This is a genomic window from Streptococcus atopicus, from assembly GCF_049166725.1.
Lineage (GTDB): Bacteria > Bacillota > Bacilli > Lactobacillales > Streptococcaceae > Streptococcus > Streptococcus hominis.
The window spans coordinates 57672-173014 of sequence record NZ_JBMHFC010000003.1 but is presented as its reverse complement, the minus strand read 5'-3'; the positions used below and the strand labels follow the sequence as shown (position 1 = coordinate 173014).

The following is a 115343-nucleotide window of genomic DNA, read 5'->3' as shown; positions in this document are numbered from 1 at the left end:
CTGCTCCAGAGAAACTAACGACAATTTTGAGATATAGTGTTCAGTAACTAAAAAGTCACTCCCTAGACTTCTAAGGAGTGACTTTCATGTTTAATTAGCATTGTTATCTGCTGGTGTTTGGATTTCTTTGCCGGCTTCGTTTTCAGCTGATTTGATGACAATCTTGCCGTTGCTTGTCATGACAGCCTTGAGTTCTTTTTCACTTGGGTGTTCAAGGTAGTAATCAGTAATGGCGTCTTCGATGTGATCTTGGATTGTCCGACGGAGTGGACGAGCTCCCATTTTCGGATCGTAACCCAAATTAACTAATTTTTCTTTGACTTTGTCTGTCACGTCGAGGTGAATGTCATTTGTTGCAAGCCGTTCATTGACATCTTCAAGCATCAAGTCTACGATTTTTAGGAGATTTTTCTTATCAAGGGACTTGAATTCGATAATACCGTCAAAGCGGTTCATAAATTCTGGACTGAAGAAGTTGCCTAATTCACCGAGAACAGAGTTAGTCCGTCCTTCACGCGCTGCTCCAAAGCCAACATTTGCTTCGACTTTGCCAGTACCGGCGTTTGAAGTCATAATGATAATCGTATCTTTAAAGCTAACTGTGCGCCCTTGCCCGTCTGTCAGACGTCCGTCGTCAAGAACTTGCAGGAACATATGCATGACATCTGGGTGCGCTTTTTCTACTTCGTCAAGTAAAATGAGAGAGTAAGGATTGCGGCGTACGCGCTCTGTCAATTGTCCGGCTTCTTCGTAGCCAACATAGCCTGGAGGTGCTCCAACGAGTTTGGCTACGCTGTGTTTTTCCATATATTCACTCATATCAAAGCGAATCATGCTGTCAGCTGAACCAAAGAGCTCAATCGCTAATTGTTTAGAAAGTTCTGTTTTACCGACACCGGTTGGTCCGACAAAGAGGAAGGAACCAATTGGTCGATTAGGAGAGCCAAGCCCGACACGATTACGGCGAATGGCTTTGGCAATTTTATCAACGGCATCATCTTGACCGATGACATGAGCTTTCAAATCATCAGCTAGACTAATCAGTTGCGATTGTTCCTTTTCTTTTAGATCACCAACTGGGATATTTGTTTTTTGCTCAATGATATGCTCAATGGTTTTTTCACTGATAATAGGTGTATCTTGGTCTGCCATTTTATTTTGCTGCATTTCTTTGTATTTGGCAATTTGGTCACGGAAATAGGCAGCTTTTTCAAAATCTTCATCACGAGTAGCTTGTGCCTTGAGATTTTCAGCTTCTACCAAGCGTTGATCAATAACTTTGGGATCAACAAAATTAAGTGTCAGATTCATTTTAGAACCTGCTTCGTCTAGCAAGTCAATAGCCTTATCTGGCAAGAAACGATCTTGGATATAACGATTGGATAAGACAGCTGCCGCTTCAATGGCATCATCTGTATATTTAACGTGATGATAGTCTTCGTATTTTTTTTGAATGCCCTTTAAAATAGTAATGGTTTCTTCAACCGTTGGTTCATCCACTTTTACTGGCTGCATCCGGCGTTCCAGTGCTGCATCTTTTTCGATAATGCGATACTCATTGAGAGTTGTGGCACCAACTAATTGAAGCTCACCGCGAGCAAGAGCAGGTTTTAAGATGTTACCGGCATCCATATTCCCATCTCCAGCTGCACCAGCTCCAACGATTTCATGGATTTCATCAATGAATAAAATCACATCCTGACGAGAACGGATTTCCTCCATGAGTTTTTGCATTCGTTCTTCAAATTGACCGCGGATACCAGTTCCTTGCACTAGGCTGACTACATCTAAACGGATGACTTCTTTTCCTTGAAGTTTATGTGGAACATCACCGTCCACAATCTTCTGGGCCAAGCCTTCTACAACAGCTGTTTTACCGACACCGGGTTCTCCTATGAGGACTGGATTGTTCTTTGTTCGACGGTTGAGAATTTCAATGACGCGGACGATTTCCTCATCACGACCGATGACAGGGTCAATTTCACCGCGCCGAGCAAATTCGGTTACATTGATACCAAATTCTTCTAGGAGGCCTTTAGGCTGTTGCGGAGTTTGCTGGCGTGCACCCCCACCTTGATTGGAACCGTAACCTCCATTGCCGTAACTACCTCCAGATTGAGTCGGAGGGGTTTGTGGTTCTTGATGATTTTGGAAATTTCCAAGATTATTAAAGAAATCATCAAACGGGTCTAAGTTGTTTTGATTATTCATATTGGTCATGCCACGAAATAAGGCATTATTTGGATCTGTTTTCATGATTTGATAACAATTTTGACAGAGGTCAACTTGGTGTTGTTTTCCATTCACATTCGTGTAAAGGTGAATGGTTGATTCATTTATTTTACAATTTTGACAAAGCATGTGCTACCTCTTTCTTTTAAAATTTGTTTGACTAATACCAATTGGTCAATAATAGTCAAACTTCTTAGTTTTATTATATCAGTATTCTAAAACATTGCAAGAATAAAGTGTTAAAAGACAGATTTTTGTACTGAAGCGTTTCATTTTGTGTTAAATTTATCAAAAACAGGGCTTTTACTGGTATTTCATCTTTCATTTGTGGTAAAATAGTAACGTATAAATGAATAGGAGAAGGAAAATGGAATCACATTTAGTAAGAATTATCAATCGTTTAGATGCTATGACAAAAGATGGCGGAAATTTGAAACGTAATTTTGAACGTGACGGGGTTGTTGTAGCAGAAGTAGCTTATAGCTATGATGAAGAAAATGGCTCAGTATTCACTCTTCGCGATGTTGCAGCGCGTGAAACCTATACTTTTGATAGCATTGATTTGATTGCTATGGAAATTTATGAATTGTTGTATTAATTTGCTAGTCTCTAATAAGATATCCTCTAAGCACCTGCTTAGGGGTATTTATTTTGCAATAATTTTTGCCTATCTACCTTAGAATTGTCAGAAATTCTTAGAAAAAAAGTGGTATACTAATGGTGATAGTAAGCATATTTCTTGACAAACAGAAAAGGAGATAGTATGGATTTATCTCGGATAACATTATTAACAGAATATGAAATTGTCGGAATCGATCTGGAGGAAGCGAGCGTCCGTCATTTAGCAGATTTAGGGATTAAGATAGGCAGTTTTATTCAAATCATTTCAAAAACAAATGATACAGCCATTCTCTTAGTTCGAGCTGCTAGGATTGCTTTGGACAAATCTATTTTGGAAAAGTTGGACGTTGTTCTGAAAGATAGCAATCGCTCAGCTCTTCCTTTATCTGAGTTAGCTGTTGGAGATGTGGCGTATATAGAAGCAATTCATGCAGAGGGTGCTTTAAAACGGAGGCTGATGGACATGGGATTGACGAAAAATACAAAAGTTCAGTTGCAGAAGGTTGCACCATTAGGTGATCCACTAGAAATTAAGTTGAGAGGCTACGATTTGACATTGAGAAAGTCAGAAGCGAGTCTGGTTAGTGTTGTGAAAGGTGAAAAGGAAGCAAAAGGATGAAAGAATTAGCGCTTGCGGGAAATCCGAATAGTGGAAAGACTAGTTTATTTAACATTCTAACCGGTAGTAGCCAGCATGTGGGAAATTGGCCTGGGGTAACGGTTGAAAAGAAAAGTGGGTTATTTCGCAAAAATAAAGAAATCATTATCCAAGACCTACCGGGAATTTACTCCTTGTCTCCTTATACATCAGAGGAAATGGTTAGTAGAAATTATCTGTTAAGTGGCAATGCGGATGCTATTTTGGATGTGGTTGACGCGACCAACTTGGAACGGAATCTGTACTTGAGCTTGCAATTGATTGAGACGGGGATTCCGGTTGTGCTGGCTTTAAATATGAGCGATGTCGTTGAAAAACAAGGAAAATGGATTGATACAGAAAAATTAAGCTACCAACTGGGTGTGCCGGTCGTAGCGACCAGTGCTTTGAAAAAGACAGGGATTGACCAAGTCATGCAGCAGGCCATGCGAGTGATGAACCAGGCAAAGGAGGAGGTTTATCCAGCTTACGACAATCATTTTGAAGCGGCTTTGTCAGAAATTATCCGCATTTTAGGGAATGCAGTACCTCAAAAACAAGCTCGTTTTTATGCCATTAAGCTTTTTGAACGCGATAAAGAATTATCTGAACAGCTGGCATTGTCTGATTTTCAAAAAACAGAGATTGAAGATGCGATTCGGATTACGGAAGAAATCTACACAGAAGACGCAGAGAGTATTGTTGTCAATGCGCGGTATGAGTTTATTGAGGTAGCCGTTAAAATGGCTCTGCAAGCCGATGTTACTAAATTAAGTTTGTCAGACAAGATTGACCGTATTGTGACCAATCGTTATTTAGCTTTACCAATCTTTGCGCTTGTTATGTGGTTGGTGTATTTCCTCTCTATTCAAACGATTGGAACGATGGGAACGGATTGGACAAACGATGTTCTCTTTGGAGAATGGATTCCAAATGGTGTTAAATCATTGCTAGAGCAATTAGCTGTAGATGACTGGCTTCAATCTTTAATCATTGATGGGATTATCGCAGGCTGCGGAGCTGTGCTAGGCTTTGTGCCTCAGATTTTTGTCTTGTTTATCTGCTTGGGCTTCTTGGAAGACATCGGCTATATGAGCCGGATTGCTTTTGTGATGGATCGAATCTTTCGTCGGTTTGGTTTATCTGGAAAATCCTTTATCCCCATGTTGATTTCGACGGGGTGTGGCGTTCCTGGTGTCATGGCGAGTAGAACCATTGAAAATGAGCGTGATCGTAGAATCACTATTATGACAACAACCTTTATGCCTTGTTCTGCCAAGTTGCCAATTATTTCCTTGATTGCGGGAGCTTTCTTTCCCGGCAATCCTTGGATTGCACCAAGTGCTTATTTTGTTGGAATGGGAGCCATTGTCTTATCAGGGATTGCTTTGAAAAAGACAGCGAGTCTCGGTGGAGCAGTAGCGCCCTTTATCATGGAGTTGCCGAGTTACCACCTGCCACAAGTCAAGACGGTTTTGCGCTATGCTGGTCAAAAGGCTTTGAGCTTCATTAAGCGTGCTGGAACAATTATCTTTGTGACCAATATTTTCATTTGGTTTGCTAGTTCCTATAACTTTGGCTTGCAGGCGGTTGAAACAGAAGATAGTATCCTAGCGGCATTAGGAAAAGGGCTGGCTTGGATCTTTAGCCCTCTTGGCTTTGGCAATTGGCGAGCAACGGTTGCGGCTATTACGGGCTTATTGGCTAAGGAAACGGTAATTTCTACTTTTGGAATCTTGTATAAAGTGACAGACGCGACAGAGACCACAAAAGAGTTGTGGACCAATCTTCAACAGCATTATACGGCACTTTCCGCCTACTCATTCCTTGTCTTTAATCTGCTCTGCGCTCCTTGTTTTGCAGCGATTGGTGCTATTCATCGGGAAATGGGCAATGCTAAATGGACGTGGATTGCTATTTCCTTCCAAACCCTACTGGCTTATAATGTCAGTCTTGTGATTTACCAATTCGGGCAAGTCTTGCTGTATGGAAAAGGAATTTCAGTTTTGACTATTTTTGCACTTATCGTTATGGTAGCTAGTCTGTACTTCATCTTTAGAAAATCGCGCAAAGAAAAAGTAGAGGTTATCACTTTAGATAGTCTGGCACATCAAACAGTATAGGAGAAATCATGTCCACGATTATTGTATTTGTTATTATTTTATTTTTAGCAGGTGCAGCGATGCACCATATCATTAAGGGAAAAGGAAGTTGTGGCAATTGCGACTGCCAATGTGAAATCAAAGAAAAAATGAGACATAAATAATATACCTGAGTGATTGGGTAAGTTAAATCAATATAGTTTCATCTCATTCGCCGAGCTGATGGATTAAACTAGAAGTCGTTCACCTCGTCCTCCGAGCTGACGAAACAAACCAAAACTCATTCATCCTTTCGACTAGGTTGACAGAGTAACTTATTAAGCAAAACAGTCCGTCAATAGAGCAAACGGACTGTTTTTATCTGAATAGATTTGATTATTCTACTTGCTATTATCTCCCATTAGTAAGTCTTTTGGTTGCTTACTAAGGAGCGTGATTGAAGCAATGAGGACGGAAACGATGATAATGGCAAGTCCAAAGATGACCACCTTGGTCATATCATCAGGAGATACATGTATATTGAGGCTAGTGAGGGTCTTGTTAAAGCCATCCACTTCAGCCCCGCCTCCAAGATTGGCGCTCTTACCTTCTCGAGCTAGTTTTTCAGCAATACCACTGGTAACTTGTTTTAAAATGCTATTTCCCATCACCTTGCTGACAGCACTACCTGCAAAGTAAGCACCAATGAAGCTAAATATACTTACAAAGAGAACTTCTGTGATAAATTGGAAGAAAATCTTTGTTTTACTAATTCCCATTGAAAGCATGATTCCCATTTCTTTTCTACGACCATTGATCCATAAGAACAAGACTAGGGTAAGAACAATCGCTCCAAAGATTAGAGTTCCGATTAAGAGATTTCCAGTAACGCCATAAATACCGTTAATAGAAGATTGAAGTGCTGGGAAGTTGCTTGTACTCTTAACAAGGGTGTAGGCTTCCCAATCAATAGATGATATTTCTTTTACTTTCGCCATCACTTTATCAATGTCTTGGCTACCATTTACAAAGAAAGTAGCATCTTGATAAATAGCGTTTTTATCTGTTGAACCTTGTAAAGTTTTAGTCGTTTCTAAGTCTGTGATAAAGGTATTTTCATACAATTCTTGAGGACTAGAAACGCCTCCTTTATTTTTCCCGTCAAAAATTCCGATAACTGTCACTTTAGTAGTTTTATTAGCTTTGCGAACATTATCATAGTCATAAGTATTCGATTTTATATTAATCGTATCGCCGACTTTAAGTTTGTTCTTTTCTGCAAAATCTTTATGAATTAAAGCAACATTTTTATCATTTTTGTTGATGTGTCTACCTTCAACTAGTTTGAAGGTTTCTGCAGTAAATTTATCATCTTTAGATGAATCGTTGATACCTGTTGCCATAATGGCACGGCCGAATTTTTGTTTTCTATCTTCGCTTTCAAAGTCGGTTTCTCCAGATTCAACCAATTGGTGATCAATTAAGTCAGCGACAACATTCATTCGTTTGATGTAGCCAGAGATACCTTTAACTTTTTCCACAGCTTCGATATCTTCGCCTTTAAGATTTCCTGCTCCGCGAGGGGTACCTTGGTTCACTTCGCGGTTAATCTGCATTGAGAAACTGCTAGTGATATTTTTGAAAGTTTCTTTTGAAGCAGCGTCTGTTGCATTTTTAACAGCAATACTGCCAAGTGTTAAAGTAGAGATGGCTAACAGGATTAAAAAGATAATCAGTGTTTTTATTTTTTTGCGCCATACATAGGCAAGAGCGTTCTTTATCGTTAACATATAATTTCTTCTCCTTGGAGGTCTTATTTATAATTCTTAGTGACTTCGACTAAGTTCTTATTGCTTAACTCTAAGACGACGTCTGCTTTATTAGCTAACTCTTTGCTGTGTGTCACCACAATCACACATTTATTTTTTTGTTTAGCTGATTTAATTAGGACTTCAATGATGTCCATGGCAGTACCTTCATCTAAGTTCCCAGTTGGTTCATCTGCTAAGATAATTGGTGCTGTAGATGCAAGAGCGCGTGCAATAGCAACCCGTTGCTGCTGACCGCCTGATAATCGTAATACGTTACGATGGATTTCTTTTTCGTTGAGTCCAAGTTGTAGTAAGCTATCTTTATTTGCTTGAGAATTTACGAGTCGAACATTCTCCATCGGAGTTAAGTAATCGATTAAATTATAATTTTGGAAAACCAGGGAGATTTGTTTCCGTCTGTGATGGTTATAGCCTTTTTGAGCGATGTCTTGATCTTCAAAGAGGATTTTTCCTTTTGTAGGAGTATCAAGTCCTGCAAGAAGGGAAAGCAAGGTTGATTTTCCTGCACCAGATTTCCCTATAATAGCATAAAATTTTCCTTCTTCAAATGAAGCTGTGATTTGATTCAATACATTTTCTTGTAGGCTATTGTATTGGTAACTAACTGAATCCATTTTTAAAATTGTCATATTTTGTCTCCTTAACTTATATCGGTTAAAATATCTTTTGGTTTTTTATGTAGGATAATAGAAGATGAACCTACTACTGCAAGTAAAATAATGATGAGCAGTATTCCATAAGTCATCAGAATAGTAGAGGTATGTAACTGCGGAACGATATTTTTAAAAATAGCGGATGAGCTATCTTGTTGTTGACCGCCTTTTATAAACCCTTTGAATACCATAGTGGAAATATAAGAGCCACTAATAGAAGCTAGTGCCATACTAAATACTGATATGATAACCAGTTCCAGTATGAATTGAGAGATAATCATCGCTTTTGAAATACCGAGAGATAATAGTACTCCGATTTCATAAATTCTTTCTCTCAACCAGAACATGAGAATCAAGGAAAGAACGATGATACTTCCAATAATGATACTGAAAGTTAAAACATTAATAATCTGTTTGAAACTGGTAACAGAAGAAGAAACTGCTTCAAAAGCCTTAGAATTTTTAACAAGATCCGTTTGCTTCCAATCAATTTTTGACTTTTTGACTGTATTGATGACTTTATCAATTTGATTTGGATTTGATACGAAATAAACGGCTGCAGATAATTTATAATCAGCTGGTTTGTAGTCCTGTAAGTATTGGCTCGATTCATAGTCCATATAGACAGTATTTTCTGTCGCATCTGAGCTTAAACCTGTTTGTTTCTCTTCTTTTTTTCCAGAGAAGATACCAGCAATTTCAAACTCTACTTCATGGAGTTGTTTAGCATCCTCATCCTTTAAGGAAGCTCCCTTTAGTTTTAGTTTATCTCCAACCTTTAAATGATTCTTTTTAGCTAATTTTTCATGGATGAGAATCTTGGATTTATCGCCTTTACGAATTGGCTTTCCTTGTTCAAGTTTGAAAACACCACTTGCAAAGGTTGTTTCTAGAGTAGAATCACTTGTTCCTAATGCAGCAACCAGATTGTTGAGGACAGGGTTTTGATTGTCTCTTGTGACACCTTGTTTTTTCTTGACAACAGTTTTATCTGTCAAACTTGCTAAAGCATCGTATTTGAAGTTGAATTTTGAAATTTCTTTATTCTCAAGTAATTTTTCTGCTGTTTTTAGTGAAAGTGGTCGTTCAAGTGTTTTGCTAGTTATTGTAAAGCCAGTATTTGAAGCATCATAAATCCTTTTTTCGATATTGTCCGTCGTTTTCATAATCGAAAAACTACTGGATAAAGCAGTAGAAATAAATGTCAGTATCAGAAAAATCAGAACCGTTTTAACTCTTTTTCTACTGATGTAATTCAAAGCCTGTTTGGCTATTTGCATAATCTTCTTCCCTTCTATATATTTTTAAACTAAATCGGTACCGTGTTCTATGTTAAAGCAGTTACCTTAAAATAGTTTTAAGTTTTAAGGTAATTTTAAGTTTTTTGGCTCCTTTTTTTCTGTTTTTTGTGTAAATTTTCATAAAATGGTAGAAAAAGGGGAAAAGACAAGGTTGGTTTCGCTCTATAACTTTCTATAAAAAAAGTCTATAGGGCAAATGAATGAATTTCTGCTATAATAGAATGAGAAAATAGAAATGAGAGTTATATGGCAAAAATAATTGACGGAAAAGCTTTGGCAGAAAAATTACAAGCACAATTAGCGGAGAAAGTTCGTAAACTAAAAGACCAAACAGGCTTGGTACCTGGACTTGTAGTGATTTTAGTGGGCAATAACCCAGCTAGTCAAATCTATGTGAGAAATAAAGAGCGGTCAGCTTTGGCTGCAGGACTGCGAAGTGAAGTGGTGCGTCTGCCAGAAACAACAACTCAAGAAGAGCTGCTGATTTTGATTGAAAAGTACAATCAAGATCCAGATTGGCATGGGATTTTAGTTCAATTGCCGCTGCCAAAGCATATTGATGAAGAGGCGGTACTGTTAGCAATTGACCCTGATAAAGATGTGGATGGCTTTCACCCAATGAATATGGGACGCCTTTGGAGTGGTCATCCTGTCATGATTCCCTCCACACCTGCTGGCATTATGGAAATGTTTCATGAGTACGGTGTAGAATTAGAAGGTAAACGTGCTGTTGTCATTGGACGGAGTAACATTGTCGGAAAGCCCATGGCACAGCTTTTACTTGCTAAAAATGCAACAGTAACTCTGACACATTCACGGACACATCACTTGTCAGAGATTACAAAAGAAGCTGATATTTTAGTTGTCGCTATCGGCCGTGGGCATTTTGTGACTAAAGATTTTGTCAAAGAAGGCGCGGTCGTGATTGATGTTGGCATGAACCGTGATGAAAATGGTAAATTGATTGGTGATGTGAAATTTGATGAAGTATCTGAAATCGCGAGTCTCATCACTCCTGTACCAAGAGGGGTTGGTCCGATGACCATTACTATGCTCATGGAGCAAACCTATCGAGCGTGCAAGCGGAGTTTGAAGAAATAGAATGCGACACGTCTATTTCTTTTATGGTAAAACAAAGGTAAACAAGGGTGTCACTTCTCTACTGGCATAGGTGAAGGGAGCAAACATGGAAGTAGTAGACTATACATTATTGAAAAAGATTATTCAGCCACGTTCGCTCAATAGTCACAAGGGGGATTACGGTCGTTTGTTGTTGATTGGCGGGACGTATCCTTTTGGTGGAGCGATTATCATGGCAGCTTTAGCGGCAGTTCATAGCGGAGCTGGTCTAGTGACGGTTGCGACGGATAGGGAAAATATCGCAGCTCTCCATGCTCATTTACCAGAAGCAATGGCTTTTGATGTACAAGATAAAAAGCTATTGACCGAGCAAGTCCAAAAAGCAGATGTAGTATTGATTGGACCAGGTTTAGCTGAAAGTAAACTTGAAAAATCCGTTTTGCAGCTAGTAGTGGAACTTGTCAGTGAACATCAAGTCTTCATCATGGACGGTGGGGCTATTTCTCTCTTTAGCCAAGAAGCTCTGCCATTTCCAAAAGCACAGACGATTTTTACCCCGCATCAAAAAGAGTGGGAGCGGTTGAGCGGACTAAAGATAGCTGAGCAAACGGTTGAAAAAAGCCAAGAAGCTGTTAATTCCTTTCCTGTTAGAACTATCGTTGTTCAAAAGAAGCACGGAACGACTATTTTCCAAAGTGGAAATGGGAACCATTTTCAACTGACTATTGGTGGTCCTTATCAAGCAACGGGCGGCATGGGAGATACGCTGGCAGGGATGATTGCAGGCTTTTCAGGGCAGTTCAAGACTAGTTCTTTACTGGAACGTGTAACTGCCGCAGTCTATCTGCATTCAGCCATTGCTGAGGAGTTAAGTAAAGAAAACTATGTAGTCTTGCCAACAGAAATCAGCAAAGAAATCCCTAAGTGGATGAAGAAGTTAGCTAAAAATGAAAATATGTTATAATGAAAAAGTCTGCAGAAGCATTCAAAAATTAGAAAATTTAGCTTTTCTTAACTGTTTATTGGAGTAATAAATTTGATATTTAGCTCATGAGGTTCAGCTATAAGTTGAAAGGGAGAATAATCTTTTCCATATCTACTATCTTATGAGAAAACATTGTATTTAATGAGGTTGAGATGTTTTATCTTGACCTTATTTTTTCTGTCTTACAAAAATGTCACTTTTCTTTCTGAAAATGTAAGTTTATGTAATGGAAAGAATGGGAAATTTTCGATAAGATAATGCTTGTTGAAAAAAATGAAATAGAGATTTTATGATGTTACAATCTTTAAAGAAAGTATCAAATGCAACGAACTTGAAATTTTTAGCTATTTTTCTTATGTTTTTAGATCATATCCACGAAATGTTTGGTGCTTTTGGCGCCCCGATGTGGTTAACAATGCTAGGACGCATAGTTTTTCCTCTTTTTATGTTTCTGGCAGCTGATAGTTTTTATTATACGCATAATCGAAAAGCTTATTTGAAACGGTTGCTCTTTATGACATGGTTTATGATTATTGGAAACATGATTGTCAGTTACTTTTTTACCAATGGTCAAGTTGGGCTGGCGAATAATGCTTTTGGCGCCTTTTTCTTAGCGGGCGTATCTATCTGTGCTTGAGATTTGATGGTTGAAGGGGTGAAGGAAAAGAAAGTTTGTTCATTTTGGAAAGGGCTAGGGCTTTTTCTTTTGCCGATTCTTATGGCTCTGCCGACTTTGTTTCTATCAGGTTATCTAGCTAGTGAAAATATATCGCCTCTTATGGTTCAAATTATTGCCTTTTTTATCATGGCTATTCCGAACATTCTCGTGGTTGAAGGAGGGTATATCATGGTTTACCTTGGTCTTCTCTTTTATATTTTCCGCAGACACCGCATAGCACAAATGGTGATATTAGCACTAGTCTCTTTATTTGTGTATCTGACAGATCCAATGTCTGTACAATGGATGATGGTTTTTGCGATTATTCCAATGTATTTTTACAATGGTGAAAAGGGGCGTGGTATGAAGTTGTTTTTCTACATTTTCTATCCTGTGCATATCTATCTTTTGTATATTTTGGCAAGTTTGTTGGGCTAGGCTCTGCTTAAGATATGGGAAACTAGTCTTTCCTTTTTCGTTGAGGGCTGGAAATGATTTTTTATAGATTGTTTGGTATAATAAAAATTATGAATAAAGAAGCATTACAGGAAATGAAAGGAGAGGAATGTCTGAGTATTTATCCGTGTCAACCTTGACCAAATACTTAAAATTAAAGTTTGATAAAGATCCTTATTTAGAACGAGTTTATCTGACGGGGCAAGTTTCTAATTTTCGTAGGCGACCTAATCACCAATATTTCTCTCTCAAAGATGAAAAAGCAGTCATTCAGGCAACAATTTGGGGTGGTGTTTATAAGAAGTTAGGTTTTGACTTGGAAGAGGGTATGAAGATTAATGTCATCGGTCGTGTTCAACTCTATGAACCAAGTGGATCTTATTCTATTATCATTGAAAAAGCGGAGCCAGACGGTATCGGAGCTTTGGCAATTCAGTTTGAGCAGCTCAAGAAAAAGCTAGGCGAGGAAGGGCTTTTTGAGGAGCGCTTTAAGCAAGCTTTACCGCAATTTCCAAAGAAAATTGGAGTAGTGACCAGTCCTAGTGGTGCAGTGATTCGCGATATTATAACGACTGTCAGCCGTCGTTTTTCGGGAGTTGAGATAATTCTTTATCCGACGAAGGTGCAAGGCGAAGGAGCGTCTGCTGAAGTAGCTGAAAATATTCGTCGTGCTAATGAGCGAAATGATTTAGATGTCCTTATTATCGGTCGAGGTGGTGGCTCAATTGAAGATCTCTGGGCATTTAATGAGGAAGTGGTTGTCCGTGCAATTTTTGAATCGCACATTCCGATTATTTCGAGTGTAGGGCATGAAACGGATACGACCTTGGCAGATTTTGTTGCGGATAGACGGGCTGCAACGCCGACAGCGGCTGCGGAATTAGCAACACCTGTAACAAAGTTGGATCTCCTAGCACACTTGCAGCAGCAACAAAATCGGTTAGCAGCCGCCATGTCTAATCGTCTTACTTACAATCGTGAGCGATTGGCTAAGCTGAGTCAGTCTGTCATTTTTCGACAACCAGAACGACTATATGATAGCTACCTGCAAAAATTAGATCAACTAAATTTACGGCTCAAGCAAAAAATTCGCGAATATTATAACGAGGAAGTGCAGCGAGCAAGGCTTTTACAACATCGTTTGGAGGCTCTAGCTCCTTTAAAGCAGGTTCAGATTTATCAAGAGCGTGTAGCTCAGTTGGAACGGCTTCTGCGTAGCAATATGGCAGTTGTTTATGACCATAAAGTGGCTGAAGTCAAGCGTCTGTCTGACGCTTTGCTCATGCTGGATACTAGCCGAATTGTGGCTCGGGGTTATGCTATTGTCAAAAAAGATGAACAGGTGTTAGAATCTGTTGAGAAAGTCAATAAAAAAGATCAATTAACCATTTTGATGCGAGATGGTCAGATAGAAGTTGAGGTAAAAGATGTCGAAAGAAAAGAAATTTGAAGAAAATTTAGCAGATTTAGAAGTTATTGTACAGAAGTTAGAAAACGGAGATGTGGCTTTGGAAGAAGCGATTTCTGAGTTTCAAAAGGGGATGCAGCTTTCAAAAGAATTGCAAAAAACACTAGATCAGGCAGAAAAAACGCTGGTAAAAGTTATGCAGGCTGATGGCACAGAAACGGAAATGGAATGAAACAAGACGAAAAATTAGCTAGAATTGGGCAAGCTATTGAGACTTTTTATGCTCAAAAAGCAGTATCTGCTGATTTGATAGAAGCAATCCTCTATTCTGTTAATGCAGGCGGTAAGCGAATTCGTCCTCTTTTACTTTTAGAATTGCTAGAAGGTCTAGGACTGGAACTGACAGAAGCACATTTCCAAGTGGCAGCAGCGCTTGAAATGATTCATACAGGTAGCTTGATTCATGATGATTTGCCGGCTATGGACGATGATGATTATCGTCGTGGTCGCTTGACCAGCCACAAGAAATTTGGCGAAGCAATGGCTATTTTAGCAGGAGATTCTCTCTTTTTAGATTCTTATGCCTTGATAGCAGAAGCGGCACTACCTAGTCAAATCAAGGTAAACTTAATCGCAGAATTGTCGTTAGCGGCTGGAACTTTTGGTATGGTCGGGGGTCAAGTCCTTGATATGCAGGGCGAAGGAAAGGACATCAGTTTAGCAGAGCTGCAGACCATTCATGCCAATAAGACTGGCAAACTCCTGACCTATCCTTTTATTGCTGCGGGTTTGATTGCGGAAGTGGCACAGCCACAGCAGGAAAAATTGAAAGTAATAGGTCAGCTGCTGGGACTAGCTTTTCAGGTGCGAGATGATATTTTAGATATCACAGCGAACTTTGAAGAGTTGGGGAAGACACCGCAGAAAGATGTGGCAGCAGAGAAAGCCACCTATCCAGCTATTTTGGGCTTGAATGGAGCAAAGCGATTCTTTGAAGAACAACTAGAGGAAACAGAGCATTTATTGGCAGAAGTAGAAGCAGAGCTTGCTTTTTCAGGCGCGGCTATCAGAAAGATAATAGAAAGTTTAAAACTCAATGACGAAAGAAAGAGTAGATGTTCTAGCTTATAAGCAAGGGCTTTTTGAAACAAGAGAACAGGCCAAGCGCGGTGTGATGGCGGGCTTAGTCGTTGCTGTTGTGAATGGTGAGCGTTTCGATAAACCTGGCGAGAAAGTTGATGAGACTATTGAGTTGAAGCTCAAAGGCGAAAAGCTCAAATATGTTAGCCGTGGTGGCTTAAAATTAGAAAAGGCTTTGCAGGTTTTTGAGATTTCAGTTGAAAATCAGATTACGTTGGACATTGGAGCATCAACGGGTGGGTTTACGGACGTCATGCTGCAAAATGGTGCAAGGAAAGTCTACGCAGTAGATGTCGGCACCAATCAACTGGCTTGGAAACTCCGGCAAGATGAACGCGTCATCAGCATGGAGCAGTTTAATTTTCGTTATGCCAAAGTAACTGATTTTGAGGAGACACCTAGCTTTGCTTCCATTGATGTCAGTTTTATCTCGCTTGGTCTCATTTTGCCAGCTCTGTATAAGATTTTGGCTGAAAATGGAAAAGTTGTGGCTCTCATCAAACCTCAGTTTGAAGCAGGAAGAGAGCAGATTGGCAAAAATGGGATTGTGAAAGATAAAAAAGTGCATCAAGCAGTTTTAGAAAAAGTAACGGACTTTATGGTTGAAGCCGGATTTTCTGTCCAAGGTCTGGATTTCTCCCCTATTCAAGGTGGGCATGGGAATGTGGAATTTTTAGCCTATTTAGAAAAAAGTTCTCACCCAGAAAATCTAGTGAAAACAATGATTACAACGGTCGTAGAGACAGCACATAAGGAATTTAAAGATGAATAAAAAGGAAAGATTAGAAAAAATTAGACATTTTGTGTCGGACTATGAAGTTGGAACACAAGAAGCAATTGTAGAATATTTGAAGAAATCAGGAATTACAGCAACACAGGCAACTGTTTCGCGTGATATTAAAGAATTGGGCATTGTCAAAATTCCGCTGAAAAATAACACTTATATTTATGAACTACCGAAATCAGCTAGTACGAGTTTGAAGTTAGCAGACAATAATATCTTAAAGTTTGAGCTATTGGGAAGTATGATCAATCTCAATCTTGTCCCTGGAAGCACAGCTTTTGTGAAGCGACAAATTGTAGAAGATTTCTCTAATGACATTTTTAGTATTTTAGCCGATGATGACACGATTCTCCTTATTTTCCGTAGTGAAGAAATGGCTCATCAGGTATTGGAACAAATCAGGAATTGGTAGATAGCCTATGTTACTTGAAATTTCCATTAAAAATTTTGCAATTATTGAAGAGATTTCCCTCAATTTTGAGCAAGGCATGACTGTTTTGACAGGTGAAACAGGGGCCGGAAAGTCTATTATCATTGATGCTATGAACATGATGCTAGGAAGCCGCGCGACAACAGATGTGATTCGTCACGGTGCATCAAAAGCAGAGATTGAAGGGCTTTTTGCAATTGAGCAGAGTAAGGCTTTGGTTGAAATTTTTGAGCAGCAAGGACTTGATATGACAGAGGAGCTGATTATTCGGCGGGAAATTTTTCAAAATGGACGTAGTGTCAGTCGTATTAATGGTCAAATGGTTAATTTGTCTGTCTTGCGAGCTGTTGGACAGCATTTGGTGGATATTCACGGTCAGCACGACCAAGAAGAACTCATGCGACCGCAGCTGCATATTGCCATGTTGGACGAGTTTGGAGCTGACGCATTTTTCAAGCTCAAAGCGGATTATCAACAGACTTTTGACCAGTATCGTCAGTTGCGCAAGCAGGTCTTGACGATTCAAAAGAATCAAGAAGAAAATAAAGCGCGGATTGACATGCTGGAATATCAAATTGCAGAGATTGAAGCAGCTAATTTAAAAGCAGGTGAAGATTTAGCTTTAAATCAAGAACGTGATAAGTTGCTCAATCATAAGCAGATTGCGGACACTTTGACCAATGCTTATGCCATGCTAGATGATGAAGAATTGTCTAGTTTAGCAAATGTTCGATCTGCCATGAATGACATGGAAGCTATTGAAGACTACGACGCCACTTACAAAGAAATTGCGACCAACCTTTCTGAATCTTACTATGTGTTGGAAGATGTGACAAAGCGTTTGGAGGATATTCTAGAAGACTTGGATTTTGATGGTGGCCGTCTCTTAGAAGTAGAAAATCGCCTAGATTTAATCTATAGTATTACTCGCAAATACGGCGGTCAAGTAGATGATGTCCTAGCTTATTTTGAGCAGATTTCTAAAGAATATGCTCTACTTACTGGGAAAAATCTTTCATCAGATGATTTGGACAAAGAGCTGAAAAAGCTGGAAAAAGACTTGGTTTCTCTAGCAAGCAGTCTTAGTCAGGCTCGGCACGAATTAGCCCAGCAGTTAGAAGCAGAGATTCAGCAAGAACTGCAAGACCTCTATATGGAAAAGGCGAATTTTCGAGTTCAATTTACCAAAGGGAAATTTAGTCGTGAAGGAAATGAACACGTTGAATTTTATATTTCGACTAATCCCGGTGAAGATTACAAACCACTCGTTAAGGTTGCTTCAGGAGGTGAATTGTCTCGTTTGATGTTGGCAATCAAATCTGCTTTTTCTCGTAAGGAAGGCAAGACTAGCATTGTCTTTGATGAAGTGGACACAGGCGTATCGGGACGTGTTGCACAAGCTATTGCTCAAAAGATTCATAAAATTGGCTCAAACGGACAAGTCCTCGCAATTTCGCACTTGCCACAAGTGATTGCCATTGCGGATTATCAATTTTTCATTGAGAAATTATCTGATGAACATTCGACTGTTTCAACTGTTCGTTTGTTATCAGATGAGGAGCGTGTCGAAGAAATTGCCAAAATGTTGGCGGGTGAAAATGTGACCCAAGCAGCCCTCACGCAGGCTAGAGAGCTCTTGAAAAAATGAAACACCTTTTGGCTTGTGCTAAATGAGTTGTTATCAGGAGGTAATCATGACAAATTATTTTGTAATTGGTGACGTACATGGAAAAGCAAAAATGCTAAAAGAATTACTCAAAAAATGGGATGGAAAAAGCCAACTCATCTTTTTAGGGGATTTGATTGACCGTGGGGAAGATAGCCGCGCTGTTTTGGAGTGTGTGAAAGAACTTGTTGAAAAGCAAGGAGCGATTTGTATTTCTGGAAATCACGAATACATGTTTTTAACTTGGTTGGACAATCCTGAGAGTGGCTATGCTCATTATCGTCGCAATGGTGGAGATACAACAATCAATTCCATTTTGGGGCGACCTTTAGATACTCCTGTTGATGGAGTTGAAGACGCAAAGCGCGTGTCGGAAGAGGCGCCAGACCTCGTGTCTTTTATTCGTCAGATGCCTTTCTTTGTTGAAACAGATAACTATATTTTTGTACACGCTGGAGTTGACTTAACTTTAAAAGATTGGCATGAAACAAGCGATTATCAAAAAGTTTGGATACGTGAGCCCTTTCATCAAGGTCTCAATCAAACAGGGAAAATAATTGTATTTGGGCATACTCCGACTTTTTATCTTTTTTCTGAGATGCCTGGGACAAGTCGCCTTTGGCAAACGCAGGATCAAAAAATTGGTATGGATGGCGGAGCTGTCTATGGCGGTGTTCTCCACGGAGTTTTATTTGGAAATGAGGGAATTTTAGAACATCATTTCATCACAAATGATGGTTTCGCGGTAGAAGATGATTAGAAGTTGGGGACGATAAAAGAGCTGAAGGAAATCCATTTAAGGTTTTCTTCAGCTCTTTTATATTATTTCCCAGCTACATTTTTTACATCTTCAATCATCAATTTTGTTGATTCGAGTCCGCCTCCGCTGAGGTACCAAAGGTCAGATGTCAAGTTTACAATAGTTTTATTTTTAGCTGCATTTGTTTCTTGGATCAGTGAGTTATTCAGTAAGTCTTTATTGGCTGAATTGTCCCCACCGATAGCAAGAGTGCGGTTCAGAACAAAGATAATGTCTGGATTGATTTGTTTGATACTTTCAAAGCTGACTTCTTGTCCATGTCTTGATTCCTTAATTTTAGCATCTGTTGGTTTGAACTTCAAAGTGCTGTAAAGAAAAGAAAAACGTGATTTAGCTCCGAAAGCAGACATTGCACCTTCATTTAACATCATCGTCAGAGCCTTTTTATTTGATTTTTCATTGGCAGCAGCAACAGTTTGAATTTCTTTGTCTAATTTAGCTAATTCACTTTTAGCTTTTTTGGTTCCGTATTCCTCAAAGATACTTGCTAAAGAAAGGATGTTTTTCTTGGTAGAACCCCAGTAGTCTTTGTTGTCTGTTTGGAATAATACAGTAGGGGCAATCTCCTTGAGTTTCTTGACATATTGAGCTGTACGACCAGAAGCAATAATCAAGTCTGGTTTTAAAGCTGCGATAGCTTCCATATCCGGTTCTTTCATGTTACCTACATTTTTAATGCTACTTGGTAAATTTTTTAAGTAAGTAGGAAGAGTTTTCTTTGGCATACCGACAATGCTGCTTTCTTTACCTAAAGCACGAATGGTATCAGCTGAACCTAAATCTAGTGTTACAATTTTTTTAGGGTTGGTAGGGACTTTCACATCTCCATTTGCTGTTTTGACAGTGACTTCACTAGAAGCAGATGAAGAATTTGTCGTTTTTGAATTGGCCTGTTTATTGGCTCCGCAAGCAGCGAGTAGCACAACTGCAATAGCTGTGAAGAGAGATAGAAGTAGTGTTTTTGTATTCTTTTTCATTAGATAAATTGCAAGAATAAGTGCAACATTTACTCTAACTCATCCACTAGAGCTTCACAAGCCGTTCTGTAAGCTAAACATTTTCGTGGTCGGTGATTGATATCATATAAGGCCTTGTTCAAAGCCTCATCAGAGATAGCGGCTAAATCTGTTTTCTTTGGGAAATATTCTCTTAGTAAGCCATTTGCGTTTTCATTGCTTCCTCTCTGCCAGGATGAATAGGCATCCGCAAAGAAAAAGGAAATTCCTAAATTCTCTACCAGAGGATAGCAGGCAAACTCTTTTCCCCTGTCTGAAGTGAAGGTTTTAAGAGCCTCTTTTGGAAATAGCCTACAAAGTTTTTCGATGGCTGAAAACATGGCTTTGGCTGTTCTATCTGGTATCTTGAAAGCTAAGTAAAAGCGCGTTTTTCGCTCTAGAAAAGTAGCTAAACAGCCCTTGCTTTTGCCTCTGGAAGACACCACAGTATCAAGCTCCCAGTGACCAAAAGTTTTACGATTCCTGACCTCTTTAGGACGTTTGGCAATCGACGTGCCAATCCTAAATGTCCCACGTGTTTCTTTAGGTTGTCGAGTTTTTCCTTTACGACGAAGGACACTCAAATCCAAATCAATCAAACCAGCATAGAGCCAGTTATAGATGGTTTTAAAAGCTACCATTGGCTTTTGTTCAAGCTGATAGCGGCCACAAATCTGTTCAGGCGACCAGGAGGATTTTAAACCGTTCTCAATTTCCTTTTTCAACTTTGGTGTCAAACAAGACTTCCGACCTTTTTGCTTAGCCCTGTGATCGTACTGTTCCTGTGCTGAGGTTGCGGAATAACCATTTTGGCATCGTCTTAACTCTCTTGAAATGGTAGACTTATGGACGCCAAGTTTACTTGCAATTTGGCAAGGTTTCAAACCTAATTCCAAGTAGGTTTCTATCTTTATTCGGTCAGTTATGGTAAGATGGGAGTAGCTCATAGTTTTTCCTCGGGTTCTGTTTGTGTGGTTACTTACAGTTTACACCAATGAAACACTATGAGTTTTTTTGTTGCACTATATTTTACAATTTATCATTAGAAATCCTCCAAAATTAATATTATAGATAAATACAAACTTTTTTACCATTGATTTCACCAAGGGTAATGTCCATTTCATACAATGGATCTAAAATTTCTTTTCTCATGACCTGATTGGTTGTGCCTTGGTAAAAGACTTTTCCGTCTTTAAAGGCGACAATTTCATCAACATATTGACTGGCAATATTGATGTCATGAATGACAATGATAATCGTTTTTCCTAAGTCATCAACGAGAGAACGCAAGATTTTCATCATAGAAATACTTTGCTTAATATCTAGATTGTTTAGTGGCTCGTCCAAAAGGATAAAATCAGTGTCTTGAGTGAGCACCATAGCGATAAAAACGCGTTGCAATTGACCTCCGGAGAGTGTATCAATAAAACGGTCTCTTAAATCAAGAATGTCCAGATATTCAAGTGCTTGCTCTACTTTTTTGAAATCTTCTTTTGTCAAACGATCCTGACTATAAGGAAAGCGACCGAAAGAAACCAATTCTTCAACAGTTAATTTAGATTGGTAATTGATTTTTTGTTTTAAAATGGTTAATTCTTTGGCGAGCTCTTTTGAGTTCCACGCTTCAATTTCTTTTCCCTTGATACTGAGAAACCCCTGATCTTTCTTGAGCAAACGGCTCATAATAGAAAGTAGCGTTGATTTTCCAGCACCATTTGGTCCAATAAAGGCGGTGAATTTGCTCGGTGAAATATTCAGTTGAATATCTTCTAAAATTGCTTGATTTCCAAATGATTTGCCAACATTTTTTAATTGCATTCTAGCGTTTTGTCTCCTTAGCTAAAAGATAAAAGAAGAATAGCCCTCCGACAAGCTCAATGACCATGCTGACATTGATTTGGAGCTGAAAGACGCGCTCTACCAGCATTTGCCCAGTGGTCAGAGAAAGAAAACTGAGTAAAATTGCTACTGAGAACAACCATTTGTGTTGGTATTCTTTGATTAACAGATAGGCTAAATTGGACATCATAAAGCCGAAGAACATCATAGGTCCAACGAGAGCAGTTGTCGTTGAAGTCAGCAAAACAATTGCCCATAGTATCTTTTTTTGCTCTTTTTCAACTTCTACACCTAAAATCGTCGCTGTCTTTTTATCCAAATGAAAAACATCCAAAATAGCGTTCTTCTTTAACAAATACAAACCTGCTAGTCCAATGATGATTGTAGCGACAGATAGAATATCCATATTCATTCGTTGAAAGGAAGGAAAAAGTTTTGTCTGCAGTTTATCATATTCGTTAGGATCCATTAGCACTTGCAAGAATGTACTAGCGCTTCTAAATAGCGTCCCTAGTGCCATACAAATCAATAAAATAAATAGAAATCCTTGCTGGAGTAGCTTTTTTAATGCAGGTTGCAGGCAGAAAAAGAAGCCGCACTGTATGAGTAAGACTAAGATAAACTCAAGCAAAGGGTGACTGGTATTGCCGATGAATTTGCTAGCAAAGAAAAGATAAATCGTCTGCATAAAGACATAGAGAGATTCCATTCCAAGAATGCTTGGTGTTAAAAAACGATTCTCTGTGATTGTTTGAAAGCTGATTGTAGCAAGACCTCCAGTTATGGCGACTAAGAGATAGGCTAGTAACTTTTGCGAGCGCAATTTCATAATAAAACCTGGTAAAGGATAGTCCATTGGCATGAGATATAACAAGCCACTCAAGCTAGCTACCAAAAGCAATAAAAGTAAGCGATTTTTGTTTGACTCTTCATTTTATTCATGAGCAGCACCTCGCCATAAAAGATATACGAAAGCCAAACTACCTAAAATTCCTAAAATCAAGCTGACGGAAACTTCGTAAGGGCGAATGACTAGACGCGCTACAATATCACAGACCAAGATGAGACAGGCACCAGTTAATGCGGTCAGTCCCTTAATGCGCGTGATATGGTCACCATAAAATTTCCGAATGATGTTTGGAACAATGACTCCGATAAATGGAAGAGAGCCGACTGTAATCATCGTCACACTTGTTGTCAATGCAATGAGAAACAACGTCATTCCCTCCATTTGGTAAAAGGAAATGCCTAGATTATGACTGGCGTCTTCCCCTAGATTCATAATGGTAAACGTGGCTGATAGTTTCCATACCGCAATCAAGATGATTAAACTTAAAAACAACCATTCATATTGATGTTTCTGAATCATGGAAAAAGAGCCTTGTGTCCATGAAGTCATGCTTTGGACAAGATCAAAACGATAAGCAATGATTTCTCCAGCTGCGCTAATCACCCCACTATAAATAATTCCGACAAGCGGTAACAACCATTTTTCTTTAAATGAGAATTTTCTGATAAATCTAATAAAAATAATTGTAAAAAAAATAGCAGATACAAAAGCAAATAGCATTTTTTGCGCTAATGTGGCTGACGGAAAGAAAAATAAACTGAGCAACATACCAAATTTCGCAGCCTCGACCGTTCCAACTGTACTAGGAGCAGCAAAATGATTTTGTGTAACAGTCTGCATAAGAAGCCCGGCAATGCTCATACTAGAGCCTGCTAGGAGAATACTAATTGTCCTTGGCAAGCGTGACTCCCAAAATAGCAGCCCGGTCTGCTTATTTCCATATAGCAGTTGCCACCACGAAAAGTGGCTAGAACCAACTGTAATTGAAATCATAACCAGAGCAAGACAAAGAATTCCTAAAAATTTTGTCTGTTTCATTTATCAACCCTTTCTTAAAAGCAATTGCTTCAGCAAGATACATCACTAGGCTAACAAAAAAATAAAAGACTGTCAATTATTTTCTGAAAATTTAATAATTATGCCTATTTAGAAAAGTAAGAGGTTCTTACACATCTTTTACATATTTTATCCAGAAAAATTATTCCACAAAAAGTTATTTTTTTGATATAATAAATTAAATAGATAAAATTTATAAAAGTAGGAAAACCATGACAAAAATCAAAATTGTAACGGATTCATCTATTACGATTGAACCGCAAGTTGTAGAGGATTTAGAGATTACAATCGTCCCTTTGTCTGTAATGGTAGACGGTGTTGTTTATTCAGACGCTGACTTAAAAGAAGGAGAATTTCTTCATTTGATGCAGTCAAGTAAAAATCTACCGAAGACCAGTCAACCACCAGTTGGTGTTTTTGCAGAAATCTTTGAAACACTCGGAGAAACTGCCGATAAAATCATATCTATTCATATGTCGCATGCTTTATCTGGAACGGTCGAAGCTGCACGTCAAGGTGCAACCTTGGCAAATGTGGATGTAACAGTGATTGATAGCTCCTTTACGGATCAAGCATTGAAGTTTCAAGTGGTTGAAGCTGCAAAACTAGCAAAAGAAGGTGCAGACTTTGATGCTATTTTAGCAAAAATCGAAGAAGTGCGCGAAAAAACAGAATTGTATATTGGTGTTTCAACGCTTGAAAATCTTGTAAAAGGCGGTCGTATTAGTCGTGTGACTGGTCTTCTCAGTTCGCTGCTTAATATTCGAGTGGTTATGCAAATGAAAAACCACGAATTACAACCGATTGTTAAGGGGCGTGGTGTAAAAACCTTTAAAAAATGGGTCAATGATTTAGCTGAAGGCTTAAAAGATAAAAAAGTGGCTGAGATTGGAATCTCGTATGCAGGGACTGCTGAGTTGGCAAATGAGATGAAACAGGTGTTGCAACAATTTGTGACAGCTCCGATTCCTGTTTTAGAAACGGGTTCTATTATCCAAACACATACTGGGGAAAATGCTTGGGCAGTTCTTGTTCGCTATGAATAAGTTGGATATTTTCGGAAAGATAGAAAAAAGTTCGTTTTGTGCTTGACCTAATAGTAATTTTTAGATATGATAATACTTGTTAGAGTTAGTAACTGCTAACTCATAAAATTTTTTGGAGGATTTGTTAAATGGCTAACAAACAAGATTTGATTGCAAAAGTAGCAGAAGCTACAGAATTGACTAAGAAAGATTCAGCAGCAGCAGTTGACGCTGTATTTGCAGCAGTAACTGAATACCTTGCAGCTGGTGAAAAAGTTCAATTGATTGGTTTTGGTAACTTTGAAGTTCGTGAACGTGCAGCTCGTAAAGGTCGCAACCCACAAACTGGTGCAGAAATCACAATTGCAGCTTCTAAAGTACCAGCATTTAAAGCAGGTAAAGCTCTTAAAGATGCTGTTAAATAATGCAATTTTAAAAAACCTATTGTTTCAACGTTTTGGCGTTGAGCAATAGGTTTTTTTCTTGTAAAAGGGCAGACAAGGAGACTGACTTTATCATTTGCATTTATTTGCAATCATTCTAAATACGCATTTTCCTATTTTCGTGATATAATAAAGGAAAAAATCATGAGCAGGTAGGAAATGAAGTCACATCCTTATTTAGAACTCACGGATCAAGGTGATTATGAAAACGTTATTCAACGATTGAAAACAAAGGGAGTCCGTATTACAGAGACTAGAAAGGCAGTCATTGCCTATATGATCCGGACACATGAACACCCAAGTGCGGAAGCAATTTATCATGATTTACTTCCTGACTTTCCTAATATGAGTTTAGCAACAGTTTATAATAATCTCAAAGTTTTGGTGGAAGAGGGCTTTGTAGAAGAAATTAAGATTAGCCATGATAAAACGACTTATTTTGATTTTATGGGGCACGAACATCTGAATGTTGTCTGTGAAAAATGTGGTCGAATTGCAGACTTTGAAGATGTAGATATACCTGATTTGAAGCGCGAAGCTGAAGAACAAACAGGTTATAAAATTACAAAGACACAAGTCTTGATGTACGGAATTTGTCCTGAGTGCTCGAAAAATAGTTAAGGAATTGATGTATACGCTTGAATAAAGTAAATTATCAAAAATCAAATATTCTCCCATTGATACTGGATTTTTTTGAAAAAATTTTGTAAAATATAGTAGTGACTGTGAGACAGTTTTCAAAAATCAAAGGAGAATTTCTAATGGTAAAATTAGTTTTTGCTCGCCACGGTGAGTCTGAATGGAACAAAGCAAACCTCTTTACAGGTTGGGCTGATGTTGATTTGTCTGAAAAGGGAACGCAACAAGCTATTGATGCTGGTAAATTGATTAAAGAAGCTGGTATTGAGTTTGACCAAGCATACACATCTGTTTTGACACGTGCTATTAAAACAACAAATCTTGCTCTTGAAGCGGCAGATCAACTTTGGGTACCAGTTGAAAAATCATGGCGCTTGAATGAACGTCATTATGGTGGTTTGACAGGTCAAAATAAAGCTGAAGCAGCAGAAAAATGGGGTGACGAACAAGTTCATATTTGGCGTCGTTCTTATGATGTATTGCCACCAGCTATGGCAAAAGATGATCAATATTCAGCACATACTGACCGTCGCTATGCAAACCTTGATGACTCTGTTATTCCAGATGCAGAAAACTTGAAAGTAACCTTGGAACGCGCTCTTCCATTCTGGGAAGATAAAATCGCTCCAGCTTTGAAAGACGGTAAAAATGTATTCGTAGGTGCACATGGTAATTCTATCCGTGCCCTTGTAAAACATATCAAACAATTATCAGATGATGAAATCATGAATGTGGAAATTCCTAATTTCCCACCGCTTGTATTTGAATTTGATGATAAATTGAATCTTGTAAACGAATACTATCTTGGGAAATAAGCCCAATAAAATATTGTAAGCTCTGCGCAAGCAGGGCTTTTTAAAGTGTTGCGAGTTTTTTCTTTCTAGTTTGTGTTTTTTCTCAGTGTTTTCCATTTTCCACGACTTCATTTAGGTGGATTTATGGTACAATAAAAGATAGCATTTTGACTAGAATGAGAGATACCATGTCTAAGAAAAAAAGAACATTTAATAGCCATTCCATTCCACGACGTTTGAATTTATTATTTGGAATTGTGATTTTACTGTTTATGAGTTTGATTGTGCGTTTGGGCTATATGCAGGTTATCCATAGGAGTTTTTATACAAAAAAATTAGCGACAGCTAGCAAGACTAAAGTGACAACCAGTTCGGTTCGGGGTCAGATTTATGATGCGAGTGGGAAACCGTTGGTTGAGAATACAACCAAGCAAGTCGTCTCTTTCACACGTAGCAACAAAATGACGGCTGCAGAGATTAAAGAAATTGCTCAAAAATTGCTTCCATTGGTTTCTATTTCCAACGCAGATGTTACTGAGCGTCAACAAGTAGATTATTATTTGGCAGACAGCGAGGTTTATAAGAAGGTCGTTAATCAGCTGCCTAAAAATAAAAAATATGGTACAGATGGAAATCGTTTGGCAGAGTCTAAGATTTATAATAATGCCGTTAAGAGTGTTGATGTAGCAAAGTTAAACTACTCAGATGAAGATAAAAAAGCTATTTATTTGTTCAGTCAGATGAATGCTATTTCTAATTTTGAAACGGGAAATATTCGTACGGATAATTTATCAGCTGATCAGATTGCGACAATCGCCTCTAGCTCGAAAGAACTATCTGGTATCAGTATTACCACCAGCTGGGACAGGAAAGTGTTGGATACTTCTTTGGCTTCTATCATCGGAAGTGTTTCAAGTGAAAAGGCAGGGCTACCCGCAGAAGAAGTGGATACTTATTTGAAAAAAGGATATTCCCTTAATGATCGTGTTGGGACGAGTTATTTGGAAAAACAATATGAGTCTACACTTCAAGGAAAACGCGCAGTCAAAGAAATCAATCTTGATAAAAATGGAAATATGGAAAGCGTGAAAAATATTTCCAATGGTAGTAAGGGAAATAATTTAAAATTAACAACAGATTTAGCTTTTCAGAACGGTGTAGAAGACATTTTGAGAAAGTATTTTAGTGCGGAATTAGCGAGCGGAAATGCGACATATTCTGAAGGCGTATATGCTGTTGCGATGAATCCTAAAACAGGTGCTATTTTAGCCATGGTTGGTCTGAAGCACGATACCAATACAGGAGAACTAACAACAGACTCTCTTGGAACGATTATGAACAACTTTGTCCCGGGTTCTGTGGTGAAAGGAGCTACTTTAACAGCTGGCTGGGAATCTGGAGCTATCACAGGAAATCAAGTTATGACGGATCAACCAATTTCTTTTGGAGGCTCCTCTGCCATCACTTCTTGGTTCACACAATATGGGGCTCGTCAAATTACGGCTTTAGAGGCACTAGAATATTCATCCAATACTTATATGGTTCAACTAGCTTTAAATATGATGGGAACGCCTTATACGCCCAATATGGCGATTGATTTGACGAATTTGGATTCCTCTATGGACAAATTGCGTAAAGCTTTTGCTCAATATGGTTTGGGAGCATCTACAGGAATTGATTTACCAAGTGAATCAGAAGGTTACACACCTAAGAAATATACGTTTGCGAACTACTTAACCAATGCTTTTGGGCAGTTTGATAACTATACTCCAATGCAGTTGGCGCAATATGCTGCAACGGTGGCTAATGGCGGTACTCGTATTGCACCACACTTAGTAGAAGGAATTTATGACAATAATGAGACGGGCGGGCTTGGAAAGTTGATTGAATCCAAGTCAACCAAAGAGCTGAATAAAGTTGATATTTCAAAAGAGAATATGGATTTGATTCGACAAGGTTTTTATCAAGTAGTTCATGGTACAAGCGGATTTACTACAGGGCGTACTTTGTCACAAGGTGAAGCAGTGCCGATTAGCGCCAAAACAGGGACAGCAGAAACCTTTGCGGGTGGAAAGGAAGCCATTAATACGAATGTAGTGGCTTATGCGCCAAGTAACAACCCGCAGATTGCAGTAGCAGTTGTGTTCCCGCACAATACAAACTTATCGTCAACCGTTAGCCATAGTATAACTCGTGATATTATTAACTTGTATCAACAACAACATCCAATGAATTAGAAAGGATACTATGCTTTATCCAACACCGATTGCAAAATTGATTGATAGCTTTTCTAAATTACCAGGAATTGGTATAAAAACAGCAACGCGTTTGGCGTTTTATACGATTGGTATGAGTGATGATGATGTCAATGAATTTGCTAAAAATTTGCTTGCAGCAAAACGTGAGCTGACCTATTGTTCTATTTGTGGGAATCTAACAGATGATGATCCTTGTGCTATCTGCACCGATGAGACACGGGATCAATCGACTATTTTGGTTGTAGAAGATAGCCGAGATGTTTCTGCTATGGAAAATATTCAAGAATACCATGGCTTGTACCATGTTTTGCAGGGATTGATTTCTCCTATGAATGGTGTTGGGCCTGATGACATCAATCTGAAAAGTCTCATTACACGGTTGATGGATAGTGAGGTAACAGAGGTAATTGTGGCAACCAATGCAACAGCAGATGGTGAAGCGACTTCCATGTATATCTCGCGGGTGTTAAAACCAGCTGGTATCAAGGTAACGCGCCTGGCTCGTGGATTAGCAGTTGGTTCTGATATTGAATATGCAGACGAAGTGACGCTGCTTCGGGCTATTGAGAATCGCACAGAATTGTAAAAAAGAAAATAGAGCTTTCCTTTAAAAGAAAATGGAAGCTCTTTTTCTATTCAAAAACAATCTAAAATATGATATACTAAAAGGCGATTAAATTTGTAGATTTCTTTTAAGATAAGAAGGTTAGGTATAAAAATGGCAAAACAACAAATTATTCTCCTTTACGGTGGTCGCAGTGCGGAAAGAAAGGTCTCTGTCTTATCAGCGGAGAGTGTCATGCGTGCGATTGACTATGATAAATTTTTTGTGAAGACTTATTTCATCACACAAGCAGGTGATTTCATCAAGACGCAAGAATTTTCAAGCAAACCTACCGACGATGAAAAATTAATGACCAACGATACTGTTGTTGCAAGTCAAAAGATTAAACCAAGCGATATTTACGAAGAAGGGGCAGTTGTGTTCCCGGTTCTGCATGGTCCAATGGGAGAGGACGGGTCTATCCAAGGATTTCTTGAAGTGTTGAAAATGCCTTATGTGGGTTGTAATATCCTTTCTTCTAGTGTGGCTATGGATAAAATCACGACTAAACGTGTATTAGCTTCTGCCGGCATTCCACAAGTTCCCTATGTAGCAGTGATTGAAGGGGAAAATATAGACGAAAAGATTGCAGCAGTAGAAGCCAATCTAACTTATCCAGTTTTTACCAAACCGTCTAATATGGGTTCTAGTGTCGGCATTTCTAAGTCTGAAAATCAAGATGAATTGCGCTCTGCTCTTGAGCTGGCTTTCAAATATGATAGCCGTGTCTTAATTGAGCAAGGTGTCAATGCGCGTGAAATTGAAGTCGGTTTGCTTGGAAATAAAGGAGTCAAAAGCAGTTTGCCAGGTGAGGTAGTGAAAGATGTTGCTTTTTATGACTATGAAGCCAAGTACATTGACAACAAAATCACCATGGATATTCCTGCAAAACTATCAGAAGATGTCATTGCCACTATGCGTCAATATGCTGAAAAAGCATTTCATGCTATCGGCGGCGTTGGTTTAGCTCGCTGTGATTTCTTTTATACTGATAAGGGCGAGATTCTCCTTAATGAGCTAAATACGATGCCAGGTTTCACTCAATGGTCGATGTATCCGCTGCTTTGGGAAAATATGGGCATTTCTTATACGGATTTGATTGAGAAATTAGTCCTTTTAGCCCAAGAAACGTTTACAAAACATGAAAAACATTTGTTGTGAGACAAGATTGAAAGAACCGAAAGGTTCTTTTTTCTATTGTTTTAGTATGTCTTTAGCGAGTATGTGTAAAAGTAGGTTATTCTGTGGTATAATGAGAGAGTTAGAGAAATTTAAGACATACAGGTGAGAAAAATGCAATTAACATTCTATGAAGTGGCTTCTGTTTTGAAAGCCAAAAATGATGTTCATCTATTTCCAGATTGTACATTTAGAAAGGCAGAATTTGACAGCCGATTGATTGGAGAGGGAGATTTATTTCTGCCTCTTAAGGGTGCGCGTGATGGGCATGACTTTATTGCGACAGCATTTGAAAATGGTGCTGTGGCAACCTTGTCAGAAAAAGAATTGGACGACTATCCTTATATTTTAGTTGATGATGTATTGGCAGCGTTGCAGCGTTTGGCACAGTATTATCTGGGAAAAATGAAGGTAGATGTCTTTGCGGTCACAGGTTCTAACGGTAAGACGACGACCAAAGATATGCTGGCTCACCTCTTGTCAACAACTTACAAGACTTATAAAACGCAAGGAAACTACAATAATGAAATTGGTCTTCCTTATACGGTTTTACACATGCCAGATGACACCGAAAAATTGGTTTTGGAAATGGGACAAGATCACATGGGGGATATTCACCTTCTGTCCACAATTGCTCAGCCAAAAGTAGGTATTGTGACACTGATTGGCGAAGCGCATTTAGAATTCTTTAAAAGTCGTCATGAAATTGCAAAAGGAAAAATGCAAATTGCCAACGGCATGAAAGAGGGGGGGCTTTTAATCGTTCCAGCGGACAAGATTATCAATGATTTTCTACCGAGCCAGCAAAATGTAGTCCGTTTTGGTCCAGACGAAGATATTTTCCTAACGAAATTAGAAGAACGAAAAGATAGTTTGACTTTTGAAACCAATTTCTTAGATAACGCCATTGACCTTCCAGTAACTGGGAAATACAATGCAACAAATGCCATGATTGCATCTTATGTGGCGTTGAAAGAAGGAGTAACACAAGATAAGATCCAAAAAGCATTTGCCACGCTTGAATTAACACGAAATCGAACCGAATGGAAGAAAGCTAAAAATGGTGCAGATATCCTTTCAGATGTTTACAATGCCAATCCAACCGCTATGCGCTTGATTTTGGAGACATTTTCAACGATTCCGTTTAATGAAAAAGGTCGGAAACTGGCAGTTTTAGCTGATATGAAAGAATTGGGGGCTGATTCTAAACAAATGCACGGTGCCATGATAACCAGCCTAAATCCAGAAATTCTCTCAGAAATTTTCCTTTATGGAGAGGACATGGCTGCTCTATTTGCCTATGCTAAGGAAATTTTCCCGCCTGGAAAAGCCCATTATTTTGTAAAAAATGCTGAAAAAGATCAATTTTCTGACTTAGTCAAGGCTGTTAAAGAAGCACTCAAACCAACGGACCAATTGCTGATAAAAGGAAGTAACTCTATGAATTTAGCCAGTCTAGTGGAGAAATTGGAGAATGAAGAGTAACCGTCAAGTACAGTATCTTGCCCTCCTTCGTGGCGTGATGCCAACAGGACCAAATCGGATCCCTAAGATGAGTGATTTGGTTCAAATGTTGGAACAATCTGGTTTAGATAATGTTTCAAGTTATATTCAATCAGGCAATGTGATTTGCGAAACAAGCCTACCAGCTGAAGAATTAGCCCAACACATGCATCAGGTGATATTGGAAAACATTGGTGCAAATTTATCCATTATCGTAAAAGAAAAGTCCGATTTAGAAAATGCTATTTTAGGAAATCCCTTTTCTGAGGAGTTGGATTCGTCACGGATTCATCTCGTTTTTACAAACAATCACATTCCAACGGAGCAATTGGCAGAACTACAAGCAATGAACTTTACAGACGAAATATTTGCAGTTGGAACTACTTGCCTTTATATGTATTTACCAAGAGCTGCCAGAAAAAAGAAGTTAAATAATAATTTTCTTGAAAAGAAGTTAGGTATTGTCGCCACAACAAGAAAGCTGAGTGTTATTAAAGAATTAAGTAATAGGATGGATGAGTAGGAGATGAATCTACAAGAATTTTTTACAAGTCATAAAACGGAGGCCCCTCAATTAACTCCATTTTGGTATGGAATGATGTTTTTAGGAATCATTTATGTCATGTATAGTGCTGTAAAATATCATAAAAACAGGCGCTATCAGAACTTTTTGAAAGCTGTACAAGGTTTACAAATTTTAGTGCTTTATGGCTGGTATATTGTGACCTTGTCACCAATTTCTGAATCACTTCCCTTTTATCATTGCAGATTGGCGATGTTTGCTATTTTGTTTCTGCCTGATTCTTCAACCTATAAACAGTATTTTGCGCTTTTAGGAGTGTTTGGACCTATTTGTGCATTGGTCTATCCTTTATTTGACCCATTTGCTTTTCCTCACATCACTTTAGCCTCCTATTTAATTGGTCACTATGCTCTTTTGGGAAATTCTCTCACATATTTGCTGAATCATTATGATAGTGAGCAGTTGAATTTACGGCGAATTGTAGAGATTAGCTTTAGTATGAATCTTTTATTGATATTTGTAAATCTGGTGAGTGGCGGAAATTATGGTTTTTTGAAAGTACCACCTTTAGTTGGAAGTCATGGAATGATTGCTAATTATATTTTTGTTTCATTGACCTTGATTTTAGCAATTTTCGTGGTTTCTTTGATTTTTAAACAAATTAGACAAGAACAAGAAGAAACAGTAAGACAGGAAAATTAAGCTGTGCTGAATGATTTTTTCACAACTCAAAAGACAGCACCACCTCCCATTTCTGCTATGAGCTATGTGACGATGATAGGAATTCTCTTGTTCCTCATTTACATTTCAGTTCGCTATGCGCCAAACCCACTGTATCAGAAAACTTTTAAATATTTACAAGCTTTTCAATTAGTTATACTTTATTCTTGGTATTTTGGTTTCCATATTTCATTTGCAAATAATCTGCCTTTTTATCATTGCCGCTTAGCCATGTTTGCCATGTTGCTGCTGCCAGATAAATGTCGAAGCAAGCAGTATTTTGCTCTTTTAGGTGTCAGCGGGGCGATTTTTGCAATTGGTTACCCAGTTTTTGACCCCTATGATTTTCCGCATATCACCAGCTTTTCATTTCTTCTGGGGCATTACTGCCTGCTGGTTAATTCGCTGGTTTATCTTATCAACCACCATGACAAGCAGCTGTTGAAGAAGTATGAGATTGTGGGCTACACATTTGCTTTGGATTTGTTTTTAGTTGGTGTCAATGCCGTAACTGGTGGAAATTATGGATTGATGACTCATCCCCCGCTTATAAAAGGAGACCGAATCTGGGTGAATTACGTACTTGTCTCACTGGTTCTGGCCACCGCTTTGCTCCTTTTTGATGAATATTTTAAAAGGCGATGGAAAAAGCAATCAAAATTAGTTTAAAACTTTAAGCATTACATCCTCTGTCAAATTTATTTGGCAGGATTTTTTCTAAATGTAAAAAATTTTGCTAGATTTTATAAACGAAAATAGTAAAATAAAGGTAGAAAGATAGGAGAGGGATAATGGAAATTGGGAAAAAATTAAAAGAAGCACGTCAGATGAGTGGTTTGACACAAGAAAATGTCGCAGAAAAATTAAATGTATCTAGACAAACCATCTCAAATTGGGAAACAGAAAAATTTTATCCGGATATTTTATATGTTTTACAATTAAGTGATTTGTACCAGGTTAGTTTGGATGAATTGCTGAAAGGAGATGAGCGCATGATTCAGCACTTAGAAGATTCGACAAATGTTGTAAAGAGCAACCAAAAGATTTTATTGGCCTTTATATGTAATATTTGTCTTTTGTTCCTTTTCTTTATTTTTATCATTCCAATTTCTAAGAGTTATCTGCTGACCTTGATTGGTTTACTCGTCGTAACAAATGGGCTGTTTGTGTATCAATTGTTTAAACTAGTTGAATTAGACGCTGCGGTTCGCGTGGGATGAAGCATCCTAATTTCTGGGGAGTTTTGGCAGCTGGCGGTCAACGGGGAGAAGGCTTGATTTTGTACTTATTAAACCGAAACAAGGCTGTTTTTTCCATGACGACAGAAGAAAAAGAAGAACTTCAAATGAGGAAACAACGGATTATCTATTTACTGGTTTTAATCGTTATATTGGTAATTTTTCTCTTTGCTAGTGTGATTGTGAGATTCTAAAATGTAGTCTCTTATATCAAGAAACAGAGCGATTTTTTATATGTTCTAAGCAATTGAAAAAATCCTTTAAATCCGCTATAATAGGTAGGTTGAAAGAGTTAAGGACAGACCAATGTAGTAAGAGTTTGTGATATAGAGATAAAAAATACTAATCAAAAAGAAAAAGAGGACAAAATGACGATTCAAGACGAAATTAAAAAACGCCGAACTTTTGCAATTATCTCTCACCCAGATGCCGGTAAAACAACTATCACAGAGCAATTGCTCTATTTTGGGGGTGAGATTCGTGAAGCAGGTACGGTCAAGGGTAAGAAGACCGGGAACTTTGCAAAATCTGACTGGATGGATATTGAGAAGCAGCGGGGGATTTCAGTGACCTCTTCTGTCATGCAGTTTGACTATGCCGGAAAACGGGTCAATATTCTTGATACACCTGGGCACGAAGATTTTTCAGAAGATACCTACCGCACCCTCATGGCCGTGGATGCCGCAGTCATGGTGGTGGACTCTGCCAAAGGGATTGAGGCTCAGACTAAAAAACTCTTTGAAGTCGTCAAACACCGCAATATCCCAGTCTTTACGTTTATCAATAAACTGGACCGCGACGGGCGTGAACCCCTTGATTTGCTGGAAGAATTAGAAGAAGTACTTGGCATTGCCAGCTATCCGATGAATTGGCCGATTGGGATGGGGAAATCCTTTGAAGGTCTCTATGATTTGCACAATCAGCGACTGGAGCTCTGTAAAGGTGATGAGCGCTTTGCCAGCATCGAAGAAGGAGAAAAAATATTTGGCAACAATCCATTTTATGCTCAGGTTTTAGAGGATATTGAACTCCTACAGGAAGCGGGAAATGAATTTTCACAGGAAGCTATTTTTAATGGGGAATTAACCCCTGTCTTCTTTGGTTCAGCCCTAACTAACTTTGGAGTGCAGACTTTTCTTGACACTTTCTTGGAGTTTGCACCAGAGCCTCATGGACACAAAACCACAGATAATCAGGAAATCAGCCCGCTGGATAAGGATTTTTCAGGATTTGTCTTTAAAATCCAAGCCAATATGGATCCAAGACACCGTGATCGCATTGCTTTTGTCCGCATCGTATCGGGCGAATTTGAGCGCGGTATGAGTGTAAATCTGACCCGTATCAAAAAAACTGTCAAACTCTCAAATGTCACCCAGTTTATGGCAGAATCACGTGAAAATGTAGAAAATGCGGTGGCCGGTGATATCATTGGGGTTTACGATACAGGGACTTATCAAGTTGGTGATACTTTGACAGTTGGTAAAAATAAGTTTGAGTTTGAACCCCTGCCAACTTTTACTCCAGAAATTTTCATGAAGGTTGCGGCTAAAAATGTCATGAAGCAAAAATCCTTCCACAAGGGAATTGAGCAATTGGTCCAAGAAGGAGCCATTCAGCTCTACACCAACTACCAGACCGGTGAATACATGCTGGGGGCTGTCGGTCAGCTTCAGTTTGAAGTCTTCAAGCACCGCATGGAAAATGAATACAATGCCGAAGTAGTCATGACACCCATGGGCAAAAAGACTGTCCGCTGGATTTCACCAGATGATCTGGACGAGCGTATGTCCTCCAGCCGCAATATTTTAGCCAAGGATCGCTTTGACCAGCCTGTCTTTCTCTTTGAAAATGACTTTGCCTTGCGCTGGTTTGCCGATAAATATCCAGATGTCAAGTTGGAAGAGAAGATGTGAGAGCGTTAAAAATCCGATAGAAAATTAGGAAATCTGACGAAGAAGCGATTGCTTCTAGGAGGATTTATCTATTTTCCGAGGATTTAGCTCGAACTCAGTTAAAGAAAATGTGAGACTTGCCACTGCATATTAGCAGAGTAATTCACTCAAAAACTATGCTATTGTTGGAGTTTTATCATAATGATTTTTGAAACAGAACTGGGTTAAGTGAGTTCGTTTGTTAGCATATCAAGCATTAGATAAAGAAGTACAATAACGATTGATGAAGGATTGAGCGTTTTTCTCAATCCTTTAGATTATTTAAAGTCAAGAAAGGAGAAAAGGGTGTTTATTGAAAAAGAGTTGAAAAATGGAATGTCTTGGATAAACTTAGATGCAGATATTTTAAGTCAACATCCAGATTCTTATAAGGAATACAATATTGATGAAGAAACGATTGAGTACGCGTTAGATAAAAATGAACGAGCGCACATGGATTACAATCGTGAAACAGGAACAGTCGTTTTTATTTTCAACGTATTAAACTTAAAAAGGGATAAGGACTATTATGAAACTATTCCTATGACCTTTATTGTACAGAAAGATAAACTCTTGACAGTCAGCAATCGAGCAAATACTTATGTTGTAGACATGATGAAAAACTATATTGAATATCATGAACCTGTGACGGTGTACAAATTTCTATTTGCTAGTTTAGAATTAGTGTGCAATTCTTATTATCCTGTTATCGAAAAAATGGATGAGACAAAGGATCATATCAATCAGTTATTGCACAAAACGACCACCAAGAAAAATCTCTTTGCTTTAGCAGACTTAGAAACTTCCATAGTCTATTTGGTAGCAGCTGCAAAGCAAAATCGTATGCTGTTAGAGCACATTAAAGGACATGCAATTTATCGCCATTTAGATGAGATTGAAAAAGAGCAGTTTGACGATGTCATGATTGAAGCTCGCCAATTAGTAGCAATGACAGACTTGATTTCTCAAGTTCTCAGTCAACTATCTGGTTCCTACAATAACATTTTGAACAATAATCTAAATGATAATTTAACCGTTTTAACAATCATTTCAGTCCTTTTAGCAGTCCTTGCAGTTATTACGGGATTCTTTGGCATGAATGTGCCACTTCCATTGTCTAATGATAAAAATGCTTGGATTTATATTGTTGTTATTAGTCTCGTTCTGTGGGTTGTATTGACCAAAGCTTTAAAATGGCTGGCCAATAAAAAGTAAAACACGCCAAGCGCATGAAGAAATTATCGTTTTCAATTAGCGTGTTTTCACGATAAATATCACTTTTTAAGTATAATTTATGCTATAATTCATTCAAAATGAATGTATTTAGTTTTAATTGGTAAATCTGTTTGAAAATTTTTTGAAAAATGTATGTATTCCGGAAAAAGGGTTACATGCATTTTCTTCATGCGTACGGCGTGGAAGTAAAAAATAAATCCTATCTTTTTATCATTCTTTGTGTTATACTAGATAAGTTACAAAATAGTCAGCTTTCTCAGTTGCTTTTGGCAAGTAATTAAGATAAAGTCTTTTCTATTGGAATACTGGTATCAAATTTACTGAATGAGAAAGTAAAATATGTTTTATAAGGTAGCTTCGCACTACCTTTTTAGAAAGAAGAAAAAATTGAAATTTAATGAATTACATTTGTCTGCTGAATTGTTAGCAGAAATTGAAAAAGCAGGCTTTGTTGAAGCCAGTCCAATCCAAGAACAAACAATCCCGCTTGCTATGGCAGGAAAAGATGTGATTGGACAAGCGCAGACTGGTACAGGAAAGACAGCTGCTTTTGGTTTTCCAACTCTCGAAAAAATTAACACAGAAAATCCTGTTGTTCAGGCTTTAGTCATTGCACCAACTCGTGAATTGGCTGTTCAAAGTCAAGAGGAACTCTTCCGCTTTGGTCGAAACAAAGGAGTAAAAGTTCGCTCGGTTTATGGTGGATCTAGCATTGAAAAGCAAATCAAGGCTCTCCGTTCAGGCGCGCACATTGTCGTTGGAACTCCAGGACGTTTATTAGACCTCATTAAGCGCAAAGCACTGAAACTCAATCATGTAGAAACGCTCATTTTAGACGAAGCGGATGAAATGCTCAATATGGGTTTCTTAGAAGACATTGAAGCAATCATCTCACGCGTGCCGGAAGAGCGTCAGACCCTTCTCTTTTCAGCTACTATGCCAGATGCTATCAAGCGGATTGGCGTGAAGTTTATGAAAGAGCCAACACATGTCAAAATTGCAGCAAAAGAATTGACAACAGAACTGGTGGATCAATATTATATCCGTGTAAAAGAAAATGAAAAATTTGATACCATGACACGTCTCATGGATGTGGAACAACCAGAACTTTCTATCGTTTTTGGGCGTACCAAACGCCGAGTTGATGAATTGACTCGTGGACTTAAAATCCGTGGTTTCCGCACAGAGGGGATTCATGGCGATTTAGACCAAGGAAAACGTCTCCGTGTTCTTCGTGACTTCAAAAATGGTAATTTAGATATTCTTGTTGCAACGGACGTCGCAGCACGTGGATTGGACATTTCTGGTGTCACGCATGTTTACAATTACGATATTCCACAAGATCCTGAAAGTTATGTGCATCGTATCGGACGGACAGGTCGTGCTGGGAAATCTGGTCAATCCATTACATTTGTCGCACCAAATGAAATGGGGTATCTTCAAGTCATTGAAAGCTTAACTAAAAAACGGATGAAAGGTATGAAGCCAGCAACGGCAGAAGAAGCCTTTCAAGCTAAGAAAAAAGTTGCACTCAAAAAGATTGAGCGAGATTTTGCAGATGAAAGTATTCGCAACCAATTTGAAAAGTTTGGCAAAGACGCTCGCAAGCTGGCAGCTGAATTTACACCGGAGGAATTGGCTTTATATATATTGACCTTAACCGTACAAGATCCAGACACTCTACCAGAAGTAGAAATTGCTCGTGAAAAGCCATTACCATTTAAATATGTTCCGGGAGCTAATAAAGGTAATCGTAACAGCAAAAATGGGCGTCGTAGTAATGATCGTCGTGACCGTACTAATGGGCGTGACAATTACAAAAAGGGTGGTCGCCACGATCGCTTTGACAAAGAAAAGCGTTACCGCAAAGACCACAAAAAACCTCGTAATACTTCAAGTGAGAAGAAAACAGGATTTGTCATCCGTAATAAAGGTGATAAGTAATTATACAATAATAAAAAGGCGAATAGAAGTTCGTCTTTTTATGTTTTTATAAGGAGATACAAAGTTATTTAAATACAATAGGCGTAGCAGTCTCTTGGAGAACTGCATCTAATTCAACGATATTTTGTTTACCTATTGTTTCAAGCCATTTAATTGTAGCAGCTTCGCCACCTTCTTGATAGGCTTTGGTAGCACCAGCCCAAGTTGCACGACCGCAAAGGACACCGTTGAAAGTTGAGCCGGATTCCTTAGCAAAGCGAAGTGTATCTTGGAAAAGCTGTGCGGATACTCCAGCAGATAAGAAAATAAATGGAAGAGAAGTGGCATCACTTTGTTCTTTGTAGAAGGCAGCGGCTTCTTCTTTGGTGTAAAGAACTTCATTTTCTGCGAATCCTTCAACATATTTCATATTGACTGGAACTTCAACTTTGAGAACATCTACACCAAATCGTTCTTGTGAGTAAAGCTTCATTGCTTCAATGACTTTGCGAGGTTTGAGTTTAGCATATTCTTTTTCATCCATCACCTTGGCATCGTAAGAAACTAACTCAAGGAAAAAAGGTATGTCTTCTGCTTTGCATTCAGAAGCTATTCGCTCAATAAAGGCTTCTTTGACGTCATTGACTGCTCTATCTTCGTCAATATCTATATAGAGTAAGACTTTCACAGCATCAGCACCGTTTGCTTTGAGACGTTGGACGGAGACATTTTCTACGAGGTCAGGATAGCGACCGGGAACAGTTTTGTCATAACCTGTTTTTTCATAGGCAACTAATAATCCAGCGTTTTTATCACGAGCTTCCGCTGCTTTCCAACCTAACTCTGGATCAAGAAGGATAGAAGAAGCGTATTTTGTTAAGTATTTCGAAACTAGCACTTTAAAGGTTTCCAATTGCTCAACTGGAGTGTCTTCACCAAGCATACGACGCAAAGCCCCTCGTTGGTCAATAGCCAAAGCGCCGATAATTCCGTTTTTATCACATAAACGTTTTAATTTTTCTTGTTTTGTTGTCATCTTTAGACTCCTTTTGTTTTGTATAGTTTAATTATAGAACACAAATAAAACAAAGTCAAACAATATTTTACAAAAATCAAAAAAATATTGTTTTTAATTTTTCAAAATGAATAAATTGTTGTATAATATATTTGAGGAATAAAATTATATAAAACTAGAAAGGAGACAAAATGAAAGAAGGACGGCATAGAGTGATTCTCCAAGAATTGGATCAGCAAGGAGTGGTTTCTGTCAAGAAATTAAAAGAGTTACTAGATGTAACAGATATGACGATACGTCGTGATTTGATTGACTTGGAAAAGCAAGGTTTGTTGACTCGTGTTCATGGAGGAGCTCACAAAAAAGTAAAAAATGGCTTGAATGAAGCCTCCCATACTGAAAAAACGATGTTAAATATTGAAGAAAAACGAACAATTGCTCAAAAATGTGCCAATTTGATTTTTTCTGGTGATACAGTTTTTATCGGTTCGGGAACAACGACGGATTTTATCGGAGATTATTTGGCTGATAAAAGTGTGAGTATTGTGACAAATTCGCTTCCTATTTTTGAAAAATTAAAAGATAATCCCAATTGTGATATTATCCTGATTGGCGGTCGTTATCGGGTGAAGACACAAACGTTTGTCGGACAATTTGCTAATAAATTATTGAAAGAAATCAAAGTTTCTAAAGCATTTATTGGTGTCAATGGAATTGACGGTCATAATGTCACAACTGCCAATGAAGAAGAAGGAAATGGCAATGCCATTATCTTGAACAATGCGATTGAAAAGTACATTGTGGCAGATAATAGCAAATTTGACAGCTATTCTTTCTATTGTTTCTATCAGTTGGATGATTTGGATGCAGTAATCACGGATGATCATATCTCACCAAAGGTCAAGGAAAAGTATAAATCATATACAAATGTTTTATAGTTAATATTTTAATCACCTGTTCATAGAGGAGCAGGTGATTTTTGTTTTGTATCTTTCTTGCGGTATTGACACATCCTATTAAAAAACAGGCCATGTCCATATTAGACTGAGCCTGATTTTCTGAGTATTGAGTTTTTAGTCGTGGTATTCACCGCGAGCCCATTTAGCATTTTCTTCATCGAAAATATGGTCATTTTTAGCGATTTCAGGGCTAACTTCAATGCTATTATCGATTTTTTCAATCAATTGTTTGTTGGCTTCTGTTGGTTCGTACTCTGTTTCAAGAAAGACATCAACGATATTATGAATAAGATTTTGACCAAGAATACGTCCACCAAAAGCGATGATATTTGCATTGAGTTCTTTCTTTGCATAGCGTGCGGTTAGAACGTCACCAACAAGAGCTACACGAGTACCGGGAACTTTGTCAGCAGAAGCAGAAATACCGACTCCTGTACCGCAAAGGGCAATTCCAAGATCAGCTTTTCCTGAAACAACATTTTCTGCAATCAGACGACCAAAGATTGGGTAATGAGTCCGATGAAAGTCATAGGTTCCGACATCAATGACTTCATGACCGAGGTCTTTTAAATGTTCAGAAATTTTCATTTTTGTATCTGTTACGATATGGTCACAGCCGAGAGCGATTTTCATAATTTTTCCTCCTACCCTTTAACATAATTTATTAAGCATATCAATGCGAACTTGGTGACGCCCAGCATCATAGTCAGCTTTTAAATAAGCTTCTGCACAGGCATTTGCCAATTCTTCACCGAGAATAGCTGTACCGAGAGTGATAATGCGTGTAGAATTGTGGCGAATGGTCATCATGGCAGAATGCTCATCTGAAACAGCAGCACAAATGATCCCACGGTGTTTATTCGCAACCATATAAGAACCAACTGCAAAACGGTCAAACAAAATACCACGGGCAGTATCATCTTTTCGTAATTCTTCAACAAGAGCGTCTGTCGAGTCGACAAAATCAGCAGCACCTTCTTGTTCGTTGAGATCTTTAATGTCATAACCAAGTTGGAGTAAATGAGTTTTTACTTTATTTTTTAACTCAAAACCATCACGGTCTGTACCTAGTATAACTTTCATTGTTATACCTCCTTTTTTTATTTCACAACAACATCATAACATCTCACACAAATATTGTCAAACAAAAAATAACATAAAAAAACAAAATAAACTATTGACACCGTTTACATATAATGATATACTTTGTTTATAAACAAAATAAAACAAAATAGAAGGGGGAATATGATGGAACTTTATCAGTTATTTGATAAAGATTTAGTCTTTTGTCTGCAAGCCGACAGTCAGGAAGACCTTTTTAATCAAGTTGCTGACCTTCTTGAAGATAGACACATTGTAACGTCTTCTTATAAGAATGCCTTAATTGAACGAGAGAAGTCCTTTCCTACGGGGCTGGACATGGAATTTTTAGGGAAAGATTTGCCGAATGTAGCAATTCCGCATACGGATATTGTTCATAATTTAGCAGAAAAAGTGGTTGTAGTCCGCTTGGATCAGCCGGTGACTTTTCATAATATGATTGTTCCGTCAAATGAAGTACAAGTATCGCTTTTGTTCTTCATTATCAATAATTCTAATGCCAGTCAAACGAATATCTTGGCTCAATTGATGGACTTCTTTACTGCTGACGGCAACCTAGAGTCCTTATCCAAGTTGGATGAGGAAGATAAACTATTTCATTATATATCGGAAACAATAAATCATTAAAAATAAAAATGGAGGATTTTACAATGATTAAAATTTTAGCAGCCTGTGGAGCAGGGGTAAACTCAAGCCACCAAATCAAAAATGCTCTTGAAGAAGAACTTTCAAATCGCGGCTATGATGTCCAATGCGATGCGGTAATGGTCAAAGATGTGAATGAAGACTTGATAAAAGGTTATGATATTTTCACCCCAATAGCAGCAACGGATTTGGGATTTGAACCGGGGATTCCTGTTATTGAAGCAGGACCAATTTTATTCCGTATTCCAGCCATGAGTGCACCAGTATATGACAATATTGAAGCAGCTATTAAGGAACATGGACTTAGTTAAAGTAATTCATTAGAAAAAATGAAAAATTGAAACGCTAGATAAAAACAATTTTTATCTACTGAAATAGTTATTTCACTTTTCGTTCACTATCTTTCAAAAAATAAAATCGGGAGGATTTTTTATGAATGTCATTATTGACTTAGCCAATCGCTTCTTTAAACCCATTTTAGATATGGGGGCACCAATTATCATGTTGATAGTCTTAACGGTGCTTGCTTTATGCTTTGGAGTGAAGTTTTCCAAAGCTTTAGAAGGCGGTATTAAACTTGCCATAGCTCTTACGGGGATTGGTGCTATTATCGGTATGTTAAATGGCGCTTTCTCGGCTTCACTTGCGAAATTCGTTGAAAACACAGGAATTCAACTTAATATTACAGACGTTGGTTGGGCACCATTGGCGACGATTACATGGGGTTCTGCTTGGACGCTTTACTTCTTACTCATTATGCTCATCGTTAATGTCGTGATGTTAATTACGAAAAAAACGGATACCTTAGATGTTGATATTTTTGATATTTGGCATTTATCAATTACAGGTCTATTGATTAAGTGGTATGCGGATAATAATGGTGTTAGCCAAGGTGTGTCGCTCTTTGTAGCAACGCTTGCAGTCGTACTTGTCGGAGTAATGAAAATTATTAACTCTGACTTAATGAAACCAACATTTGATGACTTGCTTAATGCGCCTAGCTCCTCGCCAATGACCTCTACTCACATGAACTACATGATGAATCCAGTTATCATGGTTTTGGATAAGATTTTTGATAAATTCTTCCCTTGGTTGGATAAATATGACTTTGACGCTGCAAAATTGAATAAGAAAATTGGTTTCTGGGGCTCTAAATTCTTTATTGGATTTATCCTTGGGATTGTGATAGGGATTATGGGAACGCCACATCCAGTATCTGGCATTGCCGAAGCAGCAAAATGGTCACTTGTTATCAAAGGTTGGTTGTCTCTTGGTTTGACAGCTGGTGTCTGCTTGGAATTGTTCTCACTTATTGGTTCTTGGTTCATCGCGGCAGTAGAACCTCTTTCACAAGGAATTACAAATGTTGCAACAAAACGTCTTCAAGGACGTAAATTCAATATTGGACTTGACTGGCCATTTATCGCAGGTCGTGCAGAAATCTGGGCATGTGCCAATGTTTTAGCACCAATTATGCTAGTAGAAGCTGTCCTTCTTTCTAAAGTCGGAAATGGTATTTTGCCACTTGCTGGGATTATTGCAATGGGGGTTACTCCAGCGCTTCTGGTTGTTACACGTGGTAAACTCATTCGGATGATTGTATTTGGAACTCTATTGCTTCCGCTCTTCCTTCTATCTGGAACCCTTATTGCGCCATTTGTTACGGACTTAGCGAAAGGCGTAGATGCATTTCCTAAAGGGGTAGCTAGCACACAATTGATTACCCACTCTACTCTTGAAGGTCCAATTGAAAAATTACTTGGTTGGACAATCGGAAATGCTACAACAGGCGATATCAAGGCTATCTTTGGTGTTATTGTCTTTCTAGTGTTCTATGTTGGTATCTTTGCTTGGTATAGAAAACAAATGATTAAGCGAAATGAAGAATACGCTGCAAATGCAAAATAGAAGAATAAGATAACAATAAGCTGGGCTATTCCTTTTGAAATAGTCTGGCTTTTGATTGAAAAAAAGAAAGGAAGAAACATGATTCATTTAGTTTGTCCAAATCCAGCTTTGGATCGGACAGTTTTACTTAGTCATTTTAAAGAAGATGTGGTCAACAGACCAAATCAAGTGCATGAGAATGCTGGCGGAAAGAGTTTTAATGTTGCTTATGTCTTAAACCGCGAGAAAGGTGAAGAGCAAGGAAATTTTTGCATTCATACAATGTTAGGTGGCAAAATGGGCGAATATATTCAGCAATTAAATGAAGAAGATGGTATTCCGCTTGTTGTGACAGAGGTTGATAAAAATACGCGTACTTGTACAATTATGATTGATACAGAATTAGGAAAGACCTATCTTGTGTATGAAGCTGGATTTGAGCTGAATAAGGATTTATTAGAACAATTCACCACAAATCTTATAAAGCACATTCAACCTAGCGATAGCGTTGTGTTTTCTGGCTCTTTGATGAAAGGGATGCCAGATGATTATATTGCACAAATTGGTTGTCTTTTGCCAGAAGATGTGAATTTAGTAGTAGACACAAGCGGTGCCGCACTAAAAGCAGCTTTTTCAGCGCAGCCTGATATTGTAAAAATTAATGATGAAGAATTGGCAGAATTAACAGGATGTCCAGTTGAAACCGCAGAAGAAGTAGCGAAACTTCTCAAAGAATATGATGAAATCCCCTATTTCATTGTGACAATGGGAGGAAAAGGAGTCGTAGCACGCCTGCAGGATGATATTTTCCAACTGACGTTTCCAGCAATTCATGTCAAAAATCCTATTGCATCAGGCGACTTTTTCCTTGGAAGTCTCTGCCATGCTTTAGAAAGTAGGGGGAGAGTTGATAGAGAAACTGTCATTCGTGCCTGTGCTTATGCAACAGCTAACTGCCTGCAATGGACTCCAAAAGTAGACCTAGCCGATGTAAAACGAATTGTAGACGAAATTAAACTAACGACTTTGTAATTTCTTTCTACAGTTTATATGATATTTTTTGAATGTATTGACTTAGAAAATCCCCTCTTTATATAATAAAATAGATTATTTTATTATAAGGAGGTCGTATGACTTTATCAGGACTTATTGTTTTAGCGGTATTTGTATTTCGGTTGGTATTTCTAAAAATATCGATGAAGAATGAGAAAGCGATATTGGCAAATGGTGGGCGCGAATATGGCGTGCAAAATACCAAGTATATCACTATTCTTCACATTTTATTTTACCTTTCTTGCTTTGCTGAAGCTACGATACGTCAGGTTCGGTTTGACGCGCTTAGTGCTATAGGATTTGGACTGTTGCTATTTTCAATGTTTATGCTCTATGTTGTGACACAGCTCTTAGGTGAAATTTGGACTGTAAAATTAATGCTGGTTAAGAATCATAAATTTGTTGATCACTGGCTTTTCCGCTATGTGAAACATCCCAATTATTTCTTGAACATCGTTCCAGAGTTGATTGGTTTAGCATTACTTTGTCATGCACTAATTTCATTTTGTATTCTATTTCCTCTATATGCGGTAGTTTTGTATAATCGCATCAAGGAAGAAGAGAAATTACTCAAAGAAGTCATTATCCCAAATGGTATTGCACAGAAGTAAGCTATTTTTTAAAGTATAGAATGAAAGATTTTAAATTTATACAAATTATCCATTTTATATAAATTTTTAAAAAATAAAGTAAGAAAGGGTTTACAAAAGTTTGAAAATGTGTTAAACTCTATTCATAAAGTTAAATAAAACATGGATTGTAACTAAGAAATTAGGCGAGACCATAAATGACCCAAGTAAAAAATCTTGGTTTGTTTATGGTTTTTTTATGTTTTACAAAAAGATTGTTAGAAAGGAGGACACAAATGTTTCGAATTGTCCAGCCACTAAATAATAATGTTGCGGTGGTCAAAAATGAAAGTGGTGAACAGGCTGTTGTCATGGGGCTCGGTATCATTTTTAAAAAGAAAAAAGGGGATTTGTTGGCAGAAGAACGAGTAGAAAAAGTCTTTCAACTGAAAAGTGAAGAATCGCGCGAAAACTTTTCTGCTTTGTTAAAAGATGTTCCCTTGGACTTTATCACGACTAGTTATGAAATTATTGATTATGGTATTCAACAGTTCCAATTTCCAGTTCAAGAGTACATCTATGTAACTTTGACAGATCATATTTATTGTAGTTATCAAGCGCTGCAAAGAAATACTTATAAAAGTAATCACTTGCCGGATATGTCGGAGCAATATCCGACGGAGTACAAAATTGCTGAGCATGCTTTGGTGATTTTAAAAGAAAAAACGGACATGGTTATGGCGCTGGAAATAGCGATATAGAAAAGGCGATTGAGATTGGAAAACGAGCTACAGCACATGGTATGCGGCTACTAGTGGACTTTCATTATTCAGATTTTTGGGTTGATCCAGGACGTCAAGTTCCACCAAAAGATTGGACAAATATGAATGTGTCTGAAAAATCAGAGGCTTTATATCAATACACCAAAGCTAGCCTTGAAAAAATAAAAGCAGCTGGTGTAAATGTAGGAATGGTTCAAGTTGGTAATGAAACAACGAGTAGTGGGATAGCAGGTGAAGCAGGAGAGGAACGCTATCAGTTGTTTGCAGCAGGCGCCAAAGCAGTGCGAGAAGTGGATGCAACTATATTGATTGCTTTTCATTTTACCAATCCAGATAAAACGGAAACGATACTGAATTACGCAAAAGGTTTATCAGATCACCATATTGATTATGATGTGTTTGCTACTAGTTATTATAGTTTTTGGCATGGTAATTTAGATAATCTGACTTCAGTTTTAAAGACAGTGACCGAAAAGTATGGGAAAAAGACACTTGTAGCAGAGACTTCTTATGCCTATACATTAGAAGATGGAGATGGTCAACAAAATGTTATCCGAACACAAAATCAAATGCTGGTAGGTGGCTATCCTGCCTCTATTCAAGGGCAATCGCATGCCTTACGAGATGTCATTGATGCAGCCAATAAAGCAAGTGCATTAGGCATCTTTTATTGGGAACCAGCTTGGACACCGGTTAGTTCCAAAGGAAAAGAAGTAAATACACCTATTTGGGAAAAATACGGTTCGGGCTGGGCTTCTAGTGCCGTCATTGGGTATGATCCAAATGTTAATCAGGAAAATTACGGTGGCTCTGAATGGGATAATCAAGCATTGTTTGATTTTACAGGAAAAGCTTTGCCATCACTTGCGACATTTAAATATGTTTATACTGGGTTGAATACAAATCTAAAATATGATAAGAATGAAGAAGCAGAGCTGCAAGAGAGTTTGTTATCAAATTCTAGCTTTGAGGAAGAAGATCTTTCAGATTATACTTTTAACGATTTTATCAAGCGTAGACAAGACACGCCTAAAACAGGCAAGTATGCCATGAATTTCTACAATGGCACAAGCGATTATACAACTGGCGTTGAAAGAAAGATAACACTTCCAGCAGGAACTTATCAATTTTCTGCCCAAATTCAAGGTGGTGATACGAATGGCTCTGAAGATATTTATGCTTTTGCTCGTGCTGAGGCAGTAAATGTTCAAAGTGAAAAAATCAAACTAGCTGGTTGGTCAAATTGGCAGACAGCGAAATTGAGCTTTACATTAACAAAAGAGACCGAGGTGACACTGGGAGTATTTGTGAAAGCAAATAAAGGTTCATGGGGAACAATTGACGATTTGCTTTTAACCAAAGAAGGAGTAGATAAGACAAAGTTGGGAACCACTCTTTCTTCGGCAAAAGAAAAATTAGCGGAAACTATGCATTATACAAAGGATTCACTTGCGAACTTAAAAGAACAAGTAGAAGAAGCACAAGCTATTTTACAAAAAGATGATGCGACACAAGAAGAGATTGATGCAGAATGTGAAGCATTACAGACTGCTATTCAAGCCCTTGTACCACTAGAAAATCAATCTTCATCTAATGTTCAGCATGAAGATAGCAAAAAAACAAAGGAAAATTCTAATAGCAAAGAACAAAAAGGAGAAAACTCCCATGCTGGGTTGACAGATTCTGATTCGTCTAATAAAAATGGGAAGTTTTCTCAAACGAATAGGAACAAGGAAACTTTGCCTACTACAAGTGACAAAAAATTAACTAAAACCAAAGAATTATTACCAAGTACAGGGACTAGCATGTCATATTTAGCTGGTATCGGTGTTGTTTTTCTGAGTGTCTTTATTGCTGTCATTTCTAAGAAAAATAACCAATAAATCATTGAAAAAAGTAGAAAGACCTCCCGCTTTCTACTTTTTCTTGTCTGCAATATATTCTAATTTTTGTTGTCGTGTTTTTCTTTTAAAGAGGGCTTCGGCTGACATGGCAGAAGGTTTGTCGGGAAATTCTTCTTGATACAAAAGAGTAACGGGTAATCGTGTACGCGTGTATTTGGCGCCTTTTCCAGTATTATGCGTATAAAGTCGTTTTTTAACATCAGTCGTGTACCCTGTGTAGAGAGAGCCGTCGGCACATTCCAGAACATACATATAGGCTTTAGTTTCCATAGTAAATCTCATGAATTTCTGGAGTGTAGCTGCCATCTTCATTATGAATGAAAAGCGGTGGCAGGATTTTTAGCCCGTCACGGGAACCATCTTTGATAGCTTCAATGAGGAGCATATTGGCTTTTCGATTTGTCTTTGGGTAAACAAATTGAATGCGTTTTGGTGCTAAATTGTGAGCAGTCATAGTGTCAACAATATCAAGGAATCGTTCGGGACGATGAACTATTGCTAAGCGTCCGTTGGATTTCAAGACCCGTTGGGAAATTTGACAGATTTCTTCCAGATTGGTCGCAATTTCATGCCGTGCAAGTAGATAATGTCGGCTTGCATTGAGATTAGAATGTTCATCCACTTTAAAATAAGGCGGATTGCATAAAATCATGTCCACTTTACTACCGTCGATATAGTGGGTGAGATATTTCAAATCATCCTGAATGACCTGCATTTGGTGGGTTAAGCCATTTAGCTCAATAGAGCGCTCTGCCATATCTGCCAGTCTCTCTTGAATTTCAACTGCTATGATTTGAGCCTTGGTTCGGGTGCTTGCAAAAAGCCCAACGGCACCATTTCCAGCACAAAGATCCACGATAAGACCACGCTTAGGTAAATTTGGAAAGCGAGAGAGGAGCACGCTATCTACTGAGTAGCTAAAGACCTCTCGATTTTGAATAATTTTGACGTCAGTAGAAAAGAGCTGATTGATTCGCTCACCGTCTTTTAAAAGAATTTCTGCCATATATCCTTATTATATCATGATGTAGAGGAAAAGAAGTAACAAAAATAAGCAGTAAGACAAAAATGTACGGTTTTTCTTACTGCCTGTAGGTATTATTCTTAAGATTTATAAACTTTGCTCCCGTTTGTTCTGTATGTGTGTCACGACAATAAAAGTAATTGTAAAGAGAATCATCAGAATAATGTAGACAGGGAAGCTATTGCTGGTTAGAGTAGCGATTTCAATGTATTTTTGTAGAAGAATGGCTGTTCCAAAGAAGCCAATGAGTGACCAGAGGATCAGCAGAATCCGCCAGAGATTAAGTGGCAGGCAGGCACGAACAACAGATAGAAAGCCGATAGAGCCTAATAAATAATAAAGTAAAGTTGAGATTTCCACCTGTGACCAGCCATGCAGTCCACCAAAAATATTGACAAATAAAACGCTAAAGACGACCATTAGCCCGCTAGGTAGCGCCTTGAAAATTGCTTTTTTAAGGAAATCTTGTTCAATAGGTTTGATATTTCGCTCAAAGGTGAGGACAAAGGGCGGCAAACCTTCAACAAATTGGTCAATCAAGGTGATTTGAATGGGGATAAATGGAAAGACTAAGAGCCATTCTGCTCGTCCCAACAGAATACTAGAAATACAAATGATTGTCAAAATGAACGAATAGGTTGTTTTAATGAGGAAAATCGGTGCAATGCGGGCGATGTTATTAACGACGCGGCGTCCTTCAAAGAGAATTTCAGGGACATCGTTAAAGTCAGAATTGAGCAAAACGAGATTGGCAACTTGTCGTGTTGCAGGATCCCCTTCAGCCATGGCAATGGAACAGTCTGCTTCCCGTAAGGCTAGAATATCATTGACTCCGTCACCGGTCATAGCTGTGGTATGCCCTGCTTTTTTCAGGGTTTGAATGATAAGTTTCTTTTGATGAGGAGAAACGCGGCCAAAAATAGCAGTCGTTTCTATCAGATCAATCAACTCTTGATCCGTTACTTTTGAGCAATCAACATAACTTTGGTAGTTTGAAAAACCTGCCTTTGCAGCAATGTTTGATACAGTAATTGGATTGTCACCTGATATGATTTTTAAGCCAACTTCTTGTGAGCGTAAGTATTCCAAAGTATCAGCTGCTCCGTCACGAATCGGATCTGTGATTTCTAAAATGGCAATGGGTTGAATGCTACTTGGTAAGTGAATGTGTTTATGGTCAATGCGTTCAGGACTAATGGCTAAAGCGAGTACACGCGAACCACGCTGTTGGGCTGCTTGGGCAACCTCAATCTCTTTGTTAAAGAGCATTTCAGGCGCACCGAGAAAGACAGTACCTAAGTCCGACATTTCCATAGCTCCCCATTTACGGTCACTAGAAAATGGAATAGTGTTACTCGTTTGGTAATTAGAAGGACTTGTAAATTGTTTACGGATTGCTTGAGCAGTCGGATTGTTGTCGTCACTTGCAGCGATATAAGCGCTAAGAATTTCAGAGATTGCTTGTTCTGATAAATCTTCTGTGAGCGGGCTGACTGTTTCGACGTGCATTTTTCCTTGTGTAATGGTGCCTGTCTTATCAAGACAGAGCATATCAACACGAGCCAACGTTTCAACGGAGTACATTTCCTGTACGAGGACTTTTCGCAAGCCCAGCTTGATGACTGCTGTTAAAAGCGAGGTAATTGTTAAAAGTGCAATTCCTTTTGGCAACATTCCCAGAAGAGCTGTCGAAGTATTGACAACCGAATCTTTGACAGGCAAGTGTTTTACCAAAAGTGCTTCTAGAAAGAGTGCAATTCCAAAAGGAATAATGATTTTCCCTGTGAAACCTGCAATTCTGTCCATGGATTTCATGATGCGAGAATTGATTGGTTTAACGGTTTTAGCCTCTAGCATGAGCTTAGAGGCATAATTGTCAGCTCCGACATGAGTAATTTCAGCTATTACATGACCACTGACAAGAAAACTTCCTGAGAGCAGTTGATCCCCAATCTCCTTTTGGACGAGGTCACTTTCTCCTGTCAGCATAGCTTCGTTTACTTCTGCAAAACCGTCTAAAACAGTTGCATCGCTTGGAATTTGCTCACCTGCGTTCAAACGAATCACATCACCTAGAACCAATTCTTCTGGATTAATAGATGTGGTTTGCCCATTACGGATAACACTAATCTTTTCTTTATTTAAGAGACTGAGCTTATCAACCATGTGCTTGGCGCGCAATTCGGTGACAATTCCAGAAAAAGCATTAAAGCAGATAACAGCGAAGAAAACTAAGTTGCTCCATGCTTGAACAGAAACGAGAGCGACAGCGATTGCAAAATTTAACGCATTAAATAGCGTAAAAACATTACGCTTGATGATTTGCCAAGTGCTGATACTTGTATTGACTGTAAAATCATTGGTGAGTCCTTGTGAAATTTTTTCTTGGACTTGCTGGTGGGTTAATCCCGTAAATTCTTTCATGTTCATGAGGATAATCATACCATTTTTTTAGTAAAATTTCTAATAGAATCCATTCAGCTGTAACAGTTTTAAAGCAAAAAAAGTTTGCGAGTGGGCATTGGATAAGGTATAATGAAAAGGATAAGAAGGGAGAGCCTATGTTTTATAGATATTTAAGAAGATTGGTGATGTTGATTTTATGGGCTTTAAATGGCAATGCGCACTACCATCATTTGGAGAATATTCCGGATCAAGAGGAAAATTATATTTTGGTAGCACCGCACCGTACTTGGTGGGATCCTGTTTACATGGCTTTTGCAACAAGGCCCAAGCAATTTATCTTTATGGCAAAGAAAGAACTGTTCACAAATCGCGTTTTCGGCTGGTGGATTCGCATGTGTGGCGCATTTCCAATTGACCGTGAAAATCCAGGAGCATCTGCTATTAAATACCCCGTCAAGATGTTGAAATCAAGCAATCGGTCTTTGATTATGTTTCCAAGTGGAAGCCGACATTCGACAGATGTGAAAGGTGGCGTTGCACTGATTGCTAAAATGGCAAAGGTACGCATTCTTCCAGTTGTTTATGTAGGACCGATGAGTCTGAAAGGTTTAGCAAAAGGCGAACGTGTAGACATGGATTTTGGACAACCTATTGATGTTTCAGATATCAAAAAGATGAATGACGAGGGTGTGGAAGAAGTCGCACGTCGTATTCAGACAGAATTTAATCGCTTAGATGCCGAAGTAGCGGCACTTCAAGTGAAGAAAAATTCAAATATATTATTGCTACTCCCCCGTTTGATCGCTCTGCTACTGTCAATTGTTGTTGGCTTACTAACATTTGCTTTCAGTTTCATCGCAAGTTTCGTTTGGGATCCTGATAAACATAGGAAATAAAAATCTTGTAAAAGAAGCATGTCGCACCTTTTCTAGAAGGAGCATCTATGAAAATAGCAGTTTTGCTGTATCCAGCATGTTCATTGCAGGAAATCACAACTTTGACATCAACGCTTTGTCTTTCTTTTGGACAATCTTTGGATTATCTTGCTTCAGAAAAGAAAGTCTATACGAGTGAAGAAGGATTGCAAGTTATTCCAGATTTTACTTTTGCAGAAGTACAAAATGTAAAGTATGATTGTATCATATTGCCAGGCACACTAGAGCCATTTGTTAGCCTTTATGATTTCAGACTAATCTCTTTTTTGAAGAGGGTAGACACAAAGCGGACGATAGTAGCGGCTATTTCCTCATCTCCTATGTTTTTAGGAAAAGCTGGTTTGTTGAGAAGCCGGTATTACACAGGTGGTCTGTATATGGAGTTGGTAGAGTATTTTTCTTTTTTGGAAAAAGAAAATTTTCTCCATCAGCCTGTTGTAAAAGATAAGAATGTTATTACAGCCATTGGGTTTGCTTATGTAGAATTTTCTCAGACCGTTTTGGATGCTTTAGGATTAGAAGTGCCGAGCGATTTCTTTTTGAGAAAAAATTCCTACACTCCCGAAGAGTTAACGTATCATTTAGAGACAACTGATTATCAAGAAATACTGCAAGAAATTTTACGATATGAACAAAAATTCCAGAAATGATTTTCTGGTTTTTTTACTATGAATTTTGAGATAAAAAGAACCTAAACACACAAAACATACATGAAAGCGCTTGCTAAAATAGACTTAAAATAGTATACTAAATTTAAGGTATACGGTTTAAAAAGGTGATAAGAGTGATGCTCACTCTTAAAAGTTGATGTATTCAACATGCAATCATAAAAGGAGAAATATATGAAAAAATTGATTTTTCGCTTAACAATTCTGTTATCTGCTCTTATGCTCTTTCCTTTTCAAGCAGTAGAAGCCTGTACAGGTTTCATTGTCGGGAAGAACTTGACGGCAGACGGCTCTACTTTGTATGGTCGTACAGAGGATTTGGAGCCTAATCATAACAAAGTCTTTAAAGTTCATCCAGCCAAGGACAATCAAGCGGGAGAAAAGCTGATTGATGAAGCCAATGGCTTTGAATGGCAATTACCCGCACATAGCTATAAATATACTTCTGTTTCGGATGTTACACCAAAAGAAGGTATTTTTGATGAAGTAGGCTTCAATGAGCATGGAGTTTCCATTTCTGCTACAGTATCAGCTAAAGCGAATAAAGCTATCCAGAAAGTTGATCCTTATGTGGAAAAAGGTTTAGCAGAATCCATTATGACAACGGTTGTCTTGCCACATGTCAAAACAGCTCGTGAAGGTGTGGAGCTCATCGCAGAAATTGTCAGAAAGCAAGGAGCTGCCGAAGGGAACATTGTGACAATTGCAGATAAGACAGGTGTCTGGTACATGGAAATCTTGTCTGGTCATCAATATGTTGCCATTAAATATCCAGACGACAAATACAGTATTTTCCCTAATACCTTCTTCTTAGGAAGTGTTGATTTTAATGATAAGGAAAATGTTATTGCCTCAGAAAATGTGGAAAAAGTAGCGCGTGATGCTAATTCTTATAAGGAAATCGATGGTAAATTCCATATTTCCCAATCTTACAATCCGCCAATGGCAGAAGCTGATCGTTCACGGGCTTGGGCTGGTATTAAGGCTTTGAACCCAGACGCACCAGTCAATTATGATGATAAATATTTTGATTTGTTGCAATCTAGCAATAAAAAAATCAGCGTTGCAGATGTGATGCGGATGCAGCGGAACCGTTTTGAAGGAACGCCATTTAAGCCCCTTGATCAAATGGAATTGGACGGGAAAGGCATTCCTCAACGTGGAAAAGTAGATCCAGTCTACAAATATCCTCTTGGCAATCCAAATGTAATGGAAGCCCATATCTTCCAATTGAAAGATAATATCCCTGCCAGCATGGGTGGTGGCACAATGTGGCTTTCTGTTGGTAGTCCTCGATTTGCACCATACTTGCCATACTATGGAAATATCAACAATACTTATGCTGCTTATCAAGTTGATACAACGAAGTACGACAAAAATTCTTGGTACTGGGTTGCGTCACACATTTACGATATGGCAGCCAAACATCAAAAATTATTTGGCAATAGCATTCAAGAAAAATGGAAAGCTTTGGAAGCACGATTGATTGAAGAACAAGCCAAATTAGATGAACAATACGCAGCTGCAGGTGGAGCTTCGTCAGAAGAAGTGACTGCGTCTAGTATGGCGCGTGCAGAGGAAGTCTTTAAAGAAATGAAAGCTCTAGAAGCTGAAATGGAAGAAAAGATTAAAAATGAGCAAACGCCACCAAGCTCTAGCTCAGAACCATCTTCAAGTACAAGTGAGTCATCTTCAACTTCGTCTACATCTCAATCTCAATCTTCGTCAAGTACAAATGAAACGTCTACATCTAGTTCATCAGATACTGAAAAACCTAAACCAAGCGAAACTTCTGATACCTTAGTGGATACAGCCACAGGGGTTCGCTTGCAAAATGCAGATTTGGTGAAAGCTAATCTCAAATTAGCAGTTAAAAAGACGATTGAAGAAAACGCAGATAGCTATGACATTACCTTGACCAATCCAAAAGGCGAAGCAGTGTCACAAGTCAGTTCAACAGTAGTGACAGTACCAGTGAAGCAAGGTGCTACGGTGGATTCTGTTTATGCTATGAAAGACGGCAAGCAAGCGGAAAAATTTGATTTTGTTCTCAACAAAGATCAAACGATTAGCTTTAAAACAACACACTTCTCTACTTACAAAGTGAATTACAAAGTTGTCAAAGAAACGCCAAAACAAAATAAACGTGGCTTCCTTCCGTCAACTGGTGAAAAAGTAACCTTCCTTGGTTTAGTAGGAATTGTCATTTTAGGAGTTGTCATCTTCATCTTAGCAAAACGTTCAAAAAAGAATAGTGACTAGTTGAAGCAAGAAAATCAACATCATGTTGAAGAATTCCCTCAAAGTTGGATACAAAACTAACTTTGGGGGATTTTTATATGAATTGAATAAATTTCTACATTAAATTGACAATGATAATATTATTTTTGACAATAATAGTTGACAAAGTGACACGAATGAGTTACAATAGAGATGAAAGGAGAGGAGCATATGAAGCTGGAAAATCGATTAAAAGAACTTCGAGCGCGAGATAGGTTGAATCAAACAGAGTTGGCTAAAAAAGCAGGAGTTTCTCGACAAACCGTCAGTTTGATTGAGCGGGGAGAGTATGCTCCGTCTGTCATCATTGCCTTGAAGATTGCACATATTTTTGGAGAAAACGTAGAAAATGTATTTTATCTAAAGGAGAATAGCGATGAAAAAATGGATGAAAATTAGTGGTTTACTAGTAGTGAGTGTTTTGCTAGGAATTTTTGTAGCAAGTAGTTGGCTCGGAAATTTCCATTTTCCAATCTTTTTAAATAGCATACTTTGGGGTTGGATTATTCGTGTGCTCAATCTGCTTTTATTCTGCATGACGATTTATTTACTACAGTCTAGTCGAACAATTCAAAAGCAGTCAACAAATGGAGATGAATTAAATGAACAACTTTATCAGAAGATGTTCAAAAATCTGGAATATGGTACTATTTTATTAGACGTTGTGACAATCTTGACGATTTTTGATATACTAACATCATTTAATGTATTCATTACTAAAAATAGTGTTTTGATTACAGGCAGTTTATTTCCTTATGTAGCACTTACTTTTATTCTATATGGACAATATTGTCTCCAAAAGACAATTGAGCAGGTTCGGCATTTTAAATTGCCAATCGTTACATTTCCTGAAGATGTTTTAGCCTTGATGAAGACCTATGATGAAGCAGAAAGAGAAGCACATTATGAGCAGAGCTTTAAGATTCTTTTTCAGTTAAATCAGTTCATTTTGCCAGCGTTTTACATCCTCCTGTTCACTATTTCGCTTCTATTACGTGAAGTTCAATACCTTCCTATTGCAATCGTGGTCTTTATCCACCTCTACATCAATGTAGTAAATATTTCTATGATAAAGAAATACTTTAAATAAGGCTGGTCAAAAAGTATCTCTGACTCTATCTCATTTAGTGATAAGTGAATGACGTGGTAGGTGATTGAGAGTGGGACTACGAACTTAAATTTTTCAAGATAAGTTCTGTCCCAATCTTATGAAATATAACTAGTTATACGAGGAGAATTTTAATGAAAAAAATAGCCCATATTGGACTTGGAATTGTAAAATTATTGGGACTGATTGTCTTAGTCATGGCTATCAATGGCATTCCTATGTTGTTTCTAGCTAGAGGGCAAGATTTGCCCGTGTATATAGAAATTTTACTGGTGTTAGCCTACCTTGTGCTCATGTTTTTTGCTATCCGCACTTTATGGAGGAGATACCAGACACATGTCTCAGAGGATATCAAAGTCCTGTCATTTTCTTGGGGAGATTTTGGGAAAGCATTGTTGTTCTTTTTAGCAGCAAGAGTAGTAGCGGTTTTAGGAACTTATCTAAACATCTTTTTAACAGGGCAAAGTACGACCAGTAACGATAGTGCTTTACAAAGTCTAGGAAAAATTATGTCTGTTAATCATATCTTTTTTGCTCTGTTATATGTAGTAACTGTTGCAATAATAGCTCCGGTGATTGAAGAATTAGTATTCCGTGGTTTTGCGACAATCTTTTTCTTTGAGAAAGATCAAAAAATATCAGCAGCCATCATAATATCTATCATTTTTGCACTTCCTCATATCTCAAAATGGACAGAGTTTCCACTTTATTTTGCCATGGGATTAGTGCTTTATGCTGTCTTTGCACGTCGAGGAAATCTGAAAGATTCAATAGCTGTGCATATTTTAAACAACACACCAGCAGCTCTCGTTATGCTGTTTGCGATGTTTCGATAGCGATGTAAAAATAGTACAATCATTTACAATAATATAATAAAAACACGAACGATTTTAGTTTCAGCTACTTGCTGGTCTTGCTTCATTCGTGTTTTTGTGTTATTAGATGTTATTTTTGTTAATTGATATTTTATAACCCGTAATTGTAATCATCATCTTGCATGGCTTCAACTTCACCAAGAAGATAACCATTTCCGACTTGAGAAAAGAAGTCGTGGTTAGAAGTTCCGGTTGAAATACCATTCATGACAATCGGATTGACGTCATCAGCCGTGTCAGGGAAAAGTGGGTCTTGACCAAGATTCATGAGAGCTTTATTAGCATTATAACGAAGGAAAGTTTTGACTTCTTCTGTCCAGCCGACACCGTCATATAAGGTTTCTGTGTAGCCTTCCTCATTTTCATAGAGGGTGTAGAGCAGGTCGTACATCCACTCTCGGAATGTTTCTTGCTCTTCTTCTGGTAATTCGTTAAAGCCTAATTGGAATTTATAGCCAATATACGTTCCGTGGACAGATTCATCGCGGATAATCAATTTGATGATTTCAGCTACATTGGCTAATTTGTTATTTCCAAGATAGTAGAGCGGAGTAAAGAAACCAGAGTAGAAGAGGAAGGTTTCTAAAAAGACACTGGCAACCTTCTTTTCAAGAGCATTTCCATTGAGGTAAATCTCGTTGATAATTTCTGCTTTCTTTTGCAAATAAGGATTTGTATTGGTCCATTCAAAAATTTCGTCAATTTCTGATTTCGTGTTAAGGGTGGAGAAAATAGATGAATACGACTTAGCGTGAACAGACTCCATGAATTGGATGTTATTCAACACAGCCTCTTCATGAGGTGTGCGAATATCTCCTCGGATAGCTTCGACACCTGATTGGGATTGCATCGTATCCAATAATGTTAATCCGCCGAAGACCTTACCAACAAGGTCTTTTTCTTCAGGTGATAATTTTCTCCAGTCGTCCAAATCGTTGGAGAGGGGGACTCGTGTATCGAGCCAGAACTGCTCGGTCAGTTTTTCCCAAGTAGATTTGTCAATGACATCTTCAATGGCATTCCAGTTTATGGCTTTATAATAGGTTTTCATGTTGATTACTTTCTTTTATTCCAGTTGATTCTTATTGTTTACAGATAGTTTAAATTTGTTCTGAAAGGCTTTTAGAAATTTTAATTCTCGTTAAATCACGCAGCTCTCACACTGGTTGGCTCCAACTTCGCTGCCGTCATCTGTAAAGGTACGGACATAATAGATTGATTTGATGCCCTTGTTAAAGGCATAGTTGCGCAGGATAGACAGGTCGCGTGTCGTTTGTTTGCATTCGGTTTTCCATTCGTAGAGTCCTTGTGGAATGTCGCTGCGCATAAAGAGGGTCAGAGATAGTCCTTGATCTACATGCTCAGTCGCTGCTGCATAGACATCAATGACCTTGCGCATATCCATGTCGTAAGCGCTAGTATAGTAAGGAATCGTCTCAGTTGACAGTCCTGCTGCTGGGTAGTATATTTTTCCGATTTTCTTTTCTTGGCGTTCTTCGATGCGTTGTGTAATTGGGTGGATAGAAGCAGATACATCATTGATATAGCTGATAGAGCCATTCGGTGCAACAGCTAAGCGATTTTGGTGATAAAGACCGTCTGTCATGACTTTCTCGCGTAGCTCAGTCCAATCTTTTGCAGAAGGAATAAAGATATTTTCAAAGAGTTTTTTCACTCGGTCAGATTTTGGTACAAATTCACCGGTCACATATTTGTCAAAGTATGAACCATTTGCATAATCAGACTTTTCAAAGTTATGGAAAACCACCTCGCGCTCGCGGGCAATATTATTGGACTCAACAAGTGTCCAATAATTCATGAGCATAAAGTAAATGCTGGTAAACTCAACAGATTCAGCTGATCCGTATTCAATCAATTGTTGAGCCAGATAACTGTGCAAGCCCATGGCACCTAGCCCAAAAGTGTGAGCTAAGCTGTTGCCGTGGTCAATAGTCGGAACAGCTTTGATGTGAGAACTGTCTGTAACAAATGTCAGCGCACGTGTCATGGTACGGATAGACTTACCAAAATCTGGCGAAGTCATCATATTAACCACATTGGTAGAGCCGAGATTGCAAGAAACATCTGTTCCTAAACGAACGAATTCTTGAGCGTCATTCAAGAGGCTTGGTTCTTGGACTTGCAGGATTTCGGAGCAGAGATTGCTCATGATAATCTTGCCGTCTACTGGATTCGCACGATTAGCAGTATCGATATTAACTACATAAGGATAGCCAGATTCCTGCTGCAACTTGGAAATTTCAGTTTCTAAATCACGAGCTTTAATCTTCGTTTTACTAATCTTAGGATTGGCAACCAATTCGTCATATTTTTCGGTAATGTCAATGTAGGCAAATGGAACGCCATATTCCCGTTCAATAGAATAAGGGCTAAAAAGGTACATTTCTTCATTCTTGCGAGCCAATTCATAAAATTTATCTGGAATGACAACACCTAAAGAAAGGGTTTTTACCCGTACTTTTTCATCGGCATTCTCTTTCTTAGTTGAAAGAAAAGCAATAATATCTGGGTGAAAGACATTAAGATAAACAACACCGGCTCCCTGACGTTGACCTAATTGATTAGAGTACGAAAAACTGTCTTCAAAGAGCTTCATAACTGGTACTACACCAGAAGCAGCCCCTTCATAACCTTTGATAGGGGCACCCGCTTCCCGCAGGTTACTGAGGGAAATCCCAACGCCACCGCCAATCCGAGATAATTGCAGAGCTGAATTGATAGAACGACCGATTGAATTCATATCATCAGTGACTTGAATCAAGAAACAAGAAACTAATTCACCACGCCTAGCACGTCCGGCATTTAAGAAACTTGGAGTGGCAGGCTGATACCGTTGGTGAATGATTTCATTGGCAATATCTTTGGCAATTGCTTCATCACCATTGGCAAAATAGAGCGCGTTGAACAGAACGCGATCTTCCATGCTTTCAAGGTAATATTCACCGTCATTTGTTTTGAGAGCGTATTGATTGTAGAATTTATAAGCTGCCATGAAAGATTTAAAATGAAAATCTTGATCACGAATGAAGGCGGCTAGCTCTTCAATGTATTCAGGTGAATAAAGCTGGATAAATTCCTTTTCTAGATAGTTTTCTTGGATTAAATAGTGAATTTTTTCTGTGATAGAAGAGAATTTTTTCGTATTTGGTTCAACATTTTCTTTAAAGAATGCTTCTAAGGCTTCCTTATCTTTGTGAAGCATAATTTGTCCGTTGATTGGACGGTTAATTTCATTATTGAGACGGAAATACGTCACATCTTCTAATTGTTTGAGTCCCATAGTATTCCTTTTCTAAATGTTAGGTTTGGTGTTTGGCAAAAGAAAGAGGGGTGGGCAAGAACTAAAAATTGAAAATTTTAGTTCGTGGTCTCCCCCCACAAAGTTACTCAACAGTTTTGAAAAGTGTTGAGGTGGTGAACGAAGAAAACAAAGTTTTCATCAAAGGTACTTTTCCGAGTATAAAAAGTGAACGGAGAAGGTCTTGTCCAGTTATCGCAATTTTAACCATTTCTCCCATTAGGTACATGTCATAAATTATGATAATTTTTTCAATTTACCTGGTTGAAAACCGGAAAATGCTTCCGTTGGAGTCTGAACGACTGGAGCAGCATTAAAGCCTAAGCTTTTCACATGATCGATGTATTCAGGCTGTTCGTCCAAATTGATTTCACGATATTCTACATGGTTAGTGTCTAAGAAGCGTTTTGTCATTTTGCATTGAACGCAATTATTTTTTGAATAAATAGTTACCATAATGAACTCCTAATTTCTTTAAATTCAGTATGGAATTAGTATATCCAAAGCAGGGAATTTTGTCAACTATTATGTTCTAAATATTGTGTTTTGTTTTGGGGTTTTAAATACCATGATACTAGATATAGTGTTTCATTGGAAAAAAGAAAAAGATAGGATGAGCTCCTGTTTTGGGCTTCGTTAGACTAAGCTTTCCTTAGGGAACAATGGATTAAAAATGTGTCAATCAATTGGATAGTGAAAATCTCGTTTTAATGAAATTTCAGTAATTCTCATAAAAAAGACTTGCTGAATACACATAAAATTCTTGAAAAAATTTTACAAAGATGTTATAATCTAGAATTGTAAGGGTTATCACATGAGACCCCAAAAAGATTACATTAAAGGAGAGTCAAACTATGGCTTCTAAAGATTTCCACATTGTGGCAGAAACAGGTATTCACGCACGTCCAGCAACTTTGTTAGTTCAAACTGCTAGCAAATTTGCTTCAGATATTACTCTTGAATACAAAGGTAAATCAGTAAACCTTAAATCAATCATGGGTGTTATGAGCCTTGGTGTTGGTCAAGGGGCTGATGTAACAATTACTGCAGAAGGTGCAGACGCTGATGATGCAATTGTAGCAATCGCAGAAACAATGACAAAAGAAGGATTGGCTTAACATGACAGAAATGCTAAAAGGAATTGCAGCATCTGACGGTGTTGCTGTTGCTAAGGCATATCTACTTGTTCAACCGGATTTATCATTTGAGACTGCTTCAGTCGAAGATACAAATGCAGAAGAGGCTCGTTTGGATGTAGCTCTTGAAGCTTCACAGAACGAGCTTTCTGTTATCCGTGAGAAAGCAGTAGAAAGCCTTGGAGAAGAAGCAGCTCAAGTATTTGATGCTCACTTAATGGTACTTTCTGACCCAGAAATGATTGGTCAGATTAAAGAAACAATTCGTGCAAAAAAAGTGAATGCTGAAGCAGGTCTGAAAGAAGTAACAGACATGTTTATCACTCTCTTTGAAAATATGGAAGATAATCCATACATGCAAGAACGTGCGGCAGATATTCGCGACGTGACCAAACGTGTGTTGGCTCACTTGCTTGGTGTACGCTTGCCAAACCCTGCTATGATTAATGAAGAAGTAGTTGTGATTGCCCATGACTTGACTCCTTCTGATACCGCTCAATTAGATAAAAACTTTGTTAAAGCTTTTGTAACCAATATTGGTGGACGTACAAGCCACTCGGCTATTATGGCTCGTACTCTTGAAATTGCTGCGGTTCTTGGAACAAATAATATTACCGAATTAGTAAAAGACGGTGATACAGTTGCCGTGAATGGAATTACTGGTGAGGTTATTATCAATCCAACAGAAGAACAAGTTGCAGATTTTAAAGCAGCGGGTGAAGCCTATGCAAAGCAAAAAGCTGAATGGGATTTGCTGAAAGATGCTGAAACAGTAACAGCTGACGGAAAACATTTTGAACTGGCTGCAAATATCGGTACACCTAAAGATGTCGAAGGTGTGAATGCAAATGGCGCAGAAGCTGTCGGGCTTTACCGTACTGAGTTTCTTTATATGGATTCGCAAGATTTCCCAACAGAAGATGAGCAGTATGAAGCTTATAAGGCTGTCTTGGAAGGAATGAATGGCAAACCAGTTGTTGTCCGTACAATGGACATCGGTGGAGACAAAGAACTTCCTTACTTTGATTTGCCAAAAGAAATGAATCCGTTCCTTGGATTCCGTGCTCTTCGTATTTCTATTTCTGAAACAGGCAATGCAATGTTCCGCACACAATTACGTGCACTTTTGCGTGCATCTGTGCATGGACAATTGCGTATCATGTTCCCAATGGTTGCTTTATTGACTGAATTCCGTGCAGCAAAAGGCATTTTGGAAGAAGAAAAAGCTAAATTGCTTGCAGAGGGTGTGGCAGTTGCGGACAATATTCAAGTTGGTATCATGATTGAAATTCCAGCGGCAGCAATGCTTGCTGACCAATTTGCAAAAGAAGTTGACTTCTTCTCAATTGGTACCAATGACTTGATTCAATACACAATGGCTGCTGACCGTATGAATGAACAAGTTTCTTACTTGTACCAACCATACAATCCTTCTATCCTTCGCTTAGTGGATCGAGTGGTCAAAGCTGCTCACGCTGAAGGTAAGTGGGCTGGTATGTGTGGTGAAATGGCAGGTGACCAAACCGCTGTTCCACTTCTAGTTGGTATCGGTCTGGATGAGTTCTCAATGAGTGCAACATCTGTTCTTCGTACACGTAGCTTGATGAAGAAATTGGATACGAAGAAGATGCAAGAACTCGCTCAACGTGCTCTTACAGAATGTGCAACGATGGAAGAAGTTCTTGAACTTGAAAAAGAATATCTTGATTTTGAATAATATCGAAACGAAGACCATTGTCAATTAAGACAATTGGAATCTCAGTTATTGAAAGAGGGCGTTGTTGTCCTCTTTCTTTATATTGCAAATCATTTAGGCTTTCTGTGTTCCTTTTTACTTCCTTTTGCTCATTTTTGCTATAATGATAATTATGAATAACTTGATTCAATCAAAATTAGAATTGCTACCAACCAGTCCAGGTTGCTATATTCACAAAGATAAAAATGGTACCATTATTTACGTAGGTAAGGCTAAGAATTTGCGCAATCGGGTGCGCTCTTATTTTCGTGGGAGCCATGATACTAAGACCGAAGCGCTGGTATCTGAGATTGAGGATTTTGAGTTTATTGTCACGGAGTCTAACATTGAAGCTTTGCTGCTTGAAATCAATCTCATCAAGGAAAATCAGCCTAAGTACAACATCATGCTCAAGGATGATAAGTCCTACCCTTTTATCAAAATTACTAATGAGAAATATCCGCGTCTAATTATTACGCGTCAGGTCAAGAAAGACGGTGGTTTGTATTTCGGACCTTATCCTGATGTAGGTGCTGCTAATGAAATTAAGCGCTTGCTGGATCGGATTTTTCCTTTTCGCAAATGCACCAATCCGCCTGAGAAGGTTTGTTTCTACTACCACATCGGGCAGTGCCGAGCTCACACTATCTGCCATAATGGCCCCCATTTCTTTCAGGATATGGCTCAAGAAGTATCAGACTTTCTCAAAGGGCATGATGATAAGATTATTGATGAGCTGAAAAGGAAAATGACTAGTGCGGCTGAGAAAATGGAGTTTGAAAAAGCGGCTGAGTACCGCGACTTGCTTCAAAGCATTGCGACGCTTCGCACTAAACAACGAGTCATGGCGAAGGATTTGCAGAATCGGGATGTCTTTGGTTATTATGTAGACAAAGGCTGGATGTGTGTGCAGGTGTTCTTTGTCCGTCAAGGAAAACTCATTGAGCGAGACGTGAATATGTTTCCTTACTACAATGATCCCGATGAGGATTTTCTGACCTATATTGGTCAATTTTATCAGGAAAAATCTCATCTGATTCCCAATGAAATTTTGATTCCGTCTGATATTGATGACGTAGCTGTTCAGGCTGTGGTAGATACGAAGATTCTCAAACCTCAGCGAGGAGAGAAGAAACAGCTGGTTAATTTGGCTATTAAAAATGCGCAAGTTAGTTTGCAGCAGAAGTTTGATTTGTTGGAGAAATCTGTTGAAAAAACGCAAGGAGCTATCGAAAATCTAGGTCAGTTGCTCAATATTCCCACCCCAGTTCGGATTGAGTCCTTTGATAATTCCAATATTATGGGAACCAGTCCTGTTTCAGCTATGGTGGTCTTTATCAATGGGAAACCCAGCAAAAAGGATTATCGCAAGTATAAGATTAAGACAGTTATCGGTCCTGATGACTATGCTAGTATGCGAGAAGTGATTAAGCGTCGCTATAGCCGAGTCATGCGCGATGGTTTAATACCGCCTGATCTTATTGTCATTGACGGTGGTCAGGGTCAAGTCAATATTGCTAAAGACGTCATTCAAAATCAATTAGGGTTAGATATTCCTATCGCTGGTTTGCAAAAGAACGACAAGCACCAGACGCATGAATTGCTCTTTGGCGATCCTTTGAAAGTGGTCGAATTGTCTCGCAATTCGCAGGAATTTTTCCTCCTGCAACGTATTCAGGATGAAGTTCATCGTTTTGCTATCACCTTTCATCGCCAGCTTCGCTCAAAAAACTCCTTTTCTTCGCAATTGGATGGTATTGAGGGGCTAGGACCCAAGCGCAAGCAAAATCTGATGCGACACTTTAAATCCTTGACCAACATCAAAAAAGCCAGCGTGGATGAAATTGTCGAAGTGGGTGTACCGCGAAAAGTGGCGGAGGCTGTGCAGAGAAAACTCAATCCTGCAGAACCTCAGGCAGAGTTAAAAGACTGAGGATGAATTCACTACCAATGCAAGGTCGCGTTAGCGACCTTTTGTGGTATAATTGGGAGACTAGTGGAAAATAATGAGGTGCTTGTTGTGATACCAATAGAAAAATCGAATCCAGTTGCTGTTGAAAAGATTTGCTTGGAATTATATAAGAAAATGAATTTTTCTAAGTACAAAGATTTTAAGAGGGATTTGAAAGAATGGGTACAGAAAAATATTCCCGAACTTGGAAGTGAAGATGATGTATTTATAAAGATTATGACTGCAGATTATCACCTTTTACAAAAGTATAAAGATATTGGTAAGTCAGAAAATTTCTCAAAAAAAGAAGAAAAAATATCAAAGTATGTTTTTGATTATGAGAAGTCTGGATTTAATTTACTTTTAGATATAGTAAAAGAATTAGACCAAAATGAAGTAAAGGAGAAAGATAATAAATTAAAGGATGGAACAGGTAAAGTCAGAAAAGAGTAATCTTGATGCTAAACAACGTACGGAGGTTAGAAAAATGATTGAAGAGAATAATAAAAAATAGAGTTAGAGCAGTAGGATTTTGTTGGAGTATTTTACTCAAACCTCTGCAAGCTCTTCCAATTTATGGTAAAATGAAATTAGTATAATAAGAAAAGGAAAGTCCCTATGAAATTTCTTGAATTAAATAAAAAGCGTCATGCAACGAAGCATTTCAATGATAAAGCAGTTGATCCGAAAGATGTGCGGACGGCGATTGAAATTGCAACTTTAGCACCAAGTGCTCACAATAGCCAGCCTTGGAAATTTGTAGTTGTGCGTGAGAAAAATGCAGAGTTGGCTGAGATTGCTTTCGGTGCAAACAAAGACCAAATCACAGAAGCACCCGTGACGATTGCTCTTTTTACAGATACAGACTTAGTTAAACGAGCTCGGAAAATTGCTCGTGTAGCTGGGGTCAATAATATGTCCGACGAATTGTTGCAATATTATATGCAAAATTTACCGGTTGAATATGGGCATTATTCTGAGCAGCAAAAAAGCGATTATTTGGCTTTAAATGCTGGTTTGGTGGCAATGAATCTTGTTTTAGCATTGACTGACCAAGGAATTGGTTCCAATGTTATCCTTGGATTTGATAAGTCGAAAGTCAATCAAGTGCTAGATATTGATGAACGCTTCCGTCCAGAACTTTTAATTACCGTTGGTTACACAGACGACAAACTGGAGCCAAGTTATCGTTTGCCAGTGGATGAGATTATTGAAAAACGTTGATAGAAAGGAATCTGATTTTATGACGATTGATTTTAAAGCAGAAGTTGAAAAACGTCGCGATGCTCTGTTGAATGACTTGTTTAGCCTTTTGGAAATTAACTCTGAGCGAGATGACACGAAAGCAGATAAAGAACATCCTTTTGGGCCTGGACCTGTTAAGGCTTTGGAAAAATTCTTAGAACTAGCTGCGCGTGATGGCTATCCAACGAAAAATGTTGACAATTATGCAGGGCATTTTGAATATGGCGAAGGAAAAGAAGTGCTTGGAATTTTTGCGCATATGGATGTTGTGCCGGCTGGAAGCGGCTGGGATACAGATCCTTATACGCCAACTATCAAGGAAGGTAAATTATTTGCGCGTGGTGCGAGCGATGATAAAGGGCCGACGATGGCTTGCTATTATGGACTGAAAATTATCAAAGAATTAGGCTTGCCGACATCTAAGAAGGTTCGTTTTGTAGTTGGTACAGATGAGGAATCCGGCTGGGCTGATATGGACTATTATTTCAAACACGTTGGTCTGCCAGAGCCAGACTTTGGCTTTTCGCCAGATGCAGAATTTCCGATTATCAATGGTGAAAAAGGAAACATCACCGAATATCTTCATTTTGCAGGAGAAAATGGCGGAGCTGCGCGCTTGCATAGTTTTACTGGCGGACTTCGTGAAAATATGGTTCCTGAATCTGCAACAGCAGTAGTATCAGGAAATGTGCCAAATCTTGTAGATAAATTGGACGAATTTGCAAAGGAACACGAACTTCGATTTCAATACCAAGAATTACCGAGCGGTCAATTAACAGTTACGATTGTTGGGAAGTCTGCTCATGGAGCCTCTCCACAATCCGGTGTCAATGGTGCGACTTATCTGGCAAAATTCTTGACCCAGTTTGATTTTGCAGATTCTGCTAAAGACTATCTTGAAGTGGCAGGAAACATTCTTTTAGAAGACCACGAAGGAAAAGCTCTGAAAGTGGATTATGTAGATGAAAAAATGGGCGCTCTTTCTATGAATGCAGGGGTCTTCCGCTTTGATGAAGCAAGTGATGACAACACCATTGCCCTTAATTTCCGCTATCCACAAGGAACCAATCCAGAAGTGATCAAATCTAAATTGGAAAACTTGCCTGTGGAGAAAGTGACATTGTCAGAGCACGAGCATGTTCCTCATTATGTTCCAATGGAAGATCCACTTGTGACAACGCTTTTGGACGTGTATGAAAAGCAAACAGGGCTGAAAGGTCATGAACAAATCATTGGTGGAGGAACCTTTGGTCGTCTCTTAAAACGCGGTGTTGCTTATGGCGCTATGTTCCCAGGCTATACAGATACCATGCATCAAGCAAATGAATTTATAGATGTGGAAGATCTTTTCCGTGCAGCAGCTATTTATGCTGAAGCAATTTATGAACTGATTAAATAAACAAATAAACTCAGCTAGAAATAGTTGAGTTTCTTTCAAAGAAAGAGAACAATTATGATTTACACCATTACGAGTGCGATAGGTCAATTGGGGCAAAAGGTTGTTGCTGAAGCACGAGAACATTTAAATTCTAATGAAATTCGGCTATCTGTTCGAAGTCCCAAAAAAGCAAGTCAATATGTAACAGCAGGGATTGATGTTAGAGCAGCTGATTATTTAGATGTGGATTCTATGGTCGAGGCCTGGCGTGGAACGGATGTTTTGATTTACATTCCAAGTATTTCCCATCCAAGTATTGTGCGTGTGCCAGAATTTGAAAATTCGGTCATTGCAGCAGAAAGAGCTGGGGTTAAGCACTTTATCTTTGTTGGATTTTTCGCCGATCAAGTCAATAGTCCATTTCACATGGCAGCTTTCTTTGCTTATGCCAATACTCGTCTAGCATCAGCTGGATTTTCTTACAGCATTATCAAAAATGCTATGTATGCTGATCCATTGGTACCTTATTTACCTGAGTTAATAGAGCGCAAGACGGTCATCTATCCAATGGAAAATGCCAAAATGAGCTTTATTTCGCGAGAAGATAGTGCAGAAGCTATTGTCAAACTGGCTATGTCGCCTGTCCTACAGGGAAAGACGTATGTTTTGACTCAAGAACGCAATTACACAATGTTGGAGCTGGCTAATCTTTTGTCCGAGGTTTCTGGTCACGAGATTAGCTACCAGCCGGTGACAGTTGAGGAATTTGCTGTCCTTTATGACCAACCAAAAGGTTTCGGTGTTGTGCTGGCTTCTCTTTACCAAGCTGGAAGCCGAGGCTGTTTGGACATTGTGACAGATGATTTTCGGACAATCACAGGACGGCAAGCAACTGATTTGAAAAGCTACACGATGAAAAATTATCAAAAATAGAGGCAAGAAATGGAAACGCTAGAAGATATTAAGAAAGCTATTATGGCTGATTCACAAAATCAAGCATATACCGAGCGAGGAATTGAGCCACTTTTTGCAGCGCCTAAAACGGCACGTATTAATATTGTCGGTCAAGCGCCGGGCATCAAAGCGCAGGAAACACGCTTGTACTGGAATGATAAGAGTGGTGATCGCTTGCGTGAATGGATGGGGGTTGACTATGATACCTTTTATCATTCAGGTTATTTTGCTGCGATTCCAATGGACTTTTATTTCCCAGGTCATGGAAAATCAGGCGATTTACCGCCTCGCAAGGGCTTTGCTGAAAAATGGCATCAGCCGATTTTAGAATTGCTGCCAGATCTTGAATTGACGATTCTTATTGGTCAATATGCTCAGAAATATTATCTTCATCAAAAAGGAACTGTAAAACTAACTGATACGGTAAAACATTATCAAGACTACTTGCCAGAATTTTTCCCGCTTGTCCACCCCTCACCACGAAATCAAATTTGGATGGCTAAGAATCCTTGGTTTGCAGAAACCGTAATCCCTGATTTAAGGGAACGGGTACAAAAGATTATTTCATAGAGTGGAGCAAAAGTTAATCATTTAAAAGTCTTTGATTTTATTGCACCAGAGTGGTTCATTAGTACTGAAGCGCCTAATGAATTTCTCCAAACCGCTGCGCTTTGCAAACATAATGCATAAATGATAGAAGCTAGGAACTTTTTTTCCAGCTTCTTTTTTAAAACAAAATCTTTGACAAAGAAGGTTCTATATAGTAGAATAAGAATAAGCTTCTATATCGTATATTTTGGAAAGAAGAAAAATGAGTAAAAAAGTAATCAATGGTGGGTTTTACATCGGGAAAATTCATCGTTTGTCCAATCGACTGATGAACCACATTTTGTTAGAACGAGGAATTCAAGCCTTTAATGGAGAGCAAGGACGTATTTTACATGCGCTTTGGCAAAAAGATTATCAAAGTCAAACGGAACTGTCAGAGCAGACCGGCTTGACGTTGAATACTCTTACGAAAATGATTGACCGAATGATTAGCATGAACCTTGTGGAGCGGTGCTATCATGAAAAAGATAAGCGAAAAAAGATGATTTGTTTGACGGGCTATGCCAAAGGTCTGCAAGATGAGTATAATGCGATTTCTAAGGAAATAATTGAAATCTTTTACAGCGGATTTTCTGACCTAGAAATTGATGAATTTGAGACTTATTTGGAGCGTATCGTGGCAAATTTAACCAAGCCAAGAAAGGATGAAGCATGAACGAGTTCATTAAATTAGTGACCAATCAATGGCAGTTTCTATTTAGTCTGGTGTGGGATCATATCTGGATATCGGGCTTGTCTATCTTACTTGCTTTAATTTTGGGAGTTGGGCTTGGAATTTTCATCAGTTTCAAAAAAAGCTGGGCTGGTGTCGTTATCGGAATAGTGAATATTCTTTATACAATTCCCTCTATTGCCCTTTTAGGGATTTTGATTTCAATTACAGGAATTGGGAACAAAACAGCAATTGTAGCTTTAACCTTATATGCACTTTTACCCATGGTACGGAGCACTTATACAGGGATTACAGGTGTTGATCCGCTTCTCGTTGAAGCAGCAGAAGGAATGGGTTCTACTCGCAAGCAGATTTTAACCAAGGTTCAGTTGCCACTTGCCTTTCCGGTCATGATGTCTGGTTTTCGCAATATGGTGACGATGACCATTGCGCTAGCTGGGATTGCCTCTTTCGTCGGTGCTGGCGGTCTGGGGGTTGCAATCTACCGTGGGATTACCACTAATAATCAAACCTTGACCTTGGTCGGAAGTATTTTAGTAGCTTTGTTGGCATTGGTCTTTGATTTTCTCCTTTCTTTGGTTGAAAAATCAATCTTACGTCATAAAAAAGTATCTAAAAAATGGTTAGCTGTTTTTAGCTCTATAGTTCTTTTGATGGCAGGAATCATCGCATTTTTGCAAATGAATCCAATGGGTGGAACGGTCAAGATTGCGACCAAGCCACAGACAGAAAACTATATCTTAGGAGAAATGCAAAAACAAGTCATTGAAGAATACACCAATCTGAAGGTCAAAATGACTAAAGGTGTCGGTGGTGGGACTGCCAATATCCATCCAGCGATGGTTAAAGGTGAATTTGATATTTATGCTGAATATACCGGTACAATTTGGGAAGTTATTCTCAAAAAATCAGGCTCGTATGATGAAAGTCAATTTAAGACGCTTGAAAGTCAATACCGCAAGAAATATCAACTTGCTTGGGTAAATACATTTGGCTTTAATAACACATATGGCTTAGCCGTTCGCAAGGATGTAGCAGAAAAATACAATATTAAAACCTTTAGCGATCTTGCTAAAGCTAGTCCTAATTTAACTTTTGGTGCGGAGTATGATTTCTTTGGTCGTGAAGACGGTTTTGCACGTTTACAATCTACCTATGGTATGAAGTTCAAATCTCAAGTGGATATGGATAGCGGACTGAAATATCAGGCTATTAAATCCGGAAAAGTTGATGCGATTGATATTTTTACCACAGATGGACAGCTTTATGGTGCCAATCTAGTGGTTTTGAAAGATGATAAAAAAATCTATCCTTCTTATCAGGCAGGGACAGTTGTTCGAGAAGCTACTCTAAAAAAATACCCACAATTGAAAAAAGCATTAGCGAAATTAGACGGTATTTTAACGGATAGTAAAATGGCAGAACTAAATCATAAAGTAGAAAATGACAAAGAAGAGCCAGCTAAAGTCGCTCGTGACTATCTTATAGAGAAAGGAATTTTGAAGAAATGATTGAATATAAAAATGTCAGTAAATCATATGGAAATCAAGACATTATTAAACAATTGGATTTGAAAATTGAAGACGGTGCCTTTCTGACGATTGTAGGAACTTCTGGTTCAGGTAAAACGACATTGTTAAAGATGATAAATGGTTTAGTCAAACCGAGTCAAGGAGAAATTCTTATCAATGGACAAGATGTTCAAGAAACAGATTTGATTGAATTGCGGCGTAACATCGGTTATTCAATTCAAGGAAATGGGCTTTTTCCGCATTTGACAGTTGCTGAGAATATCGCTTATGTCTTGAATTTGCAAAAGAAAAATCAAGCGGAAATAGAGAAAGTTGTAGATGAAAAGTTAGCCATGCTTGGTTTGGATACTCAGCTAAAAAATCGCTATCCAGCAGCTCTTTCGGGCGGACAGGCGCAACGAGTGGGGATTGCCCGTGCACTCGCTGCGACGCCTGATATTTTGCTAATGGATGAGCCTTTTGGAGCAGTGGATGCTATTACGCGCTATCAGTTACAGCGTGAATTAAAATTACTGCATGAAGAAACTGGCATTACAGTTGTGTTTATCACACACGATATAACAGAAGCCTTGAAACTAGGCACGAAAATCCTCGTTTTAGATAAGGGAGAAATCCAGCAATATGGCACGCCACAGGAAATAAAAATGCAGCCTGCAAATGACTTTGTACGAAAACTACTAGAATTAGCAAGCTAAAGAGAAGTTCTATGGATCAAAAAATGAAAGCTATGGTAATTTATGAGCCTGGTGGTCCAGAAAAATTTGTTCTAGAAGAACGAGAAATCCCGAATGTAAAAGAAGGCTGGACTCTAGTCAAGATTAAAGGTTTTGGGATCAATCATTCAGAAATTTTTACTCGGAAAGGTCTATCTCCAGATGTTCAATTTCCTCGAACTTTGGGGATTGAGTGTGTAGGACAAGTGGTTGAAACGACAAGGAGAGATTTACAAATTGGACAAAAAATTGTCTCTATCATGGGGTGAAATGGGACGTGCCTTTGACGGTTCTTATGCTGAATATGCTCTACTTCCAAATGAGCAGATTTATCCCGTAGATAGCCAATTGTCTTGTTCTGAGTTAGCAGCAGTACCAGAGACCTATTATACCGCTTTTGGCTCCTTCAAAAATCTGCAGATAAAAGAAGGAGACTCAATCTTAGTCCGAGCTGCGACAAGTGGCGTTGGATTAGCTTTCTTAAAATTGGTAAAGGCGCAATTCCCACAGAATCGTGTAGTTGGTGCAGTTCGTTCTCTTGCTAAAAAAGATTTGCTTCAATATCTAGGTTTTGATGAGATTATTTTAGATAAAAAAGGAGTTTTACAAACCGAGGAAAAGTTTGATAAAATCCTTGAATTAGTCGGTCCGGCTACTTTAAAAAATTCATTTGACCATATTCAAAGTGCAGGAATTATCTGTAACACTGGTCAATTAGGTGGCAAATGGTATGTAGAGGAGTTTGACCCAATCGTAGAAATAAAAAATAATAGTTTTTTGACGAGTTTTTATTCAGGCAATGTGAGCCAGCAGTTTATTGATGAACTTTTTAGCTATATTGATGCTTACCAGATAAATGTATCTCCTCAACGAATCTTTTCGTTAGAGCAAATCCCAGCAGCCCATTCTTATATCGAAAGTCAAGCGGGATTTGGGAAAGTGGTCGTCTTAAATGATTAACTAGAAAAAATGAAAAGTGTGCAAATGCATGCTTTTTTGAATTGACATACAGTATATCTACGCCTATAATGTAAATTAGAAAATTCTATAAATGAGGCGATACAGATGAAAAAAGGATTGGGATTTTATTAGTAGCGAGTTTGTTTCTTTTGACAGCTTGTGGGGGAAAGAAAACGAATGTGGAAACGAAACAAGAAGGAAAAGCAACGTCTGCAAAAGTTGCATCCTCTGAGCAAGTAAAGAAAAAAGCAAAAGTTCATTATAATGGTTCTTACTATAGTGTAAAAGGAAAATACGATGAAATTGTCATCGCAAATAAACATTATCCATTATCTTCAGATTACAATCCCGGTGAAAATCCTACTGCTAAAGCAAAATTGCTGGAGTTGATTGCTGCTATGCAGCGCAAAGGCTATCCTATCAGTAATCAATATAGCGGTTTCCGTAGTTACCAAACGCAGGTTACTCTTTATCAAAATTATGTCAATCAAGACGGGAAAGAAGCAGCAGATCGTTATTCTGCCCGACCTGGCTATAGTGAACATCAAACGGGCTTGGCATTTGACTTGATTGGCACAGACGGAAATCTAGTAACAGAAGCAAAGGCGAGCCAATGGCTTTTGAAACATGCAGCCGAGTATGGATTTGTCGTGCGCTATCTAAATGGGAAAGAAGACAAAACTGGATATATGCCAGAACAATGGCATCTGCGTTATGTTGGGAAAGAAGCAAAAGCGATTGCGGATTCAGGACTATCTTTAGAAGAATATTACGGTTTTGCTGGGGGAGATTATAAGGATTAAAGTTGAACACAAGGAGACAATACACATGAAAATCTACACAATGAACCCTACTATTGATGTCGTGGAAACACCTGTTGAAGAAACTAGTCGCATCATCCGTCACCTTCACTTAGGAGAAGGAAAAATAATTCCTGAACATAAGGCTGATGCTTTGGTGACTGTTGTCTGTCTAGAAGGAAAGGTTGATTTTACATCATCTGGTCAAACAGTTCAACTTGTTCCCGGAAGTTTTTTAACCATGGAACCAAATGAACTTCATAGTTTATATGGTGTAAAAGATAGCCATGTATTGGTTATTCAACAATTAAAATACTGAATGTGAAAAAAGGTAAAAACTTGGAAGTCATACTGTCGTAGATTCCAAGTTTTTTTGATTATATAAAAAACCTTTCCCAAAATTGGAAAAGGCTTATTATCAACATTCTTTGTAATGTAAATATGATCTTTATTTGAGACCGTATTTTTTGTTGAAACGATCCACACGTCCATCTGCTTGAGTGAATTTTTGACGTCCAGTGTAGAATGGATGTGAGTCTGATGAAATTTCCACACGGATCAAAGGATAAGTGTTTCCATCTTCCCATTCAATAGTTTCGCTAGAATACTTAGTAGAACCACTAAGGAATTTGTAGCCAGTTGAAGTATCCATAAAGACAACAGGACGGTATTCAGGATGAATATCTTTTCTCATTTTTAAAAATTTCCTTTCTGCCATGGTCTCTCTGCGAGCCATAGATTCGTTACTTTGATAGTTTACCAAATTCTAGCGGATTTGACAAGTCTTTTCTACCAAATTATTTCCTTTTTGCCAATTCTTTCAATTCTTGATAAACTTCTTCGATTTCTTCTTTGGAGTAAGCATTGGCACCACTGGCAAGAGGATGACCGCCTCCGTCGTGTTTTTTAGCTACTTCATTAATCGGGATAAATTTACTCCGCAACCGAACGCGATAATTGCCATTTTCTTGCTCAACAAAAATTCCCCATAATTCAACGCTGTCAATACGCCCTGGAGCTGAAACGATAGCAGAAGTGTCAGCATCTGTTAAATGATTGGCTTTGAGAAGTTCCTGAGTTAAAATGACACGAGCTGCACCATTTCCATCGACTTCTAAATGGTCATAAACATAGCCTTGAAGTTTAGCGATTTGATAGCTGAAAGAGTCCATTTTCCGCGCTAAAGCAGCAAAGTCAAAAGGATATTCGCGAAGTTTGCTGGCGATAGCCATAGTTCGGGCGGTTGTGGCAGGATATAGGAAACGCCCAGTATCACCAACGATTCCAGCATAAAGTAACTTAGCAGAATAATCATCTAGTTTCAGTTTATTTTCTAATGCAAAGAGAGCAATTAGCTCACTAGCACTACTAGAGCTAGTATCTACCCAAGAAATATCCCCGTAAATGTCATCGTTTGGATGATGATCGATTTTGATGAGAAAATCTCCTTTGCTGTACCGTTCGTCATCAATCCGAGCAGTATTTGCTGTATCACAAACAATCACTAAAGCATTCTTGTAATCATCATCTGAAACATCATCCATTTTAGCCAGCCAAGCAAGAGTAGTTTCAGTCTTTCCTGCTACTTTAATCTTTTTCTCAGGGAAATTGACTTGAAGTAATTTTTTCAAACCGACTTGACTTCCTAATGCATCAGGATCGGGTCGCATGTGACGATGAATGATAATCGTATCATATTCTTTAATTTTATGTAAAATTTGCTTGAAAATTTCCATTTGATGACCTCCGCTCTACCTTTTATTCATTGTATCATAAGATGATTATTTTAAAAAGTAAAAGGGAAAAGTAGGGAACTTTAAGAGATTTGAAGTGCAACAATTTGTTCAATGTGTTATAATAAACTGATAGAATTTTTTGGAGGAAATTATGGCTTTAGCAAAAATTGTATTTGCGAGTATGACAGGAAATACAGAGGAAATCGCAGATATTGTAGCTGATAAATTAAAAGAACTTGGTTTAGAAGTAGATATTGATGAATGCACAACGGTTGATGCAGAGGAATTTCTAGAAGCAGATATCGCAATCGTTGCTTCTTATACATACGGTGACGGCGAGTTGCCTGATGAAATTGTTGATTTTTATGAAGATTTAGCTAGTCTTGACTTGACTGGGAAGATTTACGGTGTTGTTGGGTCAGGTGATACATTCTATGATGAGTTTTGTAAGGCAGTAGATGACTTTGATCGCGCTTTTGCAGCGACAGGTGCTGAAAAAGGTGCTGAAAATGTCAAAGTCGATCTATCAGCAGAAGATGAAGATATTGAAAATCTGGAGAAATTCGCTGAAGCATTAGCCGAAAAAGTACGGTAATCATGTAAGAAGGCTGGGAAATTTTCCTAGCCTTTTTTAGCTTAATTTATTCGATTTTAGGCATATATTCTGACATTTCTAATATAGAATAGTATAATAAGAGAAGAGAATTTGTATCAATGGGAGGAATGAGATGACGAAAGAACGAGATTATGCTTTTGGATTTCACGATGATGTAAAACCGTTATTTTCTACTGGTAAGGGCTTGACAGAAGAGGTTGTTCGTGAAATTTCTGAAATTAAAAATGAGCCGCAATGGATGTTGGATTATCGCTTGCGTTCTTTAGAATTGTTCCATAAATTGCCCATGCCTGATTTTGGGCCAGATTTATCCGGCATACGATTTGATGATATTGTCTATTATCAAAAATTAAGTGGGGATCGGGCTAGAAGTTGGGATGAAGTGCCAGATGAAATAAAGAAAACCTTTGAGCGTCTGGGTATTCCTGAAGCGGAACGTCAATTTTTGTCAGGAGCAGTTGCTCAGTATGAATCTGAAGTAGTCTATCACAACATGAAAGAAGAATTTGCCAAGCAAGGCATTATCTTTACCGATACCGACACGGCAGTACAAGAATATCCAGATTTGGTCAAAAAGTACTTTGGAACAGTCATTTCTAATGCAGAGCACAAGTTTTCTGCTTTGAACAGTGCTGTTTGGTCAGGTGGCACATTTATCTATGTTCCTAAAAATGTTCAATGTCAGGTGCCAGTTCAGACCTATTTCCGTATCAATGGAGAGAATGCCGGTCAGTTTGAACGCTCGCTCATTATCGTAGAAGAGGGTGGCTCTATTCAATACATTGAGGGCTGTACAGCGCCGACTTATACGACCAATAGTCTTCATGCTGCAAATGTGGAAATTATTGTCAAAAAAGATGCTTTTTTCCGCTATACAACCATTCAAAACTGGTCAGACAATGTTTATAATCTGGTGACAGAGCGTGGAACGGTTGAAGAAGGCGGTACTCTGGAATGGATTGACGGAAATCTAGGCAGCAAGGTTAATATGAAATATCCTTGTAGCATTCTTAATGGTCGTAATGCAAGAACTTCGGTCCTTTCTATGTCCTTTGCTAATTATGGTCAGCATTTAGATGCAGGCTGTAAAGTTTATCACAATGCGCCAAAGACTTCCAGCACATTAATTTCTAAGTCTGTTGCCAAAGACGGAGGTAAGACAGATTATCGCGGTCAAGTCCGTTTTGGCAAGAACAGTGCTGGTTCAAAGTCTCACATTGAGTGCGACACGATTCTTATGGATGGTGAATCCAGCTCGGATACGATTCCATTTAATGAAATTCACAATTCGAATGTTGCACTGGAACACGAAGCTAAGGTTTCTAAGGTTTCGGAGGATCAGCTTTATTATCTCATGAGCCGTGGCATTAGCGAAGAAGAAGCAACGGCTATGATTATCAATGGTTTCATGGAACCGATCACCAAAGAACTTCCAATGGAATACGCAGTGGAGCTCAACCAACTCATTAACATGAGTATGGAAGGCTCAGTAGGATAAAAGTAAAAACAGTCGTGAGGCTGTTTTTTGTTGAAACAAGAGAAAGAAAAAAGCACCGAATCGGTGCCACTTTTTCAAGTTGGATACGGACAAAGCCTTATTTTAACTTGCTGTGTTGTTTCGAATGGTTCCAAAACTGTTTTTATAAAGCGGATTTGAATATCAAAGTTTTAGAGCTGTGCTGTTTCGAATGGTTCCAAAACACAATACATTTTAATCATAGGGCTTGCAAATTTTTCCAATCGTGTTATAATACTTTTTAGAGACATATCACCTACAGGAAATCTTTCAGAGAGCGTGTGGAGCTGGGAATCACGCAGAGGATGTAGCTGGGACTACTCGATTTGTTTTTATGCAAACATAAAACGGTGGCTACGTTAGAGCCAATCAGAGGTGTCAACAAACTTTTTTGTTGTACATGAATGAAGGTGGAACCACGTTGCGACGTCCTTTTAGGATTGTCGCTTTTTATTTTGTCGGAAGGAGGAAGAGTTATGCTCTATATGATTGGTGGATCGCCTTGCAGCGGGAAGTCAACAATTGCCTCCCTTCTTACTCAGCAGTATGGGCTGCTTCATATCAAGTTAGATGATTTGACAGACCAGATGATGGATCAAGCAAGAGCGAACGCAAAGCCGATTTCCCTTCTGAGACAAGACAGAAGTCCGGATCAAATCTGGTTGAGACATCCAGAGGAGATGGCGGATGAAGAATGGCGTTTTTATGAGGAGATTTTTCCTTATGTAGCGTCTTACTTGCTAGAACACCAAGAGAAGCCACTTTTGGTAGAGGGAGCAGGGCTGTTGCCTCACTTGGTAAAAAGCCTAGACGGACCAGCGGTTTCCTATCTATGCTTGACTCCGACAGCTGATTTTCAGACAAAGCATTATCAGCAGAGAGAATGGGTTCCCTATGTTTTAGAGGACACATCCAATCCTGAGCAAGCTTTTGAAAACTGGATGCAGCGGGACATTCTTTTTGCCCAAATGGTGCGGAAGGAAGCAAAAAAAATAGGCTATCCTAGCCTTATGACAGACGGCAGTCGATCGGAAAAGGAGACCGCTGAAGAGATTGCTCGGCTCTTAAAATTGCCCAATATAAATAAAATAGATATTAAAGGAGAAAACTATGATTAAGATTACTTTCCCAGATGGTGCTGTTCGTGAATATGAATCAGGCAGCACGACTTTTGACATTGCCCAATCTATCAGCAATTCCTTGGCAAAGAAAGCCTTGGCTGGTAAATTCAACGGCAAACTCATAGATACCACTCGCCCTATCACAGAAGATGGTAGCATCGAAATTGTCACACCTGACCATGAAGACGCCCTGCCTATCTTGCGTCACTCTGCTGCTCACCTCTTTGCCCAAGCTGCTCGTCGTCTTTTCCCAGACATTCACTTGGGAGTTGGTCCAGCTATTCAGGACGGATTTTACTATGATACGGACAATGCTGCTGGTCAGATTTCCAACGAAGATTTGCCTCGTATCGAAGAAGAAATGAAGAAGATTGTCAAGGAGAATTTCCCGTCAATTCGCGAAGAAGTGACAAAAGATCAGGCACGAGAAATTTTCAAGAATGATCCTTACAAGTTGGAATTGATTGAGGAGCATTCAGAAGACGAAGGAGGACTTACAATCTACCGTCAAGGAGAATATGTGGATCTCTGTCGTGGACCTCATGTACCGTCAACTGGGCGTATTCAAATTTTCCATTTGTTAAATGTAGCGGGTGCTTACTGGCGTGGAAATAGTGATAATGCTATGATGCAACGGATTTATGGTACAGCTTGGTTTGATAAGAAAGATTTGAAAAACTATCTTCAAATGCGTGAAGAAGCGAAGGAACGTGACCACCGTAAGCTCGGTAAAGAGTTGGATCTTTTCATGATTTCTCCTGAAGTTGGGCAAGGTCTTCCATTCTGGCTTCCAGATGGTGCGACTATTCGTCGTATCGTGGAGCGCTATATTACAGACCGTGAGGTCAATGACGGCTACCAACACGTGTATACGCCACCGCTTGCAAGTGTGGATTTATACAAAACTTCTGGTCACTGGGAACATTACCAAGAAGATATGTTCCCGCCAATGGATATGGGAGACGGTGAACAATTTGTTCTTCGTCCGATGAATTGCCCACACCATATTGAGGTCTATAAAAACCATGTGCATTCTTATCGTGAGCTGCCAATTCGTATTGCAGAACTTGGTATGATGCACCGTTTTGAAAAATCAGGTGCGCTCTCAGGACTCCAACGTGTTCGTGAAATGACGCTGAATGATTCTCACTTATTTGTCATGCCAGAACAAATTCAAGAAGAATTTAAACATGTGCTGGATTTGATGATTGACGTTTACAAAGACTTCAACATTACAGATTATCGTTTCCGTCTGTCTTATCGTGACCCGAATGACAAGCATAAATATTTTGATAATGATGAAATGTGGGAAAATGCTCAACGTATGTTAAAAGGAGCAATGGATGACTTAGGTTTGGATTACTTTGAGGCAGAAGGCGAAGCTGCTTTCTACGGTCCTAAGTTGGATGTCCAAGTAAAAACGGCTCTTGGAAATGAAGAAACCCTTTCCACTATTCAATTGGACTTCTTGCTACCAGAACGTTTCGACCTTCATTATGTCGGAGCAGACGGTGAAGAGCATCGTCCAGTCATGATTCACCGTGGTATCGTGTCTACTATGGAGCGCTTTATTGCTTACTTGATTGAAACCTACAAAGGTGCTTTCCCAACTTGGCTTGCTCCTCATCAAGTGACAGTCATTCCGATTTCTAATGAAGCACATGCTGACTATGCTTGGAAAGTGGCGAAAGAACTGCGCAATCGTGGTGTCCGCGTGGATGTTGATGAACGCAATGAAAAAATGCAATACAAGATTCGTCAAAGTCAAACCCATAAAGTTCCTTACCAATTGATTGTAGGGGACAAGGAACAAGCAGACGGTACGGTGAATGTTCGTCGTTACGGAAGTAAACAAACACATACAGAAACAATTGCAGAATTTGTAGACCATATTTTGGCTGATATTGCTAGAAAATCACGCCTAGATGATAGAGAACAATGATGACATGATTGCATATAAAAATGTGCATCAGAGAATTATAACATGTATTCTGTCATCTCACTTTACAATCTTTCAATTTCTGAGCTTAAGCTAGAAAAGATATAAATCAAAAACTCCATTTCTAATCAGGAAAATCCCTTTTAGAAATAGAGTTTTTTCATTTTATCATTGCCAAGCGTCATAATCAAAGGTTTGTAAAATCGTATTCGTCATTTCTTCAGGTGTTTCTTTAACTCCACTTGAAATCCAGAGTGAGATAATGCCCTCTACGCTAGATAAAAAGACTTCCAGCGCATATTTTTTAGAAATGGTGAAATTTTCTTTTAAAAAGTATTCGGTTTGAAGTCTGTGTTGTTCGTTAGTTAAAATGCTAAGCATGAATTCACGGATTGTTTCACGGAAATTGAGGTAATGGCTTTGAGAAACAGCATAAATCAGATCATAATTTTGCTGGAGATAGCTTAGATTGGCAATGAGTAGGTCACGCGTGTTTGTCGTTTCTTCAAAATTTTTGCGCAATTGAGCGATAATTTCTTCTTTTAGCGTTTCGATCAAATCGTATTTATCAAGATAGTGAAGATAAAAAGTTCCACGATTGATACCTGCTCGTTGGCAGAGTTTACTAACGGAAATTGTTTCAAATTTTTCTTCTAACAAGAGCTGAATGAGAGCTTCTCTGATGTGTTGTTTGGTTGCTGTTTGCCGATTTTGCATCGTAATACTCCTTAAATGAACACTCTGTTGATGATTGATGATTGCCTTTATGTTAAGTCTATTTTATAATAAAGATAGGATCTAATCAACAGCTTGTTTATTTAATTGGACATGGAAACTGAAAGAGGAAAAGACGATGGCTTATATTGAAATGAAGCATAGTTACAAACGATATCAAATGGGAGACACAGAAATTATTGCCAACAATGATATCTCTTTTGACATCGAAAAAGGAGAATTGGTCATCATTCTTGGAGCTTCTGGTGCTGGAAAATCGACGATTCTGAACATTCTTGGTGGAATGGATAGTAATGACGAGGGAGATGTCCTGATTGATGGGCAAAATATAGCGCATTACAACGCTTATCAACTGACAGACTATCGGAGAAATGATGTTGGTTTCGTCTTTCAATTTTATAATTTAGTTCCTAATCTGACGGCGTTAGAAAATGTTGAGCTGGCTTCGGAAATTGTTCAAGATGCACAGGATGCAGCAGAGGCGTTAGCAGCAGTTGGGCTAGGAAATCGACTGCATAATTTTCCTGCTCAATTATCTGGCGGCGAGCAGCAACGGGTTTCCATTGCGCGTGCCGTGGCAAAAAATCCTAAAATTTTGCTTTGTGATGAACCAACAGGTGCGCTAGATTATAAAACAGGTAAGCAAGTGCTGCAAATTCTTCAAGATATGTCACGCAAACAGGGAGCAACAGTGATTATCGTGACTCACAATGGTGCGTTAGCTCCGATTGCAGACCGCGTGATTCGTATGCATGATGCACGGATTCAGTCCGTCACTTTGAATGAACATCCTCAAGATATTGCAAGTCTAGAGTATTAGTGAGGAGTGGTGATATGAAAAAATCCATTCTAAATAAAGACATCTGGCTCTCTTTTCGTCAGTCCAAAGGACGCTTTCTGTCCATTATGTTTTTGATGATGTTAGGTTCTTTTGCGCTAGTAGGACTGAAAGCAGCCAGTCCAGACATTGAAAATTCAGCCAATCGTTATCTTTCACAGATGAAAATGATGGATTTGGCAGTGATGTCAGATTATGGTATCAGCAAAGCTGACCAAAATGAACTGAATACAATCCCAAATGCACAGGTAGAATATGGTTATTTTACAGATACAGTGATTGGGGATAGTTCAACTTCTGTTCGAGTTTTTTCTAAGACAACTAATATTTCCAAGTTCAAGCTTGTTTCAGGTCATTTTCCAAGCAAGGAAAATCAAGTGGCTTTGGCTAGTTTTTATCAAGGAAAATACAAGATTGGTGATAGCATTACTTTGAACGAGGAAGGAACCACTAATTATGCTCTAAAGCAGCATACCTTTACGGTGGCAGGGTTCGTCAATTCAAGTGAATTGGCTTCGACGATTTCTCTTGGCAATTCTAACTCAGGGAGTGGTACCTTGTCTGCTTATGCAATGGTGACGCCAAAAACATTTCAAAGTTCAGTCTATACAGTTGCTCGTTTGAGGTATGATGATTTAAAAACACTCAATTCTTTTGGAGATTCCTATCGAAAAAAGGTCAAACAGCATGAGAATGAGCTGGAAAAGCTACTGGCTGATAATGGGAAAAATCGTTTATCAGAGATAAAAGCCCAAGCACAGACAAAAATTGCGGACGGCGAAGCAAACATTCGAACTTCTCAACAAGCATTGACAGATGCCATGCAGCAACTAACGACTGCGCAGAATCAAATTGATCAAAAAAGAGCAGATTTAGAGGCTGCCCAAGGTCAGATAACTGAAAAAGAAAGCTTGCTTGCGCAAGGAGCTACTCAAATTGCACAGGCTGAGCAGACTTTGGAAAATACGAAAGAAAAATTAGATACAGCCGCCGCTCAACTGTCTTCAGGTTGGGCACAATTGAACCAAACGAAAGCCCAATTAGATCAGGCAGCTAGTCAGTTGTCTGTTGCAAAAGAAAATGGAACAAATACTCAAGCTACATTAGCCATAGCGCAGGCGGAATTGGAAAAAGGTCAAGTTCAATTAGCAGCAGCTAAAGCGGATTTGCAGAAAAAAATGACCGCGCTTCAAGCACAAGGAATTGATCCAGCAACAGTGCCTGAAATTGTGGCAGCACAAACTCAACTAGCACAAGAAGAAGCGAAATTAAATCTTGCTCGTGCAGAATTAGAGAAAAAGCAGGCTGAATTTCAAGCTGGATTGTCACAGTACCGAAGCCAAGAAACGGTTTATCAAACGAGACTTGCCCAATACCAATCTGCTGTCGTGACATTGCGTGCAAAACAAGCTGAATATGACGCAGGCTTGGCTCAATATCAAAGTGGTCAGGCAACCTTAAGAGATAAGCAAGCTAAGTACCAAGCAGGCCAAGCCCAATTGGCTCAAGCAAAACAACAAATTGCAGATGGTCAGACGCAATTAAACCAAGCTCAGGCGACATTGAACGATAAAAAAACTGAATATGCGAAGCAAAAGAAAGATGCTGGAACAAAAATAAAAAATGGTCAAGCGGACATTCAAAAGGCAAAAGATGAAGTAGCTAGTTTGTCTGTGCCAACCTACCGTGTGTATACACGCCGTACATTTCCAGGAGCGGACGAGTACACAACAACTGGCAATCGTGCTTATGGCATCTCAGCCGTAGGGAATGCTTTTCCGATTGTACTGTATCTGGTAGCGGCCCTTGTAACAGTCACAACGATGACACGTTTTGTCAGCGAAGAACGCACAAATGCTGGCGTTTTAAAAGCCTTAGGTTATCGAAACCAAGATGTCGTTAAGAAATTTGTCATCTATGGCTTGGTTTCAAGCTTGCTAGGTACAGTAATAGGAAGTTTTTTAGGTACTTATTTCTTACCCTACATCTTAGGGAAAACGATTTTTAAAACCTCCACTTATCCAGCATTGCGATTAGACTTTTATTGGGGAATTAGTCTCATTGCTTTCGTGTGCTCGGTCTTGTGTGGTGTTGTACCAGCCCTTTATATTGCTCACAAAGAGTTGAAAGAAAAACCATCTCAATTATTGTTGCCTAAGGCACCTACCAAAGGCTCAAAAATCTTGCTAGAGCGGATTGACTTCATTTGGTGTCGACTCAGCTTTACGCAAAAAGTGACAGCTCGAAATATCTTTCGTTACAAGCAAAGAATGTTGATGACCATTTTTGGTGTGGCAGGCTCCGTCGCTCTCTTATTTGCCGGTCTGGGGATGTCTTCTTCCATGGAAGGTATAGGAAATCGGCAGTATGGAGAAATTATCAAATATGATGCTGTTATTTCACAAAAACATCATCTCAAATCAGACGAGCAAGCAGCAATCAATCATTTATTAGCAGATAAAAAAATAGCTAAAAAGCATGGTATTTATCAAGAAACATTTACCAAAAAAATTAAAGGAGCAAAAGATGAACAATCTCTCGCGTTATTTGTGACAACAGGCAAGGATTTTTATCATTTCATAGAGTTATATGATAGTCAAAGCAAAGCGAGCTTGAACTTGTCTTCGCATGGAGCAGTCATTTCTCAGAAATTAGCAACCATTATGCATGTTTCTGTTGGAGATGCCTTTGAGCTGAAATCCGACGAAGGAAAACGCTATAAAATCAAAGTTTCTGGTATCGCTGAAATGTATGCAGGGCATTTTATCTTTATGAATCAGGACTATTATCAAACGGTATTTGCTCGCAAATTCCAAGAAAATGCTTATCTGATAAAATTGAAAGATTCCTCTAGTAAAAATATACAGGATACCGCAGCAGCCTTCATGAAATTAACAGGTGTGCGAGCAGTCGTACAAAATACAGGCATTTTGGAACAAATTGATGTCATTGTCAAATCTCTTGGCTTTGTAATGCAGATTTTAACTGTTGCCTCTATTTTACTAGCCATTGTGATTCTTTATAACTTGATGAATATCAATGTTGCAGAGCGGATTCGAGAATTATCAACGATTAAAGTATTGGGGTTTCATAATAAAGAAGTCACGCTTTATATTTATCGAGAGACCATTCTTTTGTCTGTTATTGGTATTATCGTAGGCTTGTTTTTGGGGAATATCTTACATCGCTCCCTTTTAGAGACGATTGCTCCAGATGCCTTTCTTCTCAATCCGACCGTATCGGTGTTTGTATATCTTGTGCCAGTCTTTTCTATCATCATGATTTTGATTGTCTTAGGCTTTATGGTCAATGCAATATTGAGACGCATTGACATGTTGGAAGCATTGAAATCAGTAGATTGATGAGGCAGTAAAACTTTCACTCAAACTTGGGAGTGGAAGTTTTTTCTTGGTTTGTTATAATATTTTTATAAAGGACAGACGAAACGATACAATGAAACGAAAAATTGCTTTATTATCAGATATTCACGGGAATACGACAGCTTTAGAAGCTGTGTTAGCAGATGCCAAAAAGGAACAGGTGACCGATTACTGGTTTTTGGGAGATTTGTTGGCGCCGGGAACGGGGCGAAGGAAGATTCTTGACTTAATGGCTGCTTTGCCAATCAGTCTCCAAGTGCGGGGAAATTGGGAGGATAGCATTTGGAATGCTCTTCATGGGAAATTAGATATCAGTCGCCCTAGTCATTTATATATGGTTTGTTTATGCCAGTATCTTTTAGAAGAAGTCACACCTGAGGAACTGAACCGATTGCATGAGCTGCCTTTGCAGCTTTTGACAAAAGTTGGCGATTTAGAAATTGCTGTGACTCATCATTTGCCAGATAAAAATTGGGGACGAGAGCTGATTCATATTGGTCAACAAGAGAATTTTGATCGCCTGTTTGAAGGTAACAATTGTGCCATTGCCATTTATGGTCATATTCATCAGCAATTTCTTCGTTATGCGACGGGGGGACAGATGATTATCAATCCAGGCTCTATCGGTCAGCCGTTTTTTCTAGATGCTTGTTTGCGAAAGGATCTGCGAGCTCAGTATGCTATTTTAAAAATTGATGAACAGGGATTAGTAGATGTCGATTTTCGACGAGTGGCTTATGATGTAAATAAAGAATTGGAAATGGCTAGAACATTGAAGTTGCCTTATTATGAAGTATATTACGAAAGCCTTGTCAATGGGATTCATCACACCCATAACCATGATTTACTTCGGGCAATTAGTGAGCGAGAAGATTATGTTGCACATCTCAAGGAGTTTTTCAGAAGTAACACTTGAAGTTACAACGAAAATAAAGTATACTAGTAATAGAATCAGCAAATGAAAGGAGTTTTACATGCAAATTTCGAGTCGTTTTACCATTGCTACGCACATGTTGACTGTTATAGCACTAGAATGTCAAGAACATAAGGTAACTAGTGATTTTTTAGCTGATAGCGTTGGAGTAAATCCTGTTATTATTCGCAAGGCATTATCACAGTTGAAAAGCGCAGGCTTGATTTCCGTTGCGCGTGGAACGGGCGGAGCTGTCATTATGAAAGATTTAAAAGACATTACCCTCTTGGATGTCTATCAAGCAGTAGAATGCCTAGGCAAATCTGGACAACTCTTTAGCTTTCATGAGCATCCTAATCCATCTTGTCCCATTGGCAGAAATATTCACTTAGTTTTAGATGATAAATTAGCAGAAATTCAAGCAGCAATGGAAAAAGAATTGAGTAAAACCAGCCTTGCAGATGTCGTTGCATCCGCCCAAGAAGAGATACAAAAACAATCCGTTTCGTGAGAAATGGATTGTTTTTTGGAGAAAAAGAGGAGCTAAAAATAACAGTTGATTTCATAATCAAGAAAAACTTGCTGATAATCATAGAGGTCTTCCGGATGTAGAGCTTGCACATTTTCCATTTCATAAGAACGTTTTAGTAATTTATATTTATTTTCACCGAATTGATGAAAAGGTAAGAGTTGTACTTGGTCAATAGATAATTTTTTAAATAAAATAGCAAATTGTTCGGCATCTTCTAGAGAGTCATTAAAGCTAGGGATAACAGGAATACGCAGGACAATGGTTTTTTGTTGCGAAAAAGCATAATGAATATTTTTGATAATTAGTTCATTTTTGACCCCTGTGACTTTGCGGTGATTGATGGTGTTGTAATGTTTTAAGTCAGTATAGATAAAATCTACATACTGGAGCAAATCAACGAATTTGTTATGATCTACAAAGGCTGTCGTTTCAATCGCTGTATGGATACCTTTTTCTTTGGCAGCTTTAAGGATTGCTTTGGCAAATTCAAACTGAGCAAAAATTTCTCCGCCAGACAAGGTCAGGCCTCCACCTGATTCTTCATAAAATTCTCTATCTTTGAGAACTTCTTTGATAATCTCTTCAACGCTTTTTTCCTCTCCCATGGTGATAGTCTTTTTGCTAGAAGCGTCTAACATGGGCTCAGGTTTAAATTTCTGAGATTCTGGATTGGCACACCAAGGACAGCGTAAGGGACAGCCTTTTAGAAAAACAGTTGTCCGAATTCCTGGTCCGTCGTGAATACTAAAATGTTGAATATTAAAGATGATTCCTTTTTCTGCACTCATGATGTACACTCTTTTCTTGCTTATTTTCTTTTATTATATCAAACAAACGAAAGAAAAACAATTACGAATGAAACTATTTTTTATTTTATTTATTCCTTAAATTCTGTTAAAATAAAGAATGAGGTGAATAAAATGGAACGTTTAGATGAAATCGTTAAGCTCGTTTCAGAGTTTGAAAAAATTGATGTTAATACTTTATCTGATAAATTAAAAGTCTCTAAAGTAACGATTCGGAAAGATTTGGATAAGCTGGAAATGAAAGGCTTGCTTCATCGGGAGCACGGTTATGCGGTCTTAAATAGTGGTGATGACTTGAATGTCCGGCTTTCTTTTCATTATGATACCAAGCGAAAGATAGCACAAGAAGCGGCAAAAATTGTTGCAGACAATGAAACGATTATCATTGAATCTGGTTCAACTTGTGCTCTGTTAGCTGAAGAAATCTGTCGTACTAAGAAGAACGTGAAAATTATTACAAATTCTTATTTTATCGCAGACTATGTGAGAAAAGTAGATTCTTGCAAGATTATCTTGCTAGGCGGTGTATTTCAGAACGATTCGCAAGTTACGGTCGGTCCTTTGCTTAAGGAAATGATTCAATTTTTCCATGTAGAACATGCTTTTGTAGGGACTGATGGCTATGATGAAGAGCTTGGTTTTACAGGTAAGGATTTAATGCGTAGCGAAGTGGTGCAATATATGTCGGAAGCATCTGATAAAATGATTGTGTTAACAGATTCGAGTAAATTTGATAAAAGAGGGACTGTCAAGCGCTTTGGTTTGAAACAGGTTTCGCAGGTGGTAACCGATCAAGCTATTCCGACAGCCGCGGTTCAACGCCTAAAAGCAGCCAATATCAAATTGACTCTAGTCTGATAAGTAGAGGGAGATAAGATGAAAAGTGAAAGAAAAAGGCTATTAGCTAAGATTGCTTATCTTTATTATGTAGAGGAGAAAAGTCAGGCAGAAATTGCAGCAGAGACAGGGATTTATCGGACAACTGTGAGTCGTATGCTGGCTGAAGCTAAAAAGGAAGGCATTGTCAAAATCGAGATTGAAGCCTTTGATACGCGTTTGTTTCATTTAGAAAATGTAGTGAAAGAGAAGTATGGGTTAAAAGGACTTGAAATCGTAGCAAATCAAGTGGATGATTCACCTTCTGATTTGGAGCAGCGGTTAGCTCAATCAGCGGCAGGAATGCTTCGGGGGATGATTGATGACAATGCTAAAGTTGGATTTTCATGGGGAAAGAGTCTTAGTCTCTTGGTAGAACACTCGGGCAGTCGGCACTTGAATAATGTGCATTTTTTTCCATTGGCTGGCGGACCTAGCCATATTCATGCTCGTTATCATGTTAATACCCTCATTTACAGTATGGCTAATAAATACCATGGGGATTGTCGCTTTATGAATGCGACGATTATACAGGAAGACGAGATCTTAGCAAAAGGAATTTTGTCTTCTAAATATTTTGAGGACTTAAAAAGAAGTTGGCAAGAACTAGATGTGGTTGTTGTTGGTATTGGCGGACAAGTGGATGAAAAGAATCGGCAGTGGTTGGATATGCTGACGGCTGAAGATTTTCGTACAGTGGAAAATGAAGGAGCTGTCGGAGAAATTTGTTGCCGCTTTTTTGATGAAAATGGTGAGTTGGTTGATGAACAGTTGCAAAATCGAACAGTTGCTATTTCTTTAGATTATTTAAAAACAGTTCCTCACAGTCTGGCTTTCGCCTATGGTCGTCAAAAAGCTGCCGCTATTTTGGCGGTTTTACGTGCTGGGTATGTCAACCATTTAGTTACAGATGAAGCAACTATTTTAAAAGTGTTGGAATTGGATAGTAGTGCAGTTAATTAGTAGTTTATAAAAGTTCTCCTTTTCCTCGTTATTTCATCTTCAAAAGGTCAAGAATAATGATTCTGACCTTTTTTATTTCACTTGATAAGCACAAATGTGCGATAAATATAAAAAAAGAGAATTTGTTCAGCGATATATTGACGGAATAAGAGAAAGATGATAAATTTGAGTTACAAACAAAAATAAAACGCTTTCAAATAAAAGAAAGATATATTTTGTAAATAAAAATAGGAGTAACGTTAAATATGGAAGTGATTGTAGCTGATCAAATCATTATGGGGTTAATCTTGCATGCTGGGGATGCCAAACAGCATATTTACCAAGCTTTATCATTAGCAAAAAATGGTGAGTTTGAAAAGTGTAATGAGTATCTAGAATTGGCAGATCAGGCATTATTAGAAGCTCATAATCTTCAAACGGAGTTTTTGGCACAGGAAGCGGGGGGAACAAAGACAGAAATTACAGCTTTGTTTGTCCACTCTCAGGATCATTTGATGACCAGTATTACAGAAATTAATCTTATCAAGGAAATCATTGACTTGAGAAAAGAATTACAAGTGAAAAAATAAATCATCAGGAGGATGAAGATATGATTAAAATTGGGTTGTTTTGTGCAGCAGGTTTTTCAACAGGAATGTTGGTCAATAATATGAAAATAGCTGCGAAAGAAGCTGGTTTAGAGGTTGAGATTGATGCTTATTCTCAGGCCAAGTTAGCAGATTATGCACCAAACTTGGATATTGCTTTGTTAGGACCACAAGTAGCTTATACTTTGGATAAGTCAGCTGCCATTTGCGAAGAGAACCATATTCCAATTGCGGTCATTCCAATGGCGGACTATGGCATGCTAGATGGTAAAAAAGTATTGAATCTCGCTTTGGGGCTTTTGGAACAAAAACAAGGAGCTTAGTTATGGCTAAAATAGATACTCAAAAAATTATTGCGCCGATTATGAAATTTGTCAATATGCGCGGTATTATTGCCTTAAAGGATGGTATGTTGGCAATTCTGCCCTTGACAGTTGTTGGAAGTATCTTTCTGATTGTAGGACAGTTACCATTTGAAGGCCTCAATCAGGCGATTGCAGGCATTTTCGGGAAAAATTGGACCGAGCCATTTATGCAGGTTTACTCAGGAACTTTTGCGATTATGGGTTTGATTTCCTGTTTTTCTATAGGATATTCTTATGCTAAAAATAGTGGTGTAGAGCCTCTGCCGGCAGGTGTGTTATCTGTGTCTTCTTTCTTCATTCTTTTAAAATCTTCTTATATTCCAGAAAAAGGTGAAGAAATTACAGACGCGATTGCCAAGATTTGGTTTGGCGGTCAGGGGATTATTGGAGCCATTATTATTGGTTTGGTTGTCGGTAGTATCTATACCATGTTTATTCAAAAACATATTGTTATTAAGATGCCAGAGCAAGTTCCTCAAGCGATCGCCAAGCAATTTGAGGCTATGATTCCAGCTTTTGTGATATTCTTCCTTTCCATGGTAGTCTATATTCTTGCTAAAATGCTGACAAAGGGTGGTACTTTTATCGAAATGATTTATGGTGTGATTCAAGTACCGCTGCAAGGATTGACTGGTTCCCTTTACGGTGCAATCGGTATTGCCTTTTTCATCTCTTTCCTATGGTGGTTTGGTGTACACGGACAATCTGTTGTCAATGGTGTAGTGACCGCTCTCTTACTTTCAAATCTGGATGCTAATAAAGCCTTGCTTGCTGCTGGAAAGTTATCTGTTGGAAAAGGTGCTCACATTGTCACTCAGCAATTCTTGGATAGTTTCCTTATTTTGTCTGGTTCTGGTATTACTTTTGGTTTGGTGGTAGCCATGCTCTTTGCAGCTAAGTCTAAACAATACAAAGCACTAGGAAAGGTTGCTGCTTTTCCAGCAATCTTTAATGTCAATGAACCAGTTGTGTTTGGGTTTCCAATTGTTATGAATCCCGTCATGTTCTTGCCTTTTATTCTTGTACCTGTTTTAGCGGCTGTAATTGTTTATGGTTCTATAGCAATTGGCTTTATGCAGCCATTTTCAGGGGTGACCTTGCCATGGAGTACACCAGCTATTATTTCTGGTTTCTTAGTGGCAGGATGGCAAGGTGCTCTCATCCAAGTTGTCATTTTAGCTATGTCAACTCTCATCTATTTCCCATTCTTTAAATTCCAAGACAATCTTGCTTACAGTAATGAACTGAAAGCGGAAGGATAAACTACATTGTATCACTGTAAAGAAATTATTTTAACGTTGATTGAGCACAAATGTGCAAAAAATCTTTAATTCGATAATTGATTATAGATGATTGAATTTTTGCATCTTGCATGCTACAATAGTTACGAAAGAAATAAAAATAATTTCATAAGAAAGGTTGTGCTGTGATGCCTAATGTAAAAGAAATAGAAAAAACGACGATACAAACAAGTTATTTTGGTAGTTTAACGGACCGAATGAACAAGTATCGGGAAGATGTGCTGGACAAGAAACCTTATATTGATGCTGAACGTGCTGTTCTTGCAACAAGAGCTTATCAAGAGCATAAAGAAAAGCCAAATGTTCTGAAGCGTGCTTATATGCTTAAGGAAATTTTGGAAAATATGACGCTTTATATTGAAGATGAGACCATGATTGTTGGAAATCAGGCTTCATCTAATAAAGATGCACCTATTTTCCCAGAGTATACTTTAGAATTTGTACTCAATGAATTAGATCTTTTTGAAAAGCGCGACGGTGATGTTTTCTATATTACAGAGGAAACCAAAGAACAAATCCGGAACATCGCTCCCTTCTGGGAAAACAATAACCTCCGTGCTAGAGCTGGGGCTTTACTTCCAGAAGAAGTTCAGGTTTATATGGAAACTGGCTTCTTTGGCATGGAAGGAAAGATGAACTCTGGTGATGCTCACTTGGCAGTCAACTATCAAAAATTGCTTCAATATGGTTTGAAAGGTTTTGAGGAAAAAGCTCGGGCAGCTAAGGAGACCTTGGATTTAACAGATCCGGCTAGTATTGATAAATATCATTTCTATGATTCAATTTTCATTGTAGTGGATGCTGTGAAAGCTTATGCGAATCGTTTTGTCAAATTAGCTCAAGATACGGCAGAGTCTGCAAGCCCAGAGCGCCGTCAGGAATTATTGGAAATTGCTCGAATTTGCTCCAAGGTGCCTTACGAACCAGCGGAAACGTTTGCTGAAGCTATTCAGTCTGTCTGGTTTATCCAGTGTATTTTACAGATTGAGTCTAATGGTCACTCCCTCTCTTATGGGCGCTTTGACCAATACATGTATCCTTATGTTAAGTCGGACTTGGAAGCTGGTCGCGAGACGGAAGAAAGCATTGTCGAACGCTTAACCAATCTTTGGATTAAGACGATTACGATCAATAAAGTACGCAGTCAGGCTCATACTTTCTCATCTGCTGGTAGTCCTTTGTATCAAAATGTGACAATTGGTGGACAAACACGTAATAAGAAAGATGCTGTAAATCCCCTTTCATATCTGGTTTTGAGATCTGTTGCACAGACGCATTTGCCACAGCCGAACTTAACAGTTCGCTACCATGCTGGTCTAGATGCTCGTTTTATGAACGAATGCATAGAAGTTATGAAACTAGGTTTTGGAATGCCTGCTTTCAATAATGACGAGATTATCATCCCATCCTTTATCGCAAAAGGCGTTTTGGAAGAAGATGCATACGACTATAGTGCCATCGGTTGTGTGGAAACTGCCGTGCCTGGTAAATGGGGCTACCGTTGTACGGGTATGAGCTACATGAACTTCCCTAAAGTGCTTCTCATCACTATGAACGATGGAATTGATCCCGCATCTGGCAAGCGTTTTGCACCAAGCTTCGGTCATTTTAAAGACATGAAGAGTTTTGCTGAGCTGCAAACGGCTTGGGACAAGACTTTGCGCCACTTGACTCGTATGAGTGTTATCGTGGAAAATTCTATCGACCTGTCTCTTGAAAGAGAAGTGCCGGATATCCTCTGCTCAGCTTTGACAGATGATTGTATCGGACGCGGTAAGCATTTGAAAGAGGGGGGAGCTGTCTATGACTATATTTCTGGTCTCCAAGTCGGTATTGCCAATCTATCAGACTCACTAGCAGCAATCAAGAAGCTAGTCTTTGAAGAAGGAAAACTGACTCCAGCTGAACTCTGGCATGCGCTTGAAACGGACTATGCAGGTGAGCGTGGCAAGGAGATTCAAGAGATGTTGATTTCTGATGCACCGAAATATGGTAATGATGATGATTACGCTGATAAGCTGGTGACTGATGCTTATGATATTTATGTGGATGAAATTGCTAAATATCCAAATACCCGTTATGGACGCGGTCCAATTGGCGGTATCCGCTATTCAGGAACATCTTCTATTTCAGCCAATGTTGGTCAAGGTCGCGGTACTTTGGCGACACCAGATGGCCGCAATGCAGGAACACCGCTCGCTGAAGGCTGTTCTCCATCTCACAATATGGACAAGAATGGTCCGACTTCTGTATTGAAATCTGTTTCTAAATTGCCGACAGATGAAATCGTTGGGGGGGTTCTGCTCAATCAAAAAGTGAATCCTCAGACCTTGTCTAAGGAAGAAGATAAAATTAAATTGATTGCTTTACTTCGTACGTTCTTTAACCGTTTGCACGGTTATCATATTCAATACAATGTTGTTTCTAGAGAAACCTTGATTGATGCGCAAAAACATCCTGAAAAACACCGTGATTTGATTGTGCGTGTTGCAGGATATTCGGCATTCTTCAATGTACTCTCCAAAGCAACACAAGATGATATTATCGGACGTACAGAACACACATTATAAAAGAGGTCCAGTTTATGGAATTCATGCTTGATACATTAAATGTAGAAGAAATAAAAAAATGGTCGCAAGTTCTCCCCTTGGCAGGAGTGACTTCTAACCCGACCATCGCTAAAAAAGAGGGGAAGATTAATTTCTTTAAACGCATCCAAGAAGTTAGAGAAATTATTGGGGAAGCTCCTTCCATTCATATTCAGGTTGTTGCCAAAGATTATCAGGGAATTTTAAAAGATGCCGCTGAAATTCGCAAGCATTGTAGTGGAAATGTGTTTGTCAAAGTACCTGTAACCCCTGAAGGTTTAGCCGCTATAAAGGTTTTAAAAGCAGAAGGTTACAAGATTACGGCAACTGCTATTTATACCATTTTCCAAGGCTTGTTAGCCATTCAAGCTGGTGCGGATTATTTAGCACCTTACTATAATCGAATGGAAAACTTGAACATTGATGCAGATGCAGTCATTGAGCAGTTAGCAACGGCGATTGCATTAGAAGGTTCGTATAGTAAAATCTTAGCAGCTTCCTTTAAGAATGTAGGTCAAGTCAATCAAGCATTTGCAAATGGTGCTCAAGCTATCACAGCAGGCGCAGATGTGTTTGAATCAGCTTTTGCTATGCCGTCTATTTCAAAGGCAGTAAATGATTTTGCAGCAGATTGGTCATTCATTCATGGTCAAAAGTACATCTAATCTCCATTTTTGCGTAGGAAGAGGTATTTTATGAGAACTTTTGCAAGCCCTTCTCGCTATATTCAAGGTGAAGATGCCTTATTTGAAAATGCAAAACAGATTTTGAACTTAGGAAACCATCCAGTTTTGCTTTGTGACAACACTGTTTATCAAATTGTAGGAAAGAAGTTCCAATCCTGTCTTACTCGCTATGGACTTCATGTATTGCATGTCAGTTTTAATGGTGAAGCTTCGGATAATGAAATCAATCGGGTAGCTACTTTAGCTGAAAAAGATGGAGCAGATTTAGTGATTGGTCTTGGTGGTGGAAAAACAATTGACAGTGCTAAGGCAATTGCTGATTTATTAGAAGTGTCTGTTGTCATTGCACCGACTATTGCTTCAACAGGTGCACCGACTTCAGCCCTTTCTGTAATTTATACTGAGGAAGGTGCATTTGAAAAATATATCTTCTACAGTAAGAATCCAGAGCTCGTCTTAGTAGATTCAAAGGTCATTGCTCAAGCTCCAAAGCGCTTGTTAGCTTCTGGAATTGCAGATGGTTTAGCGACTTGGGTTGAAGCGCGTGCGGTTATGCAGGCAAATGGAGAGACCATGCTAGGACAAAGACAGACTTTAGCAGGCGCAGCTATTGCCCGAAAATGTGAAGAAACTCTTTTTGCAGATGGTTTACAAGCACTGGCTGCTTGTGAGGCGCAGGTGATAACACCAGCCCTTGAGCATATCATTGAGGCTAATACGCTTCTCAGCGGTGTTGGTTTTGAAAGTGGTGGATTGGCTGCGGCTCATGCCATTCACAATGGATTTACAGCTCTGACTGGTGATATTCATCATCTGACTCATGGAGAAAAAGTAGCTTATGGAACGCTAACACAGCTCTTTCTTGAAAAACGTCCAAAAGAGGAGTTGGAAAAATATATTCGTTTCTATCAGAAAATTGGTATGCCTACGACTTTGGCAGAAATGCATTTAGAAAATGCCAGCTATGATGATTTGCTCAAGGTTGGTAAGCAAGCTACTATTGAAGGTGAAACCATTCATCAGATGCCGTTTAAGATTTCAGCATCTGATATTGCAGGTGCTATCCTAGCAGTCGATCGTTATGTAAACTCCTTATAAAAATAAAAAGAAACAAGTCCGATTAGATTGGACTTGTTTTTTCGTGTAGTGATAGCTAAAAGTTTTAATCAGAAATAATAAACGCCTGATGCACATTGAAAATGTTATAATGATAATAAATGTGAGAAATAAATGCAAACTAGTGGAGGACAGATTGAGTAAAAAATTAGAAGATATGAGTTTAGAAGAATTATGGCAGTTGTTTCCCATATTTCTTGTAAAACATAATAAAGAATGGGCGGATTGGTATGATGAGGAAGCAACTGCTATTTTGTCCCTGATATCAGCTAAATATATAGTAAGAATATCTCATATTGGTAGTACCGCTGTTCAAAATATATGGGCAAAGAATATAGTAGATATATTACTTGAGGTTCGATTAGCAGAAGAACTAGAAATAGTGAAAAATATTCTTGTTGAAAATAAGTGGTTATGCATGAGTCAAAGTACACAGCGAATCTTATTAAATAAAGGATACACAGAGCAAGGTTTTGCAGAAAAAGTCTTTCATCTTCACATTAGAGTTGTCGGAGATAATGATGAACTATATTTCAGAGATTACTTACGTGAGAATCATAATGTAGCGAAAGAATATGAACATTTAAAGCTGAACTTATGGAAGAAATTTGAACATGATAGAGACGGATATACTGATGCAAAGCGTAAGTTTGTTAAACGATACACTAAGGTTGCAAAAGAAAAATTTATAGGAAGATATTAAAATAGACACGAGCGCTGTGATGGTGCTTTTTTCCTTACTTGAAATGTGGTAAAATGAATGTAACTAAAATATGAAAAGAGTATAAAATGGCGAAAAAATCAAACGCAAATATTGGATTTGAAAAGGAACTATGGGATGCTGCAGATTCACTTCGGGGGCACATTTCAGCGTCAGAGTACAGAAAAGTTATTGTCGGTCTAATCTTTTTAAAATATGTATCAGATGCTTTTGAAGAAAAATACCAACAATTACTTGCAGATGGTGACGGATTTGAGAATGATCCTGATGCATATTCAGAGGAGAATATTTTCTTCGTCCCTGAAATAGCTAGATGGCAATTTATTGCGAGTCATGCCCATTCTTCGGAAATTGGCACAGTCTTGGATGAAGCCATGCGTGAAATCGAAGAGGATAATCCGAGTCTAGAGAATGTCCTTCCTCAAATCTATGCCAGTCCAGACTTAGATAAGCGAGTTTTAGGGGAAGTTGTAGACATTTTTACTAATATTCAAATGTATGAAGGTGAGAATGAAAAAGATTTACTTGGGCGTGCTTATGAATATTGTATTGAACAGTTTGCGGCATATGAAGGAAAAACGAGGAGGTGAATTTTATACTCCGACCAGCATCGTAAAAACGATTGTAGAAATATTAAAGCCTTATAGAGGCCGTGTTTATGATCCTGCTTGTGGGTTTCGTGTCATAATAATGACACGGGCAAATAGTCAAGTAAATACAAGGGGTTTAGAGCTTTTACCAAAGTTTAAAATCAAAAAAATGAATAGTGGTGTGCTGTTTAGAACAGTTAGTACGGAAATAAATGTTGTAAACAGTACATCAGCATAAAGGAGGAATTCACATGTCTAAGGTGAAAAAAGACATGATTAAAGCAAAAGGTTTTGCTGTTCAAATTTATACTGAAGACGTTAAAAATGACTATATAAGTTTAACGGATATTCCAAGATATAAAAGTGATGAACCATTTATTGTTATTAATAACTGGTTGAGAGGCAAAGACAATATTCAATTTTTAGGTTTATGAGAATCAATGCATAATCCAGATTTTAAACCTATCGAATTCGATAGGTTTAGAAATGAAGCAGGTAGTAACGCATTTACATTGTCACCACAAAAATGGATTGAAAAGACAAATGCAATAGGTATGTTTCTAAGTAAGGACTATATGGAGGCACATTTGCTCATACTGATATAGCAATGGAATTTGCTTCATGGATTTCGCCAGAATTTAAGCTTTACATTATTCAAGACTATAAAAGACTTAAATCAGATGAAGATTCAAGTTTGTCACTGGGATTGAATCTTAATCGAGAAATTTCCAATATTAACTAAAAAATCCATACAGATGCAATTAAAGAATATCTCTTCAGAGATCTAACAAACTAGCAATTATCCTATAGATACGCAAGTGAAGCAGATATGCTCAATGTTGCCTTATTTAACAAAAGAGCAAAACAGCGGCAGGAAGAAAATCTAGATTTAAAGGGTAATATGAGAGACTATGCAAGTTTAAATGAATTATTGGTACTTGCCAATATGGAAAGCAACAATGCAGTTCTTAGTGGTAAATGAATGGACCCAAAAGAAAGAATGATAGAACATAGAAAGCTTGCAAGAACTCAACTGATGTCACTTGAAAAACTTAATTAAAGTGGTATAAAAAGATTAGAAGAAAAGAAATAATTGTTTTCAAAGAATAAAAAGCTAAACAAATTTGAATTTGCAAGTGAAAAAGAGAAGCAATAAAGGAATTAAAATAATGAACGATATAAATTTAGGCAGACTCATTGTTCCGATATATATAAATGAAAAAATTGTTTTAGATATGCTTGCTATTATGGAAGATGGTTTTTCAATGGTGAGTCAGATCAATTATACAGAACATAAAGAAAATCATTCTGCTCAAAAGGTCGATGCAGGAGTTTCAACATCTGCTACTATTTTAAGTAAACTATTAAGAATTAATATTTCTGGTGGATTAAGCCATGATGGAAACAAGGGTGAAAATGAAAGTGTTGTTAAAGAAAAGGTACACACAAATGTTTCTCTTTTGTCCAAGTTCCGTGGATTTTTGTTAGAACATAAGATGTTGAATTCAGATTTTAATTTTTCTAAAATGAAAGTAGGTGATTTTATTGAAGTTGAAGGAGAATTACAAAAAAATCCGCTAATAAATTATATGGATATTTTTATTGACCTTTTTCGTATGGTTGAAATTTTTGCTGAAAAACCACAGCTAGGTAATAAAAAACAGGCAAATAATCAAAAGCAAAAAGAAAATGAAACTATAAAACAAATTGAGTCATTTGCTAATGAGTTAAAACATAGTGGTACAATTGATTTTATTTTGTCTGATTCCAAAGGAATGACAGTGCTATCGGTACAAGAACAATATCTTACAAATGACAATATATCGGAAATTATTGGTGGTCGTTTTAAAGTTCTTGGTAAAGTAATATCCATATGTGAAAAAGATACGGAAAACATTGATCTTCTTAGAAAAACTTCATTATCTATCCTATCAGAAGAATTATTAAATAAGATGTTTTCAGCATTTAAAACAACTGATATGCAACAATTCAATTTGCCTGAGTTGAAAACAAAAATAACTGGTCCTGCTGTTATTGTAATTCCTATTGCAATTTATATTTAAATAAAGAAGAATACTAACAGTAAAACGAGTATTTCTAAGAGGTAAATTTTTCAAATATGTGGATTTCTAAATCCCAGTTTATAGGATTAACAATCTACTTGAATAGACGGAAAATTTATTAGCTGTAAGTATTGATATGACCATATGATTAACAGGTGGATCTCGCGTCATAATTACGACAACGGCAGATAGTAACGATGAACACTGAGTTTAAGGACTAAATTTATAGAAAAATTATTAATAGGAGGAAGGTAAAATGAAATTTACACCAGAAAACAAAACAATTAAAACAATGTTTCGTTCATATCCTATGATGAGTATTCCGAATTTTCAACGAGAATATAGCTGGGATAAGTATTACTATAACACCTTTTTTATAGATATACTTGAAGGAATAAAACAGGAAGATAAAAAGCTAATTAACACAGATTACTTTATAGGCACTATGGTTTTCTCAGGATCTGAAAAAAAAGATGAAAGTATAGAAGTTATTGATGGTCAACAAAGACTTACAGTTATTACTATATTGTTATCAGTTCTAACCAATAAATTCAAAAATATAAAAGAAGAAGATTTAGCAGAAGCAACATTTGAATATATTAAAACAAAAGATGATTATGGAAGGCCTATTCCTAAGTTAAAAAGTATTACCTCATACCCATATTTTGAAGCATATGTTCAGTCAATTGAAAAAACAGATGTTGAACCTGTAACCGAAGAAGAAATTAACATAAAACAAACCTATAATTATTTTGAGTCAGAGTTGGAGGAGATGAAGTTAAAAGGGAAATATGATTTCAATGAAAATACTCTTTATAAAGATTTGTTGATAGCAATTAGAGATTAGATTCTTCAGATGAATGTTATATCTATTTTAACTGAAGAAAAAGATTCGGCTTATGAGATATTTGAAATATTGAATGCAAAGGGAAAAAACCTTGCGAGTATTGATTTAATTAAAAATAGTATATATTCTAAATTTCATGCTGACGATAATGCAAAAGATAAGATTATAGAAAATAAATGGGAGGGAATTAAAACTACATTGAGAAGTAGAAATCCCAATATTGGATTTGCTACATTTTATAGGCATTATTGGATTTCAAAATATCAAAAGACAACTAATTCAAAGCTATATGATTCTTTTAAAAAACATATTAAATCTAATAAAAAATCATATGAGGAATTTGTTGAAGATTTAAGTACTATAGCAGAGACGTATATGAAAATAGTAAGTCCTAATATAGATGATTATGATAACAGAAAAGAATGTAATTGGTTAATCCAGAGTTTAAAAGCTATAGAGAAAACATTTGGCGTTACACAAGCAAGAATAGCACTATTAGCATTATTTGAACTTAAATCAAATGACAAAATATCATCAAAAGCTTTCAAGGATGCGGTTAATTACATTGAAAATTTTATTTTCGCATATACAGGAGTATTAAAAAATCAAGCAAATATTTATGAGTCAAGATTTTCTAAGCTAGCAATAAAATTGCGAGAAAGCGAAAATAAAAGTGATACAAATAATATTTTAAAGGAATACTTATATCAAGAGTTTGAGGACAGATATCCCCAAAAAGAAGAGTTTCTTTCAGGTTTTGTACGTTTCAGGTTTTCTAAAGAAGAGTCTCCAACTAATACAATAACAAAATATGTATTGAATAAAATTTCATCAAAATTAAATAATAGCGAAGTTTATAGTATAGATTCATCTATAGAACACATAATTAACGAAGATATATCAAACGATAACACATTATTCATTGGAAATTTAATATGTTTAGAAATTGATTTAAATAATGAAGCTAGTGATCTAGCCTATGAAGAGAAATTAGAAGTATATAAAAAATCAAAATATAATCAAATTCGAATTTTTTGCAATAATTATCCAAATTTTAATGAAAATGATATAGAGGAAAGATCCAAAATATTGGGAGAGTATTATTATGATAATATATTAAATAAAAGCAACTAGTGAGAGTAACTAGATCTTTTACGATTTATTAGTTGGGTCAGGCGGTATGTTTGTTCAGTCAGCTAAGTTTATAGAGAATCATAGTGGAAATATTAATAATTTATCTGTTTTTGGTCAAGAATCCAACGCTGATACTTGGAAGATGGCTAAGATGAACATGGTTATCCGAGGTATTGATGCGGATTTTGGTGAGCATCAAGCGAACAGTTTTTTCAATGATTTACATCCAACACTAAAAGCTAATTATATCATGGCTAATCCACCCTTTAATTTTTCTAACTGGGGAGTAGATAAGCTGCAAGATGATATTCGCTGGAAATACGGAACGCCACCTAATAGCAATGCAAACTATGCTTGGATTCATCACATGGATCCTAGTAATGGCAAGGTTGGCTTTGTTCTGGCGAATGGCTCACTCTCATCGACTCAGAGCGGTGAAGGGGACATTCGTAAAAAAATTATCGAAGATGACTTAATTGAGGGGAGTATAGCTCTTCCTGCTAATCTCTTTTAAGATTGCTATCGTCGTTGATATGTGGCTGACTGGATTTGATGTTCCTAGCCTTGCAACCATGTATGTATATAAGCCAATGCAAGGTCATAATCTTATGCAGGCAATCGCTCGCGTTAATCGTGTATACAAAAATAAAGAGGGTGGAGTTGTAGTTGATTATATCGGTATTGCAAGTGCTTTAAAGCAAGCCATGAACGATTATACAAATCGAGACAAAGGTAACTTTGGGGACACTGATATAGCTAAGACAGCTTTACCAAAGTTTGTCGAAAAACTAGAGGTCTGTCGTGATTTGTTTTATGGGTTTGACTATTCAGAATTCATGCTCTCTAAATCAAGTGATTTAATCAGAGCTAAAACAATTAGTGGCGGGGTAAACTTCTTGTCAAGTGTAGACAAGGAGAAGAAGAAAGAGCTCTTCATAAAAGAGTCGTTACTCTTACGCCAAGCGTTATCACTTTGTCGTTCTTTGCTTACTCCTGAGCAACGTTTTGAAGCAGCTTATTTTGAAGCAGTCAGAACATTGCTAACACGAATAACTGGGGAGGGTAAAAAGCTTTTTTTGAAAGATATTAATGATCGTATCAATGAGTTACTAAAAGCTTCTATCAAGAGTGAAGGCGTCATTAATTTATTCTCAGATATTGATACAGGATTTTCGTTATTTGATCCTAAATTTTTAGATGAAATTTCTAAAATGAAGGAAAAAAACATAGCGGTAGAACTCTTAAAAAAATTATTACAGGAGCAGATTACCTTATATCAAAGAACTAATTTAGTCAAATCCGAAAAGTTCTCTGAAATTCTTTCGCGAGCGATGAGAGCATATCTGAATGGCATGCTTTCGAATGAAGAAGTTATTGCTGAATTAATGAAAATGGCCAAAGAAATGGCGAAGGCTCACGAAGAGGGGGATTCTTTAGGTCTTACCGATGAAGAATTAGCTTTCTATGATGCTTTGACGCAACCACAAGCAGTCAAAGATTTTTATGAAAATGATGAGCTTGTTGCAATGACTCATGAATTAACTGAGACATTGCGCAAAAGCAGAACTATTGATTGGCAGAAAAAACATTCTGCGCGTGCTCGTATGCGCATGCTTGTTAAACGGCTCCTTAGGAAATACAAATATCCACCGGAGGGTGTTGAAGACGCTATTGTGACAGTTATCAAGCAATGTGAAATGTGGACAGATAACCCTGATAATAACTATGAAAGTTATTCTTTTCTAGACGGATTGATGGTTGCTGAAAAATAAAAGAATCATTGTAGTAGAATGAGAATATCTTAGCATTGGGAGAGAAAATGGTTAATTCTCTCCTTATTGTGCTTTTAAGTTGAGTTTTTATACTGTAGCGTTTATAAATCTATATATAAATAAAAAGAAAGCTCTATAATATCCAAATGGAGTTACCCACTATAGAAATTATAGAGCCTTATTATTGATAGCGAGTAGCTTGAAGACAGCTGCTCTTTTTGTAGATTTACTTCATCGTAGGGAACAACAATACGTCACGAATAGAAGTGACATCTGTCAATAGCATAATTAAGCGGTCAATTCCAATTCCGAGGCCGCCAGTTGGTGGCATACCGTATTCAAGAGCTTCTACATAGTCGTAGTCGATACCAGTCGCTTCATCATCTCCGAGTTCCTTGGCTTGGGCCTGTGCTTCAAAACGCGATAATTGGTCAATTGGATCGTTCAACTCGGTAAAGGCATTGGCAAATTCGCGCCCAACGATAAAGAGTTCAAAGCGGTCGGTAAAGCGTGGATCATCTGCATTTTTCTTAGCAAGAGGTGAGACTTCAACTGGATGCCCATAGATAAATGTAGGCTGAATCAAGGTGTCCTCAACAAAGTCTTCAAAGAAAGCATTGATAATGTGACCAACCGTAAAGTGTTTTTCAACTGTTACATGATGTTCTTTAGCCAGCGCAGTCGCTTCTTCGAGAGTCATATCTTTCCAGAAATCAATGCCAGTTTGTTCTTTAATGGCTTCTAGCATGTGTTTACGTGCAAATTTGCGACCGATAAAGATTTCAGTACCTTGATAAGGGACACTTTCAGCATCTGTGACAGCTTTCGCCGCACTTTGGATAATCCCTTCTGTCAAGTCCATGATATCCTCAAAGTCTGCATAAGCCTGATAAGCTTCAATTGTAGTAAATTCAGGATTGTGAGTGGCATCCATTCCTTCGTTACGGAAAATGCGTCCCATTTCATAAACACGCTCCATACCACCAACAATCAGACGTTTTAAGTGCAATTCAGTCGCGATACGAAGCACCATATCAATATTTTGCGCATTGTGATGGGTGATAAACGGACGAGCAGCAGCACCACCAGCTTCGTTATGTAGCACAGGCGTTTCAACTTCAAGGAATCCTTGATTGTCAAGATAGCGACGGATTTCAGAAACGATGCGGCTACGAGTCACGAAACGCTCAAAGCTTTCACGATTGGAAATCAAATCCAAATACCGTTTACGATAAATCGTTTCAACGTCTGTCAGTCCGTGGAATTTTTCTGGCAATGGACGAAGTGCTTTAGAGAGGTGTGTAATGTGAGTTGCTTTAATCGAAAGCTCTCCCATATCTGTACGCATAACCTCACCTTCAATACCAAGGAAGTCCCCAATATCTGCTTTTTTGAAAATTTGATAATTCTCTTCGCCGACAGTATCTTTTCTGACGTAGATTTGAATTTGACCTTCGCGGTCTTGGATATGAGCAAAACCGACTTTTCCTTTACCACGCTTGGTCATAAGGCGGCCAGCAATTGTAGCAGTTTCAGCTAATTCGTGCAGTTCTTCTTTTGTTTTATCATTATATTTTTCTTTTAATTGGGCAGAATCTGCAGTACGTTCAAAACGTTTACCAAATGGGTCAATACCTTGTTCTGCTAAAGCAGCCATTTTTTCACGACGAATCAGCTGCTGGTCATTTAATTCTTCAATATGTTCAGTAGTCATATTCTTCCTCCTAAAGTTTACCTTCCTCATTCTATCATAAATAAGGCAGAAATTCACCTATAAATAAAGAAAAACCGTGATTTTATACGCTCACAGTTTCAATTGTTTCTAAGTGGTTAAGATTGTTCCAATCAAGAAGTGTAAAATACTCAAAATCTTGTGTTTCAAGAATGGTGACACTTCCATTTGTAAGACCGCCCTGCTGACGAAGTTGAGCAAAGTCATACCCTAATAACAAACGTAAAGAAGCAGTTAAATTCGCTCCATGACCAACAAAAAGAAGATTTTCATAAGATTGTTCTTTTTGTGATTTAATGAAGTCTATTGTACGTCGTGTAGTATTGTAGACTGATTCTGCACCAAAAATAGAGTTGTTAAATTTCGCCAGATTATGACGGAAAGCTTCCATTTGATGAGGATAGATGGCGGTAATTGTGGAGATTTTCTGTCCTTCTAGGGAGCCAAGTTGCCATTCGCGTAGCTCTGTATGTGGTTCAACAACTGATGAATATTGATTTTCACTACAGATGATCTGTGCAGTTGCCATTGCGCGTGGTAAATCACTTGAAAAAATCTTGTCAAATTTAATGTGAGCCATGTGTTTTCCAAGCAAGTGCAATTCTTCAATAGAAGTCTCAAGCAGCGGTGAATCACCATTGGCTCCTTGAAAGCGTCCTTCTAAATTCCATTGAGTTTTCCCGTGTCGAACGAAGTAGAGTTTCATACAGTTTCCTTTCTATTTTGAATCCTCTTTTAAATCTGCAAAGGTCGCCTCAACAAAATGGGCTAAATCCTCTGCGTTAATTTCAATACTGTGTCCTAATTCTCCAGCCGATACAATAATAGTCTCATCTGTTAAAGCTGAATTGTCAATGTAAATAGGAAAGTGGTGTTTTTGACGAATGCCGACAGGATTATTTGCTCCGTGAATGTAGCCAGTCGTCTTTTCTAAATCTTTTTGCGGAATCATGCTTACTTTTTTGTTACCAGATATTTTGGCCAGCTTTTTTTCAGCTAGATGTTCTGTTATGGGCAAAATCCCAATAATTGTCCCTGTTTTATCGCCTGTTAGAGCCAATGTTTTGTAAATCTGCGAGCGCTCTATTCCTTTGGGCAATTGTCCTTCTAAAGCATTGATTTGAAGGCCTTTGTGAGGAATTTTTGCTTTTGTTAAAATTTGCTCTACAAGAGTTTTCTTAATTTTTGTTTTTTTAGCCATTATTTATACTTTTCCTCCAATTGGCTCATCCAAGCGCCCAGCCAAGTTCCCAAACCAAAGAAGAAGGCAGCAGTAACTAAAGTGATGATAGAAGTATTAGCATAATGAATACTTTCGCTATTTCCAGGGTTTGGTACCAAGATGAGAACAGTGCTAGACAAGACAATACCAATGATAAAATGATATACTCGAGAATGATAATTTTCTAAAGCATAATGCATAGATTTTGAAAAAATCACAAGTGCGAGGAGATCACCAATTCCGATTGGCAAAAAGGTTCCTAAAATATCTAAAGATTTAAATCCAATCAGCATAGGAGAATACAGTCCCAAAATTAAAAGTAAATTTGAAGGACTCAAGCCTGGAACGAGAATTCCCAGTGCGATAAGGGCACCAGCTAAAATAAAAGTCAAGAAATTTGCTGGCAATGTTCCGACTAAACTATTGAGGAAATAAAGGCAAACCCCAGAAATGAAAAAAGTGGCTACGAACCAAATGACATCGGTTCGGTCGCGGTCAGATTCTCTAGTAGATTCCTTTAGTAAACTTGGAATTGTACCAATAATCGCTCCTGCAAATCCCCATAAAACAATGATTTTATAATGCTCTAGTAAATATTCAACTGGCAGGGAAAATAGTGCAATTCCTAAAACCGTTCCAATGCCAACAGGTAAAAAATAAAGCATATTATCCCGAAAATTTTCCCTTATATGCGCTAAAAAATAAATCATCCGCTCGTAAATTCCCAAAATAGCAGCTAAAACTCCACCAGATACCCCGGGGAGAATAAATCCTAGCGCGATGATAATTCCCTTTAAAATTCTTATCAACCAAGAAATCATCCATTACTCCCTAAACTTTTCTATGCTAGTTATTATATCATATTTAGAAACAAGAAAGTAGTGATAAATGGACGAGAAGAAAAGAAAAACTCTGCAAAGTTTTCGATTCAAACTATTACAGAGTTATTATTTTCCATTACCAAATAACTTTTTAAATGTTTTTGTCTGATTTTTTAAAGGAGATAGCTGATTGAGATCGACATCATGTGCAAAACCACTAATTGAGCCTTGTGATGTGTATTGATGTAAATCATATTTCAAGTCTGTCTTAGGGGCAGCGTTGTAATAACCGTCATTATAGCCGTAAGTTGGAATCCAAATAGCTGTGAATTTCTTAGTTGAGATACTGTGTTCTTCAAGGAAATAGGTTCCGACATAAATCCCGATGTTCTTAGCACCCAATGATGCTAACTTAGCGCGAAAAGCTTCAACACCAGCATTCATGTCATCCATAGTTTTTTCTTCAACATCTAGCCAGTAGTAGGTAGGTTTGTATTTTGAAGCAGCTTTATAAAAATTTTCGGCAGCTTTTTGCATTTCTTTCTTGTTGCTACCAGCCACATAAGCATAGACAGCGACAGGAATATTTCGTTTTTGAAATTCTTCTATGTGGCGTTGATAGGATTTATCAATTCCGTTTAAGTGTGTAGCTGCATTTTCTTTTTTTGCTTGTGCTCCGCTATGCACGCGTATAATGGCGCCAGAAACATTTTTCGCTAGTACGTCATAGTTAATATCGCTTGGCAATTGCCAGCCGGACAAGTCAATGATTGGTTTATAGGGTTTGTCTGCTTCATCGGAATCTGAAGTATCAGTTGACTGAGAAGTAGCTGATGTTTGTGTAATAGCGTCCTTTTGCTGTTTAGTTTCCTTGCTCTCTGAATAATGCTTCACTCCTAAAATAATCGCAATGAAGCTAACAAAGAAAACAAAGACAACAAGCGGTTTAATCCTCTTTCTCATATAATTTCATTTTAACGTAAAGTCAGATAAAAAGCAAAATAAACTAGTAGAAAATAAGTATTTGTCATCAAATTGAAATATTAAAGAAAGCGGTTTATTGGACATAATGGTGAAGAATTCTTATAAATCCTTTTCATAGACTCAGCTTATTGTTCTTTTTTTAGTTAAAGTTTAGCCTAGATACTGCAAGGATTTAAAAAATACCGTTCGTTAAATACTTTTTTTTTACCTTGGAAAATGGTATAATGTTCGGTGAAAATTTAATAATATTAGGTGAACTATGAAAATTGATAAACGCCACCTGCTGAATTATTCCATTTTGATTCCTTATTTGATTTTATCTATTTTGGGATTGATAGTTGTTTATTCGACATCAAGTGCCACTTTAGTACAGGTAGGAGCAAATTCGCTCAGATCTGTTTTAAATCAAGGAATTTTCTGGGTAATCAGCTTACTTGCCATTGCTTTAATTTACAAAATAAAGTTAGATTTCTTAAAAGACAATCGACTGATTGTCATTGTTATTTTTGTGGAAATCTTGCTTTTAATTTTATCTCGCTTCCTTGGTGCCCGAATCAATGGTGCACATGGTTGGTTGCGATTTGGTCCGATTAGTCTCCAGCCGGCTGAGTATTTAAAAATTATTCTGATTTGGTTTTTAGCACAGCGGTTTTCTCATCAGCAAGATGAAATTGCAATGTATGACTATCAGGCTTTAACACGAAATCAACTGATTCCACGTGCACTGAACGATTGGCGAATTCTGGTCGTGGTGCTCATTGGGATTGTGGCAGCGCTGCCTGACTTGGGGAATGCGACCATTCTTTTGCTGACGACCTTAATCATGGTAACGGTTAGTGGGATTGGTTATCGCTGGTTTTCAACTCTTCTTGGGATATTGGTCACTCTTTCCACAGCGGTTTTAGCAGGCATCTGGTTGATTGGTGTGGAAAAAGTTGCTCAGGTTCCTGTGTTTGGCTATGTAGCAAAACGATTTAGTGCCTTTTTTAATCCCTTTAAAGATTTATCAGGTGCAGGTCACCAGCTAGCTAATTCCTATTATGCCATGAGTAATGGCGGTTGGTTTGGCTTAGGATTAGGAAATTCTATCGAAAAACGTGGTTATTTGCCAGAAGCACAGACAGACTTCGTCTTTTCCATTGTTATTGAAGAATTTGGATTTATCGGTGCCAGCTTGATTTTAGCCCTCTTATTTTTCCTTATTTTGCGGATTATTCTTGTGGGAATTCGAGCGAAAGATCCATTTAATTCTATGATGGCTCTTGGTGTCGGTGGAATGCTACTGACACAAACGTTTGTCAATATTGGAGGAATTTCCGGTTTGATTCCTTCGACGGGTGTCACCTTCCCCTTCTTATCACAAGGTGGAAATAGTTTGTTGGTATTATCCGTAGCGATTGCTTTTGTGTTAAACATTGATGCCAATGAAAAACGAGAAAGTTTGTATAGAGAAATCGAAGAAACCAATCACGGTTTAAGAATTATTCGCTAACGTTAGATTGAGCAAAAGCTTATTGAAAGGTGTAGATTATGTCACTTCAAAAATTAGAAAATTACAACAATAAAGAAGTTATCAAAGAAGAAGTTACGATTCTGACGGACTTATTAGAAGAAGTTACAAAAAATATGCTGAGTCCTGAAACCTTTGAAAAAATCATTGCTTTAAAAGAATTAGCAGCAGTTGGAAATTATGAAGGGTTAAATGAGATTGTTCAAAGTCTATCGAACAAGGAAATGTCCTATATTTCTCGTTATTTTTCAATCCTGCCTCTTTTAATCAATATTTCAGAAGATGTGGATTTGGCTTTTGAGATTAACTATCAAAATAATGTGGGTCAAGATTATCTTGGGAAATTATCCACAACGATTGATTTGGTTGCTGAAAAGGAAAACGCTGCTGAAATTTTGGAGCATTTGAATGTGGTCCCTGTTTTAACAGCTCATCCAACTCAAGTGCAACGAACGACTATGCTGGATTTGACCAATCATATTCACGTTTTGTTGCGTAAATACCGCGATGTGCGAATGGGCTTGCTCAATGAGCAAAAATGGCACAATAATCTTCGTCGGTATATCGAAATTATCATGCGGACAGATATGATTCGTGAGAAGAAATTAAAAGTGACCAATGAAATCACCAATGTGATGGAATACTACAATAGCTCTTTCTTGCAGGCGGTGACTAATTTAACAGAAGAATACAAGCGACTAGCCAAAAAACATGGAATTGACTTAAAAAATCCAACCCCTATTACAATGGGAATGTGGATTGGTGGCGACCGAGATGGAAATCCTTATGTTACAGCTGAAACATTGAAAAAATCCGCTTTGACCCAATGTGAAGTGATTATGAACTATTACGATACGAAAGTTGCTAATTTGTACCGTGAATTTTCTTTGTCAACAGGTATCGTAAAAGTTAGTGAAGCGGTGCAGGAAATGGCTTATCTGTCAGAAGATAATTCTATTTACCGCGAAAAAGAATTATATCGTCGAGCCTTCTACTATATTCGAACAAAACTGAAAAATACAAAGACTTACTTTATTAACCAAATCAAAACAGAGCCACATTACCACAAAATTGAAGAATTTAAACATGATTTACTAGCTATCAAGCAGTCTCTTCTTGAAAATAAAGGCGAAGCAATGATTTCTGGTGAGTTTACTGAGTTGCTTCAAGCAGTGGAAGTATTCGGTTTTTACCTTGCTTCCATTGATATGCGACAAGATTCTAGTGTTCATGAAGCCTGCGTTGCGGAGTTATTAGCGAGCGCAGGAATTGTGGAGCATTATAGCGAGCTTTCTGAAGACGAAAAATGTCACGTTCTGCTAAATGAACTTCTCTATGATCCGCGGATTCTTTCTGCTACATATGCTAAAAAATCTGCCCTTTTGCAAAAAGAATTAGAGATTTTTCAAACGGCGCGTGAGTTGAAAGATAAGCTAGGAGATGCTGTCATTAAGCAAACCATTATTTCTCATGCTACGAGCGTGTCTGACCTTTTAGAGTTGGCTGTTATGCACAAGGAAGTTGGTCTCATTGATAAAGAATTTGCGCGTGTACAGATTGTGCCACTCTTTGAAACCATTGAAGACTTGGATAATTCCTATGACACGATGAAGAAATACTTATCTCTTCCAATTGCCCAGAAATGGATTGCCTCTAATAACAATTATCAAGAAATCATGCTGGGCTATTCGGACAGCAATAAAGACGGTGGCTACTTATCATCCTGCTGGACTCTTTATAAAGCTCAACAGCAACTGACCGCTATCGGAGATGAATTTGGTGTGAAAATCACCTTCTTCCATGGTCGTGGTGGAACGGTTGGTCGTGGCGGCGGACCTACCTATGAAGCCATTACCTCTCAGCCTCTTCGTAGTATCAATGATCGGATTCGCCTGACAGAGCAAGGAGAAGTCATTGGCAATAAATACGGAAATAAAGACGCAGCGTATTACAATTTAGAAATGCTAGTGTCGGCAACGATTAACCGTATGATTACTAAGAAAAAAAGTGATACCAACACGTCTAACCGCTACGAGCGCATTATGGATCAGATAGTGGAACGAAGCTATCAAATTTATCGTGATTTGGTTTTTGGCAATGAGCATTTTTATGATTATTTCTTTGAATCAAGCCCGATCAAAGCTATTTCCAGCTTTAATATTGGTTCGCGACCGGCTGCGCGTAAAACCATTACTGAAATCGGTGGCTTGCGTGCCATTCCGTGGGTCTTTTCATGGTCACAAAGTCGGGTGATGTTCCCTGGTTGGTATGGTGTTGGATCCAGCTTTAAAGAATTTATTGATGAAAATCCAGAAGAAAATCTAGCTTTTTTGAGAAAGATGTATAAAAATTGGCCTTTCTTCCAATCACTTCTGTCCAATGTAGACATGGTGTTATCAAAGTCGAATATGAATATCGCCTTTGAATATGCTCAATTGTGTGAAGATAAAGAAGTACAAGAAATTTATTATACAATTTTGGATGAGTGGCAATTAACCAAGAATGTTATTCTTGCCATTGAAGATTATGACGACCTGTTGGAAGAAAATCCCTACTTGCGAGACAGTTTAGACTACCGCATGCGTTACTTTAACATTTTGAATTATATTCAGCTAGAACTCATCAAGCGCCAACGCCGTGGAGAATTATCCTCGGATGAAGAACGATTGATTCATATCACAATCAACGGAATTGCGACAGGACTGAGAAACTCAGGCTGATGTAGAACGAAAAATCGGATTATTTCCGATTTTTTTATATCTTTGTAACCAAAAACGCTTTCAATTCGTTATACTAGTGAAGGAAGGGGGATGAGAATATCAAACTAGATGATTATGAAAAAGTCTTGATTACCTTTGCGAAAGAAATCGTCTATTATCTGCAAGGCTCAGGCGTTCCAAAAGAGCAAGCAGAAGATGTTGTTCAAGATGTTTGTATCAAAATGCTAGAGTCTGATTTTGTCATCCCTGCTGAAAAAATGCGAGCTTGGATGTATCGTGTGTCTATTCGCCGCTATATTGACAAATACCGGCGTGATAAGCATTATATGGAAATCCTGCGACGAGATTTTTTTACAAAGGAAAATCAATTGATTGTTGAAGGAGCAGATTATGACTTTCTCATGGAGGAAGTAGAAAAGTTGCCAACACAGGATAAAATCATGTTGGATCTTTATTATTTTCAAGGGTTTTCAACAGGAGAAATAGCAGAAGTACTCCATTATTCTAAGAGCAAAGTCAAAGTTCAGCTCATGCGCAGTCGAAAGAAACTTCGACAGATTTTGGAAAAGAAAGGATATCATCATGGAAACATTTGAAATTGTTGCAAAGAAAAACAAAAAGAGAAATATCAAGCGGATTATCCTCTGGTCAACAACAGTAGTGGTAGTATTTTTTGGAATATATATTGCTGCTCGTATGATTACAGGAAAACTCATCAGCGACCAAGCTTGGAAGGTGGTCAATGAGGTACAATTAGTTGAAAGCGTCGCTTTTCCTAATATTGAAACGTATACATGGTCTGCTAATGGTGGGGATATGTTCCACGGTGGTATTAAAGGTAGACAAGCTAAAGATAT

The 115343-nt window shown here is 38.1% G+C and carries 108 protein-coding genes and 7 pseudogenes (2 of these 115 cut by a window edge); 88 read left to right on the top strand and 27 right to left on the bottom strand.

Features of this window, described 5'->3' with window-relative positions; genetic code table 11:
- On the top strand, positions 1-47 hold the end of the coding sequence (locus tag ACOMA9_RS03390) for a GyrI-like domain-containing protein (RefSeq protein ID WP_330945389.1). Its footprint begins 559 nt before the window's first position; only the last 47 of its 606 coding nucleotides appear in the window; the start codon falls outside the window, past its left edge; its stop codon occupies positions 45-47.
- A 43-nt stretch (positions 48-90) separates the two neighbouring features.
- Here the strand turns inward: ACOMA9_RS03390 and ACOMA9_RS03385 are convergent, their stop codons facing one another.
- The gene (locus ACOMA9_RS03385) at positions 91-2361 is read right to left on the bottom strand and encodes an ATP-dependent Clp protease ATP-binding subunit (protein ID WP_330945390.1); all 2271 of its coding nucleotides are present in this window, start codon (positions 2359-2361) and stop codon (positions 91-93) included.
- Between the two features lie 238 nt (positions 2362-2599).
- Between ACOMA9_RS03385 and ACOMA9_RS03380 the strand changes: the two genes are divergently transcribed.
- From ACOMA9_RS03380 to ACOMA9_RS03365, 4 genes are all read left to right on the top strand, one after another.
- Positions 2600-2830 (top strand): DUF1797 family protein, encoded by a 231-nt coding sequence (locus tag ACOMA9_RS03380; RefSeq protein ID WP_003023686.1) that lies wholly within the window; start codon positions 2600-2602, stop codon positions 2828-2830.
- Positions 2831-2995: 165 nt separating this feature from the next.
- Positions 2996-3472, top strand: coding sequence for a FeoA family protein (locus ACOMA9_RS03375; RefSeq protein WP_003030197.1), 477 nt, complete (start codon positions 2996-2998; stop codon positions 3470-3472).
- Positions 3469-5613, top strand: coding sequence for a ferrous iron transport protein B (gene feoB, locus ACOMA9_RS03370; protein WP_421424649.1), 2145 nt, complete (start codon positions 3469-3471; stop codon positions 5611-5613). The genes ACOMA9_RS03375 and feoB overlap by 4 nt, the downstream gene beginning before the upstream one ends.
- 8 nt (positions 5614-5621) lie before the next feature.
- On the top strand, positions 5622-5756 hold the full coding sequence (locus tag ACOMA9_RS03365; protein ID WP_003030194.1) for a FeoB-associated Cys-rich membrane protein: 135 nt from the start codon (positions 5622-5624) through the stop codon (positions 5754-5756).
- A gap of 216 nt (positions 5757-5972) precedes the next feature.
- Here ACOMA9_RS03365 and ACOMA9_RS03360 read toward each other — a convergent pair whose 3' ends face one another.
- Genes ACOMA9_RS03360 through ACOMA9_RS03350 form a run of 3 tightly spaced genes read right to left on the bottom strand, consistent with a single transcriptional unit; the run spans position 5973 to position 9336 of the window.
- Positions 5973-7361: an ABC transporter permease gene (locus ACOMA9_RS03360; protein ID WP_421424647.1), complete on the bottom strand. Its 1389-nt coding sequence runs from the start codon at positions 7359-7361 to the stop codon at positions 5973-5975.
- A 23-nt stretch (positions 7362-7384) separates the two neighbouring features.
- Positions 7385-8032: an ABC transporter ATP-binding protein gene (locus tag ACOMA9_RS03355; protein ID WP_003030192.1), complete on the bottom strand. Its 648-nt coding sequence runs from the start codon at positions 8030-8032 to the stop codon at positions 7385-7387.
- A gap of 11 nt (positions 8033-8043) precedes the next feature.
- Entirely contained in the window at positions 8044-9336 is a 1293-nt protein-coding gene (locus ACOMA9_RS03350) for an ABC transporter permease (protein ID WP_421424644.1), read from the bottom strand.
- Positions 9337-9603: 267 nt separating this feature from the next.
- On the opposite strand from ACOMA9_RS03350, the gene ACOMA9_RS03345 reads away from it, so the two are divergent.
- The 11 genes from ACOMA9_RS03345 (at position 9604) to ACOMA9_RS03295 (ending at position 18724) form a co-directional block, all read left to right on the top strand.
- Positions 9604-10458: a bifunctional methylenetetrahydrofolate dehydrogenase/methenyltetrahydrofolate cyclohydrolase gene (locus tag ACOMA9_RS03345; protein WP_070670119.1), complete on the top strand. Its 855-nt coding sequence runs from the start codon at positions 9604-9606 to the stop codon at positions 10456-10458.
- A gap of 85 nt (positions 10459-10543) precedes the next feature.
- Positions 10544-11401 carry an NAD(P)H-hydrate dehydratase gene (locus ACOMA9_RS03340; protein WP_330945392.1) on the top strand — a complete coding sequence of 286 codons (858 nt, stop codon included), beginning with the start codon at positions 10544-10546 and terminating at the stop codon, positions 11399-11401.
- A gap of 310 nt (positions 11402-11711) precedes the next feature.
- Positions 11712-12059, top strand: a complete 348-nt coding sequence (locus ACOMA9_RS03335; protein ID WP_247906100.1) for a TraX family protein — start codon at positions 11712-11714, stop codon at positions 12057-12059.
- 6 nt (positions 12060-12065) lie between these two features.
- Positions 12066-12518, top strand: coding sequence for a TraX family protein (locus tag ACOMA9_RS03330; RefSeq protein WP_247906101.1), 453 nt, complete (start codon positions 12066-12068; stop codon positions 12516-12518).
- Between the two features lie 127 nt (positions 12519-12645).
- Positions 12646-13986, top strand: a complete 1341-nt coding sequence (gene xseA / locus ACOMA9_RS03325; RefSeq protein WP_330945393.1) for an exodeoxyribonuclease VII large subunit — start codon at positions 12646-12648, stop codon at positions 13984-13986.
- Entirely contained in the window at positions 13964-14176 is a 213-nt protein-coding gene (locus tag ACOMA9_RS03320; protein WP_003030175.1) for an exodeoxyribonuclease VII small subunit, read from the top strand. The genes xseA and ACOMA9_RS03320 overlap by 23 nt, the downstream gene beginning before the upstream one ends.
- On the top strand, positions 14173-15075 hold the full coding sequence (locus tag ACOMA9_RS03315; RefSeq protein ID WP_270736988.1) for a polyprenyl synthetase family protein: 903 nt from the start codon (positions 14173-14175) through the stop codon (positions 15073-15075). The genes ACOMA9_RS03320 and ACOMA9_RS03315 overlap by 4 nt, the downstream gene beginning before the upstream one ends.
- Positions 15041-15856, top strand: a complete 816-nt coding sequence (locus ACOMA9_RS03310) for a TlyA family RNA methyltransferase (RefSeq protein ID WP_270736989.1) — start codon at positions 15041-15043, stop codon at positions 15854-15856. Before ACOMA9_RS03315 ends, ACOMA9_RS03310 begins: the two co-directional genes overlap by 35 nt.
- Positions 15849-16280, top strand: a complete 432-nt coding sequence (locus tag ACOMA9_RS03305) for an arginine repressor (RefSeq protein ID WP_270736990.1) — start codon at positions 15849-15851, stop codon at positions 16278-16280. Before ACOMA9_RS03310 ends, ACOMA9_RS03305 begins: the two co-directional genes overlap by 8 nt.
- A gap of 7 nt (positions 16281-16287) precedes the next feature.
- Positions 16288-17946 carry a DNA repair protein RecN gene (recN, locus tag ACOMA9_RS03300; protein ID WP_421424638.1) on the top strand — a complete coding sequence of 553 codons (1659 nt, stop codon included), beginning with the start codon at positions 16288-16290 and terminating at the stop codon, positions 17944-17946.
- A gap of 46 nt (positions 17947-17992) precedes the next feature.
- Positions 17993-18724, top strand: a complete 732-nt coding sequence (locus ACOMA9_RS03295) for a metallophosphoesterase (RefSeq protein ID WP_003041302.1) — start codon at positions 17993-17995, stop codon at positions 18722-18724.
- A gap of 62 nt (positions 18725-18786) precedes the next feature.
- Here the strand turns inward: ACOMA9_RS03295 and ACOMA9_RS03290 are convergent, their stop codons facing one another.
- The 5 genes from ACOMA9_RS03290 to ACOMA9_RS03270 form a co-directional block, all read right to left on the bottom strand.
- Entirely contained in the window at positions 18787-19761 is a 975-nt protein-coding gene (locus ACOMA9_RS03290) for a siderophore ABC transporter substrate-binding protein (protein ID WP_421424636.1), read from the bottom strand.
- A 29-nt stretch (positions 19762-19790) separates the two neighbouring features.
- A complete protein-coding gene (locus tag ACOMA9_RS03285) occupies positions 19791-20726 on the bottom strand; it encodes an IS30 family transposase (RefSeq protein WP_421424635.1) in 936 nt (311 codons plus the stop codon).
- A gap of 118 nt (positions 20727-20844) precedes the next feature.
- Positions 20845-21597 (bottom strand): iron ABC transporter ATP-binding protein, encoded by a 753-nt coding sequence (locus tag ACOMA9_RS03280; protein ID WP_049534559.1) that lies wholly within the window; start codon positions 21595-21597, stop codon positions 20845-20847.
- Position 21598: 1 nt separating this feature from the next.
- On the bottom strand, positions 21599-22480 hold the full coding sequence (locus ACOMA9_RS03275; protein WP_330944936.1) for an iron chelate uptake ABC transporter family permease subunit: 882 nt from the start codon (positions 22478-22480) through the stop codon (positions 21599-21601).
- A gap of 72 nt (positions 22481-22552) precedes the next feature.
- Positions 22553-23506 carry an ABC transporter permease gene (locus tag ACOMA9_RS03270; protein ID WP_330944932.1) on the bottom strand — a complete coding sequence of 318 codons (954 nt, stop codon included), beginning with the start codon at positions 23504-23506 and terminating at the stop codon, positions 22553-22555.
- Between the two features lie 230 nt (positions 23507-23736).
- On the opposite strand from ACOMA9_RS03270, the gene ACOMA9_RS03265 reads away from it, so the two are divergent.
- The 16 genes from ACOMA9_RS03265 to cshA all read left to right on the top strand — a co-directional run bounded on the left by ACOMA9_RS03265 (position 23737) and on the right by cshA (position 39561).
- Positions 23737-24570 carry a DegV family protein gene (locus tag ACOMA9_RS03265; protein ID WP_003030154.1) on the top strand — a complete coding sequence of 278 codons (834 nt, stop codon included), beginning with the start codon at positions 23737-23739 and terminating at the stop codon, positions 24568-24570.
- A gap of 128 nt (positions 24571-24698) precedes the next feature.
- Positions 24699-24974: an HU family DNA-binding protein gene (locus ACOMA9_RS03260; RefSeq protein ID WP_003023726.1), complete on the top strand. Its 276-nt coding sequence runs from the start codon at positions 24699-24701 to the stop codon at positions 24972-24974.
- 177 nt (positions 24975-25151) lie between these two features.
- The gene (perR, locus tag ACOMA9_RS03255) at positions 25152-25613 is read left to right on the top strand and encodes a peroxide-responsive transcriptional repressor PerR (protein WP_003030152.1); all 462 of its coding nucleotides are present in this window, start codon (positions 25152-25154) and stop codon (positions 25611-25613) included.
- Between the two features lie 140 nt (positions 25614-25753).
- Entirely contained in the window at positions 25754-26446 is a 693-nt protein-coding gene (locus ACOMA9_RS03250) for a phosphoglycerate mutase (RefSeq protein WP_106083766.1), read from the top strand.
- Between the two features lie 155 nt (positions 26447-26601).
- Positions 26602-28662: a penicillin-binding protein PBP2B gene (pbp2b, locus tag ACOMA9_RS03245; RefSeq protein ID WP_421424689.1), complete on the top strand. Its 2061-nt coding sequence runs from the start codon at positions 26602-26604 to the stop codon at positions 28660-28662.
- 10 nt (positions 28663-28672) lie between these two features.
- On the top strand, positions 28673-29269 hold the full coding sequence (gene recR, locus ACOMA9_RS03240) for a recombination mediator RecR (RefSeq protein WP_003030149.1): 597 nt from the start codon (positions 28673-28675) through the stop codon (positions 29267-29269).
- A 132-nt stretch (positions 29270-29401) separates the two neighbouring features.
- Positions 29402-30448 (top strand): D-alanine--D-alanine ligase, encoded by a 1047-nt coding sequence (locus ACOMA9_RS03235; protein ID WP_151380253.1) that lies wholly within the window; start codon positions 29402-29404, stop codon positions 30446-30448.
- A gap of 132 nt (positions 30449-30580) precedes the next feature.
- Positions 30581-31951 (top strand): UDP-N-acetylmuramoyl-tripeptide--D-alanyl-D-alanine ligase, encoded by a 1371-nt coding sequence (locus ACOMA9_RS03230; protein ID WP_330944929.1) that lies wholly within the window; start codon positions 30581-30583, stop codon positions 31949-31951.
- A complete protein-coding gene (locus ACOMA9_RS03225; RefSeq protein WP_151380251.1) occupies positions 31941-32492 on the top strand; it encodes a DUF1697 domain-containing protein in 552 nt (183 codons plus the stop codon). Before ACOMA9_RS03230 ends, ACOMA9_RS03225 begins: the two co-directional genes overlap by 11 nt.
- 3 nt (positions 32493-32495) lie before the next feature.
- Positions 32496-33194: a YwaF family protein gene (locus ACOMA9_RS03220; protein ID WP_151380250.1), complete on the top strand. Its 699-nt coding sequence runs from the start codon at positions 32496-32498 to the stop codon at positions 33192-33194.
- A 6-nt stretch (positions 33195-33200) separates the two neighbouring features.
- On the top strand, positions 33201-33881 hold the full coding sequence (locus tag ACOMA9_RS03215) for a YwaF family protein (protein ID WP_270737002.1): 681 nt from the start codon (positions 33201-33203) through the stop codon (positions 33879-33881).
- A gap of 122 nt (positions 33882-34003) precedes the next feature.
- Positions 34004-34432, top strand: a complete 429-nt coding sequence (locus ACOMA9_RS03210) for a helix-turn-helix transcriptional regulator (protein WP_151380248.1) — start codon at positions 34004-34006, stop codon at positions 34430-34432.
- Complete coding sequence (locus ACOMA9_RS03205) at positions 34429-34644, top strand: hypothetical protein (RefSeq protein WP_003041359.1); 216 nt, start codon at positions 34429-34431, stop codon at positions 34642-34644. Before ACOMA9_RS03210 ends, ACOMA9_RS03205 begins: the two co-directional genes overlap by 4 nt.
- Before the next feature lie 174 nt (positions 34645-34818).
- Complete coding sequence (locus ACOMA9_RS03200; RefSeq protein WP_247906423.1) at positions 34819-36363, top strand: peptide chain release factor 3; 1545 nt, start codon at positions 34819-34821, stop codon at positions 36361-36363.
- Positions 36364-36687: 324 nt separating this feature from the next.
- On the top strand, positions 36688-37596 hold the full coding sequence (locus tag ACOMA9_RS03195; protein ID WP_106082617.1) for a magnesium transporter CorA family protein: 909 nt from the start codon (positions 36688-36690) through the stop codon (positions 37594-37596).
- Positions 37597-38004: 408 nt separating this feature from the next.
- Positions 38005-39561 carry a degradosome RNA helicase CshA gene (gene cshA, locus ACOMA9_RS03190; RefSeq protein WP_282185613.1) on the top strand — a complete coding sequence of 519 codons (1557 nt, stop codon included), beginning with the start codon at positions 38005-38007 and terminating at the stop codon, positions 39559-39561.
- Positions 39562-39625: 64 nt separating this feature from the next.
- Here the strand turns inward: cshA and lacD are convergent, their stop codons facing one another.
- Positions 39626-40576 (bottom strand): tagatose-bisphosphate aldolase, encoded by a 951-nt coding sequence (gene lacD, locus ACOMA9_RS03185; protein WP_151380246.1) that lies wholly within the window; start codon positions 40574-40576, stop codon positions 39626-39628.
- A gap of 170 nt (positions 40577-40746) precedes the next feature.
- Between lacD and ACOMA9_RS03180 the strand changes: the two genes are divergently transcribed.
- A complete protein-coding gene (locus tag ACOMA9_RS03180) occupies positions 40747-41493 on the top strand; it encodes a DeoR/GlpR family DNA-binding transcription regulator (protein WP_003023761.1) in 747 nt (248 codons plus the stop codon).
- Between the two features lie 135 nt (positions 41494-41628).
- Here the strand turns inward: ACOMA9_RS03180 and lacB are convergent, their stop codons facing one another.
- Complete coding sequence (gene lacB, locus ACOMA9_RS03175) at positions 41629-42147, bottom strand: galactose-6-phosphate isomerase subunit LacB (protein WP_003030053.1); 519 nt, start codon at positions 42145-42147, stop codon at positions 41629-41631.
- 18 nt (positions 42148-42165) lie between these two features.
- Positions 42166-42597 carry a galactose-6-phosphate isomerase subunit LacA gene (gene lacA, locus ACOMA9_RS03170; RefSeq protein WP_059220965.1) on the bottom strand — a complete coding sequence of 144 codons (432 nt, stop codon included), beginning with the start codon at positions 42595-42597 and terminating at the stop codon, positions 42166-42168.
- 165 nt (positions 42598-42762) lie between these two features.
- Here lacA and ACOMA9_RS03165 point away from each other — a divergent pair, with 165 nt between their 5' ends.
- The 7 genes and pseudogenes from ACOMA9_RS03165 to ACOMA9_RS03135 form a co-directional block, all read left to right on the top strand.
- Positions 42763-43242, top strand: a complete 480-nt coding sequence (locus tag ACOMA9_RS03165; protein ID WP_022525046.1) for a PTS sugar transporter subunit IIA — start codon at positions 42763-42765, stop codon at positions 43240-43242.
- 23 nt (positions 43243-43265) lie between these two features.
- On the top strand, positions 43266-43571 hold the full coding sequence (locus tag ACOMA9_RS03160; protein WP_003023769.1) for a PTS sugar transporter subunit IIB: 306 nt from the start codon (positions 43266-43268) through the stop codon (positions 43569-43571).
- A gap of 121 nt (positions 43572-43692) precedes the next feature.
- Positions 43693-45168, top strand: coding sequence for a PTS galactitol transporter subunit IIC (locus ACOMA9_RS03155; RefSeq protein ID WP_037613001.1), 1476 nt, complete (start codon positions 43693-43695; stop codon positions 45166-45168).
- A gap of 78 nt (positions 45169-45246) precedes the next feature.
- Positions 45247-46179, top strand: a complete 933-nt coding sequence (locus ACOMA9_RS03150; RefSeq protein ID WP_151380245.1) for a 1-phosphofructokinase family hexose kinase — start codon at positions 45247-45249, stop codon at positions 46177-46179.
- 98 nt (positions 46180-46277) lie between these two features.
- Positions 46278-46811 (top strand): isoprenylcysteine carboxyl methyltransferase family protein, encoded by a 534-nt coding sequence (locus ACOMA9_RS03145; RefSeq protein WP_003041174.1) that lies wholly within the window; start codon positions 46278-46280, stop codon positions 46809-46811.
- A 254-nt stretch (positions 46812-47065) separates the two neighbouring features.
- Positions 47066-47503, top strand: a pseudogene (locus ACOMA9_RS03140) (CAT RNA binding domain-containing protein); the annotation flags it as partial.
- Positions 47494-49434 (top strand): annotated as a pseudogene (locus ACOMA9_RS03135) (glycosyl hydrolase 53 family protein); the annotation flags it as partial. The pseudogenes ACOMA9_RS03140 and ACOMA9_RS03135, both read left to right, overlap by 10 nt.
- 33 nt (positions 49435-49467) lie before the next feature.
- Here ACOMA9_RS03135 and ACOMA9_RS03130 read toward each other — a convergent pair.
- The 3 genes from ACOMA9_RS03130 to ACOMA9_RS03120 form a co-directional block, all read right to left on the bottom strand.
- Complete coding sequence (locus ACOMA9_RS03130) at positions 49468-49725, bottom strand: GIY-YIG nuclease family protein (protein ID WP_003030037.1); 258 nt, start codon at positions 49723-49725, stop codon at positions 49468-49470.
- Positions 49715-50461, bottom strand: a complete 747-nt coding sequence (locus ACOMA9_RS03125; RefSeq protein ID WP_330944927.1) for a tRNA1(Val) (adenine(37)-N6)-methyltransferase — start codon at positions 50459-50461, stop codon at positions 49715-49717. Before ACOMA9_RS03125 ends, ACOMA9_RS03130 begins: the two co-directional genes overlap by 11 nt.
- A gap of 105 nt (positions 50462-50566) precedes the next feature.
- Entirely contained in the window at positions 50567-52921 is a 2355-nt protein-coding gene (locus ACOMA9_RS03120) for a cation-translocating P-type ATPase (protein WP_330944926.1), read from the bottom strand.
- A gap of 119 nt (positions 52922-53040) precedes the next feature.
- Between ACOMA9_RS03120 and ACOMA9_RS03115 the strand changes: the two genes are divergently transcribed.
- The 6 genes from ACOMA9_RS03115 (at position 53041) to ACOMA9_RS03090 (ending at position 58712) form a co-directional block, all read left to right on the top strand.
- A complete protein-coding gene (locus tag ACOMA9_RS03115) occupies positions 53041-53781 on the top strand; it encodes a lysophospholipid acyltransferase family protein (RefSeq protein WP_330944925.1) in 741 nt (246 codons plus the stop codon).
- Positions 53782-53828: 47 nt separating this feature from the next.
- Complete coding sequence (locus tag ACOMA9_RS03110) at positions 53829-54470, top strand: DJ-1/PfpI family protein (RefSeq protein WP_330944924.1); 642 nt, start codon at positions 53829-53831, stop codon at positions 54468-54470.
- A gap of 192 nt (positions 54471-54662) precedes the next feature.
- On the top strand, positions 54663-56750 hold the full coding sequence (locus tag ACOMA9_RS03105) for a C69 family dipeptidase (RefSeq protein ID WP_421424629.1): 2088 nt from the start codon (positions 54663-54665) through the stop codon (positions 56748-56750).
- Between the two features lie 189 nt (positions 56751-56939).
- A complete protein-coding gene (locus tag ACOMA9_RS03100) occupies positions 56940-57167 on the top strand; it encodes a helix-turn-helix transcriptional regulator (RefSeq protein ID WP_037607910.1) in 228 nt (75 codons plus the stop codon).
- Entirely contained in the window at positions 57145-57858 is a 714-nt protein-coding gene (locus tag ACOMA9_RS03095) for a DUF3169 family protein (protein ID WP_224785079.1), read from the top strand. Before ACOMA9_RS03100 ends, ACOMA9_RS03095 begins: the two co-directional genes overlap by 23 nt.
- A 152-nt stretch (positions 57859-58010) precedes the next feature.
- Entirely contained in the window at positions 58011-58712 is a 702-nt protein-coding gene (locus ACOMA9_RS03090; RefSeq protein ID WP_247905799.1) for a CPBP family intramembrane glutamic endopeptidase, read from the top strand.
- Between the two features lie 130 nt (positions 58713-58842).
- On the opposite strand, the gene nrdF is transcribed toward ACOMA9_RS03090, so the two are convergent.
- From nrdF to nrdH, 3 genes are all read right to left on the bottom strand, one after another.
- The gene (nrdF, locus tag ACOMA9_RS03085; RefSeq protein ID WP_106082631.1) at positions 58843-59802 is read right to left on the bottom strand and encodes a class 1b ribonucleoside-diphosphate reductase subunit beta; all 960 of its coding nucleotides are present in this window, start codon (positions 59800-59802) and stop codon (positions 58843-58845) included.
- A gap of 90 nt (positions 59803-59892) precedes the next feature.
- Complete coding sequence (gene nrdE / locus ACOMA9_RS03080; RefSeq protein ID WP_330944919.1) at positions 59893-62052, bottom strand: class 1b ribonucleoside-diphosphate reductase subunit alpha; 2160 nt, start codon at positions 62050-62052, stop codon at positions 59893-59895.
- A 255-nt stretch (positions 62053-62307) separates the two neighbouring features.
- Positions 62308-62526 carry a glutaredoxin-like protein NrdH gene (nrdH, locus tag ACOMA9_RS03075; protein ID WP_003023812.1) on the bottom strand — a complete coding sequence of 73 codons (219 nt, stop codon included), beginning with the start codon at positions 62524-62526 and terminating at the stop codon, positions 62308-62310.
- 398 nt (positions 62527-62924) lie between these two features.
- Here nrdH and ACOMA9_RS03070 point away from each other — a divergent pair, with 398 nt between their 5' ends.
- The 14 genes and pseudogenes from ACOMA9_RS03070 to ACOMA9_RS03005 all read left to right on the top strand — a co-directional run bounded on the left by ACOMA9_RS03070 (position 62925) and on the right by ACOMA9_RS03005 (position 76075).
- On the top strand, positions 62925-63188 hold the full coding sequence (locus ACOMA9_RS03070; protein WP_003023815.1) for a phosphocarrier protein HPr: 264 nt from the start codon (positions 62925-62927) through the stop codon (positions 63186-63188).
- A 1-nt stretch (position 63189) separates the two neighbouring features.
- Positions 63190-64923, top strand: a complete 1734-nt coding sequence (gene ptsP, locus ACOMA9_RS03065; protein ID WP_151380354.1) for a phosphoenolpyruvate--protein phosphotransferase — start codon at positions 63190-63192, stop codon at positions 64921-64923.
- Between the two features lie 151 nt (positions 64924-65074).
- Positions 65075-66874, top strand: a complete 1800-nt coding sequence (uvrC, locus tag ACOMA9_RS03060) for an excinuclease ABC subunit UvrC (RefSeq protein ID WP_247906416.1) — start codon at positions 65075-65077, stop codon at positions 66872-66874.
- Between the two features lie 63 nt (positions 66875-66937).
- Positions 66938-67345 (top strand): hypothetical protein, encoded by a 408-nt coding sequence (locus ACOMA9_RS03055; protein ID WP_421424626.1) that lies wholly within the window; start codon positions 66938-66940, stop codon positions 67343-67345.
- A gap of 165 nt (positions 67346-67510) precedes the next feature.
- Entirely contained in the window at positions 67511-68116 is a 606-nt protein-coding gene (locus ACOMA9_RS03050) for a nitroreductase family protein (protein WP_003041180.1), read from the top strand.
- Between the two features lie 19 nt (positions 68117-68135).
- The gene (pepV, locus tag ACOMA9_RS03045; protein ID WP_330944918.1) at positions 68136-69536 is read left to right on the top strand and encodes a dipeptidase PepV; all 1401 of its coding nucleotides are present in this window, start codon (positions 68136-68138) and stop codon (positions 69534-69536) included.
- Positions 69537-69590: 54 nt separating this feature from the next.
- The gene (locus tag ACOMA9_RS03040) at positions 69591-70448 is read left to right on the top strand and encodes an SDR family oxidoreductase (protein ID WP_247905793.1); all 858 of its coding nucleotides are present in this window, start codon (positions 69591-69593) and stop codon (positions 70446-70448) included.
- 9 nt (positions 70449-70457) lie between these two features.
- Positions 70458-71039 carry a uracil-DNA glycosylase family protein gene (locus ACOMA9_RS03035; protein WP_003030018.1) on the top strand — a complete coding sequence of 194 codons (582 nt, stop codon included), beginning with the start codon at positions 70458-70460 and terminating at the stop codon, positions 71037-71039.
- Positions 71040-71280: 241 nt separating this feature from the next.
- On the top strand, positions 71281-71733 hold the full coding sequence (locus ACOMA9_RS03030) for a MarR family transcriptional regulator (RefSeq protein WP_247905792.1): 453 nt from the start codon (positions 71281-71283) through the stop codon (positions 71731-71733).
- Positions 71730-73262 (top strand): ABC transporter permease/substrate-binding protein, encoded by a 1533-nt coding sequence (locus ACOMA9_RS03025; RefSeq protein WP_247905791.1) that lies wholly within the window; start codon positions 71730-71732, stop codon positions 73260-73262. The genes ACOMA9_RS03030 and ACOMA9_RS03025 overlap by 4 nt, the downstream gene beginning before the upstream one ends.
- Entirely contained in the window at positions 73259-73978 is a 720-nt protein-coding gene (locus ACOMA9_RS03020; RefSeq protein ID WP_421424622.1) for an ATP-binding cassette domain-containing protein, read from the top strand. Before ACOMA9_RS03025 ends, ACOMA9_RS03020 begins: the two co-directional genes overlap by 4 nt.
- 11 nt (positions 73979-73989) lie before the next feature.
- Positions 73990-74956 (top strand): annotated as a pseudogene (locus ACOMA9_RS03015) (zinc-binding dehydrogenase).
- Positions 74957-75096: 140 nt separating this feature from the next.
- The gene (gene ldcB, locus ACOMA9_RS03010; protein ID WP_421424619.1) at positions 75097-75759 is read left to right on the top strand and encodes an LD-carboxypeptidase LdcB/DacB; all 663 of its coding nucleotides are present in this window, start codon (positions 75097-75099) and stop codon (positions 75757-75759) included.
- 25 nt (positions 75760-75784) lie between these two features.
- The gene (locus ACOMA9_RS03005) at positions 75785-76075 is read left to right on the top strand and encodes an AraC family ligand binding domain-containing protein (RefSeq protein ID WP_003030010.1); all 291 of its coding nucleotides are present in this window, start codon (positions 75785-75787) and stop codon (positions 76073-76075) included.
- 129 nt (positions 76076-76204) lie between these two features.
- Here ACOMA9_RS03005 and ACOMA9_RS03000 read toward each other — a convergent pair whose 3' ends face one another.
- Together ACOMA9_RS03000 and ACOMA9_RS02995 are read right to left on the bottom strand one after the other, a co-directional pair.
- Positions 76205-76450 carry a type B 50S ribosomal protein L31 gene (locus ACOMA9_RS03000; protein ID WP_003041527.1) on the bottom strand — a complete coding sequence of 82 codons (246 nt, stop codon included), beginning with the start codon at positions 76448-76450 and terminating at the stop codon, positions 76205-76207.
- Positions 76451-76553: 103 nt separating this feature from the next.
- Entirely contained in the window at positions 76554-77492 is a 939-nt protein-coding gene (locus tag ACOMA9_RS02995; protein ID WP_003041322.1) for a DHH family phosphoesterase, read from the bottom strand.
- 151 nt (positions 77493-77643) lie between these two features.
- On the opposite strand from ACOMA9_RS02995, the gene ACOMA9_RS02990 reads away from it, so the two are divergent.
- The 4 genes from ACOMA9_RS02990 to thrS all read left to right on the top strand — a co-directional run bounded on the left by ACOMA9_RS02990 (position 77644) and on the right by thrS (position 82687).
- Positions 77644-78087 carry a flavodoxin gene (locus tag ACOMA9_RS02990; protein ID WP_003030007.1) on the top strand — a complete coding sequence of 148 codons (444 nt, stop codon included), beginning with the start codon at positions 77644-77646 and terminating at the stop codon, positions 78085-78087.
- A gap of 133 nt (positions 78088-78220) precedes the next feature.
- Entirely contained in the window at positions 78221-79606 is a 1386-nt protein-coding gene (sufB, locus tag ACOMA9_RS02985) for a Fe-S cluster assembly protein SufB (protein WP_021001888.1), read from the top strand.
- A gap of 494 nt (positions 79607-80100) precedes the next feature.
- Positions 80101-80742 carry a nucleoside/nucleotide kinase family protein gene (locus ACOMA9_RS02980; protein WP_151380167.1) on the top strand — a complete coding sequence of 214 codons (642 nt, stop codon included), beginning with the start codon at positions 80101-80103 and terminating at the stop codon, positions 80740-80742.
- Positions 80735-82687, top strand: coding sequence for a threonine--tRNA ligase (gene thrS / locus ACOMA9_RS02975; protein WP_330944914.1), 1953 nt, complete (start codon positions 80735-80737; stop codon positions 82685-82687). Before ACOMA9_RS02980 ends, thrS begins: the two co-directional genes overlap by 8 nt.
- Positions 82688-82852: 165 nt before the next feature.
- Here thrS and ACOMA9_RS02970 read toward each other — a convergent pair whose 3' ends face one another.
- Positions 82853-83401, bottom strand: a complete 549-nt coding sequence (locus tag ACOMA9_RS02970) for a TetR/AcrR family transcriptional regulator (RefSeq protein WP_330944913.1) — start codon at positions 83399-83401, stop codon at positions 82853-82855.
- Between the two features lie 136 nt (positions 83402-83537).
- Here ACOMA9_RS02970 and ACOMA9_RS02965 point away from each other — a divergent pair, with 136 nt between their 5' ends.
- From ACOMA9_RS02965 to ACOMA9_RS02950, 4 genes are all read left to right on the top strand, one after another.
- Complete coding sequence (locus ACOMA9_RS02965; protein ID WP_003023878.1) at positions 83538-84239, top strand: ABC transporter ATP-binding protein; 702 nt, start codon at positions 83538-83540, stop codon at positions 84237-84239.
- A gap of 14 nt (positions 84240-84253) precedes the next feature.
- Positions 84254-87619: an FtsX-like permease family protein gene (locus ACOMA9_RS02960; protein ID WP_330944912.1), complete on the top strand. Its 3366-nt coding sequence runs from the start codon at positions 84254-84256 to the stop codon at positions 87617-87619.
- Between the two features lie 91 nt (positions 87620-87710).
- A complete protein-coding gene (locus ACOMA9_RS02955) occupies positions 87711-88553 on the top strand; it encodes a metallophosphoesterase family protein (protein ID WP_330944911.1) in 843 nt (280 codons plus the stop codon).
- A gap of 58 nt (positions 88554-88611) precedes the next feature.
- On the top strand, positions 88612-89061 hold the full coding sequence (locus ACOMA9_RS02950) for an Rrf2 family transcriptional regulator (protein ID WP_330944910.1): 450 nt from the start codon (positions 88612-88614) through the stop codon (positions 89059-89061).
- A gap of 32 nt (positions 89062-89093) precedes the next feature.
- Here ACOMA9_RS02950 and ACOMA9_RS02945 read toward each other — a convergent pair whose 3' ends face one another.
- Positions 89094-89870 carry a glycyl-radical enzyme activating protein gene (locus tag ACOMA9_RS02945; protein WP_003023885.1) on the bottom strand — a complete coding sequence of 259 codons (777 nt, stop codon included), beginning with the start codon at positions 89868-89870 and terminating at the stop codon, positions 89094-89096.
- Positions 89871-90002: 132 nt separating this feature from the next.
- Here ACOMA9_RS02945 and ACOMA9_RS02940 point away from each other — a divergent pair, with 132 nt between their 5' ends.
- The 16 genes and pseudogenes from ACOMA9_RS02940 to ACOMA9_RS02865 form a co-directional block, all read left to right on the top strand.
- The gene (locus ACOMA9_RS02940) at positions 90003-90746 is read left to right on the top strand and encodes a DeoR/GlpR family DNA-binding transcription regulator (RefSeq protein WP_330944909.1); all 744 of its coding nucleotides are present in this window, start codon (positions 90003-90005) and stop codon (positions 90744-90746) included.
- 18 nt (positions 90747-90764) lie between these two features.
- The gene (locus tag ACOMA9_RS02935; protein ID WP_151380161.1) at positions 90765-91727 is read left to right on the top strand and encodes a sugar-binding transcriptional regulator; all 963 of its coding nucleotides are present in this window, start codon (positions 90765-90767) and stop codon (positions 91725-91727) included.
- A 245-nt stretch (positions 91728-91972) separates the two neighbouring features.
- On the top strand, positions 91973-92296 hold the full coding sequence (locus tag ACOMA9_RS02930; protein ID WP_003023891.1) for a PTS lactose/cellobiose transporter subunit IIA: 324 nt from the start codon (positions 91973-91975) through the stop codon (positions 92294-92296).
- Between the two features lie 20 nt (positions 92297-92316).
- The gene (locus tag ACOMA9_RS02925; protein WP_151380160.1) at positions 92317-92637 is read left to right on the top strand and encodes a PTS sugar transporter subunit IIB; all 321 of its coding nucleotides are present in this window, start codon (positions 92317-92319) and stop codon (positions 92635-92637) included.
- A 2-nt stretch (positions 92638-92639) separates the two neighbouring features.
- Positions 92640-93941, top strand: a complete 1302-nt coding sequence (locus ACOMA9_RS02920) for a PTS sugar transporter subunit IIC (protein WP_003032486.1) — start codon at positions 92640-92642, stop codon at positions 93939-93941.
- Positions 93942-94108: 167 nt separating this feature from the next.
- Positions 94109-96550: a glycyl radical protein gene (locus tag ACOMA9_RS02915; RefSeq protein ID WP_247936983.1), complete on the top strand. Its 2442-nt coding sequence runs from the start codon at positions 94109-94111 to the stop codon at positions 96548-96550.
- Between the two features lie 14 nt (positions 96551-96564).
- Entirely contained in the window at positions 96565-97233 is a 669-nt protein-coding gene (locus tag ACOMA9_RS02910; protein ID WP_330944907.1) for a fructose-6-phosphate aldolase, read from the top strand.
- A 30-nt stretch (positions 97234-97263) separates the two neighbouring features.
- Entirely contained in the window at positions 97264-98352 is a 1089-nt protein-coding gene (locus ACOMA9_RS02905; RefSeq protein ID WP_247936985.1) for a glycerol dehydrogenase, read from the top strand.
- 154 nt (positions 98353-98506) lie between these two features.
- Positions 98507-99073 (top strand): GrpB family protein, encoded by a 567-nt coding sequence (locus ACOMA9_RS02900; RefSeq protein WP_330944906.1) that lies wholly within the window; start codon positions 98507-98509, stop codon positions 99071-99073.
- An 86-nt stretch (positions 99074-99159) separates the two neighbouring features.
- Positions 99160-99766, top strand: a pseudogene (locus tag ACOMA9_RS02895) (type I restriction-modification system subunit M N-terminal domain-containing protein); the annotation flags it as partial.
- A 166-nt stretch (positions 99767-99932) separates the two neighbouring features.
- Positions 99933-100741 (top strand): annotated as a pseudogene (locus ACOMA9_RS02890) (KilA-N domain-containing protein).
- Between the two features lie 109 nt (positions 100742-100850).
- Positions 100851-101744, top strand: coding sequence for a DUF6414 family protein (locus tag ACOMA9_RS02885; RefSeq protein WP_247936990.1), 894 nt, complete (start codon positions 100851-100853; stop codon positions 101742-101744).
- A gap of 256 nt (positions 101745-102000) precedes the next feature.
- The gene (locus tag ACOMA9_RS02880) at positions 102001-102591 is read left to right on the top strand and encodes a DUF262 domain-containing protein (RefSeq protein ID WP_330944905.1); all 591 of its coding nucleotides are present in this window, start codon (positions 102001-102003) and stop codon (positions 102589-102591) included.
- 9 nt (positions 102592-102600) lie between these two features.
- Positions 102601-103725, top strand: a complete 1125-nt coding sequence (locus ACOMA9_RS02875) for a GmrSD restriction endonuclease domain-containing protein (protein WP_330944904.1) — start codon at positions 102601-102603, stop codon at positions 103723-103725.
- A gap of 19 nt (positions 103726-103744) precedes the next feature.
- Positions 103745-104236, top strand: a pseudogene (locus ACOMA9_RS02870) (N-6 DNA methylase); the annotation flags it as partial.
- A pseudogene (locus tag ACOMA9_RS02865) lies at positions 104235-105497 on the top strand (type I restriction enzyme endonuclease domain-containing protein); the annotation flags it as partial. The pseudogenes ACOMA9_RS02870 and ACOMA9_RS02865, both read left to right, overlap by 2 nt.
- A gap of 226 nt (positions 105498-105723) precedes the next feature.
- On the opposite strand, the gene lysS reads toward ACOMA9_RS02865, so the two are convergent.
- From lysS to ACOMA9_RS02840, 5 genes are all read right to left on the bottom strand, one after another.
- Positions 105724-107211, bottom strand: coding sequence for a lysine--tRNA ligase (lysS, locus tag ACOMA9_RS02860; RefSeq protein ID WP_151380326.1), 1488 nt, complete (start codon positions 107209-107211; stop codon positions 105724-105726).
- Positions 107212-107293: 82 nt separating this feature from the next.
- The gene (locus tag ACOMA9_RS02855) at positions 107294-107935 is read right to left on the bottom strand and encodes a histidine phosphatase family protein (protein WP_247906403.1); all 642 of its coding nucleotides are present in this window, start codon (positions 107933-107935) and stop codon (positions 107294-107296) included.
- A gap of 12 nt (positions 107936-107947) precedes the next feature.
- Complete coding sequence (locus ACOMA9_RS02850) at positions 107948-108430, bottom strand: aminoacyl-tRNA deacylase (protein WP_003023920.1); 483 nt, start codon at positions 108428-108430, stop codon at positions 107948-107950.
- Positions 108430-109272: a DUF368 domain-containing protein gene (locus ACOMA9_RS02845; RefSeq protein WP_151380328.1), complete on the bottom strand. Its 843-nt coding sequence runs from the start codon at positions 109270-109272 to the stop codon at positions 108430-108432. Before ACOMA9_RS02845 ends, ACOMA9_RS02850 begins: the two co-directional genes overlap by 1 nt.
- A gap of 126 nt (positions 109273-109398) precedes the next feature.
- The gene (locus ACOMA9_RS02840; protein WP_247906402.1) at positions 109399-110235 is read right to left on the bottom strand and encodes a glycoside hydrolase family 25 protein; all 837 of its coding nucleotides are present in this window, start codon (positions 110233-110235) and stop codon (positions 109399-109401) included.
- A gap of 280 nt (positions 110236-110515) precedes the next feature.
- On the opposite strand from ACOMA9_RS02840, the gene ftsW reads away from it, so the two are divergent.
- The 4 genes from ftsW to ACOMA9_RS02820 all read left to right on the top strand — a co-directional run.
- Entirely contained in the window at positions 110516-111748 is a 1233-nt protein-coding gene (gene ftsW / locus ACOMA9_RS02835) for a cell division peptidoglycan polymerase FtsW (protein ID WP_049533093.1), read from the top strand.
- 38 nt (positions 111749-111786) lie between these two features.
- Positions 111787-114486, top strand: a complete 2700-nt coding sequence (gene ppc, locus ACOMA9_RS02830) for a phosphoenolpyruvate carboxylase (protein ID WP_330944903.1) — start codon at positions 111787-111789, stop codon at positions 114484-114486.
- 125 nt (positions 114487-114611) lie between these two features.
- On the top strand, positions 114612-115082 hold the full coding sequence (locus tag ACOMA9_RS02825; protein WP_421424608.1) for an RNA polymerase sigma factor: 471 nt from the start codon (positions 114612-114614) through the stop codon (positions 115080-115082).
- Positions 115069-115343, top strand: partial view of an anti sigma factor C-terminal domain-containing protein gene (locus tag ACOMA9_RS02820; RefSeq protein WP_151380329.1) — the 5' portion only. 790 nt of this gene lie beyond the right edge of the window; 275 of the gene's 1065 nt are visible here — the first part of the coding sequence; its start codon is at positions 115069-115071; the stop codon falls past the right edge of the window. The genes ACOMA9_RS02825 and ACOMA9_RS02820 overlap by 14 nt, the downstream gene beginning before the upstream one ends.

Bases quoted from the DNA above. Each gene is read 5' to 3' on its own strand.
- ACOMA9_RS03360 (WP_421424647.1), bottom strand. From the start codon at position 7,361: ATGTTAACGATAAAGAACGCTCTTGCCTATGTATGGCGCAAAAAAATA.
- ACOMA9_RS03275 (WP_330944936.1), bottom strand. From the start codon at position 22,480: ATGCCAATGGACTATCCTTTACCAGGTTTTATTATGAAATTGCGCTCG.
- ACOMA9_RS02940 (WP_330944909.1), top strand. From the start codon at position 90,003: ATGGAACGTTTAGATGAAATCGTTAAGCTCGTTTCAGAGTTTGAAAAA.
- ACOMA9_RS03290 (WP_421424636.1), bottom strand. From the start codon at position 19,761: ATGAAAAAGAATACAAAAACACTACTTCTATCTCTCTTCACAGCTATT.
- ACOMA9_RS03105 (WP_421424629.1), top strand. From the start codon at position 54,663: ATGAAAAAATTGATTTTTCGCTTAACAATTCTGTTATCTGCTCTTATG.
- ACOMA9_RS02875 (WP_330944904.1), top strand. From the start codon at position 102,601: ATGAATGTTATATCTATTTTAACTGAAGAAAAAGATTCGGCTTATGAG.
- ACOMA9_RS03070 (WP_003023815.1), top strand. From the start codon at position 62,925: ATGGCTTCTAAAGATTTCCACATTGTGGCAGAAACAGGTATTCACGCA.
- ACOMA9_RS03110 (WP_330944924.1), top strand. From the start codon at position 53,829: ATGAAAATAGCAGTTTTGCTGTATCCAGCATGTTCATTGCAGGAAATC.
- ACOMA9_RS03260 (WP_003023726.1), top strand. From the start codon at position 24,699: ATGGCTAACAAACAAGATTTGATTGCAAAAGTAGCAGAAGCTACAGAA.
- ACOMA9_RS03380 (WP_003023686.1), top strand. From the start codon at position 2,600: ATGGAATCACATTTAGTAAGAATTATCAATCGTTTAGATGCTATGACA.
- ACOMA9_RS03235 (WP_151380253.1), top strand. From the start codon at position 29,402: ATGGCAAAACAACAAATTATTCTCCTTTACGGTGGTCGCAGTGCGGAA.
- ACOMA9_RS02950 (WP_330944910.1), top strand. From the start codon at position 88,612: ATGCAAATTTCGAGTCGTTTTACCATTGCTACGCACATGTTGACTGTT.
- ACOMA9_RS03330 (WP_247906101.1), top strand. From the start codon at position 12,066: ATGGTTGAAGGGGTGAAGGAAAAGAAAGTTTGTTCATTTTGGAAAGGG.
- ACOMA9_RS02970 (WP_330944913.1), bottom strand. From the start codon at position 83,401: ATGCAAAATCGGCAAACAGCAACCAAACAACACATCAGAGAAGCTCTC.
- ACOMA9_RS02980 (WP_151380167.1), top strand. From the start codon at position 80,101: ATGCTCTATATGATTGGTGGATCGCCTTGCAGCGGGAAGTCAACAATT.
- ACOMA9_RS03090 (WP_247905799.1), top strand. From the start codon at position 58,011: ATGAAAAAAATAGCCCATATTGGACTTGGAATTGTAAAATTATTGGGA.
- ACOMA9_RS03095 (WP_224785079.1), top strand. From the start codon at position 57,145: ATGAAAAAATGGATGAAAATTAGTGGTTTACTAGTAGTGAGTGTTTTG.
- ACOMA9_RS02925 (WP_151380160.1), top strand. From the start codon at position 92,317: ATGATTAAAATTGGGTTGTTTTGTGCAGCAGGTTTTTCAACAGGAATG.
- ACOMA9_RS02995 (WP_003041322.1), bottom strand. From the start codon at position 77,492: ATGGAAATTTTCAAGCAAATTTTACATAAAATTAAAGAATATGATACG.
- xseA (WP_330945393.1), top strand. From the start codon at position 12,646: ATGTCTGAGTATTTATCCGTGTCAACCTTGACCAAATACTTAAAATTA.
- ACOMA9_RS03000 (WP_003041527.1), bottom strand. From the start codon at position 76,450: ATGAGAAAAGATATTCATCCTGAATACCGTCCTGTTGTCTTTATGGAT.
- ACOMA9_RS03285 (WP_421424635.1), bottom strand. From the start codon at position 20,726: ATGAGCTACTCCCATCTTACCATAACTGACCGAATAAAGATAGAAACC.
- ACOMA9_RS03355 (WP_003030192.1), bottom strand. From the start codon at position 8,032: ATGACAATTTTAAAAATGGATTCAGTTAGTTACCAATACAATAGCCTA.
- lacB (WP_003030053.1), bottom strand. From the start codon at position 42,147: ATGAAAATCGCTCTCGGCTGTGACCATATCGTAACAGATACAAAAATG.
- ACOMA9_RS02930 (WP_003023891.1), top strand. From the start codon at position 91,973: ATGGAAGTGATTGTAGCTGATCAAATCATTATGGGGTTAATCTTGCAT.
- ACOMA9_RS03100 (WP_037607910.1), top strand. From the start codon at position 56,940: ATGAAGCTGGAAAATCGATTAAAAGAACTTCGAGCGCGAGATAGGTTG.
- ACOMA9_RS02905 (WP_247936985.1), top strand. From the start codon at position 97,264: ATGAGAACTTTTGCAAGCCCTTCTCGCTATATTCAAGGTGAAGATGCC.
- ACOMA9_RS03200 (WP_247906423.1), top strand. From the start codon at position 34,819: ATGACGATTCAAGACGAAATTAAAAAACGCCGAACTTTTGCAATTATC.
- ACOMA9_RS03150 (WP_151380245.1), top strand. From the start codon at position 45,247: ATGATTCATTTAGTTTGTCCAAATCCAGCTTTGGATCGGACAGTTTTA.
- ACOMA9_RS03385 (WP_330945390.1), bottom strand. From the start codon at position 2,361: ATGCTTTGTCAAAATTGTAAAATAAATGAATCAACCATTCACCTTTAC.
- sufB (WP_021001888.1), top strand. From the start codon at position 78,221: ATGACGAAAGAACGAGATTATGCTTTTGGATTTCACGATGATGTAAAA.
- ACOMA9_RS03280 (WP_049534559.1), bottom strand. From the start codon at position 21,597: ATGCAATTAAAAAATGTTGGCAAATCATTTGGAAATCAAGCAATTTTA.
- ptsP (WP_151380354.1), top strand. From the start codon at position 63,190: ATGACAGAAATGCTAAAAGGAATTGCAGCATCTGACGGTGTTGCTGTT.
- ACOMA9_RS02850 (WP_003023920.1), bottom strand. From the start codon at position 108,430: ATGGCTAAAAAAACAAAAATTAAGAAAACTCTTGTAGAGCAAATTTTA.
- ACOMA9_RS02910 (WP_330944907.1), top strand. From the start codon at position 96,565: ATGGAATTCATGCTTGATACATTAAATGTAGAAGAAATAAAAAAATGG.
- ACOMA9_RS03025 (WP_247905791.1), top strand. From the start codon at position 71,730: ATGAACGAGTTCATTAAATTAGTGACCAATCAATGGCAGTTTCTATTT.
- ACOMA9_RS02935 (WP_151380161.1), top strand. From the start codon at position 90,765: ATGAAAAGTGAAAGAAAAAGGCTATTAGCTAAGATTGCTTATCTTTAT.
- ACOMA9_RS02840 (WP_247906402.1), bottom strand. From the start codon at position 110,235: ATGAGAAAGAGGATTAAACCGCTTGTTGTCTTTGTTTTCTTTGTTAGC.
- lacA (WP_059220965.1), bottom strand. From the start codon at position 42,597: ATGAAAGTTATACTAGGTACAGACCGTGATGGTTTTGAGTTAAAAAAT.
- ACOMA9_RS03295 (WP_003041302.1), top strand. From the start codon at position 17,993: ATGACAAATTATTTTGTAATTGGTGACGTACATGGAAAAGCAAAAATG.
- ACOMA9_RS02960 (WP_330944912.1), top strand. From the start codon at position 84,254: ATGAAAAAATCCATTCTAAATAAAGACATCTGGCTCTCTTTTCGTCAG.
- ACOMA9_RS03120 (WP_330944926.1), bottom strand. From the start codon at position 52,921: ATGATTATCCTCATGAACATGAAAGAATTTACGGGATTAACCCACCAG.
- lysS (WP_151380326.1), bottom strand. From the start codon at position 107,211: ATGACTACTGAACATATTGAAGAATTAAATGACCAGCAGCTGATTCGT.
- ACOMA9_RS03315 (WP_270736988.1), top strand. From the start codon at position 14,173: ATGAAACAAGACGAAAAATTAGCTAGAATTGGGCAAGCTATTGAGACT.
- ppc (WP_330944903.1), top strand. From the start codon at position 111,787: ATGTCACTTCAAAAATTAGAAAATTACAACAATAAAGAAGTTATCAAA.
- nrdE (WP_330944919.1), bottom strand. From the start codon at position 62,052: ATGGGACTCAAACAATTAGAAGATGTGACGTATTTCCGTCTCAATAAT.
- ACOMA9_RS03030 (WP_247905792.1), top strand. From the start codon at position 71,281: ATGAGTAAAAAAGTAATCAATGGTGGGTTTTACATCGGGAAAATTCAT.
- lacD (WP_151380246.1), bottom strand. From the start codon at position 40,576: ATGACAACAAAACAAGAAAAATTAAAACGTTTATGTGATAAAAACGGA.
- ACOMA9_RS03335 (WP_247906100.1), top strand. From the start codon at position 11,712: ATGATGTTACAATCTTTAAAGAAAGTATCAAATGCAACGAACTTGAAA.
- ACOMA9_RS03230 (WP_330944929.1), top strand. From the start codon at position 30,581: ATGCAATTAACATTCTATGAAGTGGCTTCTGTTTTGAAAGCCAAAAAT.
- ACOMA9_RS02915 (WP_247936983.1), top strand. From the start codon at position 94,109: ATGCCTAATGTAAAAGAAATAGAAAAAACGACGATACAAACAAGTTAT.
- ACOMA9_RS03365 (WP_003030194.1), top strand. From the start codon at position 5,622: ATGTCCACGATTATTGTATTTGTTATTATTTTATTTTTAGCAGGTGCA.
- ACOMA9_RS02955 (WP_330944911.1), top strand. From the start codon at position 87,711: ATGAAACGAAAAATTGCTTTATTATCAGATATTCACGGGAATACGACA.
- ACOMA9_RS03345 (WP_070670119.1), top strand. From the start codon at position 9,604: ATGGCAAAAATAATTGACGGAAAAGCTTTGGCAGAAAAATTACAAGCA.
- ACOMA9_RS03270 (WP_330944932.1), bottom strand. From the start codon at position 23,506: ATGAAACAGACAAAATTTTTAGGAATTCTTTGTCTTGCTCTGGTTATG.
- ACOMA9_RS03350 (WP_421424644.1), bottom strand. From the start codon at position 9,336: ATGCAAATAGCCAAACAGGCTTTGAATTACATCAGTAGAAAAAGAGTT.
- ACOMA9_RS03050 (WP_003041180.1), top strand. From the start codon at position 67,511: ATGAAATTTCTTGAATTAAATAAAAAGCGTCATGCAACGAAGCATTTC.
- ACOMA9_RS03205 (WP_003041359.1), top strand. From the start codon at position 34,429: ATGAAGCATCCTAATTTCTGGGGAGTTTTGGCAGCTGGCGGTCAACGG.
- ACOMA9_RS03340 (WP_330945392.1), top strand. From the start codon at position 10,544: ATGGAAGTAGTAGACTATACATTATTGAAAAAGATTATTCAGCCACGT.
- thrS (WP_330944914.1), top strand. From the start codon at position 80,735: ATGATTAAGATTACTTTCCCAGATGGTGCTGTTCGTGAATATGAATCA.
- ACOMA9_RS03210 (WP_151380248.1), top strand. From the start codon at position 34,004: ATGGAAATTGGGAAAAAATTAAAAGAAGCACGTCAGATGAGTGGTTTG.
- feoB (WP_421424649.1), top strand. From the start codon at position 3,469: ATGAAAGAATTAGCGCTTGCGGGAAATCCGAATAGTGGAAAGACTAGT.
- ACOMA9_RS03305 (WP_270736990.1), top strand. From the start codon at position 15,849: ATGAATAAAAAGGAAAGATTAGAAAAAATTAGACATTTTGTGTCGGAC.
- ACOMA9_RS03145 (WP_003041174.1), top strand. From the start codon at position 46,278: ATGACTTTATCAGGACTTATTGTTTTAGCGGTATTTGTATTTCGGTTG.
- recN (WP_421424638.1), top strand. From the start codon at position 16,288: ATGTTACTTGAAATTTCCATTAAAAATTTTGCAATTATTGAAGAGATT.
- perR (WP_003030152.1), top strand. From the start codon at position 25,152: ATGAAGTCACATCCTTATTTAGAACTCACGGATCAAGGTGATTATGAA.
- ACOMA9_RS03180 (WP_003023761.1), top strand. From the start codon at position 40,747: ATGAAAGAAGGACGGCATAGAGTGATTCTCCAAGAATTGGATCAGCAA.
- ACOMA9_RS02990 (WP_003030007.1), top strand. From the start codon at position 77,644: ATGGCTTTAGCAAAAATTGTATTTGCGAGTATGACAGGAAATACAGAG.
- ACOMA9_RS03035 (WP_003030018.1), top strand. From the start codon at position 70,458: ATGGAAACGCTAGAAGATATTAAGAAAGCTATTATGGCTGATTCACAA.
- ACOMA9_RS02845 (WP_151380328.1), bottom strand. From the start codon at position 109,272: ATGATTTCTTGGTTGATAAGAATTTTAAAGGGAATTATCATCGCGCTA.
- ACOMA9_RS03130 (WP_003030037.1), bottom strand. From the start codon at position 49,725: ATGGAAACTAAAGCCTATATGTATGTTCTGGAATGTGCCGACGGCTCT.
- ACOMA9_RS03115 (WP_330944925.1), top strand. From the start codon at position 53,041: ATGTTTTATAGATATTTAAGAAGATTGGTGATGTTGATTTTATGGGCT.
- ACOMA9_RS03155 (WP_037613001.1), top strand. From the start codon at position 43,693: ATGAATGTCATTATTGACTTAGCCAATCGCTTCTTTAAACCCATTTTA.
- ACOMA9_RS03320 (WP_003030175.1), top strand. From the start codon at position 13,964: ATGTCGAAAGAAAAGAAATTTGAAGAAAATTTAGCAGATTTAGAAGTT.
- recR (WP_003030149.1), top strand. From the start codon at position 28,673: ATGCTTTATCCAACACCGATTGCAAAATTGATTGATAGCTTTTCTAAA.
- ACOMA9_RS02885 (WP_247936990.1), top strand. From the start codon at position 100,851: ATGAACGATATAAATTTAGGCAGACTCATTGTTCCGATATATATAAAT.
- ftsW (WP_049533093.1), top strand. From the start codon at position 110,516: ATGAAAATTGATAAACGCCACCTGCTGAATTATTCCATTTTGATTCCT.
- ACOMA9_RS02945 (WP_003023885.1), bottom strand. From the start codon at position 89,870: ATGAGTGCAGAAAAAGGAATCATCTTTAATATTCAACATTTTAGTATT.
- ACOMA9_RS02965 (WP_003023878.1), top strand. From the start codon at position 83,538: ATGGCTTATATTGAAATGAAGCATAGTTACAAACGATATCAAATGGGA.
- ACOMA9_RS03225 (WP_151380251.1), top strand. From the start codon at position 31,941: ATGAAGAGTAACCGTCAAGTACAGTATCTTGCCCTCCTTCGTGGCGTG.
- ACOMA9_RS03375 (WP_003030197.1), top strand. From the start codon at position 2,996: ATGGATTTATCTCGGATAACATTATTAACAGAATATGAAATTGTCGGA.
- pbp2b (WP_421424689.1), top strand. From the start codon at position 26,602: ATGAGAGATACCATGTCTAAGAAAAAAAGAACATTTAATAGCCATTCC.
- ACOMA9_RS03005 (WP_003030010.1), top strand. From the start codon at position 75,785: ATGAAAATCTACACAATGAACCCTACTATTGATGTCGTGGAAACACCT.
- ACOMA9_RS03220 (WP_151380250.1), top strand. From the start codon at position 32,496: ATGAATCTACAAGAATTTTTTACAAGTCATAAAACGGAGGCCCCTCAA.
- uvrC (WP_247906416.1), top strand. From the start codon at position 65,075: ATGAATAACTTGATTCAATCAAAATTAGAATTGCTACCAACCAGTCCA.
- ACOMA9_RS03040 (WP_247905793.1), top strand. From the start codon at position 69,591: ATGATTTACACCATTACGAGTGCGATAGGTCAATTGGGGCAAAAGGTT.
- ACOMA9_RS02855 (WP_247906403.1), bottom strand. From the start codon at position 107,935: ATGAAACTCTACTTCGTTCGACACGGGAAAACTCAATGGAATTTAGAA.
- nrdH (WP_003023812.1), bottom strand. From the start codon at position 62,526: ATGGTAACTATTTATTCAAAAAATAATTGCGTTCAATGCAAAATGACA.
- ACOMA9_RS02880 (WP_330944905.1), top strand. From the start codon at position 102,001: ATGAAATTTACACCAGAAAACAAAACAATTAAAACAATGTTTCGTTCA.
- ACOMA9_RS03310 (WP_270736989.1), top strand. From the start codon at position 15,041: ATGACGAAAGAAAGAGTAGATGTTCTAGCTTATAAGCAAGGGCTTTTT.
- ACOMA9_RS03165 (WP_022525046.1), top strand. From the start codon at position 42,763: ATGGAACTTTATCAGTTATTTGATAAAGATTTAGTCTTTTGTCTGCAA.
- ACOMA9_RS03160 (WP_003023769.1), top strand. From the start codon at position 43,266: ATGATTAAAATTTTAGCAGCCTGTGGAGCAGGGGTAAACTCAAGCCAC.
- ACOMA9_RS03265 (WP_003030154.1), top strand. From the start codon at position 23,737: ATGACAAAAATCAAAATTGTAACGGATTCATCTATTACGATTGAACCG.
- ACOMA9_RS03020 (WP_421424622.1), top strand. From the start codon at position 73,259: ATGATTGAATATAAAAATGTCAGTAAATCATATGGAAATCAAGACATT.
- ACOMA9_RS02920 (WP_003032486.1), top strand. From the start codon at position 92,640: ATGGCTAAAATAGATACTCAAAAAATTATTGCGCCGATTATGAAATTT.
- ACOMA9_RS03125 (WP_330944927.1), bottom strand. From the start codon at position 50,461: ATGGCAGAAATTCTTTTAAAAGACGGTGAGCGAATCAATCAGCTCTTT.
- nrdF (WP_106082631.1), bottom strand. From the start codon at position 59,802: ATGAAAACCTATTATAAAGCCATAAACTGGAATGCCATTGAAGATGTC.
- ACOMA9_RS03250 (WP_106083766.1), top strand. From the start codon at position 25,754: ATGGTAAAATTAGTTTTTGCTCGCCACGGTGAGTCTGAATGGAACAAA.
- pepV (WP_330944918.1), top strand. From the start codon at position 68,136: ATGACGATTGATTTTAAAGCAGAAGTTGAAAAACGTCGCGATGCTCTG.